92 protein-coding genes and 4 pseudogenes (2 of these 96 cut by a window edge) are annotated in these 115,343 nt (G+C 63.9%); 52 read left to right on the top strand and 44 right to left on the bottom strand.

Annotated features, from left to right (window positions below; genetic code table 11):
• Both FJ430_RS29445 and FJ430_RS29440 read right to left on the bottom strand, forming a co-directional pair.
• Nucleotides 1-623 carry the 5' portion of a bifunctional 5,10-methylenetetrahydrofolate dehydrogenase/5,10-methenyltetrahydrofolate cyclohydrolase gene (locus FJ430_RS29445; RefSeq protein ID WP_140709112.1) on the bottom strand. Its footprint begins 298 nt before the window's first position, so only the first 623 of its 921 coding nucleotides appear in the window; its start codon is at nucleotides 621-623; its stop codon lies beyond the left edge, outside the window.
• A gap of 361 nt (nucleotides 624-984) precedes the next feature.
• Nucleotides 985-1,725 carry a L,D-transpeptidase gene (locus FJ430_RS29440; RefSeq protein ID WP_140709114.1) on the bottom strand — a complete coding sequence of 247 codons (741 nt, stop codon included), beginning with the start codon at nucleotides 1,723-1,725 and terminating at the stop codon, nucleotides 985-987.
• 208 nt (nucleotides 1,726-1,933) lie between these two features.
• Here FJ430_RS29440 and FJ430_RS29435 point away from each other — a divergent pair, with 208 nt between their 5' ends.
• Nucleotides 1,934-2,572 (top strand): DNA-3-methyladenine glycosylase I, encoded by a 639-nt coding sequence (locus FJ430_RS29435; RefSeq protein ID WP_140709116.1) that lies wholly within the window; start codon nucleotides 1,934-1,936, stop codon nucleotides 2,570-2,572.
• Between the two features lie 40 nt (nucleotides 2,573-2,612).
• On the opposite strand, the gene FJ430_RS29430 is transcribed toward FJ430_RS29435, so the two are convergent.
• A complete protein-coding gene (locus FJ430_RS29430) occupies nucleotides 2,613-2,996 on the bottom strand; it encodes a hypothetical protein (protein ID WP_140709118.1) in 384 nt (127 codons plus the stop codon).
• Nucleotides 2,997-3,023: 27 nt separating this feature from the next.
• Nucleotides 3,024-3,251 (bottom strand): hypothetical protein, encoded by a 228-nt coding sequence (locus FJ430_RS29425; RefSeq protein WP_140654032.1) that lies wholly within the window; start codon nucleotides 3,249-3,251, stop codon nucleotides 3,024-3,026.
• Nucleotides 3,252-3,466: 215 nt separating this feature from the next.
• Between FJ430_RS29425 and hisS the strand changes: the two genes are divergently transcribed.
• From hisS to FJ430_RS29395, 6 genes are all read left to right on the top strand, one after another.
• Nucleotides 3,467-4,969 (top strand): histidine--tRNA ligase, encoded by a 1,503-nt coding sequence (gene hisS / locus FJ430_RS29420; protein ID WP_140709119.1) that lies wholly within the window; start codon nucleotides 3,467-3,469, stop codon nucleotides 4,967-4,969.
• Between the two features lie 243 nt (nucleotides 4,970-5,212).
• Nucleotides 5,213-6,331 (top strand): ATP phosphoribosyltransferase regulatory subunit, encoded by a 1,119-nt coding sequence (locus FJ430_RS29415; protein WP_140709121.1) that lies wholly within the window; start codon nucleotides 5,213-5,215, stop codon nucleotides 6,329-6,331.
• On the top strand, nucleotides 6,328-7,026 hold the full coding sequence (hisG, locus tag FJ430_RS29410) for an ATP phosphoribosyltransferase (RefSeq protein WP_140709123.1): 699 nt from the start codon (nucleotides 6,328-6,330) through the stop codon (nucleotides 7,024-7,026). The genes FJ430_RS29415 and hisG overlap by 4 nt, the downstream gene beginning before the upstream one ends.
• Before the next feature lie 132 nt (nucleotides 7,027-7,158).
• Nucleotides 7,159-8,925: an AMP-binding protein gene (locus FJ430_RS29405; RefSeq protein WP_140709125.1), complete on the top strand. Its 1,767-nt coding sequence runs from the start codon at nucleotides 7,159-7,161 to the stop codon at nucleotides 8,923-8,925.
• Nucleotides 8,926-8,935: 10 nt separating this feature from the next.
• Nucleotides 8,936-9,559 carry a poly-gamma-glutamate hydrolase family protein gene (locus tag FJ430_RS29400; RefSeq protein WP_140709127.1) on the top strand — a complete coding sequence of 208 codons (624 nt, stop codon included), beginning with the start codon at nucleotides 8,936-8,938 and terminating at the stop codon, nucleotides 9,557-9,559.
• Nucleotides 9,560-9,653: 94 nt separating this feature from the next.
• Nucleotides 9,654-10,757: a calcium:proton antiporter gene (locus FJ430_RS29395; RefSeq protein ID WP_140709129.1), complete on the top strand. Its 1,104-nt coding sequence runs from the start codon at nucleotides 9,654-9,656 to the stop codon at nucleotides 10,755-10,757.
• A 54-nt stretch (nucleotides 10,758-10,811) separates the two neighbouring features.
• Here the strand turns inward: FJ430_RS29395 and FJ430_RS29390 are convergent, their stop codons facing one another.
• Nucleotides 10,812-11,720, bottom strand: coding sequence for a hydrogen peroxide-inducible genes activator (locus FJ430_RS29390; protein WP_140709131.1), 909 nt, complete (start codon nucleotides 11,718-11,720; stop codon nucleotides 10,812-10,814).
• 174 nt (nucleotides 11,721-11,894) lie between these two features.
• On the opposite strand from FJ430_RS29390, the gene katG reads away from it, so the two are divergent.
• On the top strand, nucleotides 11,895-14,108 hold the full coding sequence (gene katG / locus FJ430_RS29385) for a catalase/peroxidase HPI (RefSeq protein WP_140709133.1): 2,214 nt from the start codon (nucleotides 11,895-11,897) through the stop codon (nucleotides 14,106-14,108).
• Between the two features lie 68 nt (nucleotides 14,109-14,176).
• Here the strand turns inward: katG and FJ430_RS29380 are convergent, their stop codons facing one another.
• Entirely contained in the window at nucleotides 14,177-14,854 is a 678-nt protein-coding gene (locus FJ430_RS29380) for an MIP family channel protein (RefSeq protein ID WP_140643940.1), read from the bottom strand.
• 331 nt (nucleotides 14,855-15,185) lie between these two features.
• On the opposite strand from FJ430_RS29380, the gene FJ430_RS29375 reads away from it, so the two are divergent.
• From FJ430_RS29375 to guaA, 4 genes are all read left to right on the top strand, one after another.
• The gene (locus FJ430_RS29375) at nucleotides 15,186-16,475 is read left to right on the top strand and encodes an RsmB/NOP family class I SAM-dependent RNA methyltransferase (protein WP_140709134.1); all 1,290 of its coding nucleotides are present in this window, start codon (nucleotides 15,186-15,188) and stop codon (nucleotides 16,473-16,475) included.
• A 93-nt stretch (nucleotides 16,476-16,568) separates the two neighbouring features.
• Nucleotides 16,569-17,030 (top strand): PaaI family thioesterase, encoded by a 462-nt coding sequence (locus tag FJ430_RS29370; protein WP_140643944.1) that lies wholly within the window; start codon nucleotides 16,569-16,571, stop codon nucleotides 17,028-17,030.
• Nucleotides 17,031-17,033: 3 nt separating this feature from the next.
• Nucleotides 17,034-17,672 carry a 5'-methylthioadenosine/S-adenosylhomocysteine nucleosidase gene (locus tag FJ430_RS29365; RefSeq protein WP_140709136.1) on the top strand — a complete coding sequence of 213 codons (639 nt, stop codon included), beginning with the start codon at nucleotides 17,034-17,036 and terminating at the stop codon, nucleotides 17,670-17,672.
• A 70-nt stretch (nucleotides 17,673-17,742) separates the two neighbouring features.
• Nucleotides 17,743-19,308 (top strand): glutamine-hydrolyzing GMP synthase, encoded by a 1,566-nt coding sequence (gene guaA, locus FJ430_RS29360; protein ID WP_140709138.1) that lies wholly within the window; start codon nucleotides 17,743-17,745, stop codon nucleotides 19,306-19,308.
• A 286-nt stretch (nucleotides 19,309-19,594) separates the two neighbouring features.
• On the opposite strand, the pseudogene FJ430_RS29355 reads toward guaA, so the two are convergent.
• Nucleotides 19,595-19,984 (bottom strand): annotated as a pseudogene (locus FJ430_RS29355) (amino acid synthesis family protein); the annotation flags it as partial.
• 4 nt (nucleotides 19,985-19,988) lie between these two features.
• Between FJ430_RS29355 and glnQ the strand changes: the two are divergent.
• A pseudogene (glnQ, locus tag FJ430_RS29350) lies at nucleotides 19,989-20,216 on the top strand (glutamine ABC transporter ATP-binding protein GlnQ); the annotation flags it as partial.
• A gap of 169 nt (nucleotides 20,217-20,385) precedes the next feature.
• On the opposite strand, the gene FJ430_RS29345 reads toward glnQ, so the two are convergent.
• The 6 genes from FJ430_RS29345 to FJ430_RS29320 form a co-directional block, all read right to left on the bottom strand.
• Nucleotides 20,386-21,906 carry an ABC transporter permease gene (locus FJ430_RS29345; protein WP_210242109.1) on the bottom strand — a complete coding sequence of 507 codons (1,521 nt, stop codon included), beginning with the start codon at nucleotides 21,904-21,906 and terminating at the stop codon, nucleotides 20,386-20,388.
• Nucleotides 21,903-22,937, bottom strand: a complete 1,035-nt coding sequence (locus FJ430_RS29340) for a quaternary amine ABC transporter ATP-binding protein (protein ID WP_140709140.1) — start codon at nucleotides 22,935-22,937, stop codon at nucleotides 21,903-21,905. The genes FJ430_RS29345 and FJ430_RS29340 overlap by 4 nt, the downstream gene beginning before the upstream one ends.
• Before the next feature lie 109 nt (nucleotides 22,938-23,046).
• Entirely contained in the window at nucleotides 23,047-24,012 is a 966-nt protein-coding gene (locus tag FJ430_RS29335) for a glycine betaine ABC transporter substrate-binding protein (RefSeq protein ID WP_181175528.1), read from the bottom strand.
• A gap of 155 nt (nucleotides 24,013-24,167) precedes the next feature.
• The gene (locus FJ430_RS29330) at nucleotides 24,168-25,730 is read right to left on the bottom strand and encodes a trimethylamine methyltransferase family protein (RefSeq protein ID WP_140709144.1); all 1,563 of its coding nucleotides are present in this window, start codon (nucleotides 25,728-25,730) and stop codon (nucleotides 24,168-24,170) included.
• A 14-nt stretch (nucleotides 25,731-25,744) separates the two neighbouring features.
• Nucleotides 25,745-28,210, bottom strand: coding sequence for a GcvT family protein (locus FJ430_RS29325; protein ID WP_140709146.1), 2,466 nt, complete (start codon nucleotides 28,208-28,210; stop codon nucleotides 25,745-25,747).
• A complete protein-coding gene (locus FJ430_RS29320) occupies nucleotides 28,207-30,882 on the bottom strand; it encodes a GcvT family protein (protein ID WP_226891954.1) in 2,676 nt (891 codons plus the stop codon). The genes FJ430_RS29325 and FJ430_RS29320 overlap by 4 nt, the downstream gene beginning before the upstream one ends.
• Here FJ430_RS29320 and FJ430_RS29315 point away from each other — a divergent pair.
• Together FJ430_RS29315 and FJ430_RS29310 are read left to right on the top strand one after the other, a co-directional pair.
• Complete coding sequence (locus FJ430_RS29315) at nucleotides 30,865-31,749, top strand: LysR family transcriptional regulator (protein ID WP_413467811.1); 885 nt, start codon at nucleotides 30,865-30,867, stop codon at nucleotides 31,747-31,749. The genes FJ430_RS29320 and FJ430_RS29315 overlap by 18 nt on opposite strands.
• Nucleotides 31,750-31,847: 98 nt before the next feature.
• Nucleotides 31,848-33,179 (top strand): aspartate aminotransferase family protein, encoded by a 1,332-nt coding sequence (locus FJ430_RS29310; RefSeq protein WP_140709152.1) that lies wholly within the window; start codon nucleotides 31,848-31,850, stop codon nucleotides 33,177-33,179.
• A 173-nt stretch (nucleotides 33,180-33,352) separates the two neighbouring features.
• On the opposite strand, the gene FJ430_RS29305 is transcribed toward FJ430_RS29310, so the two are convergent.
• From FJ430_RS29305 to FJ430_RS29285, 5 genes are all read right to left on the bottom strand, one after another.
• Nucleotides 33,353-34,273 carry an ABC transporter permease gene (locus tag FJ430_RS29305; RefSeq protein WP_140654072.1) on the bottom strand — a complete coding sequence of 307 codons (921 nt, stop codon included), beginning with the start codon at nucleotides 34,271-34,273 and terminating at the stop codon, nucleotides 33,353-33,355.
• Nucleotides 34,274-34,286: 13 nt separating this feature from the next.
• On the bottom strand, nucleotides 34,287-35,381 hold the full coding sequence (locus tag FJ430_RS29300; protein WP_140709154.1) for an ABC transporter permease: 1,095 nt from the start codon (nucleotides 35,379-35,381) through the stop codon (nucleotides 34,287-34,289).
• On the bottom strand, nucleotides 35,365-36,906 hold the full coding sequence (locus FJ430_RS29295; protein ID WP_140709156.1) for an ABC transporter ATP-binding protein: 1,542 nt from the start codon (nucleotides 36,904-36,906) through the stop codon (nucleotides 35,365-35,367). The genes FJ430_RS29300 and FJ430_RS29295 overlap by 17 nt, the downstream gene beginning before the upstream one ends.
• A 94-nt stretch (nucleotides 36,907-37,000) precedes the next feature.
• Nucleotides 37,001-38,095 carry a BMP family ABC transporter substrate-binding protein gene (locus FJ430_RS29290; protein WP_140709158.1) on the bottom strand — a complete coding sequence of 365 codons (1,095 nt, stop codon included), beginning with the start codon at nucleotides 38,093-38,095 and terminating at the stop codon, nucleotides 37,001-37,003.
• Nucleotides 38,092-38,931 (bottom strand): GntR family transcriptional regulator, encoded by an 840-nt coding sequence (locus tag FJ430_RS29285; protein ID WP_140709160.1) that lies wholly within the window; start codon nucleotides 38,929-38,931, stop codon nucleotides 38,092-38,094. Before FJ430_RS29285 ends, FJ430_RS29290 begins: the two co-directional genes overlap by 4 nt.
• A 250-nt stretch (nucleotides 38,932-39,181) precedes the next feature.
• Between FJ430_RS29285 and FJ430_RS29280 the strand changes: the two genes are divergently transcribed.
• The 5 genes from FJ430_RS29280 to FJ430_RS29260 are packed head-to-tail and all read left to right on the top strand — an operon-like array spanning nucleotide 39,182 to nucleotide 44,596.
• Nucleotides 39,182-40,039: an aromatic ring-hydroxylating oxygenase subunit alpha gene (locus tag FJ430_RS29280; RefSeq protein ID WP_140709162.1), complete on the top strand. Its 858-nt coding sequence runs from the start codon at nucleotides 39,182-39,184 to the stop codon at nucleotides 40,037-40,039.
• A gap of 34 nt (nucleotides 40,040-40,073) precedes the next feature.
• Nucleotides 40,074-40,964 (top strand): aromatic ring-hydroxylating oxygenase subunit alpha, encoded by an 891-nt coding sequence (locus tag FJ430_RS29275; protein ID WP_226891953.1) that lies wholly within the window; start codon nucleotides 40,074-40,076, stop codon nucleotides 40,962-40,964.
• 23 nt (nucleotides 40,965-40,987) lie between these two features.
• Nucleotides 40,988-42,754 carry a Rieske 2Fe-2S domain-containing protein gene (locus FJ430_RS29270; RefSeq protein WP_140709166.1) on the top strand — a complete coding sequence of 589 codons (1,767 nt, stop codon included), beginning with the start codon at nucleotides 40,988-40,990 and terminating at the stop codon, nucleotides 42,752-42,754.
• Nucleotides 42,755-42,763: 9 nt separating this feature from the next.
• Complete coding sequence (locus tag FJ430_RS29265) at nucleotides 42,764-43,414, top strand: glutathione S-transferase family protein (RefSeq protein WP_140709168.1); 651 nt, start codon at nucleotides 42,764-42,766, stop codon at nucleotides 43,412-43,414.
• 54 nt (nucleotides 43,415-43,468) lie between these two features.
• Complete coding sequence (locus FJ430_RS29260; protein ID WP_140709170.1) at nucleotides 43,469-44,596, top strand: S-(hydroxymethyl)glutathione dehydrogenase/class III alcohol dehydrogenase; 1,128 nt, start codon at nucleotides 43,469-43,471, stop codon at nucleotides 44,594-44,596.
• Nucleotides 44,597-44,902: 306 nt separating this feature from the next.
• Here the strand turns inward: FJ430_RS29260 and FJ430_RS29255 are convergent, their stop codons facing one another.
• Nucleotides 44,903-45,724 carry a hypothetical protein gene (locus tag FJ430_RS29255; RefSeq protein WP_226891952.1) on the bottom strand — a complete coding sequence of 274 codons (822 nt, stop codon included), beginning with the start codon at nucleotides 45,722-45,724 and terminating at the stop codon, nucleotides 44,903-44,905.
• A gap of 183 nt (nucleotides 45,725-45,907) precedes the next feature.
• A complete protein-coding gene (locus FJ430_RS29250; protein ID WP_140709172.1) occupies nucleotides 45,908-47,098 on the bottom strand; it encodes an FkbM family methyltransferase in 1,191 nt (396 codons plus the stop codon).
• A 413-nt stretch (nucleotides 47,099-47,511) separates the two neighbouring features.
• Between FJ430_RS29250 and FJ430_RS29245 the strand changes: the two genes are divergently transcribed.
• A complete protein-coding gene (locus tag FJ430_RS29245; RefSeq protein WP_226891951.1) occupies nucleotides 47,512-48,300 on the top strand; it encodes a TylF/MycF family methyltransferase in 789 nt (262 codons plus the stop codon).
• Between the two features lie 73 nt (nucleotides 48,301-48,373).
• Entirely contained in the window at nucleotides 48,374-49,840 is a 1,467-nt protein-coding gene (locus FJ430_RS29240) for a class I SAM-dependent methyltransferase (RefSeq protein ID WP_140709174.1), read from the top strand.
• A 37-nt stretch (nucleotides 49,841-49,877) separates the two neighbouring features.
• Here FJ430_RS29240 and FJ430_RS29235 read toward each other — a convergent pair whose 3' ends face one another.
• Nucleotides 49,878-52,667, bottom strand: coding sequence for a glycosyltransferase family 25 protein (locus FJ430_RS29235; RefSeq protein WP_140709176.1), 2,790 nt, complete (start codon nucleotides 52,665-52,667; stop codon nucleotides 49,878-49,880).
• A gap of 838 nt (nucleotides 52,668-53,505) precedes the next feature.
• Here FJ430_RS29235 and FJ430_RS29230 point away from each other — a divergent pair.
• Together FJ430_RS29230 and FJ430_RS29225 are read left to right on the top strand one after the other, a co-directional pair.
• Nucleotides 53,506-53,820 (top strand): hypothetical protein, encoded by a 315-nt coding sequence (locus tag FJ430_RS29230; RefSeq protein WP_140709178.1) that lies wholly within the window; start codon nucleotides 53,506-53,508, stop codon nucleotides 53,818-53,820.
• Nucleotides 53,821-53,912: 92 nt separating this feature from the next.
• Nucleotides 53,913-54,362, top strand: a pseudogene (locus FJ430_RS29225) (DUF4347 domain-containing protein); the annotation flags it as partial.
• 4,650 nt (nucleotides 54,363-59,012) lie between these two features.
• Here FJ430_RS29225 and FJ430_RS29205 read toward each other — a convergent pair.
• Nucleotides 59,013-59,504 carry a hypothetical protein gene (locus FJ430_RS29205; protein WP_226891949.1) on the bottom strand — a complete coding sequence of 164 codons (492 nt, stop codon included), beginning with the start codon at nucleotides 59,502-59,504 and terminating at the stop codon, nucleotides 59,013-59,015.
• 194 nt (nucleotides 59,505-59,698) lie between these two features.
• Between FJ430_RS29205 and FJ430_RS29200 the strand changes: the two genes are divergently transcribed.
• The 3 genes from FJ430_RS29200 to FJ430_RS29190 are packed head-to-tail and all read left to right on the top strand — an operon-like array spanning nucleotide 59,699 to nucleotide 65,137.
• Entirely contained in the window at nucleotides 59,699-62,005 is a 2,307-nt protein-coding gene (locus FJ430_RS29200) for a peptidase domain-containing ABC transporter (protein WP_140704975.1), read from the top strand.
• Between the two features lie 8 nt (nucleotides 62,006-62,013).
• On the top strand, nucleotides 62,014-63,420 hold the full coding sequence (locus FJ430_RS29195) for an HlyD family type I secretion periplasmic adaptor subunit (protein WP_140704977.1): 1,407 nt from the start codon (nucleotides 62,014-62,016) through the stop codon (nucleotides 63,418-63,420).
• 1 nt (nucleotide 63,421) lies between these two features.
• Nucleotides 63,422-65,137, top strand: a complete 1,716-nt coding sequence (locus tag FJ430_RS29190) for a tetratricopeptide repeat protein (protein WP_140704979.1) — start codon at nucleotides 63,422-63,424, stop codon at nucleotides 65,135-65,137.
• Nucleotides 65,138-65,412: 275 nt separating this feature from the next.
• Here the strand turns inward: FJ430_RS29190 and FJ430_RS29185 are convergent, their stop codons facing one another.
• Both FJ430_RS29185 and FJ430_RS29180 read right to left on the bottom strand, forming a co-directional pair.
• Entirely contained in the window at nucleotides 65,413-66,420 is a 1,008-nt protein-coding gene (locus FJ430_RS29185; RefSeq protein WP_140704981.1) for a substrate-binding domain-containing protein, read from the bottom strand.
• 47 nt (nucleotides 66,421-66,467) lie between these two features.
• Nucleotides 66,468-67,730 (bottom strand): ROK family protein, encoded by a 1,263-nt coding sequence (locus FJ430_RS29180; protein WP_226891948.1) that lies wholly within the window; start codon nucleotides 67,728-67,730, stop codon nucleotides 66,468-66,470.
• 348 nt (nucleotides 67,731-68,078) lie between these two features.
• Here FJ430_RS29180 and FJ430_RS29175 point away from each other — a divergent pair, with 348 nt between their 5' ends.
• The 6 genes from FJ430_RS29175 (at nucleotide 68,079) to FJ430_RS29150 (ending at nucleotide 74,187) form a co-directional block, all read left to right on the top strand.
• On the top strand, nucleotides 68,079-68,906 hold the full coding sequence (locus tag FJ430_RS29175; RefSeq protein ID WP_140704983.1) for a sugar phosphate isomerase/epimerase family protein: 828 nt from the start codon (nucleotides 68,079-68,081) through the stop codon (nucleotides 68,904-68,906).
• A 40-nt stretch (nucleotides 68,907-68,946) separates the two neighbouring features.
• Nucleotides 68,947-70,068, top strand: coding sequence for a substrate-binding domain-containing protein (locus FJ430_RS29170; RefSeq protein WP_140704985.1), 1,122 nt, complete (start codon nucleotides 68,947-68,949; stop codon nucleotides 70,066-70,068).
• Between the two features lie 64 nt (nucleotides 70,069-70,132).
• Nucleotides 70,133-71,302, top strand: a complete 1,170-nt coding sequence (locus FJ430_RS29165; RefSeq protein ID WP_140646908.1) for a Gfo/Idh/MocA family protein — start codon at nucleotides 70,133-70,135, stop codon at nucleotides 71,300-71,302.
• A complete protein-coding gene (locus FJ430_RS29160) occupies nucleotides 71,299-72,885 on the top strand; it encodes a sugar ABC transporter ATP-binding protein (protein WP_140704987.1) in 1,587 nt (528 codons plus the stop codon). Before FJ430_RS29165 ends, FJ430_RS29160 begins: the two co-directional genes overlap by 4 nt.
• Entirely contained in the window at nucleotides 72,875-73,843 is a 969-nt protein-coding gene (locus FJ430_RS29155) for an ABC transporter permease (RefSeq protein WP_140704989.1), read from the top strand. The genes FJ430_RS29160 and FJ430_RS29155 overlap by 11 nt, the downstream gene beginning before the upstream one ends.
• Entirely contained in the window at nucleotides 73,843-74,187 is a 345-nt protein-coding gene (locus tag FJ430_RS29150) for a putative quinol monooxygenase (RefSeq protein WP_140704991.1), read from the top strand. Before FJ430_RS29155 ends, FJ430_RS29150 begins: the two co-directional genes overlap by 1 nt.
• Before the next feature lie 98 nt (nucleotides 74,188-74,285).
• On the opposite strand, the gene FJ430_RS29145 is transcribed toward FJ430_RS29150, so the two are convergent.
• Entirely contained in the window at nucleotides 74,286-74,885 is a 600-nt protein-coding gene (locus FJ430_RS29145; RefSeq protein ID WP_140704993.1) for an NADPH-dependent F420 reductase, read from the bottom strand.
• A gap of 174 nt (nucleotides 74,886-75,059) precedes the next feature.
• Nucleotides 75,060-75,793, bottom strand: a pseudogene (locus FJ430_RS29140) (SDR family NAD(P)-dependent oxidoreductase).
• A 265-nt stretch (nucleotides 75,794-76,058) separates the two neighbouring features.
• Between FJ430_RS29140 and FJ430_RS29135 the strand changes: the two are divergent.
• Complete coding sequence (locus tag FJ430_RS29135) at nucleotides 76,059-76,955, top strand: LysR family transcriptional regulator (protein WP_140704995.1); 897 nt, start codon at nucleotides 76,059-76,061, stop codon at nucleotides 76,953-76,955.
• A gap of 131 nt (nucleotides 76,956-77,086) precedes the next feature.
• On the opposite strand, the gene FJ430_RS29130 is transcribed toward FJ430_RS29135, so the two are convergent.
• Nucleotides 77,087-78,583, bottom strand: a complete 1,497-nt coding sequence (locus FJ430_RS29130; RefSeq protein WP_140704997.1) for an HAL/PAL/TAL family ammonia-lyase — start codon at nucleotides 78,581-78,583, stop codon at nucleotides 77,087-77,089.
• A 261-nt stretch (nucleotides 78,584-78,844) separates the two neighbouring features.
• On the opposite strand from FJ430_RS29130, the gene FJ430_RS29125 reads away from it, so the two are divergent.
• Nucleotides 78,845-79,114 (top strand): hypothetical protein, encoded by a 270-nt coding sequence (locus FJ430_RS29125; protein ID WP_226891947.1) that lies wholly within the window; start codon nucleotides 78,845-78,847, stop codon nucleotides 79,112-79,114.
• Nucleotides 79,115-79,297: 183 nt separating this feature from the next.
• On the opposite strand, the gene FJ430_RS29120 is transcribed toward FJ430_RS29125, so the two are convergent.
• The gene (locus tag FJ430_RS29120; protein ID WP_140704999.1) at nucleotides 79,298-80,200 is read right to left on the bottom strand and encodes an SDR family oxidoreductase; all 903 of its coding nucleotides are present in this window, start codon (nucleotides 80,198-80,200) and stop codon (nucleotides 79,298-79,300) included.
• A 98-nt stretch (nucleotides 80,201-80,298) separates the two neighbouring features.
• On the opposite strand from FJ430_RS29120, the gene FJ430_RS29115 reads away from it, so the two are divergent.
• Together FJ430_RS29115 and FJ430_RS29110 are read left to right on the top strand one after the other, a co-directional pair.
• Entirely contained in the window at nucleotides 80,299-81,135 is an 837-nt protein-coding gene (locus FJ430_RS29115) for a helix-turn-helix transcriptional regulator (protein WP_140657364.1), read from the top strand.
• Between the two features lie 111 nt (nucleotides 81,136-81,246).
• Complete coding sequence (locus FJ430_RS29110; RefSeq protein WP_181175332.1) at nucleotides 81,247-81,582, top strand: hypothetical protein; 336 nt, start codon at nucleotides 81,247-81,249, stop codon at nucleotides 81,580-81,582.
• A 136-nt stretch (nucleotides 81,583-81,718) separates the two neighbouring features.
• Here FJ430_RS29110 and FJ430_RS29105 read toward each other — a convergent pair whose 3' ends face one another.
• A complete protein-coding gene (locus tag FJ430_RS29105) occupies nucleotides 81,719-82,699 on the bottom strand; it encodes a LysR family transcriptional regulator (protein ID WP_140705002.1) in 981 nt (326 codons plus the stop codon).
• Nucleotides 82,700-82,784: 85 nt separating this feature from the next.
• Between FJ430_RS29105 and FJ430_RS29100 the strand changes: the two genes are divergently transcribed.
• Nucleotides 82,785-83,612 (top strand): class I SAM-dependent methyltransferase, encoded by an 828-nt coding sequence (locus FJ430_RS29100; RefSeq protein WP_140705004.1) that lies wholly within the window; start codon nucleotides 82,785-82,787, stop codon nucleotides 83,610-83,612.
• A 95-nt stretch (nucleotides 83,613-83,707) separates the two neighbouring features.
• Complete coding sequence (locus tag FJ430_RS29095; protein ID WP_140646896.1) at nucleotides 83,708-84,211, top strand: hypothetical protein; 504 nt, start codon at nucleotides 83,708-83,710, stop codon at nucleotides 84,209-84,211.
• Here FJ430_RS29095 and FJ430_RS29090 read toward each other — a convergent pair.
• Complete coding sequence (locus FJ430_RS29090) at nucleotides 84,208-84,747, bottom strand: Lrp/AsnC family transcriptional regulator (protein ID WP_140705006.1); 540 nt, start codon at nucleotides 84,745-84,747, stop codon at nucleotides 84,208-84,210. The two genes, FJ430_RS29095 and FJ430_RS29090, sit on opposite strands and share 4 nt — an antisense overlap.
• A gap of 48 nt (nucleotides 84,748-84,795) precedes the next feature.
• Here FJ430_RS29090 and FJ430_RS29085 point away from each other — a divergent pair, with 48 nt between their 5' ends.
• Together FJ430_RS29085 and FJ430_RS29080 are read left to right on the top strand one after the other, a co-directional pair.
• A complete protein-coding gene (locus FJ430_RS29085) occupies nucleotides 84,796-85,980 on the top strand; it encodes an MFS transporter (RefSeq protein ID WP_140705008.1) in 1,185 nt (394 codons plus the stop codon).
• A gap of 95 nt (nucleotides 85,981-86,075) precedes the next feature.
• The gene (locus FJ430_RS29080; RefSeq protein WP_140646893.1) at nucleotides 86,076-86,501 is read left to right on the top strand and encodes a GNAT family N-acetyltransferase; all 426 of its coding nucleotides are present in this window, start codon (nucleotides 86,076-86,078) and stop codon (nucleotides 86,499-86,501) included.
• On the opposite strand, the gene FJ430_RS29075 is transcribed toward FJ430_RS29080, so the two are convergent.
• Nucleotides 86,502-87,617, bottom strand: coding sequence for an anhydro-N-acetylmuramic acid kinase (locus tag FJ430_RS29075; RefSeq protein WP_140646892.1), 1,116 nt, complete (start codon nucleotides 87,615-87,617; stop codon nucleotides 86,502-86,504).
• 189 nt (nucleotides 87,618-87,806) lie between these two features.
• On the opposite strand from FJ430_RS29075, the gene FJ430_RS29070 reads away from it, so the two are divergent.
• The 5 genes from FJ430_RS29070 (at nucleotide 87,807) to FJ430_RS29050 (ending at nucleotide 92,963) form a co-directional block, all read left to right on the top strand.
• Nucleotides 87,807-88,496 carry an SDR family NAD(P)-dependent oxidoreductase gene (locus FJ430_RS29070; protein WP_140705010.1) on the top strand — a complete coding sequence of 230 codons (690 nt, stop codon included), beginning with the start codon at nucleotides 87,807-87,809 and terminating at the stop codon, nucleotides 88,494-88,496.
• 200 nt (nucleotides 88,497-88,696) lie between these two features.
• Nucleotides 88,697-89,533: a substrate-binding periplasmic protein gene (locus FJ430_RS29065; RefSeq protein WP_181175334.1), complete on the top strand. Its 837-nt coding sequence runs from the start codon at nucleotides 88,697-88,699 to the stop codon at nucleotides 89,531-89,533.
• Between the two features lie 2 nt (nucleotides 89,534-89,535).
• Nucleotides 89,536-90,900 carry a dicarboxylate/amino acid:cation symporter gene (locus FJ430_RS29060; RefSeq protein WP_140705012.1) on the top strand — a complete coding sequence of 455 codons (1,365 nt, stop codon included), beginning with the start codon at nucleotides 89,536-89,538 and terminating at the stop codon, nucleotides 90,898-90,900.
• Nucleotides 90,897-91,691: an aspartate/glutamate racemase family protein gene (locus FJ430_RS29055; protein ID WP_140705014.1), complete on the top strand. Its 795-nt coding sequence runs from the start codon at nucleotides 90,897-90,899 to the stop codon at nucleotides 91,689-91,691. The genes FJ430_RS29060 and FJ430_RS29055 overlap by 4 nt, the downstream gene beginning before the upstream one ends.
• Nucleotides 91,692-91,943: 252 nt before the next feature.
• Nucleotides 91,944-92,963 carry an isopenicillin N synthase family dioxygenase gene (locus FJ430_RS29050; RefSeq protein ID WP_140705016.1) on the top strand — a complete coding sequence of 340 codons (1,020 nt, stop codon included), beginning with the start codon at nucleotides 91,944-91,946 and terminating at the stop codon, nucleotides 92,961-92,963.
• A gap of 217 nt (nucleotides 92,964-93,180) precedes the next feature.
• Here FJ430_RS29050 and hpaH read toward each other — a convergent pair whose 3' ends face one another.
• The 5 genes from hpaH to FJ430_RS29025 are packed head-to-tail and all read right to left on the bottom strand — an operon-like array spanning nucleotide 93,181 to nucleotide 97,787.
• Entirely contained in the window at nucleotides 93,181-93,984 is an 804-nt protein-coding gene (hpaH, locus tag FJ430_RS29045; protein WP_181175336.1) for a 2-oxo-hept-4-ene-1,7-dioate hydratase, read from the bottom strand.
• Nucleotides 93,981-94,856, bottom strand: coding sequence for a fumarylacetoacetate hydrolase family protein (locus FJ430_RS29040; RefSeq protein ID WP_140705018.1), 876 nt, complete (start codon nucleotides 94,854-94,856; stop codon nucleotides 93,981-93,983). The genes hpaH and FJ430_RS29040 overlap by 4 nt, the downstream gene beginning before the upstream one ends.
• Nucleotides 94,857-94,868: 12 nt before the next feature.
• Nucleotides 94,869-95,849: a 3,4-dihydroxyphenylacetate 2,3-dioxygenase gene (gene hpaD / locus FJ430_RS29035; protein ID WP_140705020.1), complete on the bottom strand. Its 981-nt coding sequence runs from the start codon at nucleotides 95,847-95,849 to the stop codon at nucleotides 94,869-94,871.
• 13 nt (nucleotides 95,850-95,862) lie between these two features.
• Complete coding sequence (gene hpaE, locus FJ430_RS29030; protein WP_140705022.1) at nucleotides 95,863-97,380, bottom strand: 5-carboxymethyl-2-hydroxymuconate semialdehyde dehydrogenase; 1,518 nt, start codon at nucleotides 97,378-97,380, stop codon at nucleotides 95,863-95,865.
• A 20-nt stretch (nucleotides 97,381-97,400) separates the two neighbouring features.
• Entirely contained in the window at nucleotides 97,401-97,787 is a 387-nt protein-coding gene (locus FJ430_RS29025; RefSeq protein WP_140705025.1) for a 5-carboxymethyl-2-hydroxymuconate Delta-isomerase, read from the bottom strand.
• Nucleotides 97,788-98,008: 221 nt separating this feature from the next.
• Between FJ430_RS29025 and hpaR the strand changes: the two genes are divergently transcribed.
• A complete protein-coding gene (gene hpaR, locus FJ430_RS29020; RefSeq protein WP_226891946.1) occupies nucleotides 98,009-98,413 on the top strand; it encodes a homoprotocatechuate degradation operon regulator HpaR in 405 nt (134 codons plus the stop codon).
• A 5-nt stretch (nucleotides 98,414-98,418) separates the two neighbouring features.
• Here hpaR and FJ430_RS29015 read toward each other — a convergent pair whose 3' ends face one another.
• On the bottom strand, nucleotides 98,419-98,928 hold the full coding sequence (locus FJ430_RS29015) for a flavin reductase (protein WP_140657338.1): 510 nt from the start codon (nucleotides 98,926-98,928) through the stop codon (nucleotides 98,419-98,421).
• 24 nt (nucleotides 98,929-98,952) lie between these two features.
• Nucleotides 98,953-100,497, bottom strand: coding sequence for a 4-hydroxyphenylacetate 3-hydroxylase N-terminal domain-containing protein (locus FJ430_RS29010; RefSeq protein ID WP_140705029.1), 1,545 nt, complete (start codon nucleotides 100,495-100,497; stop codon nucleotides 98,953-98,955).
• A 95-nt stretch (nucleotides 100,498-100,592) separates the two neighbouring features.
• On the opposite strand from FJ430_RS29010, the gene FJ430_RS29005 reads away from it, so the two are divergent.
• Nucleotides 100,593-101,474, top strand: coding sequence for a helix-turn-helix domain-containing protein (locus tag FJ430_RS29005; RefSeq protein WP_140705031.1), 882 nt, complete (start codon nucleotides 100,593-100,595; stop codon nucleotides 101,472-101,474).
• Nucleotides 101,475-101,532: 58 nt separating this feature from the next.
• On the opposite strand, the gene FJ430_RS29000 is transcribed toward FJ430_RS29005, so the two are convergent.
• From FJ430_RS29000 to FJ430_RS28985, 4 genes are read right to left on the bottom strand one after another with little or no spacing between them, the layout of a single operon-like run.
• Entirely contained in the window at nucleotides 101,533-102,888 is a 1,356-nt protein-coding gene (locus tag FJ430_RS29000) for an aminotransferase class III-fold pyridoxal phosphate-dependent enzyme (protein WP_140705033.1), read from the bottom strand.
• A gap of 23 nt (nucleotides 102,889-102,911) precedes the next feature.
• Nucleotides 102,912-103,577 (bottom strand): HAD family hydrolase, encoded by a 666-nt coding sequence (locus FJ430_RS28995; protein WP_140705035.1) that lies wholly within the window; start codon nucleotides 103,575-103,577, stop codon nucleotides 102,912-102,914.
• Nucleotides 103,574-104,833, bottom strand: coding sequence for a Tm-1-like ATP-binding domain-containing protein (locus FJ430_RS28990; RefSeq protein WP_140705037.1), 1,260 nt, complete (start codon nucleotides 104,831-104,833; stop codon nucleotides 103,574-103,576). The genes FJ430_RS28995 and FJ430_RS28990 overlap by 4 nt, the downstream gene beginning before the upstream one ends.
• A gap of 30 nt (nucleotides 104,834-104,863) precedes the next feature.
• Nucleotides 104,864-105,628 carry an IclR family transcriptional regulator gene (locus tag FJ430_RS28985; protein ID WP_140705039.1) on the bottom strand — a complete coding sequence of 255 codons (765 nt, stop codon included), beginning with the start codon at nucleotides 105,626-105,628 and terminating at the stop codon, nucleotides 104,864-104,866.
• 166 nt (nucleotides 105,629-105,794) lie between these two features.
• Between FJ430_RS28985 and FJ430_RS28980 the strand changes: the two genes are divergently transcribed.
• The 4 genes from FJ430_RS28980 to FJ430_RS28965 all read left to right on the top strand — a co-directional run bounded on the left by FJ430_RS28980 (nucleotide 105,795) and on the right by FJ430_RS28965 (nucleotide 111,095).
• Entirely contained in the window at nucleotides 105,795-107,252 is a 1,458-nt protein-coding gene (locus FJ430_RS28980) for an APC family permease (RefSeq protein ID WP_181175338.1), read from the top strand.
• A 70-nt stretch (nucleotides 107,253-107,322) separates the two neighbouring features.
• Nucleotides 107,323-108,510, top strand: a complete 1,188-nt coding sequence (locus FJ430_RS28975; protein ID WP_140705043.1) for a cytochrome P450 — start codon at nucleotides 107,323-107,325, stop codon at nucleotides 108,508-108,510.
• 2 nt (nucleotides 108,511-108,512) lie between these two features.
• Nucleotides 108,513-110,000 (top strand): aldehyde dehydrogenase, encoded by a 1,488-nt coding sequence (locus tag FJ430_RS28970; RefSeq protein ID WP_140705045.1) that lies wholly within the window; start codon nucleotides 108,513-108,515, stop codon nucleotides 109,998-110,000.
• 135 nt (nucleotides 110,001-110,135) lie between these two features.
• On the top strand, nucleotides 110,136-111,095 hold the full coding sequence (locus FJ430_RS28965; RefSeq protein WP_140705047.1) for a dihydrodipicolinate synthase family protein: 960 nt from the start codon (nucleotides 110,136-110,138) through the stop codon (nucleotides 111,093-111,095).
• Between the two features lie 74 nt (nucleotides 111,096-111,169).
• Here the strand turns inward: FJ430_RS28965 and FJ430_RS28960 are convergent, their stop codons facing one another.
• Together FJ430_RS28960 and FJ430_RS28955 are read right to left on the bottom strand one after the other, a co-directional pair.
• A complete protein-coding gene (locus FJ430_RS28960; protein WP_140705049.1) occupies nucleotides 111,170-114,574 on the bottom strand; it encodes an acyl-[ACP]--phospholipid O-acyltransferase in 3,405 nt (1,134 codons plus the stop codon).
• Nucleotides 114,575-115,003: 429 nt separating this feature from the next.
• Nucleotides 115,004-115,343: the 3' end of an IclR family transcriptional regulator gene (locus FJ430_RS28955; protein WP_140657317.1), read on the bottom strand. Its footprint extends 407 nt past the window's final position; the window shows 340 of its 747 coding nt (coding positions 408-747); its start codon lies beyond the right edge, outside the window; its stop codon occupies nucleotides 115,004-115,006.

Below are 115,343 nucleotides of genomic sequence, written 5' to 3'. Positions count from 1 at the left end.
GCATCGGCGCGCCGCGCATGGGCGGCCAGCGAGCGCGTCATGTGGTGGCACACCGTCACCGTCGCGCCCTCGCTCATCAACAGGAAGGCGATCGGCTTGCCGACGATCTCGGAATGGCCGACGACGACCACTTCGAGCCCCTTAAGCTCGAGGCCGGTCTCCTTGAGCAGTTCGACCGAGGCCGCCGCCGTGCAGGGCGCCAGGTCGAGCTGGTTGTAGACGATGTTGCCGATCGAGGCCGGGTGCATGCCTTCGACGTCCTTCAGCGGATGCACCGCCGCCTGCAGCGTCTTGATCGGGATATGCGCCGGCACCGGCCGCTGGATGATGATGCCGGTGACGCGCGGATCGGCATTGAGGCCGTGGATCGCGGCTTCCAGCTCGCCGGCTGTGATTTCGGCGGAAAAGCGCCGCTCCTCGAAGGAGATGCCGGCAAGGGCTGCCTTGGCGCGCTGGTTGCGCACATAGACATCGACCGCTGCGGTATCGCCGACGGTGATCGAGACCAGCTTCGGCGGGAAACCTTCGGCCGTGGCGATCGCTGCGTCGTCGCGCACCGAAGCGATGATGCGCTGGGCGACCGGGCCGCCTTTCAGGTAGCGGCTGTCGTCAGTCCGGGTCATGGCTGGCACCTCTGCCTTCTGAGGCAATTCAAGGAAAGGCGCGCTGCCGTCCGGAATTGCGTGACTATCAAGATTTGTGCGCTGCAATAGCAGAGGAGCGCCGGGAAATCAGCCCCGAAAGCGAAACCGCCTGCTTTCGGGGCGACTTACCGCGCCCTGCATCAGAAGAAAAACTCAAAAAATGAAAAGGGCAGCGCGATTGCCCGCGCTGCCCCTTCGCGACCGGCCGTATCCCCACACGGCCCGTCCCCCGTAAACTCTGTCATCGGTTTAAGCACATCCCGCGGGATCGTACTATGACTTGGCGGCAACAGCAGGAGACTAAAAGCGCTGCGCCGTCTAACCGGCTGATTCGCTGCGACTATATCACCTCGACCGTGGTTCCGACATTGACGCGCTCGTAAAGGTCGACGACGTCCTCGTTGCGCATGCGGATACAGCCGGAAGACACCGCGCCGCCGATCGTCCAAGGCTGGTTGGTGCCATGGATGCGGTATTCGGTGGTGCCGAGATAGAGCGCGCGCGCGCCGAGCGGGTTCTCGATGCCGCCGGCCAGGTAAGTCGGCAGGTAGCGGCCCTTGGCCGCCTCGCGCTTGATCATCTCCGCCGGCGGACGCCAGTCCGGCCACACCTTCTTATCGGTGATCTTGTGCGTGCCCGACCATTCGAAGCCCGGTTTGCCGGTGCCGACGCCGTAGCGCCGCGCCTTGCCGTTCTTCTCGACCAGGAAAAGGAAGTTCTGATGCGTATCGATGATGATGGTGCCCGGCTTCGCCGGCCCATCATAGGCGACTTCCTGCGGCAGGTAGATCGGGTTGATCTGTGGCCGCATCACCATGCGTTTGGCCGGCTGCTGCACTGCCGCCGTGCGCTGCCGGTCGGGCTGCGCCTCGAACAGGCGGCGCAGCGGCTGCTGCGTTGCCTGCCGGGCCGGGCGCATGATGCCCGGCGCACGGCCAAGCTGCAGCACCCAGGGCGCCGAAAGGTCGGGGCTCACCATGACCGGCGGCATGTCGGCATAGCGGTCATTGGCAAGGGAGGTCGTGGCGCCGGCGGCAAGAATGGCCACCGCGCCAAGCAGGGAACAAAACGCTGTCTTCATCGGAACGCACCTTGATCGTCGAACTCGTCCGGGCGGGGCCTCGGCTTCGCGATCCTTGGCGCGCAGCGGCAAGCAAAGCATGAATCGGAATGCGTAAAATGCCGCTTTGTCAGTAAACCTTTTGGTGTGGTTACCGGCCGGTTCAGGAATCTGGTAAAGCCACCGTAAACTTGGCGCCGAGGCGCGTTAACGAACGGATTTGGTAGCGATGGCGACTGAACATGCCGGTATTCTCGACGGCCCCGACGGCAAGGCGCGCTGCTTCTGGCATGGCAATCTGCCGGACTATCTCCATTACCACGACCACGAATGGGGCCGGCCGGTAACGGATGATCGCCGGCTGTTCGAAAAGATCTGCCTGGAAGGCTTCCAGTCGGGCCTGTCGTGGCTGACCATCCTGCGCAAGCGCGAGAATTTCCGCGAGGCCTTCGCCGGTTTCGACTTCGACAAGGTGGCGGCGTTCACCGACATGGATGTCGAACGCCTGCTCGGGAATGCCGGCATCATCCGCCATCGCGGCAAGATCGTCTCGACCATCAACAACGCCAAACGCGCCCGCGAGATGGTGGACGAGTTCGGCTCCCTGGCCGCGTGGTTCTGGAAGTTCGAGCCGAGCTCGCAGGAGCGGCCCGAAATCGTCGACCTCGCGCATCTGCGCGCCAATCCGACGACGGCGGTGTCGGTCAGGATATCGAAGGAGTTGAAGAAGCGCGGCTGGAGCTTTGTCGGTCCCACCACCGTCTACGCCTTCATGCAGGCCATGGGCCTGGTCAACGACCATCTCGAAGGCTGCTACTGCCGGGCGGAGGTGGAGAAAGAGCGCAAGAGGCTCAAGAGGCCGAAGTAGGGCGCTTTTGCCTTCTCCCACAAGGGTAGAAGGAGAAGGCTCACTTCTCGAACCTGCCCTTATGGCCGCTGCCGTTGATGTCCCAGACAAGGCTCGAGCCGGACACCGTCAGCACCAGTCCGCTGAAGCCGCTGTCGTCGGGCGTGTGATGCGTGGAGGCGGAGCTGCGGCCGGCCGGGATGACCTCGACGGTCGAGCCCTTCCTCACCCAGCAGCCCTTGCCGTACTGGTCGTTGGCGCCATAGGCGAGCGCGAATTCGAAGCTGCCGTCTTTCTTCAAAAGCAGCTCGGAACCGACTTCCATGACGCCGTTCAGGTAATAATGGCCGGCAAGACGGGCATCGCCCGGCTGGCACGCGTTGGCGGCAACGGGCATGCCACAGAAAAGCGCGCCTGCAAGCGCGCCTGCAAATCGCAACTGCATGATGATCCCCCGATCGTTGAATGAAAGTCAGACGCTGCCGGCGCCGGCCAGGAACAGCCCGGCGATGATCGCCGCCACGGCCGCGAAGGCCGGATAGATCACCAGCAGGCCAGTCACCAGCGCGTCGCGGGCGCTCGGCTTGGCCGCCGCAGCCTCGAACGGCCCGGCCGGCTGCTGTGCCGGCTTCAGCGTGCTGCCGGCGGGCCGCAGCCTGGCCGACCTGCCGCTCTCGATCATGTCTTCAGCCGTCGTCATGGCCCCGAACCCCTTGTTTCGACGCGCTTTATGGTCGTCGATTGTGTCGGCAGCATGCCGCGCCGGTGGCGGAATTGTTTCGTTTTTGGTGGGATTTGTTTCAGTTCTTCCTTCTCCCGCAAGGGGAGAAGGGAAGGCGCTAACCCTTGCCGCTCCAAGCCGCATCGTTTAGGAAACGCGCGCTCGAAGTAAGTCACCACTGACTGGAAACCTCCATGGCCGACAAATCGGAAAAGACGAAAGCGCGGCTGCCGCGCGGTTTTGCCGACCGCAGCGCCGAAGACATCCGCGCCGTCGAGAAGATGATGGCGACCATCCGCTCGGTCTATGAGCTCTACGGCTTCGAGCCGGTCGACCAGCCGATGATCGAATACACCGATGCTCTCGGCAAATTCCTGCCCGACCAGGACCGGCCGAACGAGGGTGTCTTTTCCTTCCAGGATGACGACGACCAATGGCTGTCGCTGCGCTATGACCTGACCGCGCCGACAGCGCGTTTCGTCGCCGAGAATTTCGAGCGCCTGCCCAAGCCTTATCGCAGCTACCGTTCCGGCTGGGTGTTTCGCAACGAGAAGCCAGGCCCCGGCCGCTTCCGCCAGTTCATGCAGTTCGACGCCGACACCATTGGTACGCCGGGCGTCGCCGCCGACGCCGAGATGGCGATGATGATGGCCGATGTCATGGAAGCGCTCGGCATCAAGCGCGGCGACTACGTCATCCGTGTCAACAACAGAAAAGTGCTCGACGGCGTGCTGGAGGCGATCGGCCTCGGCGGCGACCAGAATGCCGGCCGCCGCCTGACGGTGCTGCGCGCCATCGACAAACTGGACAAGCTCGGGCCGGAAGGCGTGAGGTTGCTGCTCGGTCCAGGGCGCTGGGATGGCGGCAAGGAAGGCGAGGGCGATTTCGCCAAGGGCGCCGGGTTGAATGACAAACAGGCCGAAGCGGTGCTTCTTGCAACGGCGAGGAACGGCCAGACGGCCCAGGATTCAAACGTCAATGCCAACGCTGTCTATCAGGAAGGCGTCGGCGAGCTCGCAACGATCGAGGCTTTGGTCAGGGCCGCAGGCTATGGCGAAGACCGCGTCGTGATGGATCGGTCCGTCGTGCGCGGGCTCGAATACTACACCGGCCCGGTCTTCGAGGCCGAGCTTCTCGCCGAGATCCCCAATGACGAAGGTCAAATCGTGCGCTTCGGCTCGGTCGGCGGCGGCGGGCGCTATGACGGGCTGGTCTCGCGCTTTCGCGGCGAGCCGGTGCCGGCGACAGGCTTCTCCATCGGCGTCTCACGCCTGATGACGGCGCTGAAGAACCTCGGCAAGCTCGACGTCTCCGATGTCATCGCGCCCGTCGTGGTGCTGGTCATGGACAAGGATACGGAAAGCCTCGGCCGCTACCAGAAGATGGTTGCCGACCTCCGCGCCGCCGGCATCCGCTCCGAAATGTATCTCGGCGGCGCCGGCATGAAGGCGCAGCTGAAATACGCCGACCGCCGCGGCAGCCCGGTCGCCATCATCCAGGGCGGCGACGAGCGCGCCAAGGGCGAACTGCAGATCAAGGACCTGATCGAAGGCGCCCGCATGTCGGCCGAGATCACCGACAACGCCGAATGGCGGGCGGCACGGCCGGCGCAGGTGACGGTGGCGGAAGGCGAACTGGTCGCCGAGGTGAGGAAGATCCTGGCGGCGCAGGCCGAGGAGCGGGCACGTGGGAAGTAGAGGCCGTGTTCTGTCGCGCCCCCCTCTGTCCTGCCGGACATCTCCCCCACAAGGGGGGAGATCAGATGTCGCGCCGGCTTTCGCCAATTTTGAACGTTGCAAAAAGAGGCGCGGAGCCCGAGCTGCCGATCTCCCCCCTTGTGGGGGAGATGTCCGGCAGGACAGAGGGGGGCGCCGTGGAACGCCAACCGTCGGACGACCTCCTGGTCCCAAATCAGGGGGTCGCGGAATGGAGTCGGCAAGTTGACCACCCGTCCCGCCATCGCCGCCGACATCGTCAAACTCTTCGCCACCCGCGACACCCACGCGGTCGAAGTCGCCGTGCTGCAGCCGGCCGATCCGTTCCTCGACATGGCGGGCGAGGATTTGCGCCGCCGTATTTTCCTCACCGAAAGCGAAACCGGCAAGACGCTGTGCCTGCGGCCCGAATTCACCATTCCGGTCTGCCTCGACCACATCGCCAGCCAGGCCGGCACGCCGCGCCGCTATTCCTATCTGGGCGAAGTGTTCCGCCAGCGCCGCGAGGGCGGCAATGAATTCTTCCAGGCCGGCATCGAGGACCTCGGCGATCGCGACACGGCCGCCGCCGATGCCCGCTCGCTGGCCGATGCGCATGCGCTGCTTTCGCTGGTGCTGCCCGGCCAGACACTTGCCGTCACGCTCGGCGACCAGACCCTGTTCGAGGCCGTGCTGGCCGCCCTTGGCCTGCCGCGCGGCTGGCGCATGCGGCTCGCGCGCGCCTTCGGCTCGGCGCCGATGCTGGAGGCAGCCCTTGCCGACCTCGCCAATCCGCCGCGCAACAGCCAGCTCTCCGGCCCCGTCGCCTTGCTTGTGCTCGACGGCGATGCGGAAGGTCTTGCCTCGCATATCTCTGCCGGCATCGAGGAGGCCGGGCTGTCGGCATCGTCCGGCCGCGCGCCTGCCGACATCGCGCGGCGCCTGATCGAGAAAGCGCAACTGCGCAGCGTGCGGTTGTCCGACGAGGCGTTTTCGGCGCTGAAAGGTTTTCTCGAGATCGACGTCGCGCTCAGCGGCGCGACCGCGGCGCTCGAGAAATTCGCCGCCGATGCCGGCCTGTCGCTGGGACCGGCGCTGGAGAATTTCGCCGCCCGCGCCGAGGCGATCGAGGCGCATGGCCTGTCCTCGGCGCAAATCCGCTACGACGCCGCCTTCGGCCGTCCGCTCGATTACTATACCGGCCTGGTCTTCGAGATTGCCGCCGGTGACGGCGACCGCCCGCTGGCCGGCGGCGGCCGCTACGATCGGCTGCTGACGCTGCTCGGCGCCAAGAAGCCGATCCCCGGCGTCGGCTTTTCGGTTTGGCTCGACCGTATCGAAGCCTTGCGGGAGAGCGCGAAATGATCACGCTGGCGATCCCCTCGAAGGGCCGTCTCAAGGAACAGTCGCTCGAAGTGCTGGCCAAGGCCGGCCTGGCCGTCACGCTACCTGAGGACGACCGCAAATACCGTGCCCGCATCGACGGTCTCGACAATGTCGAGGTGGCCTTCCTGTCCGCGTCCGAGATCGCCGGCGAGATCGGCCAGGGCGCGGTCGATCTCGGCATCACCGGCGAGGACCTTTTGCGCGAGAATCTCGCCGATTGGGAAGCGCGCGCCGAGATCGTCGCCCGCCTCGGCTTCGGCCATGCCGATGTCGTGGTCGCCGTGCCCGACATCTGGCTCGATGTTGATACCATGGCCGACCTCGACGATGTCGCCGCCGATTTCCGCCAGCGCCACGGCCGGCGCTTGCGGATAGCTACAAAGTACTGGCGGCTGACGCAGCAGTTCTTTTCACTCAAGCACGGCATCCAGGTCTACCGCATCGTCGAAAGCCTCGGCGCCACCGAAGGCGCGCCGGCGGCGGGACTGGCCGACGTCATCGTCGACATCACCACCACCGGCTCGACGCTGCGCGCCAACCACCTCAAGGTGCTGGGCGACGGCGCGATCCTGAAGTCGCAGGCCTGCCTGGTGGCGTCGAAAAAGTCTCGAGATGCAGCCGACGAGGCGCAGTTGCGCGACATTGCCGCAAAAATGGCCGCGCTGGTCGCCTAGAGCAATTCCAGGAAAAGTGTGAAGCGGTTTCCGTCCGGAATTGCGTCAAAGAGCTTTAGCCACCTCTACCTTCGGCGGGTTTCCACCGCCTTTGCGGGCTGATAGGCTCGATCATCCCGGGAGGAGACGGCGATGGCGATCAAACTCGACGAGCTCATGAACGCCACCAATCTGCGCGGGCGCGGCGCCAGCGGCACCTTCATTGCCCCGCTGGGCGGCAAGGCGCATGTATCGGGCGATCGCTTGGTGCCCCTGCTCGACAAGACCATTCCCGAACTGTTTTCCGAAACGGTGAGCAAATACGCCACGCTCGACGCCGCCGTTTTCGTTGGCCAGGACAAGCGCTTCACCTGGAGCGAGCTCTCGGACGCGGTCGACGCCTTGGCCGCCGGCTTTCTGGCGCTGGGTCTGGAAAAAGGCGACCGCGTCGGCATCTGGTCGCCGAACCGTTGGGAATGGCTGGTGACGCAGTTCGCCACCGCGCGCATCGGCCTGATCCTGGTCAACATCAACCCGGCCTACCGGCTGACCGAGCTCGAATATGCTCTCAACAAAGTTGGGTGCAAGGCGCTCGTCACCGCCGCCCAATTCAAGACATCCGACTATCTCGGCATGATCGGAACGCTTGCGCCCGAGCTCGCCGCCGCCGAGCCCGGCAAGCTCAAGGCCAAGAAACTGCCGGCGCTGAAGATCGTCGTCCGGATGGGCGACGACAATTCGCCCGGCATGTTCAATTTCGGCGATGTGCTGGCCATGGCCGGGCGTGATGAACATGACAGCCTCGACCGCATCTCCGAAGGCCTGAAGCCCGGCGACGCCATCAACATCCAGTTCACCAGCGGCACGACGGGTGCGCCGAAGGGCGCGGCGCTGACGCATTCCAACATCGTCAACAACGGCAATTTCGTCACTTCGGCGATCAGGCTCACCGTCGACGACCGGCTCTGCATCCCGGTGCCGCTTTACCATTGCTTCGGCATGTCGATGGGCACGATGGGCTGCGTCTCCAAGGGCGCCACCATGGTTTTCCCGGGCGAGGGCTTCGATGCCGGCGCGACGCTGAAGGCGGTCGCGCAGGAGCGCTGCACCGGGCTCTATGGCGTGCCGACCATGTTCGTCGCCATGCTCGACCATGTCGATTTTTCCAGCTTCGATCTCTCCAGCCTGCGCACTGGCATCATGGCCGGCTCGCCATGCCCGATCGAGGTGATGAAGAAGGTCGTCTCGCTCATGCACATGGCGCAAGTGACCATCGCCTATGGCATGACGGAGACCAGTCCCGTCTCCTTCCAGAGCAGCGTCGACGATCCGCTGGAAAAGCGCGTCTCCACCGTCGGCCGCATCCACCCGCATGTCGAGGTCAAGGCGATCGGCACCGACGGCGCCACCGCCGCGGTCGACGAGCCTGGCGAGCTCTGCACGCGCGGCTATTCGGTGATGAAGGGCTATTGGGACGACGCCGACAAGACCCGCGAGGCGATCGACGCCGACGGCTGGATGCACACGGGCGACCTCGCCACGATCGACGCCGAGGGCTACTGCAACATCGTCGGCCGGGTGAAGGACATGGTCATCCGCGGCGGCGAGAACGTCTATCCGCGCGAGGTCGAGGAATTCCTCTATCGCCATCCCAAGATCAAGGAAGTGCAGGTCTTCGGCATTCCCGACGACAAATATGGCGAGGAGCTCTGCGCCTGGATCGTGCTGAAGCCCGGCCAGATAGCCACCGCCGAGGAGATCAAGGCCTTCTGCGCCGGCCAGATCGCGCATTACAAGGTGCCGCGCTACATCCGCTTCCGCACCGAGCTGCCGATGACGGTGACCGGCAAGCCACAGAAATTCCTGATGCGCGAGGCGATGGTGGAGGAATTGGGATTGGTGGCGCAGAAGACGGCGTGAAACGGCATTTATGGACAACGAGTTTCCCAACTTTGCGGCGCTGAAAGCCGCCAAAATCGAAAACATAGATTATCGCATAGTAGTCCGGCGCGGCGCGCGAACCGGCAGTGCCATCGTCATCGCCCCGCATGGCGGCAAGATCGAGCCCCGCACCTCCCTGATCGCCGCGACGATAGCAGGAGGCGATCTCGATATGTATTGCTTTGAAGGCCTCATGCCGGAAAGCAACCGGGAGCTGCACATAACATCCAGGAACTTTGACGAGGCAACCGCGCTGGAACTGTTGCGGACGAAGTCCACTGTCGTTGCTATCCATGGTCGCCAGGATCGGGATGATCTCGCGACGATCTACATGGGCGGCAAGGACGCCGCGTTGGTTTCAGAGATAGCCTGGCGTCTGGGGGAGGCCGGCTTCCAGACAAAAAAGGATAACCATCCGTTTCCGGGTATCCAGGATTCGAACATCGTCAACCGAGGACTGACGGGCAAAGGCGCACAGCTGGAAGTGCCCTTCTCGCTGCGCCGTCGAATGGGGAACGAGTCGGAACTTCTGAAAAGATTCTGTGGGGCGGTTCGCAAGGCCATCGAGGCATTCGACGCCGGAAATGATGCCCCGTCCTCAATCGTGTTTTGAACGGTGCGCTTGGCGGGCAAAGATGCCCATGAGAGGTGCTCCCTACGCGCTTTTCCGCTAAGTTGGCGCAAACGCGTGGCGTTCGGGGGCTTGAATGACTGGTTACGGGCGGTCGGTGACTTCCTACACAATGCCGTTGGCCGCGCTGGTGATGGCTCTCGCGGTCAGGGCCAGCGGCCTCTCGGTCGACGAAGGGTCGCTGAACGCCAGGATACTGGTTGGAGCGCTGTCGAGCGCCATCATGTTCACCACCATTTTCGTGGTGCTCGACCACGCCGAGGCGCTCGCCCGGCGCATAGGGGAGCCCTACGGAACCCTGGTGCTGACTTTTGCGGTGACGGCAATCGAAGTGTCGATCATCGTCTCGATGATGCTGCATGGAGCAAACAACCCCACACTGGCGCGCGAATCCGTTTTCTCGACGGTGATGATCACCTCCACTGGCGTTGTCGGGATATGTCTCACGCTTGGCGGCTGGCGCTATCGCAAGCAGGCGATCCTCCGGCAAGGGACAAGCGCCTACCTGTCGGTTCTGATCGCGTTGACCGTGATGACGCTTATTCTTCCGACCTACACCCAGGCCACGGGTCCCGGCACGTTTTCGGCGGCTCAGCTTGGTTTCGTCAGCGTCCTTTCGGTGCTTCTCTATGCGAGCTTCGTGTTTGCCCAGACCGTCCGGCACCGGGAGGACTTCGTCCAGGGACAGGCGCACGACGTTCCGATGCGAACCGCCTCCCACGACAGCATTTTCGTCAGCGCCCTGCTGCTGCTGAGCGGGCTCATCGGCATTGTCCTGCTCGCAGAGCAGGTCGCCGCGAGCGTGGAGGATGCGCTCGCGGCCTATAAGGTGACCCAGGCCGACAGCATCGTGGGAGCAATGATCGCGGCACTGGTTTTGATGCCGGAGGCGATCTCGGCGATCCGCGCCGCCTTCAAGAATGAGCTGCAGCGCAGCCTGAACGTCGCGATGGGCTCGGCCTGCGCCACGATCGGCTTGACGATACCGGCGGTCGCGGCCGCCAGCCTGCTGACGGGCAGGGGCCTGACCTTGGGGCTCCCGGCGTCCGATGCCGTGCTTCTGGTGCTGGCGCTTTTCATATGCAGCGTAAGCTTCAGCACCGAAAGAACGACGTTCCTGACCGGCATGGTGCACGTCGTGGTGTTTTTCACCTATGTGTTCCTGATCTTTGTGCCGTGAAATGGTTGCAGCCTGCCATCAGGCGCAGGGATAGAAAGCGCCTCGAAAGGCGCCTCACATCCTCAGCACCGCCCTATCCAGCCCGCGTATGATCCGCGCCAGCTCCACGCACTCGTCCTGACGCACCTTGTTGCGCCGCCAGGCCATGCAGATCATGCGCTGCGGCATCGGCTCCTGGAACGGCACGATCCTCAGATCCGGCATGACCCCGGCGGCACTTGCCGCCATTTCCGGCACCAGCGTGACGCCGAGCCCATGCGCCACCATCTGCAGGAGCGTCGTCAGGCTGGTCGCGCCGTAGCTTGCCATCGCCACCGGCCGCACATTGCCGCAGACGGCCAGGGCCTGCTCGCGCAGGCAGTGGCCTTCCTCCAGAAGCATCAGCCGCTCAAGCGCCGGGCTCTCGGGCGGCACCGGCGGCGAGGCGAAGGCCGGATCGCCGGCGGGAACCGCGAGGAAGAAGCGGTCGGGAAACAGTTCTTCGGTGACGATTTTCGGCTGCTCAAGCGGCAAGGCCGCGATGAAGGCGTCGAGCCGGCCGGACGTCGCGTCCTCGACCAGCGACGCGGTCACCGCTTCGCGCAGTTCGAGCTGGAGGGAAGGGTAGTGCTTTCTGAACTCCGGCAGCACATGCGGCAGGAGGTAGGGCGCGACCGTCGGGATGATGCCCAGCCGGAAGCGTCCCTCCATGGTAGGGCGGCCGCGCCGGGCAGTCGTCTCGACGTCACGTATTTCGGCCAGAATGCGCTCGATACGCGGCTGCAGGGCAAGCGCCTCGTCGGTCATGCGCACCGTCTTGCCGCCGCGCTCGAACAACAGGCAGTTCAGCCGCTCTTCCATCTCGGCGATCTGCGCGGAAAGGGCCGGCTGGCTGACGCCGGCAAGCTTCGCTGCGCGGCCGAAATGCAGCGTCTGCGCCAGCGCGTCGAAATATTGCATCTGTCGGACGGTGAGACCAATCATAAGAAAATCCTATCAAATGAAACAGGAAAGGCAATTTGTCTTTATCGGCTGGCCGGCCTAGTCTGGAATCATTCCAGGTTGGCGCGGCCAGCGGCCGCCCCCGAGAATTTCGGGAAAAATCAACCTCGGCAAAATTCAACCTCGGCAAAAACCTCTGCAGAATCGGAGACTAAGATGGACGCCAAAACCGACGACAACAGCGCTGGCAAATGCCCAGTGGCGCATGGATCCGCCGGCCGGACCAACCGTGACTGGTGGCCGAACCAGCTTGACCTTGCCGTCCTGCATCAGCAGTCGAACCTGTCGGACCCGATGGGCGAAGATTTCGACTACGCCAAGGAGTTCGCGAGCCTCGACCTCGATGCGGTGGTCAAGGACCTCACCAAGGTCATGACGGATTCGCAGGATTGGTGGCCGGCCGACTTCGGCCATTACGGGCCGCTCTTCATCCGCATGGCCTGGCACAGCGCCGGCACCTATCGCATCGGCGATGGCCGCGGCGGCGCCGGTGCCGGCCAACAGCGCTTCGCGCCGCTGAACAGTTGGCCGGACAACGCCAATCTCGACAAGGCGCGCCGGCTGCTGTGGCCGGTCAAGCAGAAATACGGCCGCAAGATTTCCTGGGCCGACCTTCTGATCCTCACCGGCAACGTCGCGCTGGAATCGATGGGCTTCAAGACCTTCGGCTTCGCCGGCGGCCGCGCCGATGTGTGGGAGCCGGAGCAGGATGTGGACTGGGGCTCCGAAACCAAGTGGCTCGGCGATGAGCGCTATTCGGGCGACCGTGAGCTTAGCGGCCATCTCGGCGCCGTGCAGATGGGCCTCATCTACGTCAACCCGGAAGGCCCGAACGGCAAGCCGGATCCGATCGCCGCGGCGCGCGACATCCGCGAGACCTTCGGCCGTATGGCGATGAACGACGAGGAGACCGTGGCGCTGATCGCCGGCGGCCATACCTTCGGCAAGACCCATGGCGCCGGTGACGCCTCGCTGGTGGGTGCCGAGCCCGAAGGCGCGGGCATCGAGGCGCAAGGCCTCGGCTGGTCGAGCAAATACGCCTCCGGCATCGCCGGCGACGCCATCACCTCGGGCCTCGAGGTCATCTGGACGACGACGCCGACCAAATGGAGCAACAACTTCTTCGACAACCTGTTCAATTACGAATGGGAGCTGACGAAGAGCCCGGCCGGCGCCCATCAATGGACGCCGAAGGCCGGCGCCGGCGCCGGTACCGTTCCGGACGCGCACAACCCCTCCAAGCGTCACGCGCCGGCGATGCTCACCACCGACCTCGCGCTGCGTTTCGACCCGGCCTACGAGAAGATCTCGCGCCGCTTCCACCAGCATCCGGAACAGTTTGCCGATGCCTTCGCCCGCGCCTGGTTCAAGCTCACCCACCGCGACATGGGCCCGGTCGTGCGCTATCTGGGTCCGCTCGTGCCGAAGGAAGAGCTGATCTGGCAGGATCCGATCCCGGCGATCGACCATGAGCTGATGAGCGGGGCCGACATCGCTTCGCTCAAGGCCAAGATCCTGGCCTCCGGCCTCTTGGTCTCGGAGCTGGTCTCGACCGCCTGGGCTTCGGCCTCGACCTTCCGCGGCTCGGACAAGCGCGGCGGCGCCAATGGCGGCCGTATCCGGCTTGAGCCCCAGAAGGACTGGGAGGTCAACCAGCCGGCTCAGCTCGCAAAGGTGCTCAGTAAGCTGGAAGCGGTCCAGAAGGAGTTCAATGCGGCGCAGACCGGCGACAAGAAGGTCTCGCTCGCCGACCTCATCGTGCTCGGCGGCGCCGCCGCGATCGAGAAGGCGGCGAAGGACGGCGGCACCGAGGTGACAGTGCCCTTCACGCCGGGCCGCATGGACGCTTCGCAGGAGCAGACGGATGTCGCCTCCTTCGCTGCCCTGGAGCCGAAGGTCGATGGCTTCCGCAATTATGCTCGCGGTCGGTTGCCGATGTCGGTCGAAGCGATGCTGGTCGACCGCGCCCAGCTCCTCACGCTGACGGCGCCCGAACTGACCGTACTGGTCGGCGGCCTGCGCGTGCTCGGCGCCAATGCCGGCGGCTCCAAGCATGGCGTCTTCACCGACAGGCCGGGCACGCTGACCAATGACTTCTTCGTCAATCTGCTCTCGATGGCGACCGTGTGGGATCCGGCGGCCGGCTCAGAGCCGGGCTCGGACGAGGTCTACGAAGCGCGCGACCGCAAGACCAAGCAAGTGAAGTGGACCGGCACCCGTGCCGACCTGATCTTCGGCTCGCACGCGCAGTTGCGCGCGCTCTCCGAGGTCTACGCCTCGGCCGACGCCAAGGCGAAGTTCGTCAAGGATTTCGTCAAGGCCTGGACCAAGGTGATGAACGCCGACCGCTTCGACATCGCCACGAAGTAAGATCGCATCCTCCCAACGAAAAAGGCGCGGGTCATGCCCGCGCCTTTTTTTGCATTTATCCAGAGCTATCAGTCTTTTTCGAAGATGCCGGCCTTGGCGACGACGCCGGCGATCGCTCCGCCGATCAGCGGCGCGACGATGAACAGCCAGAGCTGGCTGAGCGCAGCACCTCCCGAAAACAGCGCCGGGCCGATCGAGCGCGCCGGATTGACCGAGGTGCCGGTCACCGGGATCATGGCGAAGTGGATCCCCGCCAGCGTCAGGCCGATGACCAGGCCGGCAAAGGCGGTGGTGTGCTTGGCGTTGGTGACGCCGAGGATCACCGTGACGAAGGTGAAGGTGCCGATCAGCTCCCACAGGAAGGCCGAGCTCATGCCCCATTTCGTCTCGTCCCAGCCATTGGCGCCGAAGCCGCCGGTGTGGCCGCCAGCCTGGCCCGATACGATGATCCACAGCGCCAGCGAGGCGATGATGGCGCCGATGACCTGCGCGATCCAGTAGGGGACGACGTCCTTGGCCGGCATCCGCCCCGCCAGGAACACGCCCAGCGTCACCGCCGGATTGAGATGCGCACCCGAGATCGGGCCGATCGCATAGGCCGCGGCGATCAGACCGATGCCGAACGCCAGGCCGATGCCTTCCTGTCCGAGCGGCAGCGCGCCGCCGAAACCGCCCGTGACCACGGAGGCGGTGCCGATGAACACCAACAAAAATGTGCCGAGAACTTCTGCCAGATAAGTCTTCATTGCCCTCTCCTTGTCGGACCCGCCAAACCGCGTTTCCCGCGCCGCGAATCACTGGTGGAAGAGTATTCCTGTGGACAACACTTGCAAAGCTGGGAGGTTAAGCCGGTCGGCTTTCTTGCAGGCGTCAATCAAAACATTAGAAGTCTTTCATGTTCTGATCGATTGTTCTTGTTTCCCGGCCACACCTCTCGCCATGGAAAAACCGTTCGGCCAAATCGTCCGGTCTTGAAACGTCATTTCATCGGCAAACCGAATGGAACTGTTTCAATCCTGGCCTGAAAGGCTTTAAGAGCGGGCTGGACCCGATTTGTAAACAGCTACGGAAAACAGGATGCGACTGGGCGGAAGGCTGGCGGCGGCGATAGAGATTCTGGAAGACATCGGCCGGCGTCACCGGCCGGTGGCCGACGCCCTGCGCGACTGGGGCCTGTCGCATCGCTTCGCCGGTGGCGGCGATCGCGCGGCAATCGGCAACATCGTCTATGACGCGCTGCGCCGCAAACGCTCGGCCGGCTGGCTGTTCGGCGAGGACACGCCGCGCGCCATCGGCTTTGGCGCGCTTCTGTTGGAATGGGGCCAGACGGCGCAGTCACTCAACGACGCGCTCGATGGCGACAAATTCGCGCCGCCGCTGCTCGACGCCGGCGAGCTGAAGGCAGCCGCCAGCCGCAGGCTGGCCGACGCGCCCGACGTGGTGCGGGCCGATATCCCGGACTGGTGCGCGCCGCTGCTCGAGCGAGCCTATGGCGAGGCCTGGGTCGAGGAAGGCGCCGCCCTGGCGCAGCGCCCGCCGCTGGATCTGAGGGTCAACACGCTCCAGGCCGATCGTGCCAAGGTGCTGGCCGAGCTCCAGGGCACGGGTGCCGCGCCGGCGGCGATCGCGCCGCACGGCATCCGCATCCCGCCGATCGACGGCGACGGCCGGCACCCCAACGTGCAGGCCGAGCCGGCCTTCCAGAAAGGCTGGTTCGAAGTGCAGGACGAGGGTTCGCAGCTTGCCGCGGCACTTGCCGGCGCCGCGCCCGGCATGCAGGTGCTCGACTATTGCGCCGGCGCCGGCGGCAAGACGCTGGCGCTGTCGGCCGAGATGGACAATCGGGGCCAGCTCTTCGCCCATGATGCGGAGAAGGTGCGGCTGGCGCCGATCTTCGAGCGCATCCGCCGTTCGCACAACCGCAACGTCCAGGTCGTCAGCAAGCCCGCGGAGCTTGCGCCGCTCGCCAACCACATGGATATCGTGCTGATCGACGCGCCCTGCACCGGCAGCGGCACCTGGCGGCGGCGTCCCGACGCCAAATGGCGGCTGACCGAGAGGCAGCTCGATGCCCGCAAGGGAGAGCAGCAGGCGATCCTCGACACCGCGCAGGCCTTCGTCAAGCCGGGCGGTTTGCTGGTCTACATCACCTGTTCGGTGTTCGATGCCGAGAACGGCGAGCAGGTCGCGGCCTTCCGCGAGCGCCATGAAGGCTTTGCGCCGGTCGATCATCGTCAGCTCTGGGATGGCCGCTTCCCTGGTCATGAAGGGGCCGCACGTATCGGCGAAGGCGGCGGCATCTCGCTGTCACCGGCGTTGAGCGGCACCGACGGGTTCTATTTCCACGCCCTGCGCCGGGCTGCTTGAAGACAACCGGCTTTTGCTGCGCTGCAGCATAAAAGATTGCCTGTTTTGCCGGGCTCTGCAATAAACTTCGCCAGCAATATGAGGCAAAGCGCCATGGCAGCAGCCAAGATCGTACCCGCTCCCGACTTCGAGGAACGCGTCAGGGCGTCCTTTGCCCGGCAGGAGGCAATGGCCACGATCGGCGCCGAGCTGACGCTGGTGACGCCCGGCATCATCGAGATCGAGATGCCTTATTCCGCCTCGCTTACCCAGCAGCATGGCTTCCTGCATGCCGGCGTCATTTCGACCGCGCTGGATTCGGCCTGCGGCTATGCCGCGTTTTCGCTGATGCCGCAGAATTCCAGCGTGCTGACCATCGAGTTCAAGGTGAATCTCCTCGCGCCAGGCAGGGGCGAGCGGTTCCTGTTCCGCGGTTCCGTGACCAAACCCGGCCGCACCATCATCGTCGCCGACGGCCAGGCCTATGCCTTCGCCGCCGATGGCGAGGCTAAGCTGATCGCCACCATGACCGGCACGATGATGACGGTGGTCGGCCGCGACGGAATAGAAGGCTGATCCATGGCGGGTGCAGTTCAAATTGCCGGCAAGGCGGTTCTCTTCGTCATGGCGGTCGAGGCCGAATACGGCCCGCACCTGAAAAACCTGTTCACGCCGCTGATGACCGGCGTCGGCCCGGTCGAGGCCGGTGTCAGGCTGGGCGCCGAGCTTGCGGCGTTGAAAGGCGAGGGAGCGCTTCCGGACCTGGTTGTTTCGCTGGGCTCGGCCGGCAGCCGCAAGCTGGAACAGGCCGAGATCTACCAGGTCGTGTCGGTGAGCTATCGCGACATGGACGCTTCGCCGCTCGGCTTCGAGAAGGGCGCGACGCCTTTCCTCGACCTGCCGGTGACGGTGCCGCTGCCTTTCGTCATCCCGGGTGTCAAGGCCGCCTCGCTATCGACCGGCGGCGCGATCATTTCCGGCGCCGCCTATGACGTCATCGATGCCGACATGGTCGACATGGAGACCTTCGCCTGCTTGCGCGCCTGCCAGCTCTTCGGCGTGCCGCTGGTCGGCCTGCGCGGCATTTCCGACGGCGCGGCCGATCTCAGGCACGTCAACGACTGGACGGAATATCTGCACGTGATCGACGAGAAGCTTGCCGCTGCCATCGACTTGCTGGAGCAGGCGGTCGTCTCCGGCGCGATCCGGCTGGGATAGGCCAAAAAGGACGGAAAGCCGCAGCGCTGAGCCCATTGCGCCGACTCGTTTCTTTCTCTAAAGGCTCGCCATGACGACGACAGCCAATCACACCGACACCGTACTGATTGTCGATTTCGGCAGCCAGTTCACCCAGCTTATCGCCCGCCGCATCCGCGAGGCCGGCGTCTTTTCCGAGATCGTGCCGTTCCAATCGGCCGAAGCGGCCTTCAAGCGCATCAAGCCGAAAGCGGTGATCCTGTCGGGCGGTCCGGCCTCGACCACCGACATCGGCAGCCCGCGCGCGCCGCAGATCGTCTTCGACGCCGGCGTGCCGGTGCTCGGCATCTGCTATGGCCAGATGGCGCTCTGCGTGCAGATGGGCGGCGTCGCCGAAAGCTCCAACCACCGCGAGTTCGGCCGCGCCTTCGTCGAGATCGAGAAGGAGAGCCCGCTGTTCGAAGGCCTGTGGGCGCCCGGCCAGCGCCACCAGGTGTGGATGAGCCATGGCGACCGCGTCATCGAACTGCCGCCGGGCTTCAAGGTGCTCGGCAAGTCGGAAAGCTCGCCCTTCGCCATCTTCGGCGATATCGAGCGCAAGATGTACGGCATCATGTTCCATCCGGAAGTGGTGCACACACCGGACGGCGCCAGGCTGCTCCGGAACTTCGTCCACAACATCGCCGGCATCGAGGGCGACTGGACGATGCGCGCCTATCGCGAGCACGCGGTCGAAACGATCCGCAAGCAGATCGGCAAGGGCAAGGTCATCTGCGCGCTCTCGGGCGGCGTAGACTCTTCGGTCGCCGCACTTCTGATCCACGAAGCGGTCGGCGACCAGCTGACCTGCATCCTCGTCGACCATGGCTTGATGCGCAAGGACGAGGCGGCAAGCGTGGTGGAGATGTTCCGCCAGCACTACAACCTGCCGCTGATCCTGGTCGATGCCTCCGACCGCTTCATCTCGGCGCTGGAAGGCGAGGCCGATCCCGAAAAGAAGCGCAAGACCATCGGCCGCCTGTTCATCGAAGTGTTCGAGGACGAGGCGAAGAAGCTCGGCGGCGCCGATTTCCTGGCGCAGGGCACGCTCTATCCCGATGTCATCGAAAGCGTCTCCTTCTCCGGCGGCCCGTCGGTGACGATCAAGTCGCACCATAATGTCGGCGGCCTGCCCGAGCGCATGAACATGAAGCTGGTCGAGCCGCTGCGCGAACTGTTCAAGGACGAGGTGAGGGCGCTCGGCAAGGAGCTCGGCCTGCCCGAAAGCTTCATCGGCCGCCATCCGTTCCCCGGTCCCGGCCTCGCCATACGCTGCCCGGGCGGCATCACGCGCGAGAAGCTGGAGATCCTGCGCGAGGCCGACGCCATCTATCTCGACGAGATACGCAAGGCCGGACTCTACGACGCGATCTGGCAGGCCTTCGCGGTGCTGCTTCCGGTGCAGACGGTCGGGGTCATGGGCGACGGCCGCACCTACGAATTCGTCTGCGCTTTGCGTGCCGTGACCTCCGTCGACGGGATGACGGCCGACTTCTACCACTACGACATGAACTTCCTGGGTGCGGCCGCCACCCGCATCATCAACGAGGTCAAGGGTATCAACCGCGTCGTCTACGACGTGACCTCGAAGCCGCCCGGCACAATCGAGTGGGAGTGACGGATACAAACGGCGGCGATAGCCTAGTTTCGGCGGTGGTTTTCGCTGCCCTATGAATTGCCTTCATGTCTCACTCTTACTCGACTGGGGATCTCCATCTTCGAGATGGCAGGCCGATCTGGGCCCGCATCCCGTAAAGTGCTTTCGAATGGTGCGAGCGCTGTAGCGTAGAATTGCCTGCGTAAAGGCGTGTCTGCTTTGCCCCTCGTCTCGGCCGTTTAAGCGGGCCTTGCTCGTTCCTGAAGCGGACTATCGACAACAACGCCAGCGTGTTGCGCACAAGCGCTTATCCAGCGGCCTCCTGCTCCATCTCTTTCATGTCCTGAAAGCGGTCCGCAATCCGCGGATGGAGCCGGCCACCGTACGCCGCGCCGATGGCCACGACGATCTCGTCCGCGGCCGGGCCGTCGGCGATCTGAAAGTTGGCGGTGATGAAACGCGAGCGCCGGCCGTTCTCGCTCTTGTGCATCATCGGCAGCGACAGCAGCGCGCCCGGCGCGTTGCGGGTGTTGCAGAATTCGAGGTAGGTCGTGCCGCCGACGGCGTCGCGGAACACGTTGCCGAAGCGCAGCGTGTGGATCATGGCCGAGGCGTGCTCGATTTCGCCTGCGACTCCGACGGCCGCGGCCTTGCCATAGCTTTCGATGCGTTCCGCCGGCATAAGCGCGAGCAGGCGATACGACCCCGAAATGGTCTCGGAGGTGCTGGAGACGATGACCGGACTGGCCCGCGACGGCATGACCATGGTGTGCGTGACGCATGAGATGGGCTTTGCCCGGGCAATGGCCGACCGCGTCCTCTTCATGGATGCCGGACAGATCATCGAGGAGGGCACGCCAGACGCATTTTTCGGCCGCCCGCGTCATGATCGGGCGAAGCTGTTTCTCAGCCAGATATTGAAGCGCTAATGCATGTCGCGCAAAAGTGTGCAGCGGTTTTGCGATAACGACATGCATGAAAACAAGGCTTAAAGCGCGTCGCCTGAATCCGCTTCAGCGCGACGCGCTTTAGCCTTCCTGGGAAAGGCAGAAGACAGAATCCAGTCGAATAGCGACGCGGCACCGTTGATGGTGGACTTTACCTGGCTCGTCCCTGCACGATGCGGTCGATCACCATGGCACAGAGCAGAATGGCGAAGCCCGCGAGCAAACCCTGGCCGACAGCGGCGTATTGCAGGGCGTTGAGTACGTCTTCTCCGAGCCCCTTGGCGCCAATCAGCGACGCGATGACCACCATCGAAAGACACATCAGGATGGTCTGGTTGATGCCGGCCATGATCGACGGCATGGCGAGAGGAAGGTCGACCCGCGTCAGCAGGAACCATCGCGTGGCGCCATAGGCTTGTGCGGCTTCGCGGATTGCCGGCGGAACGCCTTGCAGGCCAAGCGCCGTCAACCGCACGACGGGCGGCGTGCCGAAGATCAGCGTGGCGATCACACCAGGCGGCTTGCCGATGCCGAACAGCGCGATCACCGGGATGAGATAGACGAAGGCCGGCATGGTCTGCATAAAGTCCAGCACCGGCCGCAAGGCGGTGTAGACGCGCGGCCTGCGGCCACACCAGATGCCAAGTGGGATTCCGATCACCAGGCAAAGCACCGCCGAGGTTCCAAGCAGCGCCACCGTTTCGAGACTTTTTTCCCAGAAGCCGAGCAGGGCGAGATAAGCGAGCGCAGCGGCGGTGAAGATGGTGACCCGCGATCCGGCCAACTGCCAGGCGAGGATCAGGATGACCGCCATCGTCACCGGCCATGGCATGCCGGTCAGCGCGTAGGACAGACCGTCGAGTACCAGCGATATGCCGCCGGTGACTGCGCCGAAGAAGCCTTCGCCCGCATGCGATATCCCTTCCATCAGCCCGTCCAGCCCCGACGACAGGCCAACCTGCCAATCGCGATTGGAAGGCGCCGCCATGATCCAGCCGGCCGGGTTTGCCCAGGCGAAACGGTAAATTGAGAGGCCATAGGCCAAGATGCAGAAGATAAACGCGCACAGCGCAAGCGGATAGTTGAGCCCATGCCCCAAAGCCTGGTTCGATCGCCAGCGGGCGAAGCGGCGCTCGAGCAGCCGGTTGGCAAGGAACCCGTTTATGATCCGCGCGAAAAGCAGCGTCAAAAGGCCCGTTCCGATCAGCAAAGGCGCTTTCTGCCCGGCCGCCTGTGCTTGTTCGCTTGCCTTGTCCGCGGCTCTCTGCAACGCCGCGGCCGACGATTTCAAACCCTCGGCATTGTCCGCGCCTGAAGCTTGCGCCGCCTGTGCCTGTTCGGCCCGCGCCGTAGCTTGCTTGGTCAGCCGCTCGGCGCGCGCCTGCTCGGCCGCGCCGAGATTGCCGACCGCGCCGATGCCGACCTGAACGACCGCGAGCATTTCGAGAAAGAAGACGATCCAGAACAGCACCGCGATGCCACGCGCCGCCGCCCAGACCGGACCGAGCACCGCGGCTGCGACGTTGAAGGGCCAGACAGAATTTTGCGCCCGCCGGATGCGGGAAAAGCGGTCGACATAATAATGCGGGTTCTGAACGGCGAACTCTTCGACCAGGCGGCCTTCAGTCGGCGGTTCGAGCCGCCCAGTGGCGTGCGGATCACGGGCGTTCACGATTGTCCGCCCTTTCGCAATCCATCCAGGAGAATCTGCCTGTCGACGACGCCGACAATTGTTCCCTCTGCGTCCGTCACGGCCAGCGGCGCCTCATCCTGGGCCGCGAGTTCCACCAGTTCCCCGAGCGGCTGCTGCGCGACCACCCGGCGCAAAGATCTCACGTCCGACTGCGGGTTCTTTGCGCTGAAACCGCTGACGGGCTCCATGATGCGACCGGCGGTGATCACCTTCAGCCGCGAAATGTCGGCGACGAATTTAGCCACGTAGTCGTGCCTGGGAGCCGTCACGATGTCTTCGGGCGTGTCGATCTGGATGATGATCCCGTCCTTCATGATGGCGATGCGGTCGCCGATACGGATCGCTTCATCCAGGTCGTGGGTGATGAACACCACTGTCTTGCCCATCGACCGCGAGAGTTCCAGGAATTCATCCTGAAGCTGACGCCGGATCAGCGGGTCGAGTGCGCTGAACGGCTCGTCCATCAGAAGGATAGCCGAATCCGCCGCCAGCGCGCGGGCCAGGCCGACGCGCTGCTGCATGCCGCCCGAAAGCTCGTGGCAGTAGCGGTCGCCCCATCCCGAGAGATTGACCTTGGCGAGCGCTGCCTCGGCGACGTCGAAGCGTTGCTGCTTGCTCGCCGCCTGGATTTCCAGCGGCAGCGCGACGTTGTCGCGCACTGTGCGGTGCGGCAGCAGCCCGAAGCTCTGAAACACCATGCTGACCTTGCGCGACCTGATCGTCCTCAACTCGGCAGGCGTCTTCGTCATGATGTTCTCGCCGTCGACGAAAATCTCGCCGGCGGAGGGTTCGAGCAGTCGGTTGATATGGCGGATCAAGGTCGATTTGCCGCTGCCCGACAGACCCATCACGCAGAAGATTTCGCCGGGCGCGACCGAGATACTGACATCGGCCACGCCGACGACGCAGCCGAACCGCTTGACCACGTCCTCCTTGTCCAGCCTGTCGCGCAGGATGGATGCCATGGCCTCGGGCGCGCGCGGACCGAACACCTTCCAAACGCCGTTCATGACAATAGCGGGCGGAGCGGCCGAGCCGCTCCGCTTAGGGTTCAAGTCATTGGCCGACACGGCGTCCACGCCTACGCTTTCCGGCCATGGTCGCCGTGCGCCACTCCGCTCAGTGGCCGAACCACTTTGCCACGTCGTCCGGATGGGCCTTGATCCACTCCTTGGCCACCTCGTTGGCCGGCTTCTTGTCGACGATGATAGCGTATGCCCATTTCGAGATGTCGTCCGGGTTGAAGCTCATACGCTCCAGCGCCGCCGTCAGGTCCGGCTGGCGCTGCGCCAGCGTGGCAGCATAGGCAACATGCACGGTGGTGTCAGCATAGGCCGACGACACCTTCGATTTTTCGAACCATTGCGGATCGTCGTTGGGCTGCACGACGACGAATTTCGCCGGGTCGTTCTTCGGCTCGGTCAGGAAGGCGAGCTTGTAGCGGGCGAAATTCTGGTGTGGGCTGTAGCAATAGCCGACCCATGGCTTGTCGGCTTTCGCCGCGCGGTCGAGCGAGGCCGCCGCCACCGCTTCGTCGGTGACCTGCAGGTCGAAGAAATCGGCAAAACCGTAGTCACGCGCCCTGACCTTCTCGATGTTGGTCGACTGCCAGCCAGACGCGCCGATCCACATCTCGCCTTTGCCGTCGCCATTGGTGTCGAACAGCTTGGCGTTGTCCGGGTTGGCGAGATCGGAGACATCCTTGATGTGATATTTGTCGACCGTGACCTGGGTGACGCAATAGCCCTGCTTGGCTTCGTAGCCGTTTTGGGCGAGCTTCACGGTGCCAGCGCCCTTGACGTACTTGTCGACAAGACCTTGCTGGTTGGGCAACCAGACGTCCGGCCAGATATCGACCTCGCCCTTGCCGCGACTCATCGCTTCCCAGATCACCGGAACGGCGGTGGTCGTCACCGTCGAAACATCCAGCCCCAGTTCCTGCTCGGTCGCGTTCTTGATGACGTTCATGACCGCCGTCGCGGTGGCGTAATTCGGGTCTGGCATCGTCACGTCGGCAGCATAAGAAGAAGCCGCGGGCGTCAGCAGAAGGACGCCGAGTGCGGTCTTGAGCAGGTAGCCTTTCATGGTGTTCCCCAACTTGGTTGCGCTGATTTCATTCAGTCTACCCATCAGGTTAGCGGAACATGCAGGCAATCCATCCCAAATTTCACCACATAAGGAAAATCGATGGAGTGCATAAGATCGCTGGCGTTCCGCAACATGCTCTGAGCCAGGTCGCTCTAGAAATAGGCTTGATCGGGCTCACTGGCCTTCCGGTTGGCAATGAAGGCCTGCAGCGCCTCGTCGATCGCCGGATCGAGGCCGGGGTCGTGGTAGTCCTCGAGCAGCCGCTTCCATTGCCGGTTGGCGCGCTGCGCGGCATCCAGCCGTCCTTCCTCGTTCCACTGCTCGAAGGAATTGTTGTCGCTGATGGAGGATCGGTAGAAGGCGGAAAGGAAGTTGGCTTGCGTATGCTCGCTGCCGAGGAAATGCGAACCCGGCCCGACCGCCTCGATGGCCTCCATCGCCTGCGCGTTGACCGATAGATCGATGCCCTCGAACAGGCTGGCGAGCTTGCCGCAGAGGTCGGCGTCGATGACCGTCTTCTCGAAGCCGGTCACTAGCCCACCCTCGAGCCAGCCGGTGGCGTGGTTGATGACATTGGCGCCGGCAAACATCGACATCAATATACCCCAGGTCGCCTCCTGCTCGGCCTGGGCATCGGGAAGCTTGGAAGCCGACAGCGAACCGACGGTGTGGAACGGCACGCCGACGCGCCGCGCCAATTGCCCACAGGCAAGCACCATCTTGCCGGCCTCCGGCGTGCCGAAGGTCGGCGCGCCGCTCTGCATCGAGATGGTGCTGGCGAAGCTCCCCATCAGGCAGGGCGCGCCGGGATTGATCAACTGCACGAGGCTGAGGCAGGCAAGCGCTTCGGCCAGCACTTGCGCCAGCGTGCCGGCGACGGTGCAAGGACTCATCGCGCCAGCCAGTGTCCAGGGCGTGCAGGCGACCGGCTGGTTGTTGCGCGCATAGACCTTCAGCGAGCCGGACATGTTGGCGTCGAGCACCAGCGGCGCATTGGTGTTGGAGACGTTATAAAGCACGGCGTTGTTGGCGACGAATTCTTCGCCGAAGACGATCTTGGCCATGTCGACCGCGTCCTGCGCCCGCTTCGAGCCGATGAACGCGCCCATGAAGGCGCGGTCCGAATGACGGATGTGGGTATAGAGCATGTCGAGATGGCGCTTGTTGGCCGGCAGGTCGACCGGCTCGCAGACGACGCCGCCCGAATGATGCAGATGCGGGATCATCTGGTGCATCTTCACCAGATCGCGAAAATCCGCGATCGTCGCATAGCGGCGGCCGCGATCGAGGTCATGCACGAAGGGCGGTCCCCAGGATGGGCAGAGCACCGTATTGTCGCCGCCGATCATCACCGTGTTCTCGGGATTTCGCGCATGCTGCTTGAATTGCGAAGGCGCGGTGGCGCGGATGATCTTGCGGCACATGCCGGGCTCGAAGCGTACCCTCGTCCCCTGCACGTCGGCGCCGGCGTTGCGGAAGATATCGAGGATCTCGGGATCGTCATGGAATTCCATGCCGACTTCCTTGAGCAACTGGTCGGCATTGGCTTCGATCAGGCTCAGCCCCTCCTCATCGAGGATGTTGAAGGTGCCGATCATGCGGCGGATATAGGGGCGCCGCGGCGCCTGCCGCGCGCTGCGCTGGCCGAGCCTTCCTGCGCGGCCGCCGGTTCTCGGAGCATGCGTTTCGGTGGTGATCGTCGCTTCCTTGTCCATGGTCTGCTCCGATATCAAGCGGGCGTTAAGGCAGACTGCTCGGCGGGCTGAAGTCCGCGAAGCCGCATATTGGCTGGGTCGTAAGGCGCCTCGCGAAGCTCACGCGCGGAGAACTTCCGGCCGAGGATGGAAACCGTCAATTGCTGCGGCGAGATACCGGGCCGCAGATAGGCGAGGGCAAGCGTCTTGCCGGTCCGGAAACCACGCGCGCCGGAGGTGACGATCCCGACGGGGCGGCCTGCCTGCATCACCGCGTGGGCGTAGAAAGGCAGACGTTCACCGTCATCGTCGATCTCGAGCAACGCCATTGTCCAGGAGTTGTCGCCGACGCGTGCCAGCATCGCCTCGCGGCCGACGAATGTCCGCCCCTCGGTTTTGACCAAAGCGCTCAATCCAGCCTCCAGCGGCGTCCGCTCGGTGGTCAGGTCCGCGCCCCAGCCGCGATAGCTTTTTTCCAGCCGCATCGCGTTCAGCGCATAGATGCCAAACGGACGTAGGTCGAACTGCGCGCCGGCCTTGGCGACCGCTTCGTAAAGCTTACCGAATTGCGCGAGTTGCACATGCAATTCCCACCCGAGCTCACCTGCATAGGAGACCCGAAGTGCAGCCGCCTTGATGCCCGCCACCCGGATGATCTGCGCGGAAAGCCAGGGAAATGCCGTATTCGACAGATCCGCTTCGCAGATCTTTGCCAGCAGGTCGCGGGCGCGCGGCCCCATCACCCCCAGCACCCCCCGTCTTTCCGTGACGTTGTCGATCGTCACGCCAGGAAATTCTGCGGCGCGCGAGCGCAGCAGATCCTCGTCATGCCTTTCCGCGAGGGCGGCGCTGGTGAGATAGAACCCGTCATCGCCGAAGCGCGTCACGGTAAATTCCGACGCCACGCCGCCATTCGCCGTCAGCACGTGAATGAGGCCGATGCGGCCGAGGCGTTCGGGTGGCCGGTTGGCGCCGAGCGACGCCATGAACGCGCTGGCGCCGGGCCCGCCGATCTCGAATTTGGAAAAGGCGGAGAGGTCGATGGCGCCGACGCTGTCCTGCACGGCAAGGCACTCGCCACGCACGGCGTCGAACCAGCCGGGCTTGCGGAAGGTCAGCGGCGGATCGCGGTCGGCGCCTTTGACGGCGAACCAGTTTGGCCGCTCCCAGCCATAGGCGACGCCCAGCACGGCGCCCTGGCTTTTTTGAAGGTCCAGCGCCGGCGTCGTGCGACGCGGCCGGCCGGCGTCGCGTTCTTCGTTGGGATAGTGGATCCCGAATTGCAGGCCGAACCCTTCGACCGCCTTGTCGATGCGATAGTCGCGGTCGGCATAGTTGCCGAAGCGGCGCGGATCGATGGCGAGCGCATCGCTGCGCGGCGCCCCGTCGGTGATCCAGTCGGCAAGGAAACGGCCGGCGCCGCCGCCTTCCATCACGCCCATGCTGGAGCCGGTGAGCAGCCATGCATTGCCGAGGCCAAAGGCAGGGCCGATCAGCGGGTTGGCGTCGGGCGTGAAAGTGATCGGGCCGTTGACCACTGTCTTGATGCCGGCATTGGCGAGCGCTGGCACCCGGTCCATGGCCAGCGCGATGATGTGCTCGACGCGGTCGAGATCGGGCGGCAGCAATTCCATGCCGAACTCCGGCGGCACCCCGTCGATCGCCCACGGATGGGCCGACTTCTCATAAGGGCCGACGATGTAGCCGTCGCGCTCCTGGCGCAGGTACCAGCTTTCTTCCGGATCGCGGATGATTGGCAGTTCCTTGGCGCCGGCGGCGATGCGCTCGGCGATTTCCGGAACGGTGTCGGTCACGACATATTGGTGCAGCATCGGCACGACAGGCAAGTCGATGCCCATCATTGCGCCGATCTCTCGGCACCATGTGCCGGCGGCGTTGACGATATGCTCGGCAACGATGTCGCCCTGCTCCGTGCGCACCAGCCATTCGCCGGACGGCTTGCGCTCGATCCCCAGTACCGGATTGTGCCGCACGATCTCGGCGCCACGCGAGCGCGCGCCAGCGGCCATGGCATTGGTGGCCAGTGTCGGATCGACATGGCCGTCATTAGGCTCGTAGATTGCGCCGATGACCTCGTCCGTGTGGCAGAGCGGATAGATATCCTTGAGCTCGGCTGGACTGAGGATGTGGAAGTCATGACCGACGAACCGGCCGAGCCCTTGCACATGGCGGAACTCATCCATGCGCGCTTTCGAGCGGGTGATGCGCAGCGCGCCGCTGGCATGGAAGCCGGTTGGCAGTCCGGTCTCGGCGGTCAGTATCTCGCGATAGAGCCGCACCGAATGGGCGCGCATCTCCATGATCGTTGCATTGTGGGCGAAATGCGTGCAGAGCCCCGCCGCATGCCAGGTTGAGCCTGCCGTCAGCTCCTGTCTCTCGACGAGCATGACATCGCTCCAGCCTCGCTTGGCGAGGTGATAGAGCAGCGACACGCCCATGGCGCCACCGCCGATAATGACCACGCGGGCATGTTGTCTCATAGCGTCTCCTCCGCATGTCCGCGCATGCGCATTCCGGTTGGGTCGTAAGGCGGTTTGTCGAGCGTACGCATTTTGTAGCGTGTGCCGGCGACCGCGATTTCGTAGTCAGACTGAAAGAGCTGCGTTTTCGGCTCGCCCGGATCGCTGGCGACGTAGCCAAGGCAAAGGCTGAGGCCCGTGCGCGCGCCGAGCCCGCCCGAGGTCGTCAATCCGGCCAGCTTGCCGTTTCGATAGATCGGCTCGTCATGCAGCAGAAGGGGGTTAGCTCCTTCAACGGCGAAATGCATCAGCCGGCGCTGTACGCCCTCGGCCTTCTGCCTAAGCAGCGCCTCGCGGCCGATGAAATCGCTCTTCTTCCAGGATACCGCAAAAGAGAGGCCCGCCTCCAATGGCGTGTCCTTCGGACCGATATCGTGTCCCCAATGGCGGTAGCCCTTTTCCAAGCGGCAGCCATCGAGTGCGTAGTGCCCGCAAAGCGCCAAGCCATAGCCGCTGCCAGCCGAGATGATGGTGGCAAACACGCTTTCGGCATGCTCTACCGGCACGTAAAGTTCGAAGCCGAGCTCGCCGACAAAACTGACTCGGATGGCGCGGACGTTGGCGGTGCCGATATCTATGCGTTGTGAGGTGGAAAATGGAAATGCCGCGTCGGAAAGATCGGCGTCGGTCAGGCCTTGCAGCAGGTCGCGCGAGCGCGGCCCCATGATGCCGAGAACGGCCTCAGCGGATGTGGCGTCGAAGACCGAAACATTGAGGCCAAGATCTTCGGCATGGCGGCTAATCCAAGCGAGGTCTTTCTGCCTTGTCGCTGCACCCGAGATCACACGGAAAGCATCCGCTCCGACCCGCGCGACCGTCACGTCGGCCTCGATGCCGCCGCGCGCATTGAGCATCTGTGTATACACGGCGCGGCCTTCGGACCGGTCGACATCGGCCGTGCACAGCCTCTGCATCAGTTTGGCCGCGTCGCGTCCGCCCACGTCGATCTTGGTGAAGGGCGAAAGCTCGAACAGTCCGACGCCTTGCGCCATCCGCTCGGCTTCGGCCTTGGCCGCGCCCCACCATTTCTGGGTACCCACGGAGTAGCCGCGCGTCTCCTCTCCGCCGAACCACAGCGGCCGCTCCCAGCCGGTCGGTGCGCCGAACACGGCGCCGGCTTCTGCGAAGGTCCTATGAAAGGCGGAACGCCTCACATCGCGACCGGCGGTTGCCTGCTTGTAGGGCCAGTGCATGCGGAAGAGATCGGCAACTGATTCTTCCATCCTGGCGCCGACAAAGGAACGCGCCGCAGCCGAGCGGTCGAAACGGGCGATATCGAGCGCCCAGAGATCAAGCCCGGGCTCGCCGTCGACGATCCACTCGGCCATCGCCTTGCCGGCACCGGCCGACGACATCATGCCGGTCGAGTTGAAGCCGGCGGCGACATAGAAGCCGCGCAGATAGGGCGACTCGCCCATCAGCGGACGTGTATCCGGCGTAAAACTCTCCGGCCCATTCATGAAATGCCGTATGCCGGTATCGGACAGCGCCGGCAGAAGCTTCAGCCCGGCAGACATGAACGGTTCGAACTGCTCCCAATCCTCCGGCAGTTCGAGGAAAGGCCTGTCACCCGCCGGTCCGCGGACGTCGAAGATCTTGGCATTCGGCTCGAACCCGCCCAGCACCAGCTTGCCGGAATCGCCCTTGATGTAGATGCCTTCGTCGAGGTCGCGCAGGATCGGGAACGGATCCTGCAGGCCGGTGATCGGCTCGGTCACCACATACATGTGCTCGACCGCCTGCAGCGGCACCGGAACGTCGGCCAGAGCACCAACATCGCGCGCCCAGGCGCCGGCGCAGTTGACGACGATCTCGCAATCGATGTTGACGCCCGAGGCGAGCCTCACACCCGCGACCCGTCCATTGCGGGTCACTATGCCTGAACAAGAAACCCCTTCCAGGATGCGAATCCCGGCGGCGCGCGCACGTTTAGCGTAGGCGGCACAGATGTCGACCGGATTGGCCTGGCCGTCTTCCTCGACCCAGAGCGCGCCTTCAACCCCGTCGGCGACGATGCCGCGCACGCGTTCCGCCACGCCGGCCTGATCGACGATCCCCACCGTCAGGCCGCAGACATCGCCCATATGCGCGATGCGCTTCAACTCGTTCATGCGCTCCGGACGCCGCGCCAGCCAGAGGCCGCCGGTGCGCCTGTAGCCGGACGCCTGGCCGGTCAGCTCCTCGAGGCGTGGAAACAGCTCGGTCGCATATTGCGCCAGCCTTGTCAGGTTGAGGCTGGCGCGCAACGGACCGACGATTCCGGCTGCATGCCAGGAAGTGCCGCTGGTCAGCTGGTGGCGTTCCAGGAGGACGACATCGCTCACACCCAATTCAGCCAGGTGATAGGCTATGCCGAGGCCAATGACTCCGCCGCCAATGATCACGATGCGTGCGCTGTCATTCACCTTGTAAGCTACCTTTGCTGGATCGAACCGGGCGATCTTTTCCGCCAAGCCTCTTGCGCTCAACCTAAATTTCGCAACATTAGGAAAACTTATGGAGCCTTGAGGGCGGAGTTGCGGGTGAAGAGCGGCAGTTTCGATTTCAATCTGTTCCGGTCGATCGAGGTGTTCGTCGCCATCGTAGAGACCAGGCATGTAACGCAGGCGGCGCAGATGCTGGGCATGACGCAATCAGCCGCTTCCCAGCATCTGAAGAATCTGGAAAGCGCGCTCGGCGTCAGTCTGATCGACCGCAATCTGCGACCGATCGAGCTCACCAAGGCCGGCATCGCCTTGCATCGCCGCGCGGTCGCCATACTGAGCGAGGTCGAGGGCTTGCGCACGGATGCGCGGCGCGTCAACGCGGCGCCGCTGCCGCTTTTGCGCATCGCGCTTCTGGCGTCGATCGCGACCACCCTGGCGCCGGCGCTTTCGGTGCTGGCCCGCAAGAACTTCGGCATTCCCGAGCTCAGCCTGTTCGCGGGGCTCGCTACCGACCACGTCGCCTTGCTACGCGCTCGCCGCGCCGACCTTGCGGTTACGTCGGGAGAGTTGTTCGAGATCGAGGGGCTGACGCGTTATCCGGTGATGACCGAGAAATTCCTGCTGGTGACGCCGAAAGGTTTTGCCGGCGATGTCGGCGACATCGTCAAGCTGTCCAAGAAGCTCGCCTTCGTGCGCTTCTCGCGCGAGACGCCTGTCGGCCTGCGCGTCGATCAGCATCTCAGCCGGCTGCGCATCGAGATTGCGCGCGCCATGGAAGGCGATCGTTCCAGCGTGGTGATGGCGCCTGTGGCCGCTGGCATGGGCTTCGCCATCCTGACGCCGACCTTGCTCATCGATGGCCTGGCGGAAGGCATGGAGATCGACGTCCATCCTCTGCCCTTCACCAGCCTGTCACGCAACATTCTGCTGGTGGCGCGTGAGCGCGAACTCGGAAATATCCCCGAGGCTTTCGCCGACCGCACCGCGGAAGTGCTGACCCAGGCGATCAGCACGCGCCTGCCCGGCCTTCCGGCCGACTGCTACACGCTCGACCGCCCCTCGAGGAGCGACTAATCAGCTTCATCAGTTATCCTGATGACGAGCTTTGCCGGTGTGCGCGCCACGCATTCCGTGTTTTCAATCTCCGGAATTCGCAACACTGGAGATACGGCATGAACGCTCCGCACGTCCATTCAAGTCTGGACATCGACTGGTCGACCGAGGCGATTGTCGATCGGCGGAACCGCTTCTATTCGGCCTCACAGCGCAAATTCGTTCCCTATAAGGAACCGCTGATCCTCAAGCGCGGCAGGGGCCAATATGTCTGGGACGAGAAGGACCGCAAATACATCGACCTGCTCGGCATGAACCTGTGCATCTCGGTCGGCCACGCCCATCCGCAGGTGGTCAAGGCCGCCACCGAGCAGGTGAGCGAGCTGACGCATTGCACGACGATGTTCTACCATCCGGTTCCCGCCCAATACGCCGAGGAACTGGTGGCGACGATGCCGGCCGGTCACGATTGGGTCGTGCATTTCACCAACAGCGGCGCCGAAGCGATCGACCTTGCCTTGCTGATGGCGCGCTCGCACACCGGCAGCATCGACATGCTGGCGCTCGGCTCAAGTTATCACGGCGCCACATTCGGCGCCCAGTCGGTAACAGGCATAGCCGGTTTTCGTCATCAGGTGCCGCAACTCGGCGGGGTGACGTTCGTAGCCGAGCCCAATCAGTATCGCGGCGTCCACGGCGAAGGCGTGCAGCCATATCTGAACGAGGTCGAGCGCGCCATATCCAGCTCGACCAGCGGCCGGTTGGCCGGCATGATCATCGAGCCGGTGCAGGGTTATGGCGGCATCGTGCCGATGCCTGCCGGCTACATCGCCGGCGCTTTCGAACGCGTGCGGGCGGCGGGCGGCGTCTGCATCATCGATGAGGTGCAGTCCGGCGTCGGACGCACTGGCGATGCCTTCTGGGCGTTCGAATCGCACGGCGTCGTTCCCGACATCGCCGTCGTCGCCAAGGGTGTCGGTAACGGCATTCCGCTCGGCGCCGTCATTGCCAGGCGCGCCGTCGCGGAGTCCATGGCCGACAAGTTCCTGTTCCACACCTACGGCGCCAATCCCGTCGCCTGCGCGGCAGGCCGCGCGGTGCTCAAGGTGATGCGCGACGAGCGGCTGCAGGAGAATGCCGCCAAGGTCGGCGGCGCGCTGAAGGAAAGGCTTCAGGAGCTAAAGAAAGATTTCCCGCTGATCGGCGACGTCAGGGGACAAGGCCTGATGCTCGCCATCGAGCTGGTGAAGGACCGCGCAACGAAGGAGCCGGCGCCCGAAGCAACCTTGCAGGTCTTCGAGGAAACCCGGCGTCAGGGCCTCGTCGCCAGCCGCTCGGGTCCGTACCGCAACGTCATCAGAATGTGCCCGCCGCTCTGCCTGTCGATGGCCGACCTCGACAATGTGGTGGACAGCTTCGTGCGCAGCTTCCGCATGGCGACATCTTGCTGACCCGCTCTTGGCGTCAATAGCGAGATTTGGATGAAATGATTTGGGTCCCGTTGGTCAATTTTCTCGATCTTGTTGATGTGACCTGCTGAACATAGCGCGGGACCCCGGATGACGACAAAGCTCACCGACATTGCGTGCGGCAATCGCTGGCAACAACGTGCGAAAGGCGGGCCTCAACCGGCCGGTCGAAACGGTTTTGCCAGCGAGGCTGGAAAATGCAGCGCCAATATCTGGCGGTTACGCGAGATCAGCACCAGCACCACGATCGTCGCCAGATAAGGCAGGGCCGACAGCAGTTCGGATGGGACCTGAAGGCCTAGAGCCTGTCCTTGGAGTTGCAGGATCGTCATGCCGCCGAATAGCCAGGCGCCGAGCAGAACGCGCAGCGGCCGCCATGTCGCGAAGACCACCAGCGCCAAGGCGATCCAGCCTTTGCCCGCGGTCATGTTCTCGACCCAGAGCGGCGTGTAGGCGACCGATAGATAGGCGCCGGCGAGGCCTGCCATCAGCCCGCCGAACAGCACCGCCATGTAGCGGATCCGGATCACTGGATAGCCGATGGCGTGGGAGGTCTGCGGCGATTCCCCGATCGTGCGCAGGATGAGGCCTGCCTTGGTGCGATAAAGGAACCAACTGATCGCCACGAACATCAAGAGTGCCAGGTATACAAGCGGATCGAAGCGGAAGAGCAGCGGGCCGAGCACCGGCAGATCGGAGAGGATGGGCATGCTGACGCCGTGCAGCGCTTCGATCGGATCGCTGCCGAAACCGCGACCGATGAATGCTGACACGCCGGAACCGAAGATCGCCAGCGCCAAGCCGGCGGCATACTGGTTGGTGAGGAAGGTTAGCGCCAGCACGCCGAAAAGGAGTGAGGCGGCAGCGCCGGCCAGCGCGCCGGCGAGGATTGCAACGGGCATCGGATAGCCGGCGGTGACCGCCCAGAAAGCAAGCGCCGCACCCATCAGCATCATGCCTTCGATGCCGAGATTGAGCACGCCGGATTTCTCGACCACGAGCTCGCCAAGTGCTGCAAAGATCAGCGGCGTGGCGGCGATGATGGTGCCGGTGAAGATGGCGATGAAGAGTTCCATCCGATGTCTCCCGCTATCGCGCCGTCTCGGGCGCATGCGCATCAGGGGCCGGCCGCACCAGGCGAATGCGATAGAAAATGAAGAAGTCGGCTGCGAGCAGGAATAACAGCAGGATGCCCTGGAAGATGCGCGTCAGGGCCGAGGGCAGGGCAAGCGTCATCTGCACGCCTTCGCCCCCGAGGAAAAGCAGCGACATCAACAGCCCGCCGAGCACGATGCCGAAGGCATTCAGACGTCCGATGAAGGCGACGATGATGGCGGCAAAGCCGTAGCCGGGCGAAATCTGCGGCGAAAGCTGTCCGAGCGGTCCGGCAGCTTCCGCCATGCCGGCAATGCCTGCCGCGGCGCCGCCAGCCAGCAATCCGATCCACACCGCAGCCGACTCGCGAAAGCCGGCATAGCGAGCGGCGAGCGGGGCCGCGCCGCTGACCGACATCTTGTAGCCGAGGAAGCTGCGGTCGGCGAACAGCCACATCAAAAGCACGGCGACGACAGTGATGAAGATCGAGGAGTTCACCCGGTAGGCCGGATCGAAGGACTGAAACATCGCGGCCGCCGGCAGAAGCGCCGTCTGCGGATAGTTGAAGCCGGCGGGATCGCGCCATGGTCCATGCACCAGATAGGACAGGAACAGCGTCGCGATATAGGTCATCATCAGCGTGACCAGGATCTCGTTGGTGTTCATGCGCGAGCGCAGGAAGGCCGGGATCGCCGCCCAGGCCATCCCGGCGGCCATTCCGGCCAGGAACATCAGCGGCAAGAGCAGGGCGCTGTCCGGGTTCGGCCAGAACAGGCCGACGCCGCTCGCGGCAATCGCGCCCATCGTGAATTGCCCCTCGGCGCCGATGTTCCAGACATTGGCGCGAAAGCCGATCGCCAGTCCACAGGCAATCAGGATCAGCGGTGAGGCTTTCAGCAACCATTCCGAGAGGCCATTCATCGAGCTCAGCGGCTCGATGAAGAAGGCATAGAGCGTCGGCAGCGGATCATGCCCGAGCGAGGCGAAGAAGACCGAGCCGACGATCAGCGTCAGGACGGACGCCAGAACCGGCGCGGCGATGCGCATCGTGGCGGAAGGCTCCGGCCTCTGTTCAATCCTGATGCGCAACGCTGCTGCTCCCTGTCTTGTCCTGGCCCATGGTCCGGCCGGTCATCAACAGCCCGATCTCCTCGCGGTCGGTGCTGGTGCGCGCCAGCGGCGGCGATACGCGACCCTGGCAGATGACGAGCAGCCGGTCGCAGATCTCGAACAGTTCGTCGAGTTCTTCCGAAACGACGAACACCGCGGCGCCGGCGCGGCTCAGGTCGACGATGGTCTGGCGGATGAAGGCGCTTGCCCCGACATCAACCCCCCAGGTCGGCTGCGAGACGAGCAGCAATTTCGGCGCCAGCGCGATCTCGCGGCCGACGATGAATTTCTGCAAATTGCCGCCGGACAGGCTCTGCGCCGTCGAGCCCGGTCCGTTGGCCTTGACCTTGAACCTGTCGATGATGCCGGCGGCGAAGGCGGCGGCCTTGCGGCGGTCGACGAGACCCTTGCGGACCGTGCCGAAGCGATGGGCGGTCAGCACGGCGTTTTCCCACAACGTATGCGACGGCACGGCGCCGCGCCCGAGCCGTTCCTCGGGAACGAAGGCGAGGCCGAGCTTGCGGCGCTCGTCGGGCCGCAAGGTGGCGGCCGGCGCTCCGTTGATTTTGATCGCGTCGCCTTGGCCATGCCGGCGCTCGCCGCTGAGCAGCGCGATCAACTCGGCCTGGCCGTTGCCGGAGACTCCCGCCAGGCCGACGATCTCGCCGCCATGCACGTTGAAGGAGACATCCTTAAGGTCGACGCCGAAATGGTCGCGTGCGTCGGCTGAAAGATTTCTGACCTCGAGCACCGGCCTGTCGCTGGGAATGGCGGGGCTGACATGCATTTCCGGCAGCCTGGAACCCACCATCATGCGGGCCAGCTCCAGCGAGGTCGTTTCCTTCGGCCGCGCGGTGCCGGTGACCTTGCCGTTGCGCAGCACGGTCGCGGTGTCGCAGAGTTCCTGCACCTCGTCGAGCTTGTGGCTGATATAGACGATCGAACAGCCTTCGGCCGAGAGCTGCCGTAGCGTGTCGAACAGCTTGACCACGGCCTGCGGCGTCAGCACCGAGGTCGGCTCGTCGAGGATCAGGAGTTTTGGCGCCTGTAAGAGGCAGCGCACGACCTCGACGCGCTGCCGCTCGCCGACCGACAGGTCATGCACCTGGCGATACGGGTCGATGGGCATGCCGTAGCGCAGAGAAAGCTCGCGGATCTTTTCGGCAAGCGAAGGCAAGTGGAAGGCGCTGCTCGCCGACAGCGCGATGTTCTCGACCACCGAGACCGACTCGAACAATGCGAAATGCTGATAGACCATCTCGATGCCGAGCGCGCGCGACGTCGCCGGATTATGCGCCGCGATAAGCTTGCCGTCGCAATAGATGTCACCGGAATCGGCTTGCGCCGCTCCGTAGATTATCTTCATCAGCGTCGATTTGCCGGCGCCGTTTTCGCCGAGCACCGCATGGATTTCGCCGGGTTGAATCGACAGCGAGACGTCGTCATTGGCGACGACGCCGGGATAGCGCTTTGAGATGTTGCGCAATTCTAGTCGCGGATGCATGGCGGGTCCTGCCGGGCTTGCAGCGGGGTTGGACGGGAACCAGACGGGGGCCGCCGGAAATTGCCGTTCGACGCCCCCGTTTCTTCGAATGCGATCAGCTCAATTTGCCGATCATTCCCTTGACGAACCAGTTCATGCCGCGGATGCTGTCGTCGTCGAGCACCGATCCGGCCGCGACCTTGACGGCGCCGTCCTGATCCTTCAGCTCGCCGCCATAAGGATGCACCTTGCCGCTGCCGATATCGGCTTCGAGCTGCTTCAGCTTGGCCTTGCTGTCGGCCGGTATGCCTTCATTGTAGGGCGCCATCTTGACCACGCCCGCAGCCAGTCCGTCCCAGCGCACTTCCGGTTTCCAACTGCCCGCCGCCACAGCCTTGGCGGCGCCGACATAGTCGCTGGTCCAGTCGAGCACGAAGGAGGTGAGCTGCTTGCCGGAAGCGAATTTCGACATGTCGCTGGCGTAGCCGATCGACCACGCGCCGCCTTCGCCGGCGACCTGCACGCCGGTCGCCGTGTCGGTCATCGAGCAGATGACGTCGCAGCCCTGGGAAAGCAGTGTCTTGGCGGCTTCCTTTTCCTTGCCCGGATCGAACCAGGAATTGAGGAAGATGGCGTTGCAGGTGGCGTTCGGGTTGACGCTCTGGGCGCCGAGCAACAGCGCGTTGGCCGGGCCGACGATGTCGGGGATCGGGAAACCGCCGATGAAGCCGATCTTGCCCGACTTCGACATGTAGCCGCCCGCCGCGCCGGCGACGAAGGTGCCTTCATAATACTTGGCTTCGAAGGTGCCGAGATTGGCGAGATGGACGATGCCCGAGCAATGCTCGAAAGCGATCTTGGGGAAGCGCGGTGCCACCTTCTGCATCGGCGTGCCATGCGAGAAACTGGTGCCGAAGATCAACTGATTGCCGGCGCTGGCAAGCTCGCGGAAGACGCGCTCCGCATCCTGCGGCATGAAGATATTGTCGATGACGGTGAGTTTCGCCTTGTCGCCGAATTCGGACTTGATCGCCTCGACGCCGAGGCTGTGCTGCTTGGTCCAGCCGATCTCGGCGATCGGCGAGACATAGACGACGCCGATCTTGAGCACGTCATCGGCCCTGGCGATGGCGCTCAGTCCTCCGGTGCCAAGTGCCGCACCCAGCGCGCCACTGTATTTCAGGAATCCACGTCTGGTCAGCTCGTTCATGATTGTAACCCTCTGTTGGCTTTTTTGGTTGACGCCCGGCTTTTCGGTGCCGGATCTTGCTTGGGGAGATGGACATGCACGTGCGCCGTGCCGTCGCCATTGCCGGATGTCTTGGCCGGCCTTCTCGACGCGACCGGCGCCGTCGCGCTGTCCGCCTTGCCGTCGAGATAGGGCGCCAGCGCCTCGGCGGGCGTCATTTCCGCGTACACTTCGCGATCCATGATGTAGCCGCGCACCACCGCGCGGTGGTGTGTGTCGATCAGGTCCATGGCCTGTTTCAGCCGGCCCTTTTCGAGAAGGTCGACGACGCGTGAGTGGTCGTCGAGCAGATTGCAATAATCGAAGTCGGCCGTGATCAAGGAGCGTAGCAGCGTCGTGCGGCGCACGAGCTGGGCATGGATTTCCTGCATCACCTTGTTGCGGCTCAACCGCACGAAGACCGAATGGAATTCCTGGCCGAGCACGTCGGCCAAGGCATCGTTGCCGGCGGCGACAGCCTGGCGCTGGCGTTCGACATGCTGACGCAGCTCAGCCCATCCGGCAGGACCAAGACGGTCGCTGAGCTGGGCGGCGACGCCTTGTTCGACGAGCGTCAGCGCGTCGTAGATCTCCATCGCTTCCTGCATGCTCGGCTTGGCGACGAAGGCGCCGCGATTGCGCTCGATCTGGGCGAGCCCATCGTCGGCGAGCCGGATCAGGGCCTGGCGCACGACGATGCGGCTGACGTCGAAAATCTCGGAAAGCTCGCGCTCGCCGAGCTTGCAGCCGGGTACCAGCCGATGGTCGATGATGGCGCGCGTCAGGACATCCGCTATCGTCTGGGAACGGCTGCTCAAGGCGCGGTTCTCCGCGAGTTCGAGGACATGATCAGCAGGCTTTCCGTAGTGAAGACATGCCCCGTCGCGATGCGACATATCTCAAATTCAGAATTCATACATCGGAAGTCAATCGTCGAAATCTGTCAACACAAAAATATGATTTGGCTGACAAAAAATCGTTGATTGATATCCAATCTTGTGTTTTCGTTATGTCGAAACGCCGGGCTAGGTTCATGGTGAAGGGCTAGCCGAGTTGGAAGGGATGCCGATGGCTACCCACTGCGTCGACCGGGAGCTTCTGAACGACTGGCATATCGTTGCCGACCAGGAATCGCTCTCCGCGGATATGCTATTTCCGACAAGGCTGCTCGGCGTCGACCTGGTCGTCCGTAAGCGCGTGAACAAGGCCGAAGTCGTCCGTGCCGATAATGGCGCCGTCGTCAACTCAGCCGAACGTTACGGCTTCATCTGGGCATGCCTCGACAAGCCCTGGCGCGAGATCGTCTACATTCCCGAGGCCAATGAAGCGGATCGTCACCTCGTCAGTGGTGGATCGATCGCGGTCAAGGTGTCCGGCCTGCGTGCCGTCGAGAACTTCCTCGACATGGGCCACTTCCCTTTCGTTCACACCGGCTGGCTGGGCGAGGAGCCGCACACCGAAGTGGCGCCTTACAATGTCGAGATCACCGCGCAGGACGAGGTTCTGGCGACCGAGTGCAAATTCTATCAGCCCGTTGCTTCGCCCACCGCCAAGGAAGGTTTCGTCGTCGATTACATCTACAAGGTAATCCGGCCCTATACGGTGGCGCTCTACAAGAGCAACCCGATCCAGAAGCACCGGCTCGACGTCATCACGCTCTTCGTGCAGCCGGTGGACGAAGAGAACTGCATCGCGCATCCATATCTTTGCTATCTCAAGGAAGGCATGGAGGCGGCGGCCGTGCGTAGCTTCATGCAATTGATTTTCGCGCAGGACAAGCCGATCCTCGAGAACCAGGTTCCCAGGCGCCTGCCGCTCGATCCGCGCGCCGAGACACCGATCCGCGCCGATGCGGTCTCGGTCTCCTACCGGCGGTGGCTGCGCGATCGCTCCGTCACTTACGGCGCCATACCGGCGCGAGCCTGATCACGATGTCCGCTGCATGCAAAGGAAAGACATTATGACGAAATGCACGGACCCTGTGGTGCTCAATCTCTGGCATCCGATTGGTGCGATCGCCGAGGCTGTCCCCGGCTCCGTCCAGCAGACGGTACTGCTCGAGGAGCGCCTCAGCTTTTCGGTCGACGTGAGTGGTGAGCCGGTGGTCTGGCGCTCGCGGCCAGACCTGCGCCGGGCCGACCACGTAGCGGCGCCCGATAGGCTGCCGGCGAAAAGCGCCTATGGCTATGTCTGGACCTCGCTGGGTGAGCCTTCGGCCGACCTCTTCCCGATTCCCGAATATGCCGAGCCCGACCGGCGCCGGCTCAACGCCGCGACCTTCGGCGTCAACGTCTCGGCGCCGCGCGCCATCGAGAACTTTCTCGACATGGGCCATTTTCCATATGTCCACACCGATATCCTCGGCGCCGAACCGCATACCGAAGTCAAGGAATACGATGTCGAGATTTCGGTCGACCGCGACGAGATTCTGGCGACCCGCTGCCGCTTCTTCCAGCCGATGGCCTCGACCGCCTCGGACGGCGGCGCCGATGTCGACTATGTCTACCGCGTGCCGCATCCCTATTGCTCGGTGCTCTATAAATCGAGCCCGGTCGACGAGAGCCGGCGCGATGTGATCGCCATCTTCCTGCAGCCAGTCGACCAGGAGCATGTACGTGCCCACATGCTGCTTTGCGTGCTGGACGAGAACAGCGAAGACAAGGTGATCAAGCGCTTCCAGCAGACGATCTTCGGCCAGGACAAGCCGATCCTGGAAAACCAGGTGCCGAAGCGTCTGCCGCTCGATCCGCGCGCCGAAACCCCGATCCGCGCCGACAAGTCGGCGATCGCCTACCGGCGCTGGCTCAGCCAGAAGGGTGTGACCTACGGTGTCATCCCGGCTGCAGCCTGACCAGGACATTTTGGAGACGATTGATGTTGGAAGAAGCCCGAAGCCGGTGGCATCCGATCGCCGCTGCCCATGACCTGCCGTTCCGCCATGTGTTCCACGGCCAGTTGCTCGGTCGCGAGTTCGCGGTCTGGCGGGCCGATGACGGCTATGTCAACATCTGGGAGAACCGTTGCCTGCATCGCGGCGTCAGGCTGTCGATCGGCATCAATGACGGTCGCGAGCTGAAGTGCCAGTATCATGGCTGGCGCTATTCCAACCGTACCGCCGGCTGCACCTACATCCCTGCGCATCCGGCCGACGCGCCGGCCCGCACCATCACCAACCGTACCTATCCGGCGGTCGAACGCTACGGGCTGATCTGGTCGTCGGAAGAGGCGCTGGGCGAGGTGCCGAATGTCGCGGGCCTCGCCGAGGGCAAGCTGCTCGCGTTGCGTGGCATTCCGGTCAATGCGCCGGCCGGCAAGATCGCGCAAGCGCTGAAGGCCTATCGCTTCCAGCCCAGTGGAGCCATCGATGGCGATGGCGCCGAAACCACCGTCGAGGCCAGCCAGGATTTTGCCGTGGCGCTTCGTTCGCGCGACGGCGGCACTGAGACGCTCGGCGTCTTCTTCGTCCAGCCAGTCGATTCCAACCGTTCCGTCATTCGCGGCGTTCTCGACCGGGACGCTGAAGGGGCCGCGCGCGTCGCCGTGCTGCGGCATCACAATGAACGGCTTTCAAAACTGCGCGACGAGGTCGAGCGCGACGTGGCGAATACACCCGCGCCGGCGCCGATCGAGCCGGTCTATGAACGCGTGTCGGCCGAGCTCGCCGAGATGCCGGAGTTGACCGCGCATGGCCGCAAGGCAGCGCTGCGGGTCACGGTGGGCCGGAAGTGGCAGGCGGCCGACGATATTGCCGGTTTCGAGCTGCGGCCGATCAAGGGCATCCTGCCGACCTTCCAGCCGGGCGCGCATATCGACGTCCATATGCCCAATGGCGAGATCCGCCAGTATTCGATCACCAATGGACCCGGCGAGACCGACAGTTTCACCATCGGCGTCAAGCTGGAGCGCGACTCGAAGGGCGGCTCGAAATGCATGCACGAGACGGTGCGTGAAGGCGATATCCTGGCGATCTCCGAGCCGCGCAACAATTTCCCGCTGCGCCGCGATGCCATCAAGACGATCTTTGTCGCCGGCGGCATCGGCATCACACCGCTGCTCGCCATGGCGCAGGCGCTCAAGAACCAGGAGCTGACGCATGAGCTGCACTATTTCGCGCAAGGCGAGGAGCACCTCGCTTTCGCCGATCGCCTGAAGCTGCTCGGCGAGTCACTGAGGCCGCATCTTGGCCTGTCGCCGGATGCGACCGGCGCCGAGCTTCGCCGCGTGCTCACAGGCTATCGGAACGGCATGCACCTCTACATCTGCGGTCCCGGGCCGATGCTAGAGGCGGCGCGCCGAATCGCGGCCGAACAGGGCTGGCCCGACAGCGCCGTGCATTTCGAGTATTTCAAGAACACCAACAAGATCGACAACAGTTCGAGCTTCGAAGTGGCGCTCGCACGCTCCTGCGTCACGCTGCAGGTGCCAGCCGGCAAGACGATCCTGCAGGTCATGCGCGAGAGCGGCATCGACGTGCCCTCCTCTTGCGAGCAGGGCGCCTGCGGCACCTGCGTGGCGACGGTGATCGAAGGCGAGCCCGACCATCAGGACGTCTATTTGAACGACGCCGAGCGCAAAGCCGGAACGAAGATCATGACCTGCGTCTCGCGTGCCAAGTCGGCCCGCCTCGTGCTCGACATCTAGGGGCTAATTATGATCACGCTTTACGACTACGAGCTGTCGGGCAATTGCTATAAATTGCGGCTCTTGATGAGCTTCCTCGGCATGACCCATAAGACGGTGCCCGTCGACTTCTACCCCGGGCGCGAGCACAAGTCGGAATGGTTCCTGAAGCTCAACCCGCTCGGACAACTGCCGGTCATCGACGATGATGGCCTGATCCTGCGCGATGCTCAGGCGATCCTGGTGTATCTGGCGTCGAAATACGATCCGTCCGGCACGTGGTACCCGAGGGACAATCCGGCGTTGGTCGGCGAGATCAGCCAATGGCTGGCCTTTGCCGACGGCATCACCGGGACTGCATCGGCCGCGCGCCTCCACGATGCGCTGTTTTACGATTTCGACGTCGATGCCGCGCGCGCCGGCGCGCACCGGCTGTTCCGCATCCTCGACGAACATCTCTGGTTCGGCGAGCAGGAAGGCCGCCAGTGGATCTGCTCGGCCGCGCATCCGACGATCGCCGACATCGCCTGCTTCCCCTACATCATGCTGTCGGAAGAGGGCGGTATTCCGCGTCAGGATTATCCGGCGATCCGCCGCTGGTGCGATCGCGTGAAGCGCATCAAGGGTTTTATCGTCATGTCGGGCGTGTTCCCGGCCGGGCCAGCCAGGGCCGCGGCGTAAGTTTCAATAACAGGCCGGGCGCTCGCGTCGGCAAGCAAATTCGGGAGGGAAGAAATGAAGACGCGTGCCGCCGTCGCTGTCGCCGCCGGAAAGCCGCTTGAGATCATGGAGGTGGACCTCGAAGGGCCGCGCGATGGCGAGGTGCTGGTCGAGATCAAGGCGACCGGCATCTGCCATACCGATGAGTTCACGCTGTCAGGCGCCGATCCGGAAGGCCTTTTTCCGGCGATCCTCGGCCATGAGGGCGCCGGCATCGTCGTCGATGTCGGCAAGGGCGTCACCTCGGTCAAGAAGGGCGACCATGTCATCCCGCTCTATACGCCCGAATGCCGGCAGTGCCCGTCGTGCCTGTCGCGCAAGACCAATCTGTGCACCGCCATCCGCGCCACGCAAGGGCAGGGCTTGATGCCCGACGGCACCTCGCGCTTTTCGATGGGCAAGGACAAGCTGTTTCATTATATGGGCTGCTCGACCTTTTCCAACTTCACCGTGCTGCCCGAGATCGCGGTCGCCAAGGTCAATCCCGACGCCCCCTTCGACAAGATCTGCTACATCGGCTGCGGCGTGACGACCGGCATCGGCGCCGTCATCAACACCGCCAAGGTCGAGCAAGGCGCGACGGCGGTCGTCTTCGGCCTCGGCGGCATCGGCTTGAACGTCATCCAGGGGCTTCGCCTTGCCGGCGCCGACATGATCATCGGCGTCGATCTGAACAACGACAAGAAGGCCTGGGGCGAGAAGTTCGGCATGACGCATTTCGTCAATCCGAAGGAGATCGACGGCGACGTCGTGCCTTACCTGGTCAACCTGACCAAGCGCGGCGCCGACCAGATCGGCGGCGCCGACTACACCTTCGACTGCACCGGCAACACCAAGGTGATGCGCCAGGCGCTGGAGGCCTCGCATCGCGGCTGGGGCAAGTCGGTCGTCATCGGCGTTGCCGGCGCCGGCCAGGAGATCTCGACCAGGCCGTTCCAGCTGGTCACCGGGCGCAGCTGGATGGGCACCGCCTTCGGCGGCGCGCGCGGCCGCACCGACGTGCCAAAAATCGTCGACTGGTACATGGAAAAGAAGATCCAGATCGATCCGATGATCACCCATACGCTGAAGCTGGAGGACATCAACAAGGGCTTCGACCTCATGCATGAGGGCAAGTCGATCCGCAGCGTCGTGGTTTATTGAGGAAAGCCACCGGGCCGCAGGCTGCGGTTCGACGCAACGCCAAGCCCACGGTTCTGTGTTCCCAAATACTGTGCCCCGGGCAACGGCGTAAACCGGCGGCGTGGTTAGGTATGAGTACCTCGATCACGCCGCCGGTGCAGTTCAAAAAAAGGGTTGTGTGCGTCAAGTTCTGCAAAAAGGGGCGTGGATGCCAGCGGTGTCGCGCCTCCCATGAGGAGTGCACTCCTGATCGAGTGCCGGACTAGATTCGGCTATTGAATGTGGTCCTCGGTGTCTACCAGCGAGCAACAGCTGATCGGCCAGGTATCACTTGAGGCCAGGCAGAATTCCCAAAATCTCGCTCAAGTGGATCGGCAACTGAGGTGACGCGTGCAAATCGGCGCAGCTGTCTTTCCAGCGTTGCAGATATTCGCCGATTGGAATGCTGCTCCGGCCAGGCCAGCGATTGAGTGCGCCAAGGGCCTCGATACATTCTGAAGCCCCCTCGTATTGAGCGAGAATGTTCAAGGACATTGCTTGTGCGAACGAGTTGAGGTTCGGAACTTCGATCTCGCTTCGGTGCTTGGCAAACCACTTTGCCGGGTCGCTAGTGAGACCCTGAGAGTCGGCAAGCGCCTTGTAGCCGTTGATGATGTTCTGGCGATACTCGGCGATGGCGTCGCCGAAGGCGTTGTCGCCGGGAAAGGGCGGGTTTTGTTTCCAGTCCTTCGCCAGGCGCCCCAGGCCACGCAGCGAAAAGGCCTCCACCATGGCTTCCTCGAGCCATTGACAGGGAGGCGCGGGCTTGGCGTCGGCCTGCCAGCTGTTGGCAAAGACATGGCCGAGCTCATGCCCGAATTGGTAGGCGAGCTTCGACCAGTCCCGCTCGCCGATATCGACAATTGTCCAGGCCATGCTGCTGCCGTCGGGGTGCAGCCAGACGGCTGGCGAACCGGAGGTATGTTCCTCGACGCGCAGTCTCGTCGGCTGGCGATCTGAAACGAGGCGGACACCATCGAGGCAAGCATGGCGCATGCGCTCGACGACCTGAAGGGCGGCACCCGGCAGCATGCGACCCCAGTCGCCGGCAAGCTCGATGGGGGCGTGAAGCAACCCGGCTGGGGTCGCAGCTTGAGCAATCACGGGCATTGCAGCCGCCAGACTCCTGTCCAGACTCCATCGCGATGGGCAAACCAGGCCAAAAGATGTGACCGTTAACGCCGTAAACTCTCGTCGGTTCATCGAAACCACTTCCGACCCGATGGTCGAACCTTCGAAACAGAGATCGTGGGTTGAGCAATTAGCTGTAGGGCGTAGTCCCTCGGTAGCAGTTTACCGGCGCAGGACCACAAATTGATGCGCGGAATGGCCAAGATGAAGGGAAAACCCTTCAACGATAAGCTTTCGCATCATCGCATCCGTGGCTGTCTCGCCGGAGACCGCATAGTGCGTCTCCATGATGATCAGTCGAATACCGGACAGATCGGCCGCCCCCAGCAACTCGACCTCTCCACCTTCTATGTCGCAAATGAGGACATTTGCGGAATGGTCACGTATCTCGTCTTCAAGACAGTAGACAGGAATTCGAACCTTGTCGACGATACTCGGTTCCGTCGATGTCGCATCGAGCCTGGAAGCCCAAAAAGATTTGTCGATATAGAACTCGACGGTTTCGCCCGCGCCGAGGATCTTCTGTCGATTTTTCAGAACCCCGTTGCGCGACTTGATCTTGGAAAGGCCGTTTCGCCTGAAGTTTTGCCGAGCATCATCAAGAATTTTAGGGTTCGCGTCGAATGTCAGAACGTTTTCAGCGCGCACGATCAATGCGGCTGTCATCGCCACCAGCCCTATCGCGGTTCCCACTTCGATAACACGGTCTGACGGATGAACCAGATCGGCAGTCAACTGCCGCTCACGCCCCTCGTAGTAATTTCTGCGAAGTGCATCGATGATTGTCTCTGAGTAATTTTCAGTGTCCACGAATATGTCAAAGCCGCCAACGCTCATGAAATAGCCATCCCGCCCAATTGGGATACGATTATTTTCGCGTTCTTCGTCGGTTAGTCGAGCGCGTGTAGCTTGATCGAGAGGATCACCAAATATCTGACATTCACTGAAGTGCAAGCATTCATAGCCGTCAAGCCTAACCCTCACGAACCGAGCAATATGATCTCCAGAAATATTCGCAATGTAAGGCCGTCCGTCTGAATCGCCAAAGACTCCGCTATCAATTTTTCTATAGAAGATCGTCCAATGCTCTTCGTCAATTGATCCAAGAAGGCTAAAGTGCCTTAGCCTTTGCGCTTGATGCTGCCGATTATATATAACAACTTGCCGAATTAGAAACTCGCTGCCAAGGTCGACCTGCCACCAGGGATCCGTTTCCGTTTTGGTATGAAATCCCATTTCGCCAGAAATCTTGCCGTCGTTTCCTCCCCGAGCGTCCTGCTCCGGGTGCGGGCTGAATGACCATTCTGAGGTCGAACTTTGAGTTGCAGGTTTGTTGATCGCGAGGTTTATCACGGCAATTCAGAGCCCTGTCCGCTTCGCTATTGGTGCACCTTCACTCGCGGTTCAATGCCACGAGTCAAAATGTAGATCTCCGCAAGAGCGGCCGTCCCACGATGCGGCAGGGAGCGAGCTTGCGGACGCCGCGGGCCACAAGGATATGGCAAAATCTCGTGTTGCACTTCGATTTCTAATGTCCGACTGCCTGAAACTAAATTAGCATGATGTCAGTTTTTGGCGAAGGATCGTAAAGCGGACGGCCTCCGGAACGAGGGGCTGCATTTCGAAGGCGTATTGTGGAGAAGAGCTTTTCGCAGGTGGCTGACGAAGTTACGGCGACAGCGCAGTTCGATCAATCGCGCTCGTATCCATCCAAAAGCCCGCGCGGAAGCAGCGGTTCCGGTCAGGCTCTCAGAAGGAGACCAGCATTGAATGACAGTCATGACTTCCTGACCGCCGCCGTGAAGATGCGGAATAGGTATCTCAATCTTCTCGAAGCATCGTTGACCGGAACCTTGTACGGCGACGCGCCCATTGATCCGTGGACCGGTGGGCAATACGACCCGAACAAGCGTGCCCTCGGGCGGGATTGGCCAGGACTGGCGCAAACCATGATTGGCTCGGCGAGGATGCGCAATTTGCGGCATCTGTGCGAAACCGTGATCCTGAACGATGTTCCTGGCGACTTTATAGAGACCGGGGTCTGGCGCGGTGGAGCGTGCATTTTCATGAGAGGCATTCTTGCCTCATACGCCGAAACGCGACGTCGGATCTTTGTCGCCGACAGTTTCGCCGGCCTTCCTCCTCCAAGTCCCGAAAAGTATGCGGCGGACGTTGGCGACACCCACCACGTGCATGGAGAACTGGCGATCTCCCGGAAGGACGTGGAAGAAAATTTCCGCAGATATGACTTGCTTGACGAGCAGGTTGTCTTCCTTGAAGGCTGGTTCAAGGACACGCTCCCAAATGCGCCGATACAAAAATTGGCGGTTCTTAGACTGGATGGCGACATGTATGAGTCGACCATTCAAGCTCTCGATGCGCTCTATCACAAGGTATCGTATGGGGGATTTGTAATCGTCGACGACTACTTCCTGGCCCCGTGCGCTCAGGCCGTGGATGAGTTCCGCGCTGGAGGCAACATCACTTCGCCCTTAATTCCGATCGACGGCTGTGCCGTGTGGTGGAGGGTTTCCGAGCCCGCAAATCACCAATGACAAACCCCCATCGGGTGACGTGAGCAATACTATTCGAAGGCGACCACCGCAGCATCGAACGAGGCGATCGTTCATGGTGGGAATGCCGGGGGATGGGGATGACGTGAGCACAAGAACACACATCACACTTCTCGTTCATCCGGGGATCGTGCAGGTGCTCGCAAGCATGGTCAGGATGCTCGCCGATGGTTTGAGCGAGATCTCGATCGGGACGGACATCATTCATGATTTGCCTGCGGATTTCGACGGGCGGGCGATCGTACTAGGCGCCAATCTTTATCAAACGTCGGCTTTGGATCGTCTGCCTGGAAATTCTATTATATTCAACGTCGAAAATTATACATCAAATTGGATCACGGATGATTATTGCAATCTCTTGCGGAGGTTTCATGTATGGGATTTTAGCGAGAGTAATGCCATCTTTCTATCCAGGAAGATAGGTCGCCCGGTCCACTATTTCCGGATGTTCTACGTTGATGGTCTTGCGCGAATCGGCGATGCTGAACAGGATATTGACGTTTTATTCTATGGATCATTCAATGAGAGAAGGTCGGCAATAATAGACGAAATGCGCGCTCGTGGGCTGCGCGTTGAGGCATTGTTCAATGTTTTTGCCGAACAGCTCGATCAATTCATTGCCAGAGCCAAAGTTATTATCAATATACATTTCTACGGTAGTGGGCAGCTCGAAATAATCCGCGTATTCGATCTTCTGGCCAACAGGCGCGCGGTAGTAAGCGAGATAAATCCGGGCGAACTTGTGGACGCCGATTTGACGGACGCCTTCGTTGCGGCGCCATACGAGAACCTTGTCGCCGCGGCCGAGGCGCTGGTGCACGACACGGATAGACGTCACAAGGTAGCGACGGCCGGGTTCGAGGCATTCAGTCGACGCAGAGCAACAAATATACTTCCGGAAGCGCTTGCCTGGAGCGATTTGCCGAACCTACCCGGCGACGTTGTACTCGGTCGGGGAAAGATACGCGATCCAAGGGTGCTGAATATCGATATCAGCAACCGATGGCATCCCGACATCGTGGCCGACATATCGGATCCTGGCCTGTTCGAGCGTGAATTTATGTCCGAGCGCTTCGGACCGGTTCGGATGGGCCGGGGACTATTTGCCAGCGTAACGGCCTCGCACGTGCTCGAGCACGTTGCGGATCTTGTGACGGCTATGACGAACTGCCTGACTTTGCTGGCGGATGGAGGGCTGTTCAATATTGTGGTGCCATACGACCTGTCATACGGTGCCTGGCAGGATCCTACCCACGTACACGCCTTCAACGAGCGGAGTTGGCTCTACTATTGCGAATGGTACTGGTATCTCGGATGGACCGAATCCAGGTTCGAGTTGGTGGAGCAAACCTTCGGCTATAGTTCGATCGGGGATGCGCTCGCGGCGCGAGGTGTCTTGGAGGACGAGATCTTGCGCAGCCCGCGGGCGGTAGACGAGATGCGCGTGGTGCTGCGCAAACGGCAACTGACCGAGGCTGAACGTGATTACGGGCGCCAAATGCGTGGCGATAGCCGCGTGTGAAGTCGCGGGCTCTGCGACTCCGTGAAAGCTGGGGCGCTTAGCCCGAGCTTTGCTGCCGATCCATTGACATCCGCTCTGACGATTGCCCGTCGTCTGGGATGACGAGTGGCGCAATGCAAAGGAAAGCTTGCATCGAGCCGTACGCCCCGCACATGGCGCAATCGATGCCCGTGTCCTCGATCACGACGCCCGTTCCAGGAAACGGGATAAGCCGGCGTTGCAGAGGAAGGCACTTTTGAAGGAGTTTGCGTGCACCTGACGGCGAGACTGTGTAGGCCTGCGTTCCAAACGAATGTACCAGCCCGACCAGCGATCTCGAGAATTTCTCAGCCTGAAACGAGGTCCCGTTTCTATTTCGGAGGTCGTAGAATTCCAGCTTTGCTTTGGAGAAGCCGAAATCCAGCCAGGCGAACAATGGGTCAAATACATAGCCCCACTGGATGATATCCCAATCCCTCGGAGCTCGAGCCATGAGATCGGCCGATTCCTCCAGGAACCGAAACGATGCACGGACGTCGTCTTCAAAGACGGTTATCGGCTTGCTCTCCGAAACCGCCAGCTTCCACAGGTTGATATGGGATAGAGCACACCCGAGCGTTCCTGCCGGATACGCGCAATCGCTGGTGATCAGGCCTTCCTCTATGAGCGCATTCCGGTCCAGGGAGGCGCCGTCGGCGGCCGATACCCGAAGCGTATTCTGCGTCAGATGCCAATTGTCGCTCTGATACTTGTTCCAGCGGTCGACGCTCCGGTCGAGGTTTATCAGGTGAATTTTCGGCGAATCCCGTGGCTCGGCCGGCGCCGACGCGACGGCAGCGACCTCCGCCAATACCGGGACGTCACCCGCGCTGCGCAAAAGCTCGCCTGCGCGCTCGATTCCATCACTTACATGATATTCGCCATCGCCGAAGGTGATGTAGCCGTAGACCTGCCGGTTATCGATGTATTGAACGATCCCGGCCTTGCGGGCGCTGTCGGCAAAGATGACGTACTCGTATCGCGTGGTGCCGTCGTCATATGTCAGCTCGGTCAGCACGTCGGCGCGGACAAGGTAGGTGCAATGCACGAGCGGTATTTCAAGGATGCCGCGGACATGGCGGTTGAGCACCCAGAGATACTGATCGCAGTGCTGATAATATCCGCTCGCGTCGACCTCGGCGTGGTAGTTCGAATAATACTGACCGGGTGCGATGGAGCGTAGCAGCGGCGCAACGATAGGCACGTCGAGCGCGACGAGTTCCCGCAGCGTGGCCGGTCGCACGAAATTGTCGACGTCGACGACGAAATAGAATTCGCAATTGTGCTCGAGGGTTTTCCGCAGGCTGATGTTGCGGATTCGGCCGAGCACCTTGAAACGCGTCTCGTTCCATTCGTGCTCGCGAAACTGCTCGACCCGGTCGGACACGTCCGACGTGTCGATCTCGACCGCGGAATAGAGGTGGCCGACGCGTTCCAGCCATTCGCGCAATATGTGCTCGGTCCTATCAGTGTTGTTGTTTGTTCGGATGTAGAGGACGATCGATTCTTTAGGATAGTCGAGCGCTTCGATGCAAGTCAGGTAGAGCGGCAGCGCGGGCTCCTTCTGCTTTGCCAATATCGCGACAAGGACGCGCGGCGTGCCTTTGAGCCGCGAGCGTAACGGGCGCTGCGCAACAAGCGCGTGCTGCTCGACAAGGCTCTCTGCGCCGAGGCTTCCCAATACCGGCGGCTCGCGGACCTCGAGTTTGTCCGCGGCGAAACGGGCATTGGCCACAACCCGCTTCAGCATGTCCGCCGGCAATTTGTCGGAGGCCAGCAGTTTCAGGCAGGCATCGAGCGATTCCCGATGGGCGCCCGCCCAGTATGCGTTGACTGACAATTCGTCGAGCAGTCCGTAGTCGTAGACCCAAGGCTGGACGAACAGACCCGCCGGCTCGGTGAGGCCCACACCGCGACGCGCATAGTCCAGCCCTTCCGCGTTGCGCCCCTGGTTGCGGCAGTAGAGGCTCGCTGCGTGCAGCGCCTCCACGCGCGTGGGCACTGTCGCGGTCGCGCGCTCATAGACCGCGACCACTTCTTCGAAGGGCCGGGCAAGCGCCGCCATCAGGTTCCCGGCCTCGAGCAGGCTTACATAGACCTCCTCGTTCCAGAAACCCAGTTCAGCTCGCTTCAAATACTGTTCGAGCGCCTTCTCGCGCTCGCCAAAATCCCTGTAACTCTGCGCCAGATAGAAGGTGTAGCGCGATATCAGGAACGGGTCGGTTTCGGTTGCGAGCACGTTCTCCAGCACCGCCGCGTCGTCCTGGTATTTTCGCGGGTTCTGGCTGCGCGCTCCGCCGCGCCCCGTTGCGATGCGAAAACCCTCGGCGTTCTGCCTTGAGATGGGGCCGGGGGGGCCTTCCAGATATTCGTGCAACACACCCTTGAAGGAAAAGGCCAGCCGGTTGCTGCAGATCTGCGGGCGGTAGAACGCGATATTTCCATGCAGTACCTCGACATCGTAGAGATCTTTGTCCATCCGGGACTTGAACAAGGCTGGCTCGAAGTCGCGATCGCAGATCAGCATGTCGTCCGCGTCGATGATCATCGCATAGTCGACGCTCTCGATCTCGCGCAGTCGCTCGAGGGCGAAGCTGCGGTTGTAGGCGAAGTCCCGCCACGGCTCGTCGATAACTGCTCCCTTGACATCGTTTTGCGCGAGAAAGCCTCGGATCAGGTCTTGTGTGCCGTCGGTGGACCCAGTGTCGACGACGAGCACATAGTCGACAAGAGGAAGCGCGCTGGCGAGGCATTGCAGGATGACCTTCGCCTCGTTCTTGACGATCATGCACAGGCCGATGGTGCTCACGCCGGACCCTCGTTGAGGCGGCCATATTTGCATCGTAGTGTCATGTCGCACAGCAATCCTTTTTGATGAGGATTCGATCGTCTCTCACGCTCGTCTCACAGCCGCCGCAGCCTAAGCCATTTTGATGAAGGCTCTCAATTTTCGCGATTGAAATGGCCCTTAGCTAACTCTTGGATTTTTAAAGTGTTCACGCCCTGGCATGTCATTTCGATGACAGTCTCTGATGGGTGACCCAGCGGTTCTGAATTAATAAATTGTAAACCAAACCATTTACAAGTTTAGAAATTTCGAATTTACTAATATCTAATGCAATGGAGGGTAGCTGCGGATTTGGCGAAAGAGCGCCGGTCCGCGGTTGTCTGCGAAGCCAGGAGAGTATCCGGGAGGAACGCCACTCACCCGTGAGGGCGCGGTGTATGTGGTGGTGGGCGAACGTTTCGCCGATTGGTCCTGAATCCGTGATCTAGGCTACCGATCTCCCAATGATGGTCCCTCGCAAGTAGCCGGCTCCTTGCAAGTCGTGAACAATCGCGACCCGCGTGATGGAGTTGGCAGTGGTCCGTGTAACATCACCCACCAGACGGCGCCGCGTTGACGTGGCCTTCGGCCTCGGCCTGTGTCCAGCTCCTCTTGCCACCTGCGGTAGTCGCCTTGCGACTGGTAACGACGTCCGCCCGACTGTGTATCTCGGGCGGCGCATTCCTGGGATTGGACAATTTTCGGCTCTCGCCGTCGTGGCTTCACCCGCCCGGCTGCGGAAGCTCGGCACCGAGTGAAACCTGAAGCTGAGAAACGACAATAACGGCGGCGTTGGCCGCAGCGGATCGAGGAGGACACTATGAGCTTCACTGCGGGCTTTGCGGTCATGGAAGTCACCGTTCGAGGCGCTTTGCCTATCGGCGACGGGACCGAGAACGTCACCTATTTCATTCTGGACTCGGCCAAGAACACGATCGTCGGCCAGGTCATCCTTCCCAAGGCCGTGCAGCGCAGCCTCGCTGTAGCCCTCACCGTCAAGGTCCCGAGCACGGCCGGCTCGCTTGCGATCGGCACGTTCGACGAAGGCGGGGCTTTCCAGGCTGCCAGCTTCCTTCGCGTGGAGACCCCCACAATTCAACGCCCCGACGGTGCCGTCGGGGCGGCGGGGCGATGACCGCTGCCAAATGTCTGGTTCGTGCCGCTCGCCGGTCAAGCCGGTTGAGCGGTTTTCCCTTGAATTGAATTCCAAGCCAACAGGAGCCAGTTATGGCCCGCGCCTCTGAAATTCTGTTTGTGGATCCTTCAGTCTCCGACCTCGAGACGGTTCTTGGCAATCTGAGGCCCGAGGTCGAGGCTGTCGTGCTCGACGGCCGGCGGCCGGTGGCGCAGCAGATGGCGGACGTTCTCGCTGGGCACGAGGGGCTCGACGCGGTTCACGTCATCGCGCACGGCTCGCCAGGCCGGGTTCAATTCACGGCTGGAAACTGGTCCGTTGCCACTGTGAGGGACGAGGCTGAGGATTTCGCCGCGATAGGCAAGGCGCTTGCCGAAGACGGCGAGATGCGGCTGTGGAGCTGCGAAACGGCCTTGGGGAATACTGGCGAGACGTTCGTGGCCGCACTGGAGGCGGCTGTTGGTGCAGACGTTCACGCAGCCAGATCGCTGGTTGGCGAAGCCAGGCTGGGTGGTAGTTGGGAGTTGTCAGCGCGACCGGGCCAGTCGTCCCTTCTTCCGCCGCTGAGCTCAGCGGGCGTAGCAAGCTACACAGGCGTGCTCGCTGTCGATCTGACGTTGACTGGTGATCTGACCATCCAAAATGGCAGTGCTAACATAAATACATACTATCTAGTAGATACTACGCTCAATCCGCCCGTGTTGGTTGGAAGCTTCTCCCTTCCGCAATCAGGTAATAATAAAGTAAGTGAATTTGCTGTTACAATTACAATACCGGATCCAACTCATACTTACAAAATATACGACTCTGGGTTTAATCTTTTCGGCACGTTAACGCCTGGTGGCGGAAATACTTACACACTCCAGGACGGCCCCACCTTCGGTCCGAGCAACGGCAACGGCGGCAACCATTTCGATACTGGGACCTTCAGCACCAGCACAGTCGGCGCTACCGGCCCAGCGGGTGCTACCGGCGCAACCGGAGCCACGGGTGCGACCGGCGCTGGAGCGACCGGCGCCACGGGCGCGACCGGAGCTACGGGCGGAACTGGTGCGACCGGCGGTACCGGCGCGACCGGCGGCACGGGTGCGACCGGCGGTACTGGCGCAACGGGTGGTACTGGCGCGACGGGCGGTACTGGCGCGACGGGCGCCACGGGTGCGACCGGCGGGACCGGCGCAACGGGTGAAACTGGCGCGACTGGCGGTACCGGCGCGACGGGCGGGACCGGCGCAACGGGTGAAACTGGCGCGACCGGCGCCACGGGTGCGACCGGCGGGACCGGCGCAACGGGTGAAACTGGCGCGACCGGCGCCACGGGTGCGACCGGCGGTACCGGCGCGACGGGTGAAACTGGCGCGACCGGCGCCACGGGTGCGACCGGCGGTACCGGCGCAACAGGCGAAACTGGCGCGACCGGCGCCACGGGTGCGACCGGCGGTACCGGCGCAACGGGTGAAACTGGCGCGACCGGCGCCACGGGTGCGACCGGCGGTACCGGCGCAACGGGTGAAACTGGCGCGACCGGAGCTACTGGCTCGACCGGAGCAACCGGTGCGACGGGTGAGACCGGAGCAACTGGAGCAACCGGCTCGACCGGAGCCACGGGTGAGACCGGAGCGACAGGCGCAACCGGCTCAACCGGGGCCACAGGTGCGACGGGTGAAACTGGAGCGACTGGCTCGACCGGCTCGACTGGAGCAACCGGCTCGACCGGAGCCACGGGTGAGACCGGAGCGACAGGCGCAACCGGCTCGACCGGGGCCACAGGTGCGACGGGTGAAACTGGAGCGACTGGCTCGACCGGCTCGACTGGAGCAACCGGGTCAACAGGTGCCACAGGTGCGACGGGTGAAACCGGAGCGACAGGCGCAACGGGGTCGACAGGTTCGACTGGAGCCACGGGCTCGACTGGAGCAACCGGAGCCACGGGTGAAACTGGAGCGACTGGCTCGACCGGCGCGACTGGAGCAACCGGGTCAACAGGTGCCACAGGTGCGACGGGTGAAACCGGAGCGACAGGCGCAACGGGGTCGACAGGTTCGACTGGAGCCACGGGCTCGACTGGAGCAACCGGAGCCACGGGTGAGACCGGAGCGACAGGCGCAACCGGCTCGACCGGGGCCACAGGTGCGACGGGTGAAACTGGGTCGACTGGCTCGACCGGCGCAACCGGCGCGACTGGAGCAACCGGGTCAACAGGCGCCACGGGCTCGACTGGAGCAACCGGAGCCACCGGTTCGACCGGAGCGACAGGCGCAACCGGCTCGACCGGTGCCACGGGCTCGACCGGAGCAACTGGAGCTACCGGCTCGACTGGAGCAACTGGTGCCACGGGATCGACCGGAGCAACGGGTGCAACCGGCTCGACCGGAGCAACTGGTGCCACGGGCTCTACCGGAGCAACTGGTGCCACCGGTTCGACCGGAGCAACTGGAGCTACCGGCTCGACCGGAGCAACTGGTGCCACGGGCTCAACCGGTGCCACGGGCTCTACCGGAGCAACTGGAGCCACGGGCTCGACCGGAGCCACCGGTTCGACCGGAGCCACGGGAGCAACTGGAGCAACCGGCTCGACCGGAGCAACTGGAGCCACCGGCTCGACCGGAGCAACCGGTGCAACCGGCTCGACCGGAGCAACTGGAGCCACGGGCTCTACCGGAGCTACTGGTGCCACGGGCTCGACTGGAGCAACCGGAGCCACCGGTTCGACCGGGGCTACCGGCTCGACCGGAGCGACCGGAGCAACTGGAGCCACGGGCTCGACCGGAGCAACTGGTGCAACCGGCTCGACCGGAGCAACCGGTGCCACGGGATCGACCGGAGCAACTGGAGCTACCGGCTCGACTGGAGCAACCGGTGCCACGGGCTCGACCGGAGCAACTGGTGCCACCGGTTCGACCGGAGCCACGGGAGCAACTGGAGCTACCGGCTCGACCGGAGCAACTGGAGCTACCGGCTCGACCGGAGCAACTGGAGCCACGGGCTCGACCGGAGCAACGGGTGCAACCGGCTCGACCGGAGCAACTGGAGCCACGGGCTCGACCGGAGCAACCGGTGCCACGGGCTCGACTGGAGCAACCGGAGCCACGGGATCGACCGGAGCAACTGGAGCCACGGGCTCTACCGGAGCAACGGGAGCCACGGGCTCGACCGGAGCGACAGGCGCAACCGGCTCGACCGGAGCTACCGGAGCGACCGGAGCAACGGGAGCCACGGGCTCGACCGGAGCAACTGGTGCAACCGGCTCGACCGGAGCAACCGGTGCCACGGGATCGACCGGAGCAACTGGAGCTACCGGCTCGACTGGAGCAACCGGTGCCACGGGCTCGACCGGAGCAACTGGTGCCACCGGTTCGACCGGAGCCACGGGAGCAACTGGAGCAACCGGCTCGACCGGAGCAACCGGTGCCACGGGCTCGACCGGAGCAACCGGAGCTACCGGCTCGACTGGAGCAACCGGTGCCACGGGCTCGACTGGAGCAACTGGAGCTACCGGCTCGACTGGAGCAACCGGTGCCACGGGCTCGACCGGAGCAACTGGAGCCACGGGCTCGACCGGAGCAACTGGAGCAACCGGCTCGACTGGAGCAACCGGAGCCACCGGTTCGACCGGAGCAACCGGAGCCACCGGTTCGACCGGAGCCACGGGAGCAACCGGTGCCACGGGCTCGACCGGAGCAACTGGAGCTACGGGCTCGACCGGAGCAACTGGAGCTACCGGCTCGACTGGAGCAACTGGTGCCACGGGCTCGACCGGAGCAACTGGTGCCACGGGCTCGACCGGAGCGACAGGCGCAACCGGCTCGACCGGAGCGACAGGTGCAACCGGCTCGACCGGAGCTACCGGCTCGACCGGAGCAACTGGAGCTACCGGCTCGACCGGAGCAACGGGTGCAACCGGCTCGACCGGAGCAACCGGAGCCACGGGTTCGACCGGAGCAACGGGTGCAACCGGTTCGACCGGAGCAACGGGTGCAACCGGTTCGACCGGAGCAACCGGAGCCACCGGTTCGACCGGAGCCACGGGAGCAACCGGTGCCACGGGCTCGACCGGAGCAACTGGAGCCACGGGCTCGACCGGAGCAACTGGAGCTACCGGTTCGACTGGAGCAACTGGAGCTACCGGCTCGACTGGAGCAACCGGAGCCACCGGCTCGACCGGAGCAACGGGTGCAACCGGCTCGACCGGAGCAACCGGAGCCACCGGTTCGACCGGAGCAACGGGTGCAACCGGTTCGACCGGAGCAACCGGAGCAACCGGAGCAACCGGAGCCACCGGTTCGACCGGAGCCACGGGAGCAACCGGTGCCACGGGCTCGACCGGAGCAACTGGAGCTACCGGTTCGACTGGAGCAACTGGAGCTACCGGCTCGACTGGAGCAACTGGTGCCACGGGCTCGACTGGAGCAACTGGTGCCACGGGCTCTACCGGAGCGACAGGCGCAACCGGCTCGACCGGAGCTACCGGCTCGACCGGAGCAACTGGAGCCACGGGCTCGACCGGAGCAACGGGTGCAACCGGTTCGACCGGAGCAACCGGAGCTACCGGCTCGACCGGAGCAACGGGTGCTACCGGCTCGACCGGAGCAACTGGTGCTACCGGCTCAACCGGGGCCACTGGTGCCACAGGCTCGACCGGAGCAACGGGAGCCACAGGCTCGACCGGAGCAACGGGAGCCACGGGCTCGACCGGAGCAACTGGAGCTACCGGCTCGACTGGAGCAACTGGAGCCACGGGCTCGACCGGAGCAACTGGAGCTACCGGCTCGACTGGAGCAACTGGTGCCACGGGCTCGACCGGAGCAACTGGTGCCACGGGCTCGACCGGAGCGACAGGCGCAACCGGCTCGACCGGAGCTACCGGCTCGACCGGAGCAACTGGAGCAACCGGCTCTACCGGAGCAACCGGAGCCACCGGCTCGACCGGAGCTACTGGTGCCACGGGCTCGACTGGAGCAACCGGAGCCACCGGTTCGACCGGAGCCACCGGTTCGACCGGAGCCACGGGAGCAACTGGAGCCACGGGCTCGACCGGAGCAACTGGAGCTACCGGCTCGACCGGAGCAACCGGAGCCACCGGTTCGACCGGAGCCACGGGAGCAACTGGAGCCGCAGGTGCAACTGGGGCCACGGGATCCACCGGCTCGACAGGTGCTACCGGTTCAACTGGGTCGACCGGTGGAACCGGGTCAACCGGCCCGACCGGAGCGACAGGATCGGACGGTGGGACTGGTGACCAGGGTGGTCCGCAGGGTAACAACGGGCATGGCAACGGCCAACAGGACGCGCCAGGCAATTCCGGTGACCACAACAATGGCGACAACGGCTCGCACCAAGGGCAGGGCAACTCTGCCGGTGGCCAGGGCAATGGCAACGGAGGCCCACATGCGACCGTTACGGCCAGCACGCTGGGGCTGACGGACGTCAAGCAGTTCCTGCAGTCCGGCTCGGACGGCAGTGGCGGCGGCGGTTCGTTCAAGCAACTCGTCAGCCAGGCGATCAGCTCGGTGACGACCGATCTCTTGAACGTTCTCAACACGGTCAAGGGTTTCGGCCAGAACCAGAACAAGCCGTCCGGCGCGACGTCCGACCTGACCCAGGACAAGGGCAAGCAGGGTGCCGGCTATGGCCAGACCGACGACACACTGAAGAAGGCTCTGAAGGATATTCTGAAGCCGCATGACTGAGTGTTGGTCAAAACAATGCGCGCGGGCCTTGCGGAAACGCGGGGTCCGCGTAGCCACGTCTTGGACGCCGGCAACGAGCTCGCACCGCGGGGCGGTTCGGTCTATGATGGATGTTGCCGACTTTCCGGATTGGGGCGGTGTGCGGGGAACACCCCCGAACCCTCGCTTTTAGACCGCAAGGGGAGCTTATGGTGAGCGTGCCTCGAAACTCCGAAGTCCTGCCTGTCCCGATCCGTGACGATGTCGAAGTGGACATGACCGGCAAAGGTCGGAGCGAGGGCGCAGCGGAATGGGTTCCTGGCGGCCCCGCGGCGTTCGATCGGACAGGGCCGCGCATCAAGGCGATGCTGCAGGTCGCCCGCTATCACGGAGTCGATCTCGATCCGAACGAATTCAGGGCGGCAATCGCCGGTCCGGTTCCAAGTGCTTCCGATCTCTCCCAGTGGGCACAGAACGCCGGCATGTGGTCGCGCGCGCTACGTATCCGCTGGTCGCATCTGTTGCGCTTCGAACACGCAGGGCCGATCGTCTTGCTTTTCACCGATGGCGGCGCCGGCCTCCTTACCGGGGCTAGCGCCGAACGCAATGTCGTTTTCCTCAAGAGCGTCGATGCGCCGGATGACGCGGAAGCTGTTGCCATCGATGAGCTCCGCCTGCTGCAGGTATGGTCGGGCGAGGCCGTCCTTTTGCGGGCAGCGAGGTCTTATATCGCGGCGGATGCGCCCTTCACCTTCGGCTGGCTTATCGATTTGGTGCGGCTCGAGAGCCGGCCGCTGCGGGACATTGGCATCGCTTCGTTCACGCTGAGTATTCTAGCGATTCTGCCGCCCCTCATCGTCATGACGGTCGTCAACAAGGTGCTGCAGTTCAGCAGTATCCCCACTCTGGTGCTTCTCTCAGCGGTCATCGCCGTCGTCTTCCTTTACGAGACGCTGCTCGGTCACGCTCGACGACTGATCATTAATGTCGTCGGTGCGCGCCTGGACACCAAGCTCAATCTGCATGTCTTCAGCAGGTTGTTGCGCCTGCCGCTCGACTATTTCGAGCGGCACCCGGCTGGCGAGACGATGTACCATCTCGCCCAAGTCTATCGCATCCGCGAGTTCCTGACCGGAAAGCTCCTCAGCACATTCCTGGATCTGATCACGCTCTGCGTCCTGATCCCGGTCATGTTCTACATCAACGCCACGCTCGCCTGGATGGTGCTCGCCTGCGCGGTCGTGATCATGGCGATTATCTTCGCCTTCCTTGCGCCGCTGCGCCGACGCTATCAGAACGTGGTCGACGCCGAGACCTGGAAGGCGGCCGCGCTCGGCGAGACTGTCGTCGGCATCAAGACCGTCAAGGCGCTCGGGCTGGAGCCGCAACGCAAGGCGCTGTGGGACGAACGGGTGGCCGACGCGGGCAAGGCGCGTCTTGCCTTCGGGCAACTGGCCAACTGGCCGCAAACTCTCGTCACGCCGATCGAGCGCGCGATGGTCCTCGGCACCATGCTGATCGGCGCCTATCTCGCGATGAACGACCGGTCGGGCTATATGGTCGGCAGCCTGTTTGCCTTCATGATGATCGCGCAGCGCGTCGCGCAGCCGCTGGTCGGTCTAGCGCGGCTGGTCGAGGATTATGAGGAGGTCGGCGCGGCGATTGGCGAGGCAGCTGGGGTTCTCAACCGCCCGTTGGAAAGCAGCTCCAATTCCGCCGGCTTGCGGCCGAAGCTCGTCGGCGAGATCAAGTTCAGCGATCTGACCTTCAGTTACATCGGCACCAAGACACCGGCACTCGACAGGGTCAGCTTCGATGTCCCGGCCGGCACGATGTTCGGGGTCGTCGGACGCAGCGGATCAGGAAAATCGACGATCGCGCGCCTGTTGCAGGGTATCAATCGCGACTATAGCGGGTTCCTCAAGCTGGATGGAGTCGATCTCAAGGAAATCAACCTTCGTCATCTTCGCCAGGGTCTGGGTGTCGTCCTTCAAGACAATTTCTTGTTCCGCGGCTCGATCAGGGACAACATCATCGCGGGACGTCCTGGCTTGACGCTTTCCGACGCCATGCGTGCCGCCCACTTGGCAGGTGCTGCCGAGTTCATCGAACGCATGCCAAACGGCTACGACACCTATATCGAGGAAGGTTCGCCCAATCTCTCCGGCGGTCAGAAGCAGCGGCTGGCAATCGCCCGCGCGCTCATTCACGACCCGACCATCCTCATACTCGACGAAGCGACGAGCGCGCTCGATCCGGAGAGCGAAGCGGTGGTCAGCGCCAATCTCATTCGTATCGCCAGCGGGCGTACCATGATCATCGTTTCGCACCGGCTCGCCTCGCTCACTGAATGCGACCAGATCCTGGTCATGGACCAGGGTAAGGTTCTCGATGTCGCCCCTCACTCGGTGCTCCTGGAGCGGTGCGGTGTCTACCGCCAGCTCTGGCTCCAGCAGAACCGGCATCTTGACGGCCGCCATAGCCGTCTGGCGGCCGTGCCGCCTCGCCCTGTGTGAGACCGGCCATGAGCAGCACCACCCATTCCACCCTTCCAGTTCCCCGGCGCCGGCGAGAGGCCAACGATCCGACGGTTCCTGCCATTCTCGAATTCCAGTGGCCGTCGACGGCGGTCGCCAATGCGCCAATTCCGTGGGTGGCACGCAGCGTCGTGTGGATCATCACCAGCATGGTTGTTGCGCTGATCGCGCTTGCCGCGCTGATACCGGTCGATCAGGTCGTCACGACGAGGGGGCTCGTGGTCTCGCAATCGCCCAACATCATCGTCCAGCCACTGGAGACGGCGATTGTTCGGTCGATCGAGGTGCGCGAAGGACAGCGTGTGAAGGCCGGCCAACTGCTGGCCAGGCTCGATGCCACCTTCGCCTCGGCCGATCTCACGGCGCTGGCGACCCAGGTCACGACGCTTGAAGCCGAAGTAGCGCGCCTGAAGGCGGAGGTCGATGACAAGCCCTTCAACTACGATGGACTGGACCCAAGCTGGACGCTGCAGGCCTCGATCTACGAACGTCGCAAGGCGGTCTACGACGCAAAGCTTGAAAGCTTCGACCGGCAGCGTGACGAACTGAGTTCCGTCATCTCGCGCTCGCAGTCCGACGCCGAGGGGTATCGGCAGCGGCTCGCAGTTGCGGCGTCGATCGAAAAGATGCGTCAGCAACTCGAAGAAAGGCAGGTTGGAAGCCGTCTCAACACGCTTTTAGCTGAGGACAATTCGGCGGAAATGTCGCGTTCGCTGAGCAACGCCGAGCAGACGACAGAAGCCGCCAAGCGCCAGCAGGCCGCTGCCGCGGCCGACCGAGACGGTTACATTCAGAGCTGGCGCGCCGAGGTCTCGCAGAGCCTTTCGGAAGCCAATTCACGCATGTCGGATGCTCGCGAGCTTCTAAACAAGGCGAAGCTTCGCAAGCAACTGGTGGAACTAAGGAGCGAGGCCGACGCGACGGTTCAATCAGTAGCCAAGGTCTCCGTCGGCTCCGTCTTGCAGTCTGGCGAACGCTTCATCACGCTGGTTCCCGCCGATGCAGTGCTCGAGGTTGAGACCAATATTATCGGCCGTAGCAGTGGCTTCGTTCATGTAGGCGATCCCGTGGCTATCAAGTTCGACACCTTCGCCTATTCACAGTATGGCCTGGCGCATGGCACGGTTCGAGCGGTCAGCCCGGATTCGTTTTCGGCCAGAGAACAGGCGCGCGATCCAAACAGTTCACTGGCCATGCTTCCTTCGGATGCCGACCAGTTCTATCGCACCCAGATATCCATCGACGATGTCGCTCTTCATGGGTTGCCCGCCGGTTTCGCGATCAGCCCCGGCATGCCTGTCACCGCTGACGTCAAGGTCGGTCGCCGCACAGTGCTCAAATACATGCTTGGCGCCATGTTGCCGATCGGACAGGAAGCGATGCGGGAGCCATAGGATGGCTATGCTCGACCGCCTGACTGGACGCATCCATCCCGCCCTGGCTTTTCGCCGGGCGCTCCAACTTTCCGACAGCGGGAAGCCTGCGGAATCCTTTGCGCTGATGGGTATAGCGGCACGCGCGGGCATCGTGGAAGCGCAATACCGGGTCGGCCGCTGCTATTTGGAAGGCACTGGCGTGCCACCCAGCCACTCGGAAGGGGCACGTTGGCTGCGGCGAGCAGCCGATCGCGGCAGTCCAGACGCGCAGGCGCTGCTTGCCGCATTGTGCGTAGCGGGGGTTGCGGGACAGGAAGCCGACGCCGGTTCGGAAGGTTTGTTCGATCGAAATTCCTTGCGAGAGCCAGACTTCGCGGCAGCGCTCGACCTCGCGCGAAAAGCCGCCGAGTCCGGCTCCGCAACAGGGCAGGCCCTGCTAGGCTACATCCTAAGCAAAGGCCCGGACGCGATGCGCGATCTCGATGCCGCGCATGGCTGGTACGAGAAGTCCGCGGCGGCCGGCTGCCCGGAAGGATGCCTCGGCCTTGCCCTTTCCTTGGTCCGGCTGAGGCAACCGGACCAAAGAAGCAGGATTGCCGCAGAGGTTCGGCGCGCGGCGGATGCCGGCCTGCCGACGGCCATCTACCTGCTTGCCATCCTCACCGAGCACGGAATGGGCGTGCCCGTCGATCTCGAGGCAGCTCAGAAGCTCTATCAGGATGCCGCTGAACGGGGACTCGCATCTGCCCAGTTTCGGCTGGGGCTTGCGCTGATCGAGGGTGGCTTGGCGGATCGGGACGCCGTCGCCGGCGAGGCCTGGATGCGTCGCGCCGCGCTGGCGGGAAATGTCGACGCCGCCTATCGCGTTGGCGAACTGTACTCGGGGGGAGGTCTGCGAGACTATGCAGAGGCCGCGACGTGGTATCGGCGGGCGGCAGATGGGGGCCACCAGCCGGCTGCCCGCGCCTTGGCTTCGCTCTATCTCTCGGGCAATGGCGTAGCTCAGGACGCCGAAGAAGGAACGCGATTGCTGCGTGCCGCCGCAGCCAGAGGCAATCGTGAATCCCAGGTTGATCTCGCGAACCTTGTTCTTGAAGGAGCAGGCGAACCGGATGATGGTATCAGCGTCGCTGGATGGTTTGGGGCAACCGCGTCATCGGGTGATCTGGTTGCGGCGTTCAATCTTGGTCTCTGTTTCGCAGAAGGTATTGGTGTGGGTAAGGACCAGGAGCGGGCTGCGCATTGGATGGCGCGCGCAGCGGAAGGCGTGGCCGAGGCGCAATACATGTATGCCCGCATGCTTCAGGATGGACGAGGCATGGTCGCTGACCAGAGGCAGGCCCGCATCTGGTTTGAGCGGGCTGCCAAGGCAGGCATAGTGGACGCGCAGGTGGCTCTCGCCGAAATGCTTTACAGTGGCCGTGGCGGGGAACGCTCTTTCGTGACCGCCGCACACCTTTTCAAGCAAGCCGCGGCTACAGGCCATGCTGGGGCGATGTTCGCGATCGGGGCACTTTACGAGGCCGGGCAAGGCCTGTCACTCGACCACAAAGCTGCGCAGAAATGGTTCGAAGCCGCCGCTGAAAGAGGCCATGGGCATGCCCAACTCATGCTTGGCCGCTATCTCTCCACGGGCATTGCCGACGAGCATGACTCCGCCGCCGCCCGCATTTGGCTGGAGCGAGCGGCTGCGCACGGCGTCCAAGAAGCCGCCGAGGAGCTTGCCGAGACATAGCGGCGATATGCCTGACTGCAAAGCAACGGCAGCAGCGCCATTCTGGCCTAAGGCTGGGTGCAGACGGCCATCTGCGGATGAATGGGCGGTCTCCCACGCTGTGCATGCACCTGACAGGCACCTTGCCGCGACTGGCCGTTGCGGTTACTGGCCTTTGGCTCATCATCCTGTTTGGGTCAGGGCAACGCTTCGCAGTCGGGCAAGTAGCTTCCACAGACCGGGTAACGACGGGACTCTCGGAATGAAGCAAAGGCAGGTCGTTGCGCCTGCCCGGTTCAATCGCTTCGAAGCCTGCGAGCTCTGAGCAGGCCGGCGGGGGCCGGAGCACGCCACACGACCTGATAGGCTTCCACCACATTGGCGGCTGTCACGCTCAGCCCGGGAAGCGCGATCCACGGCGGAGGCCGGCGTTCCAGCAGCCCAAGGATGGTGGCGACGCCGGCAGCGCTCCCCTGGTCGTAAGGCAACTGGGCGGCAATTCCTTTTATCAGGCCGCCATTGGCAAGGTCGGTCGCTACCTCGTTGCCAAGGTCCACGGTGGTTATCGGTATCGTCTTCCCGGATTCTCGGATCGCCGCGGCGGCGCCCATTGCAGGCACGTCCCATACGGCAAACAGCCCGGAAAGATCGGGATTATCCTGCAGCAGGGCCGCGGTCGCGGTTCGCGCCTGCGTCACATCGGCGAACTTGCCGCGCACGACGGCAAGGTCCGGCCGCCGGGCCGCCATCCATTTGCGGAAAGCGATCTCGCGCTCATGGGTGGCGAAGAAATCCACGCCGTAGGCCAGAACGCCGACCTTGCCGCCTTGAGGCACATGCGGCGCAAGCAGTTCCGCGCTGATTTGCCCGAGACCGAAATTGTCGGTGGAAATGACGCTGACATAGTCCTTTCCGGGAAGCATGCCGGTCGGAGCATTGTCGAGCAGGACAAGCTTTTTTCCCGCGCCGGCTATGGCGCGATGCGCATCGGCGGCCCGGCTGCTGCCGATGGGAATCGAAACCACCGCGTCGACCGGTTCACCGGCAAGGCGCAGCAATTCGGAAATCTGCCTGTCGACGTCGAAGGCGCAATCGATGACCTCGACCACCGCGGCGCCATAGCGGCCAAGTGTCGTGACCATCCCGGCCAGTTCCTCCTTTGCCCAGTCGCTCATTGTGGTGTGCAGAACGACGGCTACCGCGAAACGCCGGCTGCGGGCGGCATCGGCGTCGGCCTCCGACAATCCGACCTGATCGGCGGGAACCGCTCTTTCGCCATGCGGCCCAAGGCCCGTGATCGCCATTTTCTAACCTCCCCGGATTGTCGCGGCATTGAGTCGATTGGCAAATGCTAGGCCGGCATCCCTGCCGGCGGTCTGGGTCTGACTGGCCGGTTGCTGCTTTCGGCTGAAGCCTGCGCGAGGAATTCTTTGAATTCGGGATGCTCGCGCGGCGAACCAAGCGTGATCCAGCCCTGAAGGAAACGCGCATCGAACAGCGATTCCGCTACAACCTGCGCGGCGCCGACCAGCCCGGCCGATCCGCCCATCTGCGAGCGCACGATGCGCAGGTCGCGGGTGACGACCGGATGCGCCTGGCGATAGACCGCCTCGCGCACCGCCGCCAGCAGGATATCCCCGGTCTCTGCCACGTTGCCGCCGAGCGCTATCAACGATGGGTTGAGAAGATTGGCAAGGGGCGCCAGGACCTCGCCAACGGCGCGGCCGCAGCGCCCCAGAAGATCGATGCAAAACGTATCACCCAGCTGGGCGCCGTGGCCGGCATCGGTGACGGTGACATCGCCTGCACGCGCCAGCACTTCGGCAAGATATGCGCTGCGTCCGCTTTCGGCGGCCAGACGCGCCTCGCGTCCCAGCACTTCGCTGCCCGCGACGCTCTCGAGGGTTCCGCCCTCGATGAATGTATGGCCTATCATGCCCGCTGCGCCCTGCGCGCCCCTATGCAGCACGCCTTCCGATATCACGCCGGCGCCGATCGAGCGTCCAAGCTTGACGAAAATCATATCTGTCAGGCCGATGCCGCTGCCGGATTTCAGCTCGCCCATGGTCATCGTCTGAACGCCGCTCCGCACCCACACGGGCGCGCCGACCGCGGTGGCCAGCTGCTCGACAAACGGAAAACCGTCCCAGTTCTGGAACGCGTTCAGCGCCGGGGCGAAGAGCCGCTGGCCATCCGATTTCTCGACAGCTCCCGGCACCGCCAGTCCAACGCCCCAGATGGCAGCCTCGCTGCCATGCTCCTCCAGCATCCAGGCAAATAGCGTTGCCAGCCGCTGGACCACCGGTTCCGGTCCCGCCGCGAGCTCGACAGCCTCATGATGCTCCGCCAGCAGACCTCCAGAGAGATCGGATACGCCAACTGCAAGCGACGAATGATCCAGCACGGCGACCAGGATCATTCCCACACGCGGCCGGAAGCGGACATGGCGAGGTGCCCGACCGCCAATGGCCGGCCCAAGCTCGCCTTCCTCGATCAGCCCGAGCCGAAGCAATGTAGCCAGACGGTCGGCAACGACAGCTCGCCCAAGTTCCGATTGGTTCTCCAGCCCCTGGCGGGTCGTCGCTGCCCCTGTCCGCACAAGATTGAGAAGCATGGCCAGGCTTCCATGTGCGGATTCGCTGGCGCGTGGCCGGCCTGCGGTGCGCCGCGGCTTGGCAATGTCTCCGGCCGCCGTGCCGCCCTCGTCCATACCCTTGTCGCGCCTCATCTCGAGCTTCTGGCCAGTCGTCCCGCTCGGCATGGGTAGCGCGCACACATTTACGGATCAAGCATTAACTTCTGCTGTTTTTCAACAAAAGTACGCCAGCTTTTGCATTTTAATGATTGACGGCGGCGAAACTGCGCGCATAAGTTCGGGTCGAGTTGGAGGAGAGCCGACTTGAAGTCGGGTCTGGCCGCGGCAAGGCGACCTGAGCTTCCGGCTGCGCAGGAGGAAACATACATGCAGGTGAAGCTGGCCTATCACGCGAATTGCTGGGGCGCGCTTGGCGGCAATGCCGTCGGTGTGACGTCGATTACTCAGCTGACCTATCGCACTTTCGGCGATATGGAGCAGGCGATCCACGACATTGGCGCGGCCGGATATGCGGGCACCGAACTCTTCGACGGCAATCTTCTGGACTATGAAGGCCGCTATGGCGAGTTGCGCGAAGCGTTGAAGCAGTCTGGCGTCGTGCTCGTTGCCGGCTATTCAGGCGCCAACTTCATTTTCGACGATATCCTGGGCGAGGAACTGGCGCGCATAGAACGTGTGGCGGGTGCCGCCGCGGAACTGGGCGCCGCGCACCTTGTGGTCGGTGGTGGCGCCAAGCGTGCGAGCGGCCGCCAGCAGGACGATTTCAAGCGCCTCGGCGCGGCGCTGGACAAGGTCGTCGACATCGCGGCCAAAGCGGGCTTGCGCGCGCACTATCACCCGCACCTGTCGACGATTGTCGAGGGGCCCGATGAAGTCCGCGAGGTCTTCAGGCACACCGCGATCGATTTTTGTCCGGACACTGCGCATCTGGCTGCCGCCGGCGGGGATCCGGCCGCGCAGATCCGCGAATTCAGGGACCGTATCAGCTACGTCCATCTCAAGGGCTGGCAGCGTGATCCCTTCGCCTTCACGCCGCTCGACCGCGGCGATCTCGCCATGGCGCCGATCATCGATGCGCTCAAGGATACCGGATTTTCTGGATGGATCGCCGCCGAGCTCGATGCCTGGCCTGACCCGAAGCAAGGGGCGGAACTCAGCATGAACTATCTGAAAAAGGCCATAGGGCCGAGTTGAACCAACGGGCATTGCGCCTGTCATCAGGGAGGAGACCGAAATGACGCATCTCAAGACAATAGCCGGAGCTTTCACGGCGGCTCTGCTGGCCACCAGCCTCTACACAGCTGCCCCCGCCTTCGCCGATCCGGATTCAGCCCTTGCCGAGCTGCAGAAGACCGTCCTTTCGAAAGGACCAAACGGCGAAACGCCGGCGCCGGCCTCCGCTGTGACATTGAGCGAGCAGGAACTGGCAAAGATCAAAGCCATGAAGGCCACGGCGGCGATCGTCATGCATTACGGCGGCAATGACTGGTCGCGTGCGCAGATCGCCGGGCTCAAGGACCAGTTCGGCAAGATGGGCATCGAGGTGATCGCCACCACGGATGCCGGCTTCAAACCGGAAAAGCAGGTCGCGGACCTCGAAACGGTGATGGCGCAGAACCCCAAGATCATCGTCTCGATTCCGACTGACCCTTCCGCGACAGCCTCCGCCTACAAGGCCGTCGCCGACAAGGGCGTGAAGCTCGTGTTCATGGACAACGTCCCGGCCGGCCTTGTCGCCGGCAAGGACTACGTCTCCGTCGTCTCGGCCGACAATTACGGCAACGGTGTCGCGGCAGCACATCTGATGGCCAAGGCATTGGGCGGCAAGGGTGACATCGGCCTTATTTTCCACGCCGCCGACTTCTTTGTCACCAAGCAGCGCTATGACGCCTTCAAGAAGACGATCGCCGACAACTATCCCGACATCAAGATCGTCGCCGAACAAGGCATCGGCGGTCCCGACTTCTCCGGAGACGCCGACAAGGCGGCATCGGCGATCCTCACCTCCAATCCGACCATCAATGGCATCTGGGCCGTGTGGGACGTGCCGGCCGAGGGCGTCATCTCGGCGGCGCGCACCGCCGGCCGTGACGACCTCGTCATCACCACTTGCGACCTCGGTGAGAACGTCGCCATCAATATGGCGAGCGGCGGCTTCGTTAAGGGTCTGGGGGCTCAGCGGCCGTTCGATCAAGGTGTCACCGAGGCGCTGCTCGCCGGCTACGGCCTGATCGGCAAGCAGGCGCCGGCCTTCGTCGCCCTGCCGGCGCTTCCAGTCACCAAGGACACGCTGCTCGAGGGCTGGAAGGCCGTCTACCACGCCGAGGCCACCGACAAGATCAAGGGCAGCATGTAACGCGCCCCGCGGCCGGCGCACTCCCTGCCGGCCGCGCCTTTCTTCATTCGATCAGGAGACCATCATGACCAGGACGTTCAACGTGGCGATGATTGGCGGCGGCTTCATGGGCAAGGCCCATGCAATGGCCTATGCGGCCATGCCGATGTTTTTCTGGCCCGCGCCTGCCCACCCGGTGCGCAAAGTGGTGGTCGACATCACCGATGCGCTGGCCGACGAAGGCCGCCGTCGCTACGGCTTCGAGGAATCGTCCGCGGACTGGCGCAAGGTGGTGACCAGACCGGACATCGACGTCATCGATATCGTCACTCCGAACGATAGCCATGCTGAGATTGCGATTGCGGCAGCGCAGGCCGGCAAGCATATCATCTGCGAAAAGCCGCTGGCGCGCGGCGGCGACGAAGCAAAGACCATGCTCGATGCGGTCAATAAAGCAGGCGTCATCCACATGGTGGCCTTCAACTACAGGCGCACACCGGCAGTGGCGCTCGCCCGCCAGTACATAGAGGAAGGCCGCATCGGCAGGATCTTGAACTTCCGCGGCACCTATCTGCAGGACTGGTCGGCCGATCCGGATTCGCCATTGTCCTGGCGTTTTCAGAAGAAGATAGCCGGCTCGGGCTCGATCGGCGACATCGGCACCCACGTCGTCGACCTTGCCCGCTATCTGGTGGGCGAGATCGCCGAGGTCAGCGCATTGGTGCGCACCTACAACAAGACGCGGCCTGTCCAGCACGGCAATCTCGACAGGCTCGGCGCCGCCGAGAAGAACACCGGAGCCGAGCGCGTCGAAGTCGATGTCGACGACGAGGTGGTGACGCTGCTGAAGTTCGCCGACGGCGCCATCGGTTCGCTCGAGGCGACCCGCAACGCCTATGGCCGCAACAATTTCATCACCTTCGAGATCCACGGCACCAAGGGCTCGATTGCGTTCAACTACGAACGGCGCGACGAATTGCAGGTGATGTTTGCCGATGATCCTGCCGATGCGCGCGGCTTCAGGACTGTATATTCCGGTCCGGCGCACCCCTATGGCTCAGGCCTCTGGCCGATCCCGGCGCTCGGCATCGGTTACTCCGAAACCAAGATTGTCGAGTGTTTCGATTTCTTCTCGGCCATCGCCTCGGGCAAGCAGCCGTCGCCCAATTTCGAGGATGGCTACAGGACCGAGCGCGTCGCCGACGCACTGATCGAATCCGGTGAAAGCGGTCAGTGGACCAAGGTAAGACCATGACCGCTGGGACGCCTGTTCATGCGGTGGAGATGAAGGGCGTCAGCAAATCCTTTGGCGGGGTCAAGGCGTTGATCGATGTCGACCTGCAGGTCGAAAGAGGCGAGATCCACGCGCTGCTCGGCGGCAATGGTGCCGGCAAGTCGACCATCCTCAAAGTGCTCAACGGCGTGCATGTGCCTGACGCCGGCACCGTTCTCGTCGATGGCAAGCCGCTGGTGGAGATATCGCCCGAAGCCTCGCGCAAGGCCGGCATCGCCATGATCTTCCAGGAAATGAGTCTGATCCCGACGCTGACGGTGGCGCAGAACGTGTTTCTCACCCGCGAAGCCAAGGGTGCATTCGGCCTGATCGACGACCGTACCGCCGAGAGGCGTGCCGCGGACCTGTTCAAAATGCTCGAGGTGGAGGTCGATCCGAAGGCGACCGTCGGCGATCTGGGCGCGGGACAGCGGCAATTGACCGAGATCGTCAAGGCGATCTCGCAAAACGCAAGGGTGCTGGTGCTGGACGAACCCTCGACGGCGCTGGCGATTTCCGATGTCGAACGCCTGTTCGCTTTCCTGCGCAAGCTGAAGTCGCAAGGCGTTGCCATCATCTATGTTTCGCACCGGATGGACGAGATCGCCCGCATCGCCGACCGCGCCACCATCCTGCGTGACGGCCGCCATGTCGTTACCGCACCATTGTCGGAGCTGCCCGTCGAAACGATGATCGAGCATATCGTCGGCAAGCGCTCGCGCGGCCTGTCGGATGTGGTGCGCGGCCAGTCGAGTCTTGGCGAGCCGCTGCTGGAGCTGGACAACGTTTCAGGCCCGGAAAAGCCGAAGAATGTCAGCTTCGTCGTTAACAGGGGTGAAGTGGTCGGCCTGGCCGGACTGCTTGGTTCCGGACGTTCAGCAATCGCGCGCGTCATTGCCGGAATCGATCCGGTCGTCGAAGGCGAGATACGCATCGCCGGCAAACCGGTGATGATCACGAAACCGAGCGAAGCCATCGAAGCCGGCGTGGCGCTGGTACCCGAGGACCGTCTGCGTCAGGGCGTGATTGCCGAGCATTCTGTCGCCTCCAACGTCACGCTCGCAGTGCTGGACCGTCTGAGTCGCAAAACATTTGTCTCGGGAAAAAAAGTACGCGATCTGACGGATGAACAGATCGCTCGGCTGCGGATCAAGACGGCATCGCGCGACAGCGCGGTGCGTACGCTTTCAGGCGGCAATCAGCAGAAAGTCGTCATCGGCAAATGGCTTTCGACCGGTCCGGGAATCCTCGTCCTTGATGAACCAACCGCCGGCATCGACATCGGCTCGAAGTCCGAGATCATCACGCTGGTGCGCGAGTTGGCGAAAGCTGGCAAGGCGATCGTCCTGATCTCGTCGGAGCTGTCCGAGATGCTATCGGCCTGCGACCGCATCATCATCGTTTCGGCCGGCCGCCTGGTGGACGATGTCAGCCGCGCCGACCTCGACGATCCGTCGGCGCCTGCGGGCGATCCGGTCGCGCAGCTGCAGGCCGCCGAGCGCAAGCTGCAGATCGTTATCCAGAACGCGATGAGCAAGAGTAAGCGAGAAACACATGTCCACTGACCGGGACACCGTCCCTTGGCTCTTTGCAAGGCTAGGTCTCGCCAACTGGCGGCAGAACATCATTTATATCGGCTTCCTGGTGATCTTCATCGCGTTCGCGATCACCTTGTTCGACAAGGGCTTCCTCAACCCTAACAACCTGCTCAACATCGTGCGCCAGACGGCGATGATCGCGGTCATGGCAATCGCCATGACCTACGTGCTGTCGGCGGGAGAGATCGACCTGTCCGTCGGGGCGGTGGCGGGGCTGGCTTCGGTCACCACGGCCATGGCGATCGACGCCGGTGGACCGGTTACCGGTATCGTTGCGGGCCTCGCCACCGGTGCCGTCGTCGGTATCTTCAACGGTCTGCTGACGACGCGCATCGGCATTCCGTCCTTCCTCACCACGCTGGCCATGATGGGGATCGCCACCGGCACCGCGATGTGGATGAGCGATACAGCCGCGGTGCCGATCATCTCGAAGAGCTATTCGTGGATCTTTGGCGGCGGCAATATCGGGCCGGTGCCTGTCCTGCTGATCTGGATGTTGGTGCTGGGCGCCGTCGGCCATGTCGTGCTGAGGCGAACGAGCTTCGGCCGGCGCGTGCTCGCCACCGGCGGCGGCGAGGTCGCGGCGCGTTACTCCGGCATCGACACAAAGTCGATCAAGTTCCGCGTCCTCATTATATCGGCCATGGCGGCAGCACTTGCCGGCATGCTCTATGCCGGGCGGCTGCAATCCGGCCGCTTCCAGCTCGGTCAGGGCGACGAGTTGTCGGTCATCGCTGCGGCAGTGCTTGGCGGCACTAGCCTGTTCGGCGGGTCTGGCACCGTGATTGGCACGATCGTCGGCGCGCTGATGATCGGCCTCATCAACAACGGCCTGATCCTCATGGGGCTGGAATTCAGCCAGCAGCTCATTGCGCGTGGTGCCATCATCATCCTGGCCGTTGCGCTGAGCCAGGGAAGGAAATGATGACAGTTCCCTACACGGTGATCGGCACTGTGATCGCAAAGCCCGAAACGCGCGAGGAATTGCAGGAGATCCTGTCGGCCTTCGTCGAGCCGACGCGCGCCGAGGACGGCTGCATCAGTTATGACTTTCACGTCGACCCGGCCGACCCATGCGTGTTCATGTTCTATGAGAACTGGCGCTCGAAGAACGATCTCGACCGGCATCTGGCGATGCCGCATCTGAAGCCGCTGTTTGATCGGCTCGATCAACTGCTGGCGAGTCCGGTCGAGATTCGGAACTTTGTGATGCTCAGCCGGATGGCTGTTGACGTTCAGCCCATCAGCGTGCCCACAGCTTATCAATGACGACACGATGAGCGATCGTTCCGAAGGCGACGCAGGCGGTGGGCCCGTTGGCGCGAAGTCTGCCGAACTCGAGCGGGAATGACGGGGTCGTAGATCGGTTACTGCTCCTTCTTGAACAAATCCTGGAAGATGAGCTGGCCCCAAGTGCGGCCGCGTGCGTGCACCAGCGCGCCACCTTCGTTGAGCTTTCCCAGCTTGACGGGTGCAAACCCGAGTTGTTTGGCCAAGGCCGCCACGGGAGCGGTCGCGTCCTCGTCGTCGCTCGACAGAAAGACGACCCGGTGGCCGCCCTCGACGACCGGATCGGCAGCCAGGGTGGCCGCAATCAGGTGATTGAAACCTTTCACGAACTTGGCGCCGGTGAACGACTTCGCGACGAAGGCGGAGGACGGGAGGCCGTCCAGCTCTTCAGGTACAGGAAACGCGTTCATCGCGTCGATGACCGTCTTGCCTTTCCAGCTCGGCAGGGCTTTCGCAACCTCGCGATGCTCCCCGAACGGGACCGCCAGGATGATTGTGTCGGCCTCGAGTGCTTCCCGCAGCGACTTGGCGACGACCGTGGGTCCAATCGCCCGAGCCTGTGGCGCCAACGCCTCGGGCTGCCGGCGGCTCGCGACGGTCACATCGATGTTTTTACGGGCGAAGGCGTGGGCGAGAGCCTGGCCTACCTTACCGAATCCTACGATTGCATAGCTCATAATATTTCTCCGATCCGTGTTGATGTTGATTCCCAGGCCTTCAACGGCGCTGGGTTATCCGTCCCGCTGTGTGCCGACCTTCGCGGAGACGTCCCCTAGTGGACGACCGGGCCGACCGTTCAGCGCGGAAGTCGTTTCGCCATGGGCGCGTTATTCCCGCGATCAGGCGCGATTTCAGATGGCCGAGAAGCCGCCGTCGACAGACAGCTCCACCCCATTCACGAAGCTGGAATCGTCCGAAGCAAGAAACAGCGCGACCGCCGCAATTTCCTCGGGACGCCCCATCTTTCCCCGCGGGATCAGGGATTCGAACATCTGCTTCGCCTCCTCGGTGAGAACCTGGTCCTGCATCGGTGTGGCGATCGGCCCCGGGCTCAGCACGTTCACCCGGATATTCCTGCCCTTCAGTTCGTTGAGCCAAGTGCGTGCGAATGAGCGCAACGCCGCCTTGCTCGCCGCATACACGCCGTAGCCAGGAAAACCTTTCACCGAAGCAACTGACCCGGTCATGAAGATCGATCCGCCATCGTTGAAGAGCGGCAGCGCTTTCTGAACTGCAAACAGCGTGCCGCGCGCATTCAGGCCGAAGGTCGCATCGAAGTGCTGCTCGGTGATCTCGCCCAGAGGGACGGCTTCGCCCGTGCCGGCGCTCGCGTACAGGACGTCGATCTTGCCCTTTTCCCGCTTGACCGTATCGAACAGACGGTCGAGGTCGTCGAGATTGGCCGCGTCGCCACGCACACCGGTCACGTTCCGGCCGATCAGCCTTGCGGCCTCGTCGAGCGCCTCCTGTTTCCGGCCCGTGATGAAAACATAGGCGCCTTCTTCAACGAACCGCTTGGCGCTGGCCAGTGCCATGCCGCTCGATCCACCTGTGATGCTGCAACCTTACCATCTAACTTTCCCATGACTTCCTTCCAGGCTCCATTTTTGGTCGTTCGGGGAGGCCCCGAGAACCTCAAGATGGGGCGGCCGCAGTCAGGCGTTGAGTGCGGAAGCGCGCACATCGGTGGTGCGAAATCGATCCGGTTGGACGATTGACGCAAGCCATGACGATCGGTTGTCCGCCGTTTGGAATTCGGCCGCGCTTGTCCGCTTAGGCTATGACGACCGCCCGTTCTGCTGTTAGATGCGGGCTTTGGAAGGCGCACCTCGGTGGTGCTGGATTGCACCATGATCGACTGGGATGACGTTCGCTACTTTCTTGCCGTCGCGCGCGCAGGCTCGGTGCGGGCTGCCGCCGAGCGCCTCGGAGTGAACCACTCGACCGTGCTGCGACGCGTCGCTCAGCTCGAGGAACGGCTCGGGGCGCACATGTTCGAGAAGCTGCCTTCGGGCTATCGCCTGACGGCTGCGGGGGAGGAGGTCCTCGAGCTCGCCGACCAGATGGAAGTGTCGTCGCACCAGCTGGAGACGCGCGTCCTTGGCCGCGACCAGAGCGTGCGCGGGTTACTGCGGGTGACACTGGCGCCGCCGCTGGCGACACACCTGCTCATGCCGGACTTCTCCGATTTCGCGCGTCTGTATCCGGACATCGAGATGGAAATCTTGTCGTCCGGCGAGCTGGCAAATCTGACCAACCGCGAGGCCGACGTCGCGATCCGCGTCGTCTACGACCGCAAAACCCTGCCGCTCAATCTTCACGGCCTCAAGGGATCGGATGTATTCGGCGGTATCTACATGTCCCGCGATCGACTGGCCGCGTGGCATGCGGGCGCGCCTGATCCCATCCGGTGGATCGTCATAAGCATTCATGGAATCCCGGACTGGGCCCACCCGGGTGAGGTTCGCGCCGCCGAGGTTCCGTTCAGGGTCACGGATGCCGAGGCGCAGGTCGTCGCGGTGCGGCAGGGGCTCGGGATGACGACGCTGCCGTGCTTCGTGGGAGATGCCGACCCTCTGCTGGCGAGGGTGCCGGGTACCGACCTGCACATGTACGGAACGCTCTGGCTTCTCACGCAGGGGGAGACACGCAAGACGAAGCGCGTGCGGCTCTTCACCGAGTTCGTATCCCGCAGGCTCGCCGCCTACGCGCCGCTTCTCGCGGGACTGTCCTTATCGCCGGACTGACGCGCGACAGGTAGCCGGCGACGCTTGCCGCAATCCGGCCGGAAGCCGAGCTGCGTCGACGAGGGTGTCTACCAACAGACGAAACGTCCGGGCCGACTGACGCGGCGCTGGTAGCGGGCCTGTGGTCCGCTCTACAGCCGAGGCCCCGCCACCATGCGCGCCACCCGCGCCATGTCGGCGCTCATTTCGCGGTCGTCGTCGAGCGGGGCGACCAGCGCCCGCACGGCCTCATAGCTGCGCCGCGGCCCTTCGCCCATGCTGTCCAGCACGCCGCGCAGCTCGACGCCGGTGGCGGCGAAGATCAGTTCCATCGCCACCAGATAGCGCAGGCGTTCTATGATAGCGGCGGTCTTGGCTACCACGCGTGGCGCCATCGACGACTGGTCCTCGACGCCATCCGAGATGGCCAAGGGGCTGAGCGACATCGGATTGGCAAGGTGGCGGATCTCGGCTTCGAGCGCCGCGATCGGCTTCTGCAGTTCCGCATATCCCTGGCGGCTGCCGCCTTTGGCCGACAGGAACCGGGGCAGCTCCGCCACCGTCGGCGACATCAGCTTCATCGAGCGATTGGCGGTGCCGACGGCGCAATGCGCCAGCGCCTGGCCGAGATTTTCCCAGGTCAGCGTGAAAGCGGTCAGGTCGAAATTGCCGTTGGAGACGACCCGCTCAGCCTCCGGCAGGATGACCGGATTGTCGCCCGAATGACCAAGCTCGATCTCCGTCGCCAGCTTCGCCTGCTCATAGGCGTGCAGCAGGCCGCCCCACACCTGCGGAACGCAACGGAAGCTGAGCGGATCCTGCAGGCGTCGCGCGGCATTCTCCTGCCACAGCCCACTGCCCGAAAGCTCCGTCCGCAGCCGCGCGCCGATCTCGACTTGGCCGAAGGCCGGCCGCGCTGCCAGCGCATCCTCGTCGATGGCCTTGAGGGACGAGCGGAATGCCTCGTAATTCAGCGCCACCGCCGCCAGCGACCAGTCGATCAGGCATGCGATCTCCTCGAGGGCGAGACAGGCCGTTCCGGTTGAAAGGCTGTTGGCGACGATGATGGCGTGGCCGTCCTTCTCGCGCAGGGCGAGCGGTTCGAGCCCGGCGAGCTTGAGCGCCTCGGTCGATGGCATGATCCTGCCCTGATATTCGCTCTCGCCGTCGCCGCGCAGCGCCCTGGCCAGATGACCGAGCGGCGCAAGGTCCGCGGCGCCCACCGATCCCCAGCTCGGAATGACCGGATGAACGCCTGCGTTGAGCGCCGCGACCAGGCCCATGACGACGCCCTCCGACGTGCCTGTGCCGCCCGCGGCCATGCCGCAGATGCGCGCGACCATCAGCGCCCGCACAGCCTCGGTCGGCAGCGACGGCCCGGCGCCCATCGAGTGGCTGAGCGGCACGCTGTGCTGGAAGGCGATCAGGTCGGCCTCGGCGAGCGGCGTGTCGACACACGCGCCAAGCCCGGTGGTGACGCCATAGAGCGGCTTGCCGAGCTGGGTGAGATGCTCGATGAGTGCCCGGCTGGCGCGGATGCGGCGCATGGCTTCCTCGCCGAGCGCGAGCCGGGCATTGCGTCGTGCGATCTCGGCGACGTCTTCCGTACCAAGCGGCTTGGCGTCGAGGACGATCACTCTGGCTGTCATCGGGCTATTCCTTGGCCTTCGGGAACGGTGGCCGAACGAATGCAGGATATCCGGCATCGGCGCCGGCCATTGTCGAAAATCCGCCGTCGCGACTGCCGTTATCTTTCTTCGATTGGCGATACGGCAGGCAAAAATCGGACGCCGATGTCACAACAGGCCGAGCCTCGCTCGCCTTGAAGTCGGCGGCGGGCAAACGGGAACTTTTGCTCTGCTGGCGATTTTGGATATGCTGCAGATCCAAATTGCCAGAAGGTCGCTGCCATGACGAAACATTTTGCAATCGCCGCGCTCACGCTTGCCGCGGCAGCCGCGATGGCCGGCCCGGTTGCCGCCGGCGAACATCGCCACCGCGTCACCGAACAGGAACGTTATGTCCCGGCCAGCGACGATATCATCGAGACGCTGTTTGGCGGGCCGCGCTATTACGATCAGCAGATGACCAACACGGCGGCGGGCGCCTGCGCGTATCACCGCGTCGGACCGGACGCGAATGCGGTGAACGACATCAACGACCACTATTGCGGGAAGTAGGGTTCCCCGACGGTATTCCTCCGGAGCCGGCGACAGCGCCGACGCGGCCGCCCTGATGAACAGCCATCTGGTCGACCTTCTGTCCGGGCTCGACCTCACCGACAAGGTCGAAAAGTCTGACAGCCTGGCGCACCTGCTGCAGACTGCGGTCCAGCCGGGTCGCTGAACCGCCGGAGGACTGGGCTAGGCCGCGGCCGCCTGCGAATAATCCATCCGTTCGAGATCGGCGATCAGGCCGGGTCCGGACGGCTGCCAGCCGAGATGCGCGCGCGTCCATTCGCTCGAGGCCGGCATATCGAGACCGGCGAAGATCGAAAGCCATCCGAAATGATCGGCCGCTTCTTCCTGCGGGAGCGAGACCACCGGCACGTCGAGGCCGGCGCCGATCACTTCCGCGATCTCGCGCATGGCGATGCCTTCCTCGGCGACGGCGTTGTAGCGCACGCCGGCTTCCTGCTTGTCCAGCGCCAGACGGTAGAGCTTGGCGACATCCAGCACATGCGCCGCCGACCACCGGTTGCGGCCCTCGCCAAGATAGGCCGACACGCCCTTGGCGCGCGTCTGCGCGATCAGCGGCGTGATCAGGCCTTGCTTCATCGTGTCATGCACCTGCGGCAACCGCACCACCGATACCTTGACGCCCTTCTCGGCCATCGCCGCACCGGTAAGCTCGGACAGGATACGCGGATTGCGGTGTTCGGTGTTGAAGATGTCTTCTCTCGCCGGCTGTCCGTGTTCGGCAGAACCCATGCCCACACCCGAGGTGATGATGAGCAGCCGGTCCGACCCGGCGAGCGCCCCGCCCAGCGCTTCGATCACGCGCTTGTCCTTCTCGCAATTCGCGACGAAATTCGAGAAATTGTGATCGAAGGCGGTGTGGATCACCGCATCCGACTTCGCCGCGCCGTCGCGCAGGCTGTCGAGGTCTTCGATGTCGCCGCGATGGGGCTCGGCTCCGGCAGCCGCAAGCGACCGCGCACCGGCTTCGGAGCGGGTCAGGCCGAGCACCTGATGGCCCGCGGCGAGAAGCTCAGGCACGATTCTGGAACCGATGAAGCCGGTAGCGCCGGTGAGGAATACACGCATGGGAGATCTCCGCTTGTTGTTCGGAGGCCTTATTTGCGCTATAAATCATTCTGTTAAAGTAGTGACTTTATCATGGTATAACAGCCAACAGGATCGCAATGCCAGCCGAGACGGCCAACAAGCTGGGCACCTTTCTACGGGACCGCCGCATGCGCCTCGATCCGGCCGCCTTCGGTTTTGCCACGGGGCGGCGGCGCACCCAAGGGCTGCGCCGCGAAGAAGTGGCACAGCGCGCCAATATCAGCCCGACCTGGTACACCTGGCTGGAGCAGGGACGGGGCGGCGCGCCCTCGGCGGACGTGCTCAACCGCATCGCGACCGGGCTGATGCTGACCGAGCCCGAACGCGAGCATCTGTTCATGCTGGGTCTCGGCCGGCCCCCGGAGGTCCGCTACAGAAACGTCGACAGCGTGACGCCGCGCCTGCAGCGCGTCCTTGACGCTTTGGACCCCAGCCCGGCGATCATCAAGACCGCGACATGGGACGTGGTTGCCTGGAACCGTGCAGCCGCGGCGATGCTAACCGACTATTCCAAGCTGCCGCGCGAGCAGCGCAACATCCTTCGTCTGATGTTCGGCAACTCGCGCGTGCGCGACGCGCAGGACGATTGGGAGAGTGTCGCGCGCTTCGTGGTCGGATCGTTCAGGGCGGATGCCACGAGGGCGGGCGCAGGCGCGGAAATCACCCAACTCGTCGAAGAGCTTTGCCGGATCAGTCCGGAATTCGAGGCGCTGTGGCGCGACAACGACATCGTGCCGGCCCACGGCGAGGGCGTGAAGCGCCTGCGGCATCCCGAGATCGGGCTGATCGAGCTGGAGTTCTCCGTCTTTGCGGTCGATGGCCGCCCGGAACTCGGCATGATCGTCTACAATCCCGCCACGCAGGCGGATGCAGAACGTATTCGATCACTAATCGCGGCTCGTTCCGCAGAATGATGGCCGCCATGTGCGGTATTCCGCCAAGGTGCGGCGGCGAAGCGGAAAACAGGTCACAAGGCGACTCGGTTAGGATAATATCCACCGCCCGATTCTTCGTGGAAGATGTCTATGACCTTGAATGAGCTTAGTTGGTCGCCCTCGGAAAAGAAAGTTGCCCGCGCCGCATATGACAAGGCTCTTGAGAGGGCACTGGCCAGCATCATGGCCGAATTCAAAAGACGGGCGAACGCCGCGACCACGCCCTCCGAGATGTGGGAGGTCGAGGACTATCTGAAGGAGCAACGTCGCGATTTGGATCGGACGTTCGACTATCGCTATTCGCAACTGACCGTCGTTTTCGCAACTCTCATCCGGCAAGGATACCTGGACGAGGACTTACTCTCGGGTCTGTCGGAAGAAAAACGCGAGGAGACCCGCAGAATGCTTGCGTGGCACAAAGGATAAGGGTTTAGAAGCGTTACCTTCGCCGTCGCACGCTGGATCGCTTGCGGTGGTTGGCCGAAGCTCCTCATGAAGACGCGGCGCATGCGGCCGGCATCGCCGAAGCCGCTCTGTTCGGTCGAGCGGCTTATTGCCTGGCTCAACCGCCTTCACGGGCCTTCGAAGCGTCAGCTTTGCCACCGCCTGCCCGATCGCTTCGGGGGACGTCAGCGGCGCCCGGCTGCCGGATATGGTTGATGAAGGCGCGCAGCTTGGGCAGCACCTGGTGCCTTTCCGGGTAATAGAGAAAGACGCCCGGCGTGGTCACCGCGAAGCGGCTAAGCAGCGCCTGCAGGCGCCCGTCGGCGATCGGCGCTTCGGCGATCGGGCCTGGCACCTGCGCCAGCCCGACACCCTGGATCGCCGCACCGAGAAGCGAGGGGTAGTCATGCGCGATTAACGGTCCCGAGACGATCGCCTCTATCGTCTTGTTGCCGTCGACAAAGGACCAAGGCGCGACCGAGCCGTTCGAACGGCGCAGGCGCAGGCAGGCATGGTCGCGTAGATCCTCGATGCGCTCGGGCGCCGCGCCCCGGCGCAAGTAATCGGGACTGCCGACCACCACCATCGGAAAGGAGGGCGTCAGCCGGACCGCGACCATGTCGGGCGCGATCAGATCGCCCATCCGGATGCCGGCGTCGAATCCTTCGGCCGCGAGATCGGCGAGCTCGCCGCTGGCGACGATCTCCAGCTCGATCTCGGGATAGGCCTGGCAGAAGGAGGCGACCATCGGCTCCAGCAGCATCGGCACCACGGCCGGCGGTACCGAAAGGCGCAGGAGCCCCGCCGGCCGCTGGCCCATCCCGCGCGCGATCTCGCTTGCCGCGATCAGTTCCTCGAAGGCCGGCCGGGCACGCGCGAAAAAGCGCTCGCCGGCTTCCGTCAGGCCGACGCTGCGCGTCGTGCGGACGAAGAGCGCAGCGCCGATGCGCGCCTCGAGCGTTCGTATCGCCTGGCTGATCGCCGACGGGGTGACGGCGAGCTCGGCTGCCGCCTTGCGAAAATTGCGGTGCCTTGCGACGCTTAGGAATGCCTCGACACCATCGAGCGCGCCGTGCCTGACTGTGAAGTTCTGCTTCATGACCCATCGACATTATCGTGGATAGTGGTTCGCGGAAAGCGGCCGTATTTCTTGCGTGACTTTGGAAGCCTGAAGGGAAATGGCAATGACCGATGAACTCGATCGCGTGCGCGATCACTATCGCGCGACCGGCCTGACCGATCGGTTGAAGACCGCGCTGGCGGTGTTTGGACCCGAGCAACAGCGGCTGAAGCCCGAGCAACTGGCGACCCTCGATCAGTTCCACACCCGCGGGCTGGCCGCGACGGCGGAGCTCGCCGATCTTGCCGTCATCACCGCCGACATGTCGGTGCTCGACGTCGGATCTGGCATCGGCGGGCCGGCTCGCTTCCTGGAGGCGACATATGGCTGCGCGGTGACCGGTGTCGATCTCAGCGAACCCTTCGTCGAGGCCGCGCACTATCTGACAGCGCGAACCGGGCAGGCCGGCCAAGTGTCGTTCGAAGCCGGTAGCGCTTTGTCGCTTCCCTTCGAGGATGGCCGTTTCGACGCCGCGCTTTTGCAGCATGTGGCGATGAACATCGCCGACCGGCCGTTGCTCTACCGCGAGGTCAGGCGCGTTTTGAAGCCGGGCGGAAAATTCGCGACATTCGACGTCGTGCTGAATGGTGGCGATCCGCTCTATCCAGTGCCCTGGGCGAAGACGCCGGGCGAAAGCTTCCTGTTGACGGCCGAGGAGACCTGCGAAGCGATCGAAGCCGCCGGCTTCGGCACGCTCGTCCGCCGTGACGACACGGCTGCCGCCAAGGCCTGGTTCGCCGAGCTCCGTGCCTCCGGCCCGCCGCCTTCGCTCAATCTCGGGGTCGTCATGGGCCAGGGTTTCGCCGAATTCGCCACCAACCTCGGGCGCAATCTCATGGAGGGACGGCTGGGCATTCTGACGGCTGTGTTTGAAGCCGTTCCGGTCAATTGAGCAATTCCAGGAAAAGTGGTCAGCGGTTAGGCTCGGCGGCTTGGCCGTAGCCTTCCGTCCGGAATTGCGAAAAACCAACACTGAAGGAGGCGAAGATGTCACCAGCGATGATCTTCAACATCCACCTCGCGCTCGGCTACGTGCCGTGGCTGCTTTGCTTCGTCGCCTATATCTGGCCGAGGCTGAGGTCGATGGAGCCGATAGAGGCGCAGCGCGCGATAGCAACGCTGCACAGCTTCCGCTTCTTCGGCCTCGTCTTCCTCATCCCGGGCGTGGTCGGTCCCGACCTTGCTCCTGACTTCGCAAGCTTCGCCGCCTATGGCGACTTCGCCACCGGTCTGCTCGCCATGCTGGCGCTGCTCGCGGTGGCGAGGCCTGCGATCTTCTGGCCGTTGGTCGTCGCCTTCAACGTCGCGGGCGTGGTGGACCTTGTCGGCGACTACTATCTCGGCACCGTGCTCGACCTTCCTGGCCATGCCGGACAGTTGGGCGCGACCTATGCGATCCCGATCCTCTACGTGCCGCTGCTGATGATCACGCATGTCGCGGCGTTCTATCTGCTGGCGCGTTCCAGGCGCCACCAGATCGCGGCGACTTAATAAACCGGTGTCGCCATATGCTTCGGCGCCGGCCATTCGCTCGTGATCTCGGGCTGCACCGGCCGCTCGAGATAGGTCGACAGCACGACATAGCTGCGTGTCGAGGTGACGCCGGGCGTGTCGTAGAGGCGGGCCAGCAAGCCTTCCAGCGCCCGCGTGTCCTCGGTGCGCACCTTGAGCAGCATGCAGGTGTCGCCGGCGACCGTGTGGATTTCCTCGACTTCCGGATATTTGGAGACCGCCATCAGTTCCGGCGTCTTGCCCCAGCCCCTTGTGTCGATATGCACGAAGGCCAGCAGCGGCTTCTTCACCGCCCTCGGATCGATGATCGCCGAGGTGGCGCGGATGGCCCCGCTGCGCTTCAATCGCTTGACCCGCTCATGCGCCGCCGGCGGCGACAGGCCGACGCGCTCGCCCAGATCGGCATAGCTGATGGTCGCGTCCTCGACCAGAACGCCTAATATCTTTCGGTCGATCGGGTCGATCTCGCGGACCGGATGCTTGTTCCGCTGAATGTCATCTGTTTCTGCGTCCATATGGAAATTCTCCATTGATGCGGAATTCAATTCGGCCATTATGGAGATATGTCGAACACCAATCAATCTGCAATTATGACCCACGCGCCTCGGGCGCCGATACCGGCCGCCGCCTATCTGCTGACCGGCTGCATCGCCGTCATCGGCTCCAATTCCCTGGTTCTGGGACCGATCGCGCCCGCCGTCGCGGCGTCGTTCGGCGCAAGCGTGCCGGCGGTGATGACGGCTGCCGCCGCCTTCGGCCTCGGCACGTCGGCCAGCGCGCTCTTCCTTGCCCGCTACATCGACCGGATCGGCGCGCGCCGCATGCTGCAGGGCGCATTGCTGTTGCTGGCTCTGGCGCTCGTCGCCAGTGCTTTGGCGCCGACGGTCGTGTTGCTCGTCACGGCGCAACTCGTTGCCGGCATTGCCGCCGGCATCGCCATGCCGGCGATCTATGCCAGCTCGGCCGCGATCGCGCCGCCCGGCCGCGAGAGCGGCACCATCGGCGTGGTGCTGACCGGCTGGACGCTTTCGATGGTCGCCGGTGTCTCGCTGTCGGCCGTGATCGCCGATCTCATCCATTGGCGCGCCGTCTTCGCGGCCGTGGCGCTGCTGGCGGGAGCGGCCGTTGCCGGCCTTGCGATGAGTTCGCTGCACGACGTCAGGAAAAGCGGTCCGGCGCCGTCGCCGCTCGGCGCGCTCGCCGTTCCCGGCATCCTGCCGCTGCTCATTGCTTGCGGCGCCTTCATGACCGCCTTTTACGGCGTCTACGGCTATCTCGGCGACCATCTTCATGAAGCCCTCGGCGAGCCGGTCAGCGCCAACGGCCTGGCGGCGGTCGCCTACGGTCTCGGCTTCGGCGCGGCCGCTTTGCTCGATGGCGTCATCGACCGGCTCGGTGCGCGCCGTGTCATGCCGTTCGCCTATCTGCTGGTCGCCGCCGTCTATGTCGCCATCGCCTTGGCAAGCGCCGGCTTCGGCCTGCTGCTTGCGTCAATAGGCGTATGGGGTCTCGCCAACCATTTCGGGCTGAACGTGCTGGTCATGCGCCTCACCGCGCTCGATCCGGCGCGGCGCGGCACCATCATGGGTCTGAACAGCGCGGTCACCTATCTTGCCGTCACTGTCGGCACCGCAGGCTTCGGCCCGCTCTACACGACCCTCGGCTTCGCCAACTGCGCCTTGATCGCCGCGGGACTGATGCTGGTTGCGGCGGGCGCCGCGGCGTGGCGGCCGGCTGGTCCTCGATAACAGGCCTGCCTCACTCTTCGCTTCCGGCCGGAAATCCGTTTCGCACTTTTCCTGGGATTGCTCTAAGGCTGGCTTGCGAACCGGAGTCGCAGCCGATGAAGACGAGCCTCCAGATCACCGCCGAGCCCTTGCCGCAGGACCTCGCTTTCCTGAGCGGGAGCCTCACCGCCTTCAACGATGCCGATGTCGGCGCGTCAGGCAGGAAGGCGCTGGCGGTTATCGTGCGTGACGAACATGGTGTCATCGTCGCCGGCATTTCCGGCTACACCGCCTGGGGCTGGCTCTACGTGCAGTGGCTGTGGGTCGACGAAAGATTGCGCGGCCGGCGCGCAGCCGCCGGCATGCTCGACGCCGCCGAACGGGAAGCCATCGCACGCGGTTGTCACGGTGCCTGGATCGACACCTTCAACCCGGTCGCCGAAAAGGTCTATCGGCGTCAGGGCTACCAGCCGTTCGGCACGCTGCCTGACTTCCCCACCGGCCGCAGCCGCATCTTCCTGCAGAAGAAGCTGCCGTCCTGATCAGCCAGCCAGCTTTCCGCCGCGCATCGGCGCGGGCGCGCCGGTGGTGCTTGGAAAGCTGATCGGCAGGCCGCGCAGCACGCGCACGGCTAGGAAAGCAAAGCATTCCGCCTCCACCGCGTCGCCCTTCCAGCCCAACGTCTCGGCCTGCGCGACCTCGACGCCGGCGCGGCTTTCGAGCATTGCCATCATCGTCGGATTGTGGCGGCCGCCGCCGCTGACCGCCAGCCGCTTCGGCCGGCGCGGCAACAGGTCGAGCGCCTTGCCGACGGCTGACACGGTGAAGGCCGTCAGCAATGCTGCGCCGTCCTCCGCGCCGAGCCCCTCGGCCATCGCTGCGGTGAAGTCGAAGCGGTCGAGCGATTTTGGATAGGGTTTGGTGAGATACGGATGCTGCAGCAGCCGGGCGAGCCGCTCCTCGTCGACCTTGCCGGCAGCCGCCAGCTTGCCGTCGCGGTCCATCTCGCCGAGGCCTTTCGACTTGATGAAATCGTTGACCGGCGCATTGGCCGGGCCGGTGTCGAAGGCGACGATATTGTCCTTGCCGTCCCACCAGGTGATGTTGCCGACACCGCCGAGATTGAGCACGGCGGTGTCGCCGCTGGCGTCCGCCTCTTTAAGCAACGCGGCATGATAGGCCGCGGCTAGAGGCGCGCCTTGTCCGCCAGCCGCGACATCGGCCGAGCGGAAATCATAGGCGACCTTGGTGCCGAGCAGCGAGGCCATCAGCTCGCCATCGCCGAGCTGGCGGGTGCGGCCGATACGTCCCGGCTGCGGAGCGCGATGCAGCACGGTCTGGCCGTGGAAGCCGACGACGCCGATATCGGTCATTCGCATGCCCTGGCTCTCGACCAGATCCCTGACCGCCGCCGATTGCGCGCGCGTCAGCGCCTCCTCGGCTTCGCGAAAGATCGCCGGCTCCGGTCCCTCGAAATTCCAGGCGCGCGCCTGGCGCAGCGTCTCTTCGAGCAAGGTGCGGATCGACTGCGGGTAGGGGGCCAGCGTGTAGGTGCCGGTGTCGGCGATGCGTTCGCCATCGGTCTTGATCAGCGCCACGTCGATATTGCCGTCGAGCACCGTGCCGGTCATCAGGCCGACGGCCCAGATTGGTTCCATGGTCGTTCCTCGAATCGCCCTTCATCCACGTGTCGGATGGATCAGCCCCGCAGGCAAGTCTTTCGCCGCGCCCTTCCAGGTCGCCTTTTGCGCCAAATGGCGAAAATCGAGCAGCCACGTTCTTGCCTCTTGGCGCCAAAGGCGCGAGCCTGCGGGTTCGACATCGAGGTACCTCAAGGAGGAAACGTCATGGCAGCCAATGTTGCGGTGATCGCGGGCGCCGGCTCCGGGCTAAGCGCCTCGCTGGCGCGGCTTCTAGCCAAGGAGGGATTCCGCGTCGTCCTTGCCGCGCGTAACGTCGACAAGTTAGCGGCGCTGGTCAAGGAAACCGGCGCGCAAGCCGTCGAAACCGATGTGTCGGACGCTGCTTCCGTCGAGCACCTGTTCGAGGCGGCCGACAAGGAAGGCCCGCTCGAAATTGCCGTCTTCAACGCCAGCGGCCGCACGCGCGGCCCAATCGCCGAGCTCGATCCCGAGGCGGTCAAGCAAGCCCTGCTCGTCGGCGCCTATGGCGGCTTCCTTGTCGGCCAGCAGGCAGCGCGCCGGCTTCTGGCACGTGGTTCCGGCTCGATCCTGTTCACCGGCGCCAGCGCAAGCCTGAAAGGGTTCTCCGGCTCCGCCGGTTTCGCCATGCCGAAATTCGGCCTGCGCGGGCTGGCGCAATCGATGGCGCGCGAGCTTTCCCCGAAGAACATCCACGTCGCGCATTTCATCATCGACGGCCAGATCGAGCCGGCCGGACAGGCGCCCGAACCCGACCGTCCGGAGCGCCGCCTCTCGCCCGACGCGATCGCCGAGACCTATCTCGCCGTCCATCGCCAGCATCGCAGCGCCTGGAGCTTCGAGGTCGAGTTGAGGCCCTGGGTCGAGACGTTCTGACGACCCACTGCACGAAACGTGCAATAAAACACCATGCCGCGGCTCGCTATTTTAGAAAGTATGCATATTTCCTGATGCCGTTTTGGCGATCTGCAATGTAAAAAAGCGCAAAATAAAATATACCTTTACTTAACTTCGGCATGCATACTGCGCGTTGTCAGATCTGTTGTCCGGCTCTCCTGCACGAATTGAGAATGGGCATGCCGCTTACACGTCGCACGCTGTTTGCAGCCGGAGGCGGAGGGCTGCTCATTGCGCAGGCGCAAGCCGCAGCCATGCCGGCCCAGGCGCAAGACGCTCCAAAACCCGTCGTCAGCGACAACAAGCTGCGCATCGCCATGCCGGCCTTCGCGTCCGATCCGTTCTTTCCGGCCGACGGCTCCGGGAACAGCGGCATCGATATGGACCTGGCGCGCGGCATAGCCGCGGAGCTCGGCGTCGAACCGGTGTTCGACCGATCCGCCGTGACCTTCGACGCCATGGTGCAAAAGCTGACTTCCGGTGAGGCGGACCTGGCGATCGGCAAGTTGAGCCGCACCCTTCAGCGCGGTCGCTCGATCCTCTATTCCCGGCCCTACGCGATGCTGCACCAAGGGTTGCTCGCCAACCGCGTGAACCTGGCGCGCATCGCGCAAGGCGAGCCGCCTGAGCAGATCATCCGCGATTTCTCCGGCGATCTCGGCGTCATCGAAGGCTCGTCTTTCGCCACCTATGCGGCCACCACGTTCCCGCACGCGCAGATCCGACGCTTCGCGGGCTGGAATACGGTTGTCGATGCGATCCGCAACGGCGCGATCGACCTGGCCTATCGCGACGATTTCGAGATCAAGAAGCTGATGGTCGACGATCCCTCGATGACGGTCGTCGCGCGCTCGATCACGCTGACCGACAAGGTCGACACGATCGCGGTCGGCATCAGTCCGGACAATCCGCATCTCGCGGCCTTTGTCGATCTCTATCTCGACCTGGCAAGGGGCCAGCAGGTCCTCAACACCGACGAGATCATCGCGCGCTATCGCCAGGGGAGCAAAGCCTGACAATGGCCGTCTCGGATGTAGCCGCACCCATGCCCTTCGATTGGCGCCTGGCGGCGAAGCGCATCCTGCGCTCGCCGGCGACGACGATCATCATGATCCTGGCCGGAATCCTGTGCGGCCTCTATTACCCGGCCTTCGCCCACGCGATCAGCCCCGTCGCGCAGATCTACCTGAATTTCCTCAAGATGGTCGTCCTGCCCTATCTGGTCTCGTCCGTCATCTTCTCCATCACCGCGATGGTCCAGGATCCGAAATCGGTCCGCTACCTCGGCAAGGTGGGCATAGCCGTGCTGGTCGTGTCGTTCCTCGCCGTGCTGGTGAGCGGCACCTATTCGCTGATCCTCAAGCCCGGCCAGATCGAGAACCCGCAGTCGCGCATCGAGCTCGGCGAGTTCATCAATTCGCAAGGTAGCGTCTCCACCGATCTCGCATTTCCGTTCCAGCCGCCGCCGCTCACCGGGGATCCGAATGGCGGGCATTCGATCTTCATGGATCTGGTGCCGAACAACGTCTTCAACGCGCTGGCCTCGGGCCAGACAATCCAGGTCCTGTTGTTCTGCCTGCTTTTCGGTCTGGCGATGGGCAAGATCCCCCAGCCCTCGTCGCTCAGCCTGTCGCAGGCACTCAACGCGGTGTACCGGGCGTGCACGGTGCTGACCAACTGGTTCGTCTGGGGATTGCCCTTTGCAACCTTCATCCTGATCGCCGACCAGACCGCGTCGACCGGCACCAAGCCGCTGATGCTGATGGGCGGCTACCTGCTGGTGATGGGCCTTTCCTGCCTGACCTTCCTCGCCGGCGCGTTTGCAATTATCGCGATACGTTCGCGGCGGAGCTTCTGGGCCACGATCAAGACCTGCCAACCGCTTCTGATGGTGGCCATCACCACGCGCTCCTCGGTCGCCTCGCTGCCCTGGGTCATCAACCTGTTGAGCGAGCGGCTGCGCTTCAGCCTGGTGGTCGTCGAGCTGCTCGTGCCGCTGCAGGCGGCATTGCTGCGAACGGGCCCGGCGCTGGTCTACACTTCGGGCGTCCTGTTCATCGCCCAGCTCTACGGCCATCAATTGGCGATGCCGGACCTCTTGCTTGTCGGTATCGTCTCCGCGCTTCTGGCGCTGACCACCGGCGGCATGGGCAGCCTGCTCATCCTGTCCCAGATGTCCATCGTCTGCGGCTATCTGAAGCTTCCCTTCGAGGCGGCGTTCGCCCTGTTCGTCGCGGTCGACGCGGCTGTCGATACGTTTATGACGCTGTCCAGCGTCTGCACCGTGGCGGCGAGCACGGCTATGATCGCGCCCAGCCACAGGGAGGCGACACAATCTGAAGAACCCGTCGCGGACGAGCTCGAAGCCGAGCCCGTCCGATGATCGACGACAGCATCCGTCCCCAGCTTGGCATCATCGGCGGTCTCGGGCCGCTGGCATCGGCGGACTTCTACTTCAAGCTGACCCGGATGACCGAAGCGCTCGGCGACAACGAGCATGTGCCTTCCGTCATCCTCAGCGTGCCGCAACTGCCCGACAGGACCGAGGCGATCCTTGGCGGTCATGACGGACCGCTGGCGCCGCTGCAGGCCGCGGTCTCGACGCTCAACGAGTTCGGCGTCGCCTGTATCGCCATGCCCTGCAACACCGCCCATCATTGGTACGATCGATTGGCGGCGAACTCGCGGGCCGAGATCATCCATATCGGTGACGCGGCGGTAGCGGAAATCCGTCGCGGCCTGGATCGCGGCAGGGTCGCGAATCTCGCAACCCGGGGCACGCTGGCCTCCGGCTTCTACCAGGGCAGGGTATCGGCGGCCGGTTTCGAGCTTTGCCTTCCGCAAGGCACGGAGTTCCAGGAGCGCGTCGACAGCGCCATCGGCCTCGTCAAGGCCGGCTCGATCGCGCAGGCCGCGGCCGAGACCGAGCGGGCGCTTCATCTCGCGCAACTGGCTGGTGCCGATGCAGCACTTCTCGGCTGCACCGAACTGTCGGTGGTGGCGGCCAGCCTCGGCGACACGAACGGATTGATCGTCATCGACAGCAACGCCGCCCTGGCGCGGGCCAGCCTGACGCGATTGGGCTTCGGCATTCAGGAAGCGCGAGGCCTGCCCACGGTGCTGCGGCCAACGGCGCATGACCGGTTGCCCTGGCGCGCCGCGCAACGCGTCTGATGCGCGCTGCCGCCCGGTAGAAATGCCTGATTTGCGTCGGCCGAAGCCCATTTGAACGCGATTTGCCGCAAAACCCGGGAATTGAGCGCCGGCTTGCGCCGTTTGCAATGAGATTGGTCGGCGCGTTTCTTCACCCGCAATGGCGCGCATGTCATCTTGCGGCAGGGGCGCTAGAGCAATTCCAAGGAAAGTGTGCAGCGGTTTCCGTCCGGAATTGCGAAAAACAAGAGTTGCCGTAGGAGGAGCCTGTCCATGCCCAGAATAATTCCGGTGCTCGATCTCGATCGCTTGGAGCAGGGTCCGTCGGAGCTTCGAACTTTTCTGTTTGACTTGCGCACAGCCGCCCGCGACGTCGGCTTCTTCTATCTCAGCGGCCACGGCATCACCCAACCGGAGATCGATGCGGTGCTGGGCGCCGCCCGCCGCTTCTTCGCTCTGCCGGAGGCCGACAAGCTCGGTATCGAAATGGTGAAGTCGCCGCAGTTCCGTGGCTATACGCGCGCCGGCGGCGAGCTGACCAGGGGCAAGGCCGACTGGCGCGAGCAGCTCGACATCGGCGTCGAGCGTACGACCATTGCGCAGGGTCCGGGAGTGCCAGCCTGGACGCGGCTGCAGGGTCCGAACCAGTGGCCGGCCGCATTTCCCGATCTGAAGCCCGCGCTGCTCGCCTGGCAGGCAAAGGCGACCGACGTGGCGATCCGGCTGCTCAAGGCTTTCGCGGCGTCGCTCGACCAGCCGGAGGACGCTTTCGATCCGATCTATCGCGGCGAACCGAACCATCGCATGAAGATCGTGCGCTATCCCGGTCGCGACGCCACCGGCGACGACCAGGGCGTCGGCGCGCACAAGGATGGCGGGTTCCTGACCCTCCTGCTGCAGGACGAGAACAAGGGCCTGCAGGTCGAATATGACGGCAGCTGGGTCGATGTCGACCCGATCCCGCTGACGCTCGTCGTCAACATCGGCGAACTGCTCGAACTCGCCTCGAACGGCTATCTCAGGGCTACCGTGCATCGCGTCGTCACGCCGCCAGCCGGCGTCGAACGGATTTCGGTTCCGTTCTTCTTCAGCGCCCGGCTCGACGCCACGATCCCGCTTCTCGACCTGGCCGAGGAATTGGCGGCCGAAGCGCGCGGCCCGGCTAGCGACCCTGACAATCCGCTCTTCCGCAACGTCGGGACCAATGTGCTGAAGAGCCGGCTGAGGTCGCATCCCGACGTGGCGCGGCGTCACTATGCCGATCTGTTGGAAAAAGCATCGGCCGCTGGCTGAAGATTTCGCGCAGTCGAGCGAGTTTTTTTCGCAATTTCGATCTTTTTTGGAATTCCGTTCGTGGAAAATCCGCCGCTCAGGCCCCAAATAAGGGTCATCGCTCGGTGTTTTCCTCCCATTGCGCCGGGCGATGTTCCCCTCTGAAGGTTATGACCTTCATGCTTGGCCGGGCCGCTTTCGCGCCCGGCCTTTTTCTTTCTGTGCTGGAATAAGCCGATCAGGCGAACGCGATGCGGATCGCACCAAAGGGGCCGAAATCCGAGACGATCTCGTCGCCATGTCGGCATTCGACCGGTCGGATGAAGGAGCCCGACAGCACGACCTGACCGGCCTCGATCCGCATGCCGTATTGATGCAGCCGGTTGGCGAGCCAGACGATACCCTTGGCCGGATGATCGAGCACGCCGGCGCCGAGCCCCGTTTCCTCCACCTCGCCGTTGCGCGACACGATGGCGCCGATCCAGCGCAGATCCGCCTCGCGCGGACTGGCCTTGCGGCCGCCGACGACGATGCCGGCATTGGCGGCATTGTCCGAGATCGTGTCGAAGAAGGTCCTGATCTTGCCGGTCTCCTTGTTCATCCTCTCGATGCGGGTGTCGAGGATTTCAAGCGCAGGCGTGATGTGGTCGGTGGCGTCGAGCACATCGTCGATCGAGATGTCAGGACCGGCCAAAGGCGCCTTCATGACGAAGGCGATCTCGGCCTCGATACGCGGCTGGATGAAACGATCGGCCGGCACCGTGCCGCCGTCCGCGAAGAACATGTCGTCGAACAGGATCCCGGAATCGGGAATGTCGATGCTGAGCGCCGACTGCATCGCCTTCGAGGTCAGGCCGATCTTCCAGCCCTTGATCGTCAGTCCCGATGCAGCCTTGCGCTTCACCAGCGCCGCCTGCACGCGATAGGCGTCGTCCATCGTCGCCTGAGGAAAATCGAGGCTGAGCAGCCTGATCTGCCGGCGGTCGCGCTCGGCTTCGAACAGCCGCTGTGCGGCGGCCTCGACTTGGCTTTCCGTCATCATCGGCCGGTTCCCTCGTCGACGACGCCGTTGCGAAGCTGCCCGATGCCGTCGGCCTCGACCTTGATCACATCGCCCGGCTTCAGCCAGACCGGCGGGTCGAAGCGGGCGCCGGCGCCCGTTGGCGTGCCGGTGACGATGACATCGCCCGGCACCAGCGTGGTGAAGGTCGAGATGTAGTTGATGATCTTGGCGAACGAAAAGATCATGCGCCCGGTGCGGTCCTGCTGGCGCAGCTCGCCGTTGACGCGGGTGGTCAGCGAAATGTCGGCGATCTGCGACTCATCGGTGAACGGCACCAGCCAGGGACCGATCGAGCCGGTCCGATCGAAATTCTTGCCTTGGGTGACGTTGAACTTGGCGTGACGCACCCAGTCGCGGATCGTGCCTTCGTTGCACAGCGAGAGCGCCGCGATATGGCCGAGCGCATTGGCCTCCGGTATGCGGCGGCCGCCCTTGCCGATGACGACGACGACCTCGCCTTCATAGTCGAGCTGCGGTGATTCCGGTGGCCGCACCAACGGCGCGCCATGGCCGACGAAGGAACGCGGGAAGCGGATGAACAGCGACGGGTTCGAAGGCGCCGCCTGCCCGTCCTTGTACTCCTCGTTGCGGTCCGGATAGTTGACGCCGACGCAGATGATCTTTTCAGGTGAGGGGATCGGGATTTCGTAGGCGATGTCCTTGACGCTGAAATCGGCTGCTAGACCCTCGGCCTCTTCGGCGAGTTTGCCGAGCGCGCCGGCCTCGATCACTTCGCGCAGCGTCGGCCATTCGGGATGACGCGCCGAGAGGTCGGCGACACCCTTGTCGGTGATGGCGCCGTAGCGCGTCTTGCCGCCGGCGGTGAAGGTGGCGAGGCGTCCCGCGCTCATGCTGATGCTCCGTTAAGGCGCCACGATCGGCGAGGCCGCCAGATCGGACTTGCGCGGCTCGGCACCCGCGAAAACGCTGCCTTCCTCGAACCAGCTTCGCGGCGCCGGCGCGCCCCACAGCGTCTGGCGCTGCGGGTCCTTGAGGTCCCATCTGATCGGCTCGAGATCGGGATCGACCGTCTGGTAGTCCGAGCAATAGATCTCGATGCGATGGTTGTCCGGGTCGCGGATGTAGAGGAAGAAGGCGTTGGAGATGCCGTGCCGTCCAGGCCCGCGCTCGATATTGCCGACATAGCCGGTGGTCGCCATCAGGTCGAGCAGGTCGATGATGTTGAGCGGCGTCGGCACCCAGAAGGCGACATGGTGCAAGCGCGGGCCGAGGCCGTTGGTGAAGGCGATGTCGTGCACGCCGCCCTTGCGGTGCGTCCAGGCGGCCCACAGTTTTCCGGTCTCGCCGTCCTCGGTGTATTCGGTCACGCGGAAGCCGAGCTCGTTGTAGAAGGCAACCGATTCATCGACATTCGGCGAGAAGCAGTTGAAGTGGTCGATACGCAGCGGCTTCACGCCCTTATAAAGCGCGTATTTCTGGTGGATCGGCGGCAGCCGCTCCATCTTCGAATAAAATTCGAGCGGGATGCCGTGCGGGTCGCGGGTGCGGAAGGTGCGCGACTGGTAGGGCCGCTCGACCCACTCCACCGGCAGGCCCTTGGCTTTGAAGAAATGCTCGGCCTTGTCGAGGTCCTCGTCGGAGAAGACCTTGAAGCCGAGCTCGCGCGCTTCCGGCGCCGTCGCCTTGCGCAGCACGATGCAGTGATGGCCGCGCTCTTCCATGGCGCGCAGATAGATGGCGCCGCTGGTCTCGTCCGTCACCTGCAGGCCGAGCGTGTCGACATAGAAGGCGCGGGATTTCGCCAGGTCGGTGACGGCGAGCTCGACATGGCTGAGCCGCACGATGTTGAAGGCGGGGTAAAGGTTGGGTTGGGGCAGGGCCATCATGTGTCTCCGGTCAGCCGCCGAGCTTCTGGATCGAGTGCGGCGCCGTGGCGAACGCAATGTTCTTGGTTTCCATGTAGAAGTCGAACGACCAGTCGCCGCCGTCGCGGCCGATGCCGGAGCTCTTGACGCCGCCGAACGGCGTCGGCAGATGCCGCACATTCTCCGAATTCACCCAGATCATGCCGGCGTCGAGCGCGTCGGTGAAGCGCAGCGCGCGGGTGACGTCGGAGGTCCATAGATAACCGGTGAGCCCATATTGCGTGTCGTTGGCGAGAGCCAGCGCATCGGCCTCGTCCTTGAACGGGATCGCCGTCAGCACCGGCCCGAAGATTTCCTCCTGGGCGATGCGCATCTTGTTGGTGGCGCCGACGAACAGCGTCGGGCTGACATAGCAGCCGCCGCCCGGGCCGGCGAACTTGCCGCCGCCGGCGGCGACCACCGCGCCTTCCGATTTGCCGATCTCGATATAGGAGAGCACTTTTTCCTCGTGCACCGGATGGATCAGCGGCCCGACCACAGTTTCGGGATCGAGCGGATGGCCGATCCTGATGCGCCTGGCTTTCTCAGCCACCATGTCGGTGAATTTGTCGTGGACGGATGCCTCGACCAGCAGGCGGGACGACGAGGTGCAGCGTTCGCCGTTCAGCGAATAGATCATGAAGACGGCGGCGTCCGCCGCGCGTTCCAGGTCGGCGTCGGCGAAGACGATGACCGGGTTCTTGCCGCCGAGCTCGAAATGCACGCGCTTCAGCGTCTCGGCGCCCTGTTTCATGATCATCGAGCCGGTGCGGCTTTCGCCGACGAAGCCGATCGCCTTGATGTCGGGGTGCTCGGTCAGCGCGCGGCCGGCATCCTCGCCGAAGCCGTTGACCAGATTCCACACGCCCTTGGGCAGGCCGGCTTCCTCGGCGATCTCGACCAGCAGCCGTGCCGTCAGCGGCGACAGCTCGGCTGGCTTGTGCACGATAGTGCAGCCGGCGGCCAAGGCCGGCGCGATCTTCCAGGTCGACAGCATGAAGGGCGTGTTCCACGGCGTGATCACGCCGACCGGGCCGATCGGCACGCGCGTCGTCAGATTGAGCTGATTAGGCGCTCTCAGCGAGCGGCCGTCACGCGCTTCCGGCGCGCGGTCGGCATAGAAGCGAAAGTTCTCGGCGCCACGCAACGCCGCCTTGGCCATGAATTTCAGCGACTGGCCGGTGTCCATGCATTCGACGAAGGCGATCTCTTCGGCGCGCGCGACGATGGCGTCGGCTATTCTATGCAGCAGCTTCTTGCGTGCGTCGCCGGGGATCGCCGCCCAGTCCTTGAAGGCAGCCTTGGCCGCTCTTGCCGCGCGGTCTATGTCGGCTGCCTTGCCGCGTGCCACGGTGGCAATCGGCTTGAGGTCAACGGGCGAAAGCGTCTCGAAGGTCGAGCCGTCCGCGGCAGGCATCGCTTCGCCGCCGATCTGGTTGAGCACGCCGTCCTTCCGGAAGCGTTCCAGATAGGCCTCGGCCTGTCTCAGATTGTCGTCCAGTGCCGCCATGATTTCTTTCCCGTTCTAGATCACTTGCCACGCAGGCGCGGATGAATGGCGTTCTTCTTCCAGCTCAGTTCGGCGTCGATCTCGCGGATCTCCAGCGACAGCGCGAAATGCGGCGTGGCAAACAGCGATGCCAGGTGATCTGTCACGGCCGCGAAGATCGCCTCGCCGGCGCTTTTCTTTTCCGCCGCGCTGCGGCCCTTGCCGATGCGGAAATTCATGTCGATGAAGCCGTTCTCCGGCAGCCGGTCGGCAATCGCGTAGGCTTCGGCGCGGAACGCGCGGACCCTGACCGCGCCCGGTTCGAACAGCCCGGTTTCGAGAATGGTTCGCGAGATCAGCGCGCAAAGCTCGCCCATGTCGACCTTCGCGTCGAGATTGGCCGAATATTCGATCGCCATATGGGGCAAGGTTTCCTCCACCTTGTAGTTAACATGTGAATTACATCTTGACGACCGAATGTCAAGCGTCGTTCTCTGCGCGGATGCAGCTTCCGGGTGGGATTGCCGCCCTCGGCAAAATCGCGGATATAGCTGCGATCCGGGCCCTAATCTTTGTTGCGAGTCGTACTGGACTGGAATTTTTCGGAGACTTGATTTTGCTACCGCCCAGCACCCGCCGCTCCTTGCCCATGGCTCTGCTTCGCGCCCGCGAAGTGATCATGGCGCATTTCCGGCCGATGCTCGCACGCCACGATATCACCGAGCAGCAATGGCGCGTGCTGCGCGTGCTGGCCGAAACCGGGCCGCTGGAGGCGACCGAGCTCGCCAACCGCGCCTCGATCCTGCCGCCGAGCCTCACCCGCATCATCAAGGCGATGGAAGAGCGGGAGTTCATCACCCGCAACAAGGTCAAGGATGACGGCCGCCGCGCCTTGCTCGCCATCAGCCCGGCCGGCGTCGCCTTGATCGAGGAACTGGCGCCCGAGCGGGTCGCCATCTACGACGCCATCGAGAAGCGCTACGGCGCCGAAGAGCACGAGCGCTTGCTGGACATGCTGGAGAGCCTGATCCAGTCGGAGTCGGTGGACGGCTGAGAAGCCTACCCTCCAAAACTCCCCAGCGCGCTCGGCTGCATGAAGTTGCGCCCGACATAGAGCAGCGCCGCCTCGTCGCTGCCGTGGCGAATGTCGACGACGCGGCCGAACATCACATTGTGCGTGCCGACCTTGTTCACCGCGCCGATCTCGCAATCGAAGCTGACGATGGCGTCGAGCAGCGCCGGCATGCCGGATGGCATCGTCTGCCAGCGCGCGGCTTGATAGCGCTCGGCCATGTCGCGGATCGCGCCGGCGAATTTTGCCGCCAGATGCATGTGCGATTGGGTCAGCACGTTGACGCAGAAGCGTTGGTTGGCGAGGAACATGCCGGTCTGCGCCGAACGCTCGTTCATGCAGACCAGCAGCGTCGGCGGATCGTCGGAGACGCTGCACATGGCGGTCGCGGTGAAGCCGCCGCGCCCGGCCGGACCGTCCGTGGTGACGATGTTGACCGGCGCGCAGACCCGCGCCATGGCCTCGCGGAATTCCAGCCTCGCGACTTGTGTTGTCATGGCCGCTTCCATCGCCGGCCCCCGTCAGTTGGGCTGGGCGGCAATCGGCGGCAGCCAGGTGTCGCCGGTCCAGCCCTTTTCGTCATAGTCGGCCATGCATTGGTCGACCAGTTCCTCCATCTGCTTCAGCCGGCCGCCGCGTTCGGCGCCCTTCAGCACCTGCAGCCGCACCTCTTCCGGCGCACCAGCATAGTTGAGCTCGTAGAGCGCGTGGCGGCCGCCGAATTCGGTGCCGGTCGCGTCCCACAACAGCTTCATGATCTTGATGCGCTCGATATGGCCCATGTCGTTGGAGCCGCGCACATATTGCGCGAGATAGCGGTCGATCTCGGGATTGTCGAAGTCGCGTGCCGAGGACGGCAGATAGATCAGCCCCGAGGCGATCACCCGGCGTACCGTGTCGATGACGCGCGGATACGCTTCCGACATGAAGGTCCGGTAAGCGAGCGCGGCCTCGAGATTGGGCAGCACCGCGCCGTTCGCCCACGGTATCGGATTGTGCGCCATCGCATTGGAAAAGCTCCAGAACATGTGGCGCAGCGCAATCACCTCGCCGAGCGCCGCCTGGTTGCCGCGAAAGGCATCGCCGCCTGTGGCGCGCAACCCCTTGGCGAGCAGTCCGGCGAGGAAGTCGAGCTTGACGGCGAAGCGTATGCAACCCTGGAAGCAATAGCCATGCATGAAGCCCGACGCCGGGTGGAAGGACAGGATCTTCTGCGCATCGCGCAGCACCAGCACGTCCTCCCAGGGGATGAACACGTTGTCGAGCACCAGGATCGCGTCGTTCTCGTCGAAGCGCGACGACAGCGGATAGTCGAAGGGATGGCCGACTGTGTTGGCCGTCTGCTCATAGGAGACGCGGCAGAACATCTTTATGCCAGGCGCATTCATCGGCACGATGAACATCACCGACAGCGATGGATCTTCCGTCACTGTCGCCGAGCTCTGCGCCAGGAAATTGTAGTGGGTGAGCGCCGACGACGTCGCCACCACCTTGGCGCCGGACACCCAAATGCCGGCGTCGTTCTCCTTGGTGATGTGCACGAACACGTCCTTCACCTGCTCGGCCGGCTTGTGGCGATCGATCGGCGGGTTGACGATGGCGTGGTTCATGAACAGGACGGCTTCTTGCGCGCGTTTATGCCAGGCGCGCGCATTGTCCTTGAACGGCCCGTACCATTCGGCATTGGCGCCGAGCGTGTTCATCAGCGCCGCCTTGTAGTCGGCGGTGCGGCCCATCCAGCCATAGGTCATGCGCGCCCAATGCGCGATCGCGCTTTGCTGCGCGGCAAGATCGGCAGGGGAATGGGCGACGCGGAAATATTTGTGGGTGTAGCCGCCCGAGCCGGTATCGGTCGGCGAGGTCAGCACAGGCTGCTGGTTCGGATCGTGCAGCGCGTCGTAGAGGCGGGCCAGCGAACGCACCGAATTGCGCATTGCCGGATGGCTGGTGACATCGGCCACCCGTTCGCCATTGATGTAGACCTCGCGCCCGTCGCGCAGGCTCGCCAGATATTCGGCGCCCGTGAACGGCCGCGAATTGTCGGCCCGGAATTCTTCCGATCGCATCATGATCCTCCCTTGGATTGTTGGAGAGTAGCCGCAAGCCGCTGGATGGTTTATGGACGAAAGCGTAAAACCGATTGGACTTTTTCGGGCGTCCCATGAGCCAGACCGCCATCCCGGAATTCTTCGTCTACGGCGAGCCGGCGCGGGCGCTCGACGTCGGCTTCCTGCATGTCGAGACCGTGCAAGCCCGCGCTTCCGTGCACCGCGGCCGGGTTCTGGCGCACAAACATCCGCAAATGGCGCAGATCACCTTCTGGACAAGCGGGCAGGGCGTCTATCGGATCGAGGACAAGACCTGGAGTTTTTCGGCGCCGACGGTGAGCTTCATGCCGAGCGGCGTCGTGCATGGGTTCGACATCGAGCTAGGCACCGACGCCATCGTCGTCTCGGTCGCGGACGCTGCGCTCGCGGCCATCGCCGAGCACTCGGCCCTCCAGCTTGATCAGCCGGTTTTCGTGACCGGGCGGGGTGACGCGGCGCCTTGGGAGCGGCTTACCGACACCATCAAGATGATCCAGGCCGAATATGTCGAGGCCCAAGCCGGCGCGGAAAAGATCCTGCCGCCGCTGATCGCGGTGGCATTGTCGCACATCGCCCGTCTCGACGCCCAATCGCATGCGGTGACCGTGCCGGCCGTGGTGGCTCTCGGCGGCCGGCTCAGGCGGCTGATCGACCGGCATTTTCGCGATGACTGGCCGGTCGAGCGCTATGTCGGGGAGCTCGGCACCACGCGCCATCTGCTCGACAAAGCGGCGCATCAGGTGCTGGGCTCGGGCGTGCGTCAGGCGATCGGTGAAAGACGCCTGGTCGAGGCCAAGCGCCTGCTGCTCTTCACCATCCGCACGGTCGAGGACATCGCCTACGAAACCGGCTTCAACGATCCCGCCTATTTCTCGCGCTTCTTTCGGCAGGCGGTTGGCGTGTCGCCGGCGGCGTGGCGCAAAGCGAGATTGCAGGCAGTAGGCAGTAGGCAGTAGGCAGTAGGCAGCAGGGCTTCTTCCCCTACTCTATTCCCTACTGCCCAAGCCCTAATCCCTAGGCCGCGGCAGCGGCCAACCCCGCATCCAGCCCCTCGGCAATCTTTACCACATCGGCGGCGGTTATGATCAGCGGTGGCGACAGGATGATGTTGTTGCCGGAGACGCGCAGCATGACGCCGGCCTCGTAGGCGCCGTCCGCGACGGCGGCCATCGTCTTCTTGTCGACCGGCTTCTTGGCGGCGCGGTCCGAGACCAGCTCGAGGGCCGCCATCAGGCCTTGGTAACGAACATCGCCGACCAGTTGGTGCTTCGCCTTCAGCGCCTCCAGCGCCTTGCCGAGCTCGACGCCGCGCGCGGCGGCATTTTCGTTGACGGCCAGCCGCTTCGTCTCGGCCAGAGCCGCCAGGCCGGCCGCGCAGCCGACCGGATGACCGGAATAGGTATAGCCATGGCCGATCGCGCCGAAGCTCGTCTTGTCGGCCTCGAAGACGTCGGCGACCTTGGCGCCGATCATTGTCGCGCCGAGCGGGAAATAGCCCGATGTGATCGCCTTGGCGATGGTCATGAAATCCGGCTTCGTGCTGGAGAGCCGCGAGCCTGACCAGGCGCCGGTGCGGCCGAAGCCCGTCACCACCTCGTCGGCGATCAACAGGATGTCGTGGCGGTCGCAGATCGCCCGCACCATCGGCATGAAGCTCTCATGCGGGACGATGACGCCGCCGGCGCCGAGCACCGGCTCCATGATGAAGGCGGCGATCGTATCGGCGCCCTGAAAGGCGATCTCTTCCTCGATCGCCCGCGCGCAGAGCTTCGCAAGCTTCGCCGGGTCGGTCTCGTCGAACGGGTTGCGGTAGGTCATCGGCGCCGGTGTGTGGAAGACGCCGGGCAGGAGCGGTTCGTAGTTGCGCCGGAAATTGGCATTGCCGTTGACCGAGGCGCCGCCGAAATGCGTGCCGTGATAGCCCTTCTTCAGCGCCAGGAATTTCGTGCGGTCGCCCTGGCCGCGGATCTTCCAATATTGCCGCGCGAGCCGCAGCGCCGTCTCGACCGAGTCCGAGCCTCCCGAGGTGAAGAAGGCGCGCGCCATGCCCTCCGGCGCGAACCACTGGGTCAGCTCGTAAGCGAGCTCGATCGATGGCCCGGTCGAGGTGCCGCGAAAGCCTGAGTAATAGGGGAGCGCGTCGAGCTGTCCCGTCATCGCCTTCTTGATCGGATCGCAGCTGTAGCCGAGGTTGACGTTCCAGAGGCCGCCGACGGCGTCGAGCACCGTGCGGCCTTCGGCGTCGGTCACCGAAACGCCTTCGCCCTTCATGATGATCTTCGGCGGGCTCGCCCGCATTTCGGCCGGATGCGCCATCGGATGCCAGATCGGCTTGGCGTTGTTTTCGGTGAGGAAGTTGATGTCACGCATCGGGAGGAACTCCGGTTTTGCAATCAGGAGAGCGTCAGGCCGAAATGGCTGAGCGCCTCGGCATAGCTTTGCGCCGGTCGGGCGACGTCGAAATGAACGGTCGGCATGCCGGCGGCAATCGCACCGTCGACATTGCGCTTTTGGTCGTCGACGAAGACGCAGGCCGCAAGCGGCAGCCGCAGCGCCTCGCCGACCATCGCATAGGCGCGGGCATCGGGCTTGAGGATTTTCGTATAGGTCGCATCGACGATCGTCTCGAAAAGCGAAAGCAGCGGCAGGCGCTGGCGAAAATCAGCGCCATAGAACAGGTCGAGCTCGTTCGACAGGATGGCAAGGCGGACACCGGCGGCATGCGCCGTGCGGATGGCTTGGTCGGCCTCCGGTCGCACCACTTTTTCCGGCTCCGCTCCGCGCGCTCGCTGCACGAAGGTCTGCATGTCCTGCCAGTCTTCTCCGACCAATTGGCCGACTTCGCGCGTACGCGTTTTCCAGTAGTCGCGTTCGCTGATCTCGTCGGCCTGCATTGAGCGCCACAACGCATCGGAAACCGGGTCGAATGGTCCGCGCCAACCGAGCGTGCCGGGCTTGAGGCCAAGCGCCTGCTCGGTCAGCGCATGCGTCTCGAACAAAGTGCGGGTGACCACGCCGCCGAAGTCCAACACCAGCGCCCGCGGCTTCACCTGGCTCATGCCGCGCGCCTGCCGGTCACGCCGGGCGGAACGATGCCTTCCGCCACCCAGCGGTCGAAGATTTCCAGCGCCTTGGCGCTGAAGGCGGCGTCGTTGATATGCCCGACGATCTCATGCAGCTCGGCATTGTCCGGCACGCGCGCCCTCATCTCCTCGACGAAGGCCGACAGCGCTTCCGGCTCGTAGAGCGGCTCGCCTTGCTGGTCCCATTGCTGGATGCCGCCGGCGGGCAGGATGAAGGCGGTCGGACCGGTCGCCGCGGCGAGCTTGTCGCCGATGGCGCGCGCGATCTCCCGGCGTGTCGCGCCGTCGGAGGTGACCGAGGCAAGCAGGCGGTTATGCGCGTGGTACGGCCGTTCCGTGAAGCGCGACGGCACGGCCTGCCAGGTCGGGAAATCCACCATGTCGATGGCGCCGGGCGCGACGATCTGCGGGATGCCTTGCCGCCCGGCATTCTCTAGCCGGTCGGTGCCCGAATTCACCACCGAGCCGGTAAGCTGGTTGGCAAGCTCCTGCAGGCTGAAATCGAGCACCGCGACGAAGCCTTTCTGCGCGGCGATCGCCTCCAGCGCCCGCCCGCCCATGCCGGTGGTGTGGAAGACGATGACCTCATAGCCGCGCTTCTCCAGCTCAGGCTTCAGCGTGACCATATATTGCAGGCAGCTTTTGCCCAGCGAGCTCATGCCGACCTTCGGCCGCGACATATCGGGTTTGACGACAGCCCGCGCGGCGCCGACGACGGCGCCGCTGGCCTGCGACAGCACCGCCTTGCAGGCGCTGTTGAGCCCGTAGAGGCCGCCGGCCCACAGGATCATCATCAGGTCGGTGGCGATGCGCTCCGGCGGCACGAGGTGCGAATAGGCGATCGTCGAGACGACGAATTTCGGCGCGCCGAGCGGCAGCGCCAGTGCCACGTCGAGCGCAAGGTCGGTGCCCATCGAGCCGCCCAGCGCAATGAAGCCGTCGATTTCGCCCCTGTCGTGCAGCGAGCGCGCAAGCCGCGAGGCGCCAAGTGCCATCAGCGTCATCGCGGTATTCTCGTCGCCGGTGGCGATGATTGCCTCGATGGTGGTGTCCGCCGCGCGCGCCACCGCATGCTTGTCATGCTCCGGCTTGTAGGACGGGTCGCCAAGCACGCTGACGTCCATCATCACGGCAACGCCGCCGACGGCCTCGATGCGCTCGCGCATGAACAGAAGCTCGTCGGCCTTGGTGTCGCCGGTACCGACAACCAGGATTCGGCGTTTCTCCTCCACATCAGTCTCCCTGCAGTCTCTCGTTGGTTGTCAGGCCCGCTTCTGGCCGGCCAGCCGGCCGAACAGCCGCTCGCCGATCTCGCGACCCGCGGCGGTCACGCTGACGCCAAGCCGCTCGATGTCGGCCTTTTGGGTGCGCACTCTCGGCGCCGCCACCGCGATGGCGCCGATGGCGTAGCCGTCGGTGCCGAGAACCGGGGCGGCGACGCTCATCACGCCCTCCTCGAAACCCTGCGCGCCGATGGAATGGCCGCGCGCGCGGGCGGCGGCGACTTGTTCGGCCAAAGTGTTTGCATCGCCGATGGTGAAGGGCGTGAAAGCCGGCATCGGTCCGGCAAGGATGGCCTCGCGGATGCGCTCCTCGGTGAAAGCCAGGAATGCGATGCCGGACGCCGTCGCATGCATCGGCAGCACGTCGCCGAGTTGCACGCTGACACGATTGGCCTTGGCCGATTCGATGACCTGGACGGTGATCAGGCCGCGCTTCGAATATTCCGAGAGATGCACCGTCTCGCCGGTCTCGGCGGCCAGCATCTCGACCACCGGCACGGCCATGCGCAGGAACGGAAACTGCGCCTCGCGCATCAGCGCCAGCCGCGTCAGGCCGGCTCCGAGCCGGTAGAGGCGCGTCGCCTCGTCCTGCTCGACCAGCCCTTGCGCAATGAGCGAAACCAGCAGCCGGCGCGTCGTCGCCTTGTCGAAGCCGGCGCCCTTGGCAAGGTCGGCAAGCGCCGCCTCGGGCGCGCCGCCGCCCAGCACCTCCAGCAGCGAAATGGCTTTGGCCACCGTGCTCATCGCGTGTCCGATCCTCCGTCAGATACTTAACGTGCGAATTAACTTGACAGCAAGTCGATTCCTTTGCAAGTCTAATATCGAAATGCCGTTGCAAATAATGAAATGCGCATTGGCCCTCTCAGAAGGCCCTCGGCATCTCAGGGACACTTGGTTTCCGCAATGCGGAATGGAGGGAAAAATGACCACACTTGAAGCCGGAGAAGTGAACCGGCTGAGGAAGAACAGCCTTGGCGTCGGCGCCATCACCTTCATGGTGATTTCGGCCGCCGCACCGCTCACGGCCGTTGCCGGCGGCACGCCGCTCGGCATGTTGATGGGTAACGGCGCCGGCTTTGCCGGCACCTATCTGATCGTGACGCTGTTGCTGCTCCTGTTCGCGGTTGGCTATGTCGCCATGTCGCGCCACATCGGCAATGCCGGCGCCTTCTACGCCTACGCCGCGCGTGGACTTGGCGGCCTCGCCGGCGGCGCCGTCGCGCTGATCGCGATCCTCTCCTACAACGCCATGCAGATCGGCGTCATGGGCCTGCTGGGCGCGGCCACCGCAGGGCTGTTCGCCGGCTGGGGCATCAATCTGCCCTGGTGGGTGTGGAGCTTCATTGCCATCGCCATCGTCGCCGTGCTCGGCTACCGGCAGGTCGACCTGTCGGCCAAGATCCTGACGGTGCTGGTGCTTGCCGAATACGTCGTCGTGCTGATCCTCGACCTCACCATCCTCAAGACCGGCGGCGACAGCGGCCTGTCGGCGGCGCCCTTCAGCTGGAGCCAGATCGCCAGCGGCGCGCCGGCCATCGCCATCCTGTTCTGCTTTGCCGCCTTCATCGGCTTCGAGGCGACCACGATCTATGCCGAGGAGGCGCGCGACCCGAAGGTCACCATTCCGCGCGCCACCTATTTCTCCGTCATCCTGATCGGCCTGTTCTATATGATCACCGCCTGGCTGATGGCGGTAGGCGCCGGCGTCGACAAGCTGTTGCCGTCGCTGCAGGCTTTGCAGGATCCGACCACCTTCCTATTCGGCCTCTCCGACCGCTACGCCGGAACGCTGCTCACCCATGCCATGAGCATCCTCTTCGTCTCCAGCCTGTTCGCCGGCGTGCTCGCCTTCCACAACGCGGTCGCCCGCTACATCTACGTCGCCGGCCGCGAAAAGCTCCTGCCGCAGTCGATCGGCGTGACGCATTCGGCGCATCAGAGCCCGCATGTCGCCTCGGTGATCCAGACCGTGCTCGCGGCCGTCGTTATCGGGCTGTTCGCGGTGCTCGGCCTCGACCCGGTGCTGGCGCTGTTCTCGTGGCTCACCAACGTCGCCACGCTCGGCGTCATCGTCATGATGGCGGTGGCCTCGCTCGCCGTCGTGATGTACTTCCGCGCCAACCCGTCCAACCAGGAGAACGGGCTGAAGACCACGATCCTGCCAGCGCTGACCTTCATCGCCTTCGCCATCATCATCTACCTGATCGTCATCAATTTCGGCAGCCTGTCGGGCGCCGGCGGCTTCCTCGGCGTGTTCCTGCCGGCGCTTGTGCTGATCGCGGCCGTGGTCGGCCTGTTGCTGGCAGGCGCTTTGCGAGGCCGTGATCCGGCTGCCTTCGAACGGCTCGGCCAGCCGCTCGGCGATTGATGGGCAGGTGATTGATGGACAAAGGGGCGGCGTCCGCGCCGCCCCGCCTTAACGGAGCGGGAGCAGCGGCATGAGCTTTACCGATGGTATCACGGTCGAGGCGCTGGAAGCTGACCCCTATCCGATCTACGCCGAGCTTAGGCGCAACGCGCCGGTCGCTTTCGTGCCGGCGGTCAATCTCTGGTTCGTCACCCGCTGGAAGGACGTCGAGACCGTCGCCAAGTCGCCCGACATCTTCTCGGCGGTCGTCGGCACCTCGCCGGTCGAGCGCTCTTTCGGCAAGCCGACCATCCTGACCACCGACGGTGAGACTCATAAGCAACTGCGCCAGGGCGTCGATCCGAAATACCGGCCGCGCACCGTAGCCTCCTATGCCGGCGATCTCGTGCGCGCGATCGCCGAACCCTATCTCGACAGAATTGCCGCGCACGGCTCGGCCGAGCTGATGGCCGACTATTTCGAGCCGGTGTCGACGCTGAGCCTGGCGCGCTCGCTCGGGCTTGCCGACGTCGATATGCCGACCTTGCGGCGCTGGTTCTATGGCCTTGCCCAGGGCGCCATCAATTTCGAGAACGATCCGAAGCGGCAGGAAACCGCCGACGCGATCAGCGCCGAGGTCGGCGCCGCCGTCCGGCCAACCCTCGAGCGGCTGATCCGCAAGCCCGACGACTCGGCGCTCTCGCATATGCTGCATGACGGCATGCCTGACGGCTCGACCCGCTCGATCGATTTCCTGATGCCGACCATCAAGGTCATCTTGCTCGGAGGCATGCAGGAGCCTGGCCACGGCGCCGGCTCCATCCTCGTCGGTCTGCTGACGAACCCTGAGCAGTTGCGGCAGGTGCTCGACGATGCTGAAACCTTCGTGCCCAGAGCAGTGGACGAGGGTCTGCGCTGGGTGGCGCCGATCGGCACGCAGACGCGTGAAACGACCCGTGCCGTGGAGATCGGCGGGGCGACGATACCCGCCGGAGCTCCCGTTGCGGCGCTCGTCTCCTCGGCCAGCCGCGACGAAAGCCGCTTCACCGATCCCGACAGCTTCGATATCCATCGCAACGAGGGCAACCACGCCGCCTTCGGCTTCGGCCATCATTTCTGCTCGGGCCGCTTCTTCGCGCGCGAGCAGATGTGCCTGGCGCTAAGGTTGCTGCTGGAGCGTTTTCCGGATCTCAGGCTGGTGCCGGGCAAGGAGCCGGTGTTCCGCGGCTGGGAGTTCCGCGCGCCGGCGGCACTTCATGTAGAATTTGGAGCAAATTGAGAATGATCAGCCAGGACACTATCGACACGCTGCGCAAGACGGAGGTCGGCGCGCGGCGTCTGTTCATCGATGGCGCCCATGCGGACGCAGAGAGCGGCGCAAGCCTACAGGTGATTTCGCCGATCGACGGCCGCCCCTTCGCAAGAATTGCCGACGGTGCCGCCGCCGATGTCGACCGCGCCGTCGCTTCGGCGCGCAAGGCGTTCGCCAAGGGCTCCTGGTCACGCGCGGCGCCCGCTTTTCGCAAGAAGGTGCTGACGAAATTCGCCGAATTGGTCGAAAAGCACGCGCTGGAGCTTGCCGTGCTCGGCGTGCGCGACAATGGCACCGAGATCGGCATGGCCTACAAGGCCGAGCCGCTGTCGGCTGCCGGCACCATCCGCTACTATGCCGAAGCGATCGACAAGGTCTATGGCGAGATCGCGCCGACCGCTGACAATGTCCTTGGATTGATCCACAAGGAGCCGCTCGGCGTCGTCGGCGTCATCGTGCCGTGGAACTTCCCGCTGATGATCGGCGCCTGGAAGATCGCGCCGGCACTCGCCGCCGGCAACGCCATCGTCGTCAAGCCGCCGGAGATCGCCTCGCTGACCTTGCTGCGGCTGGCGGAGCTTGCCGCCGAGGCCGGCTTGCCCGAGGGCGTCTTCAATGTCGTCACTGGCCGCGGCTCGGTCGCGGGCGAGGCGCTCGGCCTGCATATGGATGTCGACGCCATCGCCTTCACCGGCTCCGGGCCTGTCGGCCGCCGCTTGCTCGAATATTCCGCGCGCTCGAACCTCAAGCGCGTTTTCCTCGAGCTTGGCGGCAAGTCGCCCAACATCGTCTTTGCCGATGCGCCGGACCTGAAACAGGCGGCGGTCGTCTCGGCCAACGGCATCTTCCGCAATTCCGGACAGGTCTGCATCGCCGGTTCGCGCCTGCTGGTCCAGGCCTCGGTCTACGACCGCTTCATGGACGAATTGCTCAAGGCCACCACGAAGCTGAAGGTCGGCGATCCGCTCGATCTCGGCTCCGATGTCGGCGCGGTGTCGAGCGCCGAGCAACTGACCAAGAATCTCGGCTTCGTCGCCAAGGCTTCGGAGGAGGGCGCCCGTCTCGTCACTGGCGGCGATCGCATCCTGGCGGAAACCGGCGGCAGCTATATGGCGCCGACGATCTTCGAGAACGTGACTGAGAAAATGCAGCTCGCCCGCGAGGAAGTGTTCGGGCCGGTGCTCGGCGTCACGCGCTTCGAGACCGAGGAAGAGGCGGTGCGCCTCGCCAACGCGACCGTCTATGGTCTTGCGTCGGCCGTGTGGACATCGAACCTGTCGACCGCGCACCGCATGGTGCGCGCTATCAATGCCGGCGTCGTCCATGTCAACACCTATGGCGGCGCCGACATCACCGTGCCGCTCGGCGGATTCAAGCAGTCCGGCTTCGGCCGCGACAAGTCGCTCCACGCCATCGAGAAATACACCGACCTCAAGACGGCGTGGGTAGCGCTCTGAGCGGAGTGCCTGAGAACAAATGGCCACGATCGTACCCATGCTGAGCGCGCATGAACCTCGACTATCCACTTGGCAAGCGGTGCCGCGCCGGGCCAAACTGGTCAATCTGCATGCCTGCCTCAAGGAGACTTCGAAATGACCGCCAATGTTTTTTCCGGCTGCATGCCGGCGCTGATGACGCCTTGCACCAATGACCGCCTTCCCGACTTCGACGCGCTGGTGCGCAAGGGGCGCGAGCTGATCGCCGCCGGCATGTCGGCGGTAGTCTATTGCGGCTCCATGGGCGACTGGCCGCTCTTGACCGACGCGCAGCGCATGGAAGGCGTCGAGCGCCTGGTCAAGGCGGGCGTTCCGGTGATCGTCGGCACCGGCGCGGTCAACACCGCCAGCGCCGTGGCCCATGCCGCCCACGCGCAAAAGGTCGGCGCGCGGGGCCTGATGGTGATCCCGCGCGTTCTGTCGCGCGGGCCATCGGTGACGGCGCAGCGTCACCACTTCAAGGCAATCCTTGCCGCTGCCCCCGACCTGCCGGCCGTCATCTACAACAGCCCCTATTACGGCTTTGCCACGCGCGCCGATCTGTTCTTCGCGTTGCGCGCCGAGCATTCGAACCTTGTCGGCTTCAAGGAGTTCGGCGGGCCGTCGGATCTGCGCTACGCGGCGGAAAACATCACCAGCCGGGACGATGAGGTTGCGCTGATGATCGGCGTCGACACCGCCGTCTTCCACGGTTTCGTCAATTGCGGCGCGTCCGGCGCCATCACCGGCATCGGCAATGTCCTGCCCAAGGAAGTGCTGCATCTCGTCGGCCTCAGCCAGGCGGCGGCCAAGGGCGATGCCGAAGCGCGCCGGCTGGCGCAGGAACTGGACGCGGCGTTGGCCGTGCTATCCTCTTTCGACGAGGGACCGGACCTTGTGCTCTATTTCAAGCACATGATGGTGCTGAAGGGTGGCCCCGAATACAGGCTGCACTTCAACGAGACGGATGCGCTGAGCGACAGCCAGCGCGGCTATGCCGAGCAGCAGCTCAAGCTGTTCGACACCTGGTACGCGCAGTGGTCGAGGCAGCCGGTGATGGCGAGATACGCGGCCTGAGAGACCTCTCGGCCGGACCTGCCGGCCGGGATGAACAGGCCCGCGCTTGTCGCCGGCCTGTTCGTCCATTCAGCTCAGGCGGCCTTGACCTTCAGCTCTTCCGCGCCGCGCACCATCCTGGTCACCCCGGCGAAGTCGAGCTTGCCGGAGCCGAGCACCGGCACCTTGGGCACGACGCGCACTTCGGCCGGCACCATAAGGTCCATGGCGCCGTTTGCCTTGGCGAAGGCGAGGAAGTCCGCGCGGGTGGCTTTCGGCGCCTCGGTGATGAGGATCAGCTTTTCGCCCTTGCGAGCGTCCGGCACCGTGGCGACGGCCGACAGCGAGCCTTTCCAGAGTTCCCCCGCCAGCGCCTCGATCGCGGCAAGAGAGACCATTTCGCCGGCGATCTTGGCGAAGCGCTTGGCGCGGCCGCGGATCGAGATGAAGCCCGCATCGTCGACGGTGACGACGTCGCCGGTGTCGTGCCAGCCGTCGGCCAGCGGTTCGATCACGCCGGGGTTCTCGGCGCGCAGGTAGCCGGCCATGACGTTCGGGCCGCGCACGAACAGCCGGCCGCCTTCGTCGACGCCGGGCACCGGCTCGAGGCGGTACTCCATGCCGGGCATGATTTTGCCGACGCTGCCCGACTTGTTGTACATCGGCGTGTTGATGGCGATCACCGGCGCGGTTTCGGTCACGCCGTAGCCTTCCAGGATACGCAGGCCGAACTTCTCCATATAGGTCTGGCGCGTCGCGGCCTTCACCGGCTCGGCGCCGGCGAAGCAGTAGCGCACCGAACGGAAGTCGTAGGGGTGTGCCGTGCGGGCATAGCCGGACAGGAAGGTGTCGGTGCCGAAGATGATCGTCGCGTTCGAGGCATAGATCAGCTCCGGCACGATGCGGTAGTGCAGCGGCGAGGGGTAGAAATAGACCGGCACGCCGGAGATCAGCGGCAGCACCGTGCCCGCCGTCATGCCGAAGGAGTGGAAGATCGGCAGCACGCTGAACACCTTGTCGCCCGAATGGAAGTCGATGCGCGAGGCGGCCTGGGCGGCATTGGCCAGGATGTTGCGATGGGTGAGCACCACGCCCTTCGGCGTGCCTTCCGAGCCCGAGGTGAACAGGATCGCCGCCGGATCGTCCGCTTTGCGCGCCACCCGCGGCGTCGCCTTGCGCAACAGGCCGAGCAGCTTGTCCTTGAGACCGATCGTGGCCCGCAGATCGTCGAGCCAGACGATGTCGACCGAGCGGCCGATCTCCTCGACCATCGGCCCGAGCTTTGCCTGTTCGACGAAGGCGCGGGAGGTGAGCACGGTGCGCACCTCGGCCGCCTTGCAGGCCGACAGGATGTTCGCGGCACCCGCGGTGAAGTTGATCATCGCCGGAACCTTGCCGGCCGACATGACGCCGAGCAGTGCTGCGCAGGCGCCGTTGGCGTTGGGCAGCATGATGCCCAGCGTCTGCTGTCCGGCATAGAGATGCTCGAACTTCTCGCCGAGCACGGCGGCGGCGGTGAGCAGCTTGCCATAACTCAGCGAACCGGTGACCGGATCCTGCACGGCGAGTTCTTTCATGCCGCGCTCGTTGGCCGTCTCGATGATCTTCTCCAGAACGGTCTTGTCGATGTCCTGGGTGCGGAAGACCAGGTCCGACATCACCTGGTAGAGCGCGGAGCCCGCCGCGGCGCGCCGCTGGCGGCCCTTCAATTCCTGCGGGACTTCGAGCTTCACCGGCTCCAGGATGGTCACCTTGACCTTCGGGAACAGGCGGCGGCGCACATGTTGCGAGGAGAGCCGCGAGAAGTAGCTCTTCTCCAGCCCCTCGATGCGCACCGGCACCACCATCGAGCCGGTCTTGTCGGCGACCATGGCGGCGCCGTCATAGACCTTCATCAGGCCGCCGGTGACGGTGATGCGTCCCTCGGGAAAGATGACCAACGGATCGCCGCCCTGCACGATCTTGATAAGGGTGCGGGTCGACATCGGCTTCGCCGGATTGAGCGGCAGCGCGCGGGCAAGCTTCATGAACGGCCTCATCCACCAGGCCTGCGCGATCGTGTAGTCGATGGCGAAGACCGGCTCCTCGTCGGTCAGCGTCAGCGCCAGCGGGCCGTCGAGGAAGCTGACATGGTTGAGCGCCAGGATCGGCGCCTTGCCGGCCGCCTTGAGGTTCTCGATGCCCTCCACCTCCAGACGCAGGAAGGCGCGAAACAGGATCGACACGAAGTCGCGGAACGGATTGGTCGGCAGGTATTTCAGCATCAGCCAGGCGGCGATGGCATTGGCGACGACGAGGCCGAACAGGATACCCGCGATGGAGACGCCAGCGGCCTGAATGGCCGCGACGAGGATGCCGCCGACGGTCATGAAGCCGGCATTGACGATGCTGACCGCCGCGACGACACGGGCGCGGCGTGCCTCGGGCGACCAGGCCTGCACGGCGGCGAAGGTCGGCACCACCAGGAAGGCAGCCGCAATCGCCATGCCGGCGAGGTCGATGGCGACGCGGATGGTGTTGGGGCCGGCGAAGAAGGCGGCAAGCGTCTCGGCCTTGGGCGAGGGCTGCATGCTGCCGATGGTCCAGGCCAGATGCAGGCCGAACAGCGCTAGCAGCGCGGTACCGACCGGCGCCGGCAGCAGCACCATGCGCCCTTGCGACATCCAGGCGGCGATGGCCGAGCCGATGGCGATCGAGACGGCGAACACGGCGAGATAGGCAGTGACGGCGATTTCGTTGCCGCCGAGCGAATCCTTGATCAGCGCCGGCAGGATCGAAAGCACGATCGCGCCGACCAGCCAGAACCACGAGGTCATCAGGCCGGCGCGCCAGATGCGCGTGTCGGTGCGCAGTTCCGCGACCTGCCGCCAGGTCGAGCGGAAGATGTTCTTGTCGATGGTGAGGTTGGGTGCGGCCGAACCGGTGGCGGGGATGTAGCGGCTGACCAGCCAGCAGCCGACGGCCAAAGCCATCATGATCGGCCCGAACACCGCGACCCCAATGCCGTCGGCGGAGACGACGCCGCCGGCGATGGTGCCGCCCAGGATCGCGGCGAAGGTCGCCGACTCGATCCAGGCGTTGGCCTTGGGCAGTTCCTTGCGCTCCAGGTGATCCGGCAGGATGCCGTATTTGATCGGCCCGAACAGCGCCGAGATGATGCCGAACATCAAGAGTGCCGTCATCAGCACCGGGATCGAGGACAGCGCGATGCCGACGACGGCGACGGCGGCCGCGGCGATCTCGGTGAATTTCAGGCGGCGCGCGATCAGCGCCTTGTCGAAGCGGTCGGCGATCTCGCCGCCCAGCGCCGAAAGCAGCAGGAAGGGCGCCATGAACACGGCGCCGGCCAGCGTCACCAGCGACGCGGCCTGATCCTTCGCCAGCGTGAAGAGAATGAGGAACACCAGCGTGTTCTTCAGGAAATTGTCGTTGAAGGCCGAGAGGAATTGCGTCCAGAAGAGAGGCGCGAAGCGCCGCGACATCATCAGATGGGTGTTCATGGCAACTTCCATTGGGCAAGTCCGGCTGGCAATCCGATTGGACTGAGCGGACACTTGCGCGGTTTGAGCCTTGTTTATCGGGAAGCCGTTAAACTTCGTTACTGCGGTTCAATCCAATCCATTTGTTTCTTGTTCTTGGCGCCTGGAATCCGTCGTCCATGATAGGCCTCCAGGCCTTCCAGGCACTTGACTGTTTGCGGGCTTGGCTGTCGGCGAGCATCGATATGATCCTTTCGTTTCGGCGTTAAGCCGGATCGGCGCCGGTCTGTTTCAGGCTGGATACATCGCTTTGAACGTTGTTCACGGATGCACCATAGCACATCGTGAACGGCGTTCAAGAGAAAAATGAACGATGTTCACAAGTGGAACGCGTGGGTCAAAAAATGCCTCAAAGCAAAAGTCCGTGGCTTTGAGCGCCGGTGGGGCGCCTCACGCCTCGCCGGTCAGCCGCGCCGAGATCAGCCTGGCTGCCCTGACTGCAGCTTCGCCTTGTCCGGCCGCTGTCGCATCGTCGACGCGCGAGACGGGCGAGGCCACGGCCAGCGTGCCGATCGGCTGGCCGTCGGCGCCGCGGATGGCCGCGCCTATGCTGTGCACGCCTTCCTCATAGCCTTGGGCGCTGCGCGAATAGCCACGTAAAGCGGCAAGCGCGATGGCTTTCACCAAGTCGTCCGGCTGCGTCATCGTGAACGAAGTGAAGGCCTGCAGCGGTTTTTCCAGATAGGCGCCGACCGCTTCTAGGCGTGAGGCGGCGAGGAACGCGATGCCC

This window comes from Mesorhizobium sp. B2-8-5 (assembly GCF_006440675.2).
GTDB lineage: Bacteria > Pseudomonadota > Alphaproteobacteria > Rhizobiales > Rhizobiaceae > Mesorhizobium.
This window is presented reverse-complemented; position numbering and strand designations above follow the sequence as displayed.

Bases quoted from the DNA above. Each gene is read 5' to 3' on its own strand.
- FJ430_RS29440 (WP_140709114.1), bottom strand. From the start codon at position 1,725: ATGAAGACAGCGTTTTGTTCCCTGCTTGGCGCGGTGGCCATTCTTGCC.
- FJ430_RS29435 (WP_140709116.1), top strand. From the start codon at position 1,934: ATGGCGACTGAACATGCCGGTATTCTCGACGGCCCCGACGGCAAGGCG.
- FJ430_RS29430 (WP_140709118.1), bottom strand. From the start codon at position 2,996: ATGCAGTTGCGATTTGCAGGCGCGCTTGCAGGCGCGCTTTTCTGTGGC.
- FJ430_RS29425 (WP_140654032.1), bottom strand. From the start codon at position 3,251: ATGACGACGGCTGAAGACATGATCGAGAGCGGCAGGTCGGCCAGGCTG.
- hisS (WP_140709119.1), top strand. From the start codon at position 3,467: ATGGCCGACAAATCGGAAAAGACGAAAGCGCGGCTGCCGCGCGGTTTT.
- hisG (WP_140709123.1), top strand. From the start codon at position 6,328: ATGATCACGCTGGCGATCCCCTCGAAGGGCCGTCTCAAGGAACAGTCG.
- FJ430_RS29405 (WP_140709125.1), top strand. From the start codon at position 7,159: ATGGCGATCAAACTCGACGAGCTCATGAACGCCACCAATCTGCGCGGG.
- FJ430_RS29400 (WP_140709127.1), top strand. From the start codon at position 8,936: ATGGACAACGAGTTTCCCAACTTTGCGGCGCTGAAAGCCGCCAAAATC.
- FJ430_RS29395 (WP_140709129.1), top strand. From the start codon at position 9,654: ATGACTGGTTACGGGCGGTCGGTGACTTCCTACACAATGCCGTTGGCC.
- FJ430_RS29390 (WP_140709131.1), bottom strand. From the start codon at position 11,720: ATGATTGGTCTCACCGTCCGACAGATGCAATATTTCGACGCGCTGGCG.
- katG (WP_140709133.1), top strand. From the start codon at position 11,895: ATGGACGCCAAAACCGACGACAACAGCGCTGGCAAATGCCCAGTGGCG.
- FJ430_RS29380 (WP_140643940.1), bottom strand. From the start codon at position 14,854: ATGAAGACTTATCTGGCAGAAGTTCTCGGCACATTTTTGTTGGTGTTC.
- FJ430_RS29375 (WP_140709134.1), top strand. From the start codon at position 15,186: ATGCGACTGGGCGGAAGGCTGGCGGCGGCGATAGAGATTCTGGAAGAC.
- FJ430_RS29370 (WP_140643944.1), top strand. From the start codon at position 16,569: ATGGCAGCAGCCAAGATCGTACCCGCTCCCGACTTCGAGGAACGCGTC.
- FJ430_RS29365 (WP_140709136.1), top strand. From the start codon at position 17,034: ATGGCGGGTGCAGTTCAAATTGCCGGCAAGGCGGTTCTCTTCGTCATG.
- guaA (WP_140709138.1), top strand. From the start codon at position 17,743: ATGACGACGACAGCCAATCACACCGACACCGTACTGATTGTCGATTTC.
- FJ430_RS29340 (WP_140709140.1), bottom strand. From the start codon at position 22,937: ATGAACGGCGTTTGGAAGGTGTTCGGTCCGCGCGCGCCCGAGGCCATG.
- FJ430_RS29335 (WP_181175528.1), bottom strand. From the start codon at position 24,012: ATGAAAGGCTACCTGCTCAAGACCGCACTCGGCGTCCTTCTGCTGACG.
- FJ430_RS29330 (WP_140709144.1), bottom strand. From the start codon at position 25,730: ATGGACAAGGAAGCGACGATCACCACCGAAACGCATGCTCCGAGAACC.
- FJ430_RS29325 (WP_140709146.1), bottom strand. From the start codon at position 28,210: ATGAGACAACATGCCCGCGTGGTCATTATCGGCGGTGGCGCCATGGGC.
- FJ430_RS29315 (WP_413467811.1), top strand. From the start codon at position 30,865: ATGCTGGGCATGACGCAATCAGCCGCTTCCCAGCATCTGAAGAATCTG.
- FJ430_RS29310 (WP_140709152.1), top strand. From the start codon at position 31,848: ATGAACGCTCCGCACGTCCATTCAAGTCTGGACATCGACTGGTCGACC.
- FJ430_RS29305 (WP_140654072.1), bottom strand. From the start codon at position 34,273: ATGGAACTCTTCATCGCCATCTTCACCGGCACCATCATCGCCGCCACG.
- FJ430_RS29295 (WP_140709156.1), bottom strand. From the start codon at position 36,906: ATGCATCCGCGACTAGAATTGCGCAACATCTCAAAGCGCTATCCCGGC.
- FJ430_RS29290 (WP_140709158.1), bottom strand. From the start codon at position 38,095: ATGAACGAGCTGACCAGACGTGGATTCCTGAAATACAGTGGCGCGCTG.
- FJ430_RS29280 (WP_140709162.1), top strand. From the start codon at position 39,182: ATGGCTACCCACTGCGTCGACCGGGAGCTTCTGAACGACTGGCATATC.
- FJ430_RS29275 (WP_226891953.1), top strand. From the start codon at position 40,074: ATGACGAAATGCACGGACCCTGTGGTGCTCAATCTCTGGCATCCGATT.
- FJ430_RS29270 (WP_140709166.1), top strand. From the start codon at position 40,988: ATGTTGGAAGAAGCCCGAAGCCGGTGGCATCCGATCGCCGCTGCCCAT.
- FJ430_RS29265 (WP_140709168.1), top strand. From the start codon at position 42,764: ATGATCACGCTTTACGACTACGAGCTGTCGGGCAATTGCTATAAATTG.
- FJ430_RS29260 (WP_140709170.1), top strand. From the start codon at position 43,469: ATGAAGACGCGTGCCGCCGTCGCTGTCGCCGCCGGAAAGCCGCTTGAG.
- FJ430_RS29255 (WP_226891952.1), bottom strand. From the start codon at position 45,724: ATGCCCGTGATTGCTCAAGCTGCGACCCCAGCCGGGTTGCTTCACGCC.
- FJ430_RS29240 (WP_140709174.1), top strand. From the start codon at position 48,374: ATGGTGGGAATGCCGGGGGATGGGGATGACGTGAGCACAAGAACACAC.
- FJ430_RS29230 (WP_140709178.1), top strand. From the start codon at position 53,506: ATGAGCTTCACTGCGGGCTTTGCGGTCATGGAAGTCACCGTTCGAGGC.
- FJ430_RS29205 (WP_226891949.1), bottom strand. From the start codon at position 59,504: ATGCGGCTTCAGAATATCCTTCAGAGCCTTCTTCAGTGTGTCGTCGGT.
- FJ430_RS29200 (WP_140704975.1), top strand. From the start codon at position 59,699: ATGGTGAGCGTGCCTCGAAACTCCGAAGTCCTGCCTGTCCCGATCCGT.
- FJ430_RS29195 (WP_140704977.1), top strand. From the start codon at position 62,014: ATGAGCAGCACCACCCATTCCACCCTTCCAGTTCCCCGGCGCCGGCGA.
- FJ430_RS29190 (WP_140704979.1), top strand. From the start codon at position 63,422: ATGGCTATGCTCGACCGCCTGACTGGACGCATCCATCCCGCCCTGGCT.
- FJ430_RS29185 (WP_140704981.1), bottom strand. From the start codon at position 66,420: ATGGCGATCACGGGCCTTGGGCCGCATGGCGAAAGAGCGGTTCCCGCC.
- FJ430_RS29180 (WP_226891948.1), bottom strand. From the start codon at position 67,730: ATGCTTCTCAATCTTGTGCGGACAGGGGCAGCGACGACCCGCCAGGGG.
- FJ430_RS29175 (WP_140704983.1), top strand. From the start codon at position 68,079: ATGCAGGTGAAGCTGGCCTATCACGCGAATTGCTGGGGCGCGCTTGGC.
- FJ430_RS29170 (WP_140704985.1), top strand. From the start codon at position 68,947: ATGACGCATCTCAAGACAATAGCCGGAGCTTTCACGGCGGCTCTGCTG.
- FJ430_RS29165 (WP_140646908.1), top strand. From the start codon at position 70,133: ATGACCAGGACGTTCAACGTGGCGATGATTGGCGGCGGCTTCATGGGC.
- FJ430_RS29160 (WP_140704987.1), top strand. From the start codon at position 71,299: ATGACCGCTGGGACGCCTGTTCATGCGGTGGAGATGAAGGGCGTCAGC.
- FJ430_RS29155 (WP_140704989.1), top strand. From the start codon at position 72,875: ATGTCCACTGACCGGGACACCGTCCCTTGGCTCTTTGCAAGGCTAGGT.
- FJ430_RS29150 (WP_140704991.1), top strand. From the start codon at position 73,843: ATGACAGTTCCCTACACGGTGATCGGCACTGTGATCGCAAAGCCCGAA.
- FJ430_RS29145 (WP_140704993.1), bottom strand. From the start codon at position 74,885: ATGAGCTATGCAATCGTAGGATTCGGTAAGGTAGGCCAGGCTCTCGCC.
- FJ430_RS29135 (WP_140704995.1), top strand. From the start codon at position 76,059: ATGATCGACTGGGATGACGTTCGCTACTTTCTTGCCGTCGCGCGCGCA.
- FJ430_RS29130 (WP_140704997.1), bottom strand. From the start codon at position 78,583: ATGACAGCCAGAGTGATCGTCCTCGACGCCAAGCCGCTTGGTACGGAA.
- FJ430_RS29125 (WP_226891947.1), top strand. From the start codon at position 78,845: ATGACGAAACATTTTGCAATCGCCGCGCTCACGCTTGCCGCGGCAGCC.
- FJ430_RS29120 (WP_140704999.1), bottom strand. From the start codon at position 80,200: ATGCGTGTATTCCTCACCGGCGCTACCGGCTTCATCGGTTCCAGAATC.
- FJ430_RS29115 (WP_140657364.1), top strand. From the start codon at position 80,299: ATGCCAGCCGAGACGGCCAACAAGCTGGGCACCTTTCTACGGGACCGC.
- FJ430_RS29110 (WP_181175332.1), top strand. From the start codon at position 81,247: ATGACCTTGAATGAGCTTAGTTGGTCGCCCTCGGAAAAGAAAGTTGCC.
- FJ430_RS29105 (WP_140705002.1), bottom strand. From the start codon at position 82,699: ATGAAGCAGAACTTCACAGTCAGGCACGGCGCGCTCGATGGTGTCGAG.
- FJ430_RS29100 (WP_140705004.1), top strand. From the start codon at position 82,785: ATGACCGATGAACTCGATCGCGTGCGCGATCACTATCGCGCGACCGGC.
- FJ430_RS29095 (WP_140646896.1), top strand. From the start codon at position 83,708: ATGTCACCAGCGATGATCTTCAACATCCACCTCGCGCTCGGCTACGTG.
- FJ430_RS29090 (WP_140705006.1), bottom strand. From the start codon at position 84,747: ATGGACGCAGAAACAGATGACATTCAGCGGAACAAGCATCCGGTCCGC.
- FJ430_RS29085 (WP_140705008.1), top strand. From the start codon at position 84,796: ATGTCGAACACCAATCAATCTGCAATTATGACCCACGCGCCTCGGGCG.
- FJ430_RS29080 (WP_140646893.1), top strand. From the start codon at position 86,076: ATGAAGACGAGCCTCCAGATCACCGCCGAGCCCTTGCCGCAGGACCTC.
- FJ430_RS29075 (WP_140646892.1), bottom strand. From the start codon at position 87,617: ATGGAACCAATCTGGGCCGTCGGCCTGATGACCGGCACGGTGCTCGAC.
- FJ430_RS29070 (WP_140705010.1), top strand. From the start codon at position 87,807: ATGGCAGCCAATGTTGCGGTGATCGCGGGCGCCGGCTCCGGGCTAAGC.
- FJ430_RS29065 (WP_181175334.1), top strand. From the start codon at position 88,697: ATGCCGCTTACACGTCGCACGCTGTTTGCAGCCGGAGGCGGAGGGCTG.
- FJ430_RS29060 (WP_140705012.1), top strand. From the start codon at position 89,536: ATGGCCGTCTCGGATGTAGCCGCACCCATGCCCTTCGATTGGCGCCTG.
- FJ430_RS29055 (WP_140705014.1), top strand. From the start codon at position 90,897: ATGATCGACGACAGCATCCGTCCCCAGCTTGGCATCATCGGCGGTCTC.
- FJ430_RS29050 (WP_140705016.1), top strand. From the start codon at position 91,944: ATGCCCAGAATAATTCCGGTGCTCGATCTCGATCGCTTGGAGCAGGGT.
- hpaH (WP_181175336.1), bottom strand. From the start codon at position 93,984: ATGATGACGGAAAGCCAAGTCGAGGCCGCCGCACAGCGGCTGTTCGAA.
- FJ430_RS29040 (WP_140705018.1), bottom strand. From the start codon at position 94,856: ATGAGCGCGGGACGCCTCGCCACCTTCACCGCCGGCGGCAAGACGCGC.
- hpaD (WP_140705020.1), bottom strand. From the start codon at position 95,849: ATGGCCCTGCCCCAACCCAACCTTTACCCCGCCTTCAACATCGTGCGG.
- hpaE (WP_140705022.1), bottom strand. From the start codon at position 97,380: ATGGCGGCACTGGACGACAATCTGAGACAGGCCGAGGCCTATCTGGAA.
- hpaR (WP_226891946.1), top strand. From the start codon at position 98,009: ATGGCTCTGCTTCGCGCCCGCGAAGTGATCATGGCGCATTTCCGGCCG.
- FJ430_RS29015 (WP_140657338.1), bottom strand. From the start codon at position 98,928: ATGACAACACAAGTCGCGAGGCTGGAATTCCGCGAGGCCATGGCGCGG.
- FJ430_RS29010 (WP_140705029.1), bottom strand. From the start codon at position 100,497: ATGCGATCGGAAGAATTCCGGGCCGACAATTCGCGGCCGTTCACGGGC.
- FJ430_RS29005 (WP_140705031.1), top strand. From the start codon at position 100,593: ATGAGCCAGACCGCCATCCCGGAATTCTTCGTCTACGGCGAGCCGGCG.
- FJ430_RS29000 (WP_140705033.1), bottom strand. From the start codon at position 102,888: ATGCGTGACATCAACTTCCTCACCGAAAACAACGCCAAGCCGATCTGG.
- FJ430_RS28995 (WP_140705035.1), bottom strand. From the start codon at position 103,577: ATGAGCCAGGTGAAGCCGCGGGCGCTGGTGTTGGACTTCGGCGGCGTG.
- FJ430_RS28985 (WP_140705039.1), bottom strand. From the start codon at position 105,628: ATGAGCACGGTGGCCAAAGCCATTTCGCTGCTGGAGGTGCTGGGCGGC.
- FJ430_RS28980 (WP_181175338.1), top strand. From the start codon at position 105,795: ATGGAGGGAAAAATGACCACACTTGAAGCCGGAGAAGTGAACCGGCTG.
- FJ430_RS28975 (WP_140705043.1), top strand. From the start codon at position 107,323: ATGAGCTTTACCGATGGTATCACGGTCGAGGCGCTGGAAGCTGACCCC.
- FJ430_RS28970 (WP_140705045.1), top strand. From the start codon at position 108,513: ATGATCAGCCAGGACACTATCGACACGCTGCGCAAGACGGAGGTCGGC.
- FJ430_RS28965 (WP_140705047.1), top strand. From the start codon at position 110,136: ATGACCGCCAATGTTTTTTCCGGCTGCATGCCGGCGCTGATGACGCCT.
- FJ430_RS28960 (WP_140705049.1), bottom strand. From the start codon at position 114,574: ATGAACACCCATCTGATGATGTCGCGGCGCTTCGCGCCTCTCTTCTGG.